The 113081-nt window shown below is 66.6% G+C and carries 104 protein-coding genes and 1 pseudogene (2 of these 105 cut by a window edge); 52 read left to right on the forward strand and 53 right to left on the reverse strand.

The genetic code is table 11. The annotated features are described in order from the left end of the window. Positions 1 to 1450 carry the 5' portion of a TolC family protein gene (locus ATE64_RS15315; protein WP_058457068.1) on the reverse strand. 161 nt of this gene lie to the left of the window's left edge, so 1450 of the gene's 1611 nt are visible here — the first part of the coding sequence; its start codon is at positions 1448 to 1450; its stop codon lies beyond the left edge, outside the window. A gap of 359 nt (positions 1451 to 1809) precedes the next feature. On the opposite strand from ATE64_RS15315, the gene ATE64_RS15320 reads away from it, so the two are divergent. From ATE64_RS15320 to ATE64_RS15345, 5 genes are all read left to right on the forward strand, one after another. Further along, positions 1810 to 3003: a hypothetical protein gene (locus tag ATE64_RS15320; protein ID WP_058457069.1), complete on the forward strand. Its 1194-nt coding sequence runs from the start codon at positions 1810 to 1812 to the stop codon at positions 3001 to 3003. Between the two features lies 1 nt (position 3004). Continuing rightward, a complete protein-coding gene (locus ATE64_RS15325) occupies positions 3005 to 4792 on the forward strand; it encodes a type I secretion system permease/ATPase (protein ID WP_058457070.1) in 1788 nt (595 codons plus the stop codon). Beyond that, entirely contained in the window at positions 4789 to 6153 is a 1365-nt protein-coding gene (locus tag ATE64_RS15330; protein ID WP_058457071.1) for an HlyD family type I secretion periplasmic adaptor subunit, read from the forward strand. Before ATE64_RS15325 ends, ATE64_RS15330 begins: the two co-directional genes overlap by 4 nt. Positions 6154 to 6250: 97 nt before the next feature. Then, complete coding sequence (locus ATE64_RS15335; RefSeq protein WP_058800382.1) at positions 6251 to 8278, forward strand: BamA/TamA family outer membrane protein; 2028 nt, start codon at positions 6251 to 6253, stop codon at positions 8276 to 8278. Between the two features lie 216 nt (positions 8279 to 8494). Beyond that, a complete protein-coding gene (locus tag ATE64_RS15345) occupies positions 8495 to 9178 on the forward strand; it encodes a ThuA domain-containing protein (protein ID WP_058801291.1) in 684 nt (227 codons plus the stop codon). Here ATE64_RS15345 and ATE64_RS15350 read toward each other — a convergent pair. Further along, positions 9175 to 10083: an arylamine N-acetyltransferase gene (locus tag ATE64_RS15350; protein WP_231729113.1), complete on the reverse strand. Its 909-nt coding sequence runs from the start codon at positions 10081 to 10083 to the stop codon at positions 9175 to 9177. The genes ATE64_RS15345 and ATE64_RS15350 overlap by 4 nt on opposite strands. A 158-nt stretch (positions 10084 to 10241) precedes the next feature. Between ATE64_RS15350 and ATE64_RS15355 the strand changes: the two genes are divergently transcribed. Further along, the gene (locus tag ATE64_RS15355) at positions 10242 to 11087 is read left to right on the forward strand and encodes a hypothetical protein (RefSeq protein WP_058455152.1); all 846 of its coding nucleotides are present in this window, start codon (positions 10242 to 10244) and stop codon (positions 11085 to 11087) included. A gap of 70 nt (positions 11088 to 11157) precedes the next feature. Here the strand turns inward: ATE64_RS15355 and ATE64_RS15360 are convergent, their stop codons facing one another. Beyond that, complete coding sequence (locus ATE64_RS15360) at positions 11158 to 11565, reverse strand: DUF1801 domain-containing protein (protein WP_058455153.1); 408 nt, start codon at positions 11563 to 11565, stop codon at positions 11158 to 11160. Positions 11566 to 11736: 171 nt separating this feature from the next. On the opposite strand from ATE64_RS15360, the gene ATE64_RS15365 reads away from it, so the two are divergent. Beyond that, a complete protein-coding gene (locus ATE64_RS15365) occupies positions 11737 to 12282 on the forward strand; it encodes a hypothetical protein (RefSeq protein ID WP_058455154.1) in 546 nt (181 codons plus the stop codon). Positions 12283 to 12362: 80 nt separating this feature from the next. Next, positions 12363 to 12947 carry a hypothetical protein gene (locus ATE64_RS15370; protein ID WP_058455155.1) on the forward strand — a complete coding sequence of 195 codons (585 nt, stop codon included), beginning with the start codon at positions 12363 to 12365 and terminating at the stop codon, positions 12945 to 12947. On the opposite strand, the gene ATE64_RS15375 is transcribed toward ATE64_RS15370, so the two are convergent. From ATE64_RS15375 to ATE64_RS15385, 3 genes are all read right to left on the reverse strand, one after another. Beyond that, positions 12944 to 13372 carry an OsmC family protein gene (locus ATE64_RS15375; RefSeq protein ID WP_058455156.1) on the reverse strand — a complete coding sequence of 143 codons (429 nt, stop codon included), beginning with the start codon at positions 13370 to 13372 and terminating at the stop codon, positions 12944 to 12946. The genes ATE64_RS15370 and ATE64_RS15375 overlap by 4 nt on opposite strands. Positions 13373 to 13423: 51 nt before the next feature. Further along, positions 13424 to 13627: a DUF2061 domain-containing protein gene (locus tag ATE64_RS15380; protein ID WP_058455157.1), complete on the reverse strand. Its 204-nt coding sequence runs from the start codon at positions 13625 to 13627 to the stop codon at positions 13424 to 13426. A 73-nt stretch (positions 13628 to 13700) separates the two neighbouring features. After that, entirely contained in the window at positions 13701 to 14048 is a 348-nt protein-coding gene (locus ATE64_RS15385) for a DUF962 domain-containing protein (RefSeq protein WP_058455316.1), read from the reverse strand. Between the two features lie 128 nt (positions 14049 to 14176). Between ATE64_RS15385 and ATE64_RS15390 the strand changes: the two genes are divergently transcribed. Then, positions 14177 to 14398 carry a hypothetical protein gene (locus ATE64_RS15390; RefSeq protein ID WP_058455158.1) on the forward strand — a complete coding sequence of 74 codons (222 nt, stop codon included), beginning with the start codon at positions 14177 to 14179 and terminating at the stop codon, positions 14396 to 14398. A 181-nt stretch (positions 14399 to 14579) separates the two neighbouring features. Here the strand turns inward: ATE64_RS15390 and ATE64_RS15395 are convergent, their stop codons facing one another. The 6 genes from ATE64_RS15395 to ung all read right to left on the reverse strand — a co-directional run bounded on the left by ATE64_RS15395 (position 14580) and on the right by ung (position 17382). Then, positions 14580 to 14759 (reverse strand): hypothetical protein, encoded by a 180-nt coding sequence (locus ATE64_RS15395; protein WP_058455159.1) that lies wholly within the window; start codon positions 14757 to 14759, stop codon positions 14580 to 14582. Positions 14760 to 14901: 142 nt separating this feature from the next. Then, a complete protein-coding gene (locus ATE64_RS15400) occupies positions 14902 to 15366 on the reverse strand; it encodes a YaiI/YqxD family protein (RefSeq protein ID WP_058455160.1) in 465 nt (154 codons plus the stop codon). Then, positions 15367 to 15660: a DUF427 domain-containing protein gene (locus ATE64_RS15405; protein ID WP_058455161.1), complete on the reverse strand. Its 294-nt coding sequence runs from the start codon at positions 15658 to 15660 to the stop codon at positions 15367 to 15369. 34 nt (positions 15661 to 15694) lie between these two features. Continuing rightward, positions 15695 to 15826, reverse strand: a complete 132-nt coding sequence (locus ATE64_RS22350; RefSeq protein WP_269433229.1) for a hypothetical protein — start codon at positions 15824 to 15826, stop codon at positions 15695 to 15697. A gap of 87 nt (positions 15827 to 15913) precedes the next feature. Next, positions 15914 to 16672, reverse strand: coding sequence for a sulfite exporter TauE/SafE family protein (locus ATE64_RS15410; RefSeq protein ID WP_058455162.1), 759 nt, complete (start codon positions 16670 to 16672; stop codon positions 15914 to 15916). Continuing rightward, positions 16669 to 17382 carry a uracil-DNA glycosylase gene (gene ung / locus ATE64_RS15415; protein WP_058455163.1) on the reverse strand — a complete coding sequence of 238 codons (714 nt, stop codon included), beginning with the start codon at positions 17380 to 17382 and terminating at the stop codon, positions 16669 to 16671. Before ung ends, ATE64_RS15410 begins: the two co-directional genes overlap by 4 nt. An 89-nt stretch (positions 17383 to 17471) precedes the next feature. Here ung and ATE64_RS15420 point away from each other — a divergent pair, with 89 nt between their 5' ends. From ATE64_RS15420 to ATE64_RS15440, 5 genes are all read left to right on the forward strand, one after another. Then, positions 17472 to 17792, forward strand: a complete 321-nt coding sequence (locus ATE64_RS15420) for a phosphoribosyl-ATP diphosphatase (protein WP_197410162.1) — start codon at positions 17472 to 17474, stop codon at positions 17790 to 17792. Between the two features lie 9 nt (positions 17793 to 17801). Beyond that, positions 17802 to 18179 (forward strand): histidine triad nucleotide-binding protein, encoded by a 378-nt coding sequence (locus ATE64_RS15425; RefSeq protein WP_058455165.1) that lies wholly within the window; start codon positions 17802 to 17804, stop codon positions 18177 to 18179. A gap of 218 nt (positions 18180 to 18397) precedes the next feature. Continuing rightward, a complete protein-coding gene (locus ATE64_RS15430) occupies positions 18398 to 24235 on the forward strand; it encodes an MG2 domain-containing protein (protein WP_058455166.1) in 5838 nt (1945 codons plus the stop codon). Between the two features lie 116 nt (positions 24236 to 24351). Beyond that, a complete protein-coding gene (pbpC, locus tag ATE64_RS15435) occupies positions 24352 to 26484 on the forward strand; it encodes a penicillin-binding protein 1C (RefSeq protein ID WP_231729114.1) in 2133 nt (710 codons plus the stop codon). Between the two features lie 37 nt (positions 26485 to 26521). Further along, positions 26522 to 28141: an amino acid permease gene (locus tag ATE64_RS15440; protein WP_231729115.1), complete on the forward strand. Its 1620-nt coding sequence runs from the start codon at positions 26522 to 26524 to the stop codon at positions 28139 to 28141. A gap of 55 nt (positions 28142 to 28196) precedes the next feature. Here the strand turns inward: ATE64_RS15440 and ATE64_RS15445 are convergent, their stop codons facing one another. From ATE64_RS15445 to ATE64_RS15460, 4 genes are all read right to left on the reverse strand, one after another. Beyond that, positions 28197 to 29435, reverse strand: coding sequence for a multidrug effflux MFS transporter (locus ATE64_RS15445; RefSeq protein WP_231729116.1), 1239 nt, complete (start codon positions 29433 to 29435; stop codon positions 28197 to 28199). A gap of 130 nt (positions 29436 to 29565) precedes the next feature. Beyond that, on the reverse strand, positions 29566 to 29868 hold the full coding sequence (locus tag ATE64_RS15450; RefSeq protein WP_058455169.1) for a hypothetical protein: 303 nt from the start codon (positions 29866 to 29868) through the stop codon (positions 29566 to 29568). 25 nt (positions 29869 to 29893) lie between these two features. Further along, positions 29894 to 32758: a pitrilysin family protein gene (locus ATE64_RS15455; protein WP_058455170.1), complete on the reverse strand. Its 2865-nt coding sequence runs from the start codon at positions 32756 to 32758 to the stop codon at positions 29894 to 29896. Between the two features lie 90 nt (positions 32759 to 32848). After that, positions 32849 to 35002, reverse strand: a complete 2154-nt coding sequence (locus ATE64_RS15460) for an acylase (protein WP_058455171.1) — start codon at positions 35000 to 35002, stop codon at positions 32849 to 32851. Positions 35003 to 35131: 129 nt separating this feature from the next. Here ATE64_RS15460 and clpB point away from each other — a divergent pair, with 129 nt between their 5' ends. Next, positions 35132 to 37711 carry an ATP-dependent chaperone ClpB gene (clpB, locus tag ATE64_RS15465; RefSeq protein WP_058455172.1) on the forward strand — a complete coding sequence of 860 codons (2580 nt, stop codon included), beginning with the start codon at positions 35132 to 35134 and terminating at the stop codon, positions 37709 to 37711. Positions 37712 to 37749: 38 nt separating this feature from the next. Here the strand turns inward: clpB and ATE64_RS15470 are convergent, their stop codons facing one another. From ATE64_RS15470 to xseA, 8 genes are all read right to left on the reverse strand, one after another. Continuing rightward, positions 37750 to 38115, reverse strand: a complete 366-nt coding sequence (locus ATE64_RS15470; protein ID WP_058455173.1) for a hypothetical protein — start codon at positions 38113 to 38115, stop codon at positions 37750 to 37752. A gap of 13 nt (positions 38116 to 38128) precedes the next feature. Further along, on the reverse strand, positions 38129 to 39649 hold the full coding sequence (locus ATE64_RS15475) for a putative 2OG-Fe(II) oxygenase (RefSeq protein ID WP_231729117.1): 1521 nt from the start codon (positions 39647 to 39649) through the stop codon (positions 38129 to 38131). Beyond that, positions 39646 to 40803, reverse strand: a complete 1158-nt coding sequence (locus ATE64_RS15480; RefSeq protein ID WP_058455174.1) for an aspartyl/asparaginyl beta-hydroxylase domain-containing protein — start codon at positions 40801 to 40803, stop codon at positions 39646 to 39648. Before ATE64_RS15480 ends, ATE64_RS15475 begins: the two co-directional genes overlap by 4 nt. Beyond that, the gene (locus tag ATE64_RS15485) at positions 40800 to 42803 is read right to left on the reverse strand and encodes a tetratricopeptide repeat-containing sulfotransferase family protein (RefSeq protein WP_058455175.1); all 2004 of its coding nucleotides are present in this window, start codon (positions 42801 to 42803) and stop codon (positions 40800 to 40802) included. Before ATE64_RS15485 ends, ATE64_RS15480 begins: the two co-directional genes overlap by 4 nt. 87 nt (positions 42804 to 42890) lie before the next feature. Further along, positions 42891 to 46013, reverse strand: a complete 3123-nt coding sequence (locus ATE64_RS15490; RefSeq protein WP_058455176.1) for a TonB-dependent receptor — start codon at positions 46011 to 46013, stop codon at positions 42891 to 42893. 257 nt (positions 46014 to 46270) lie between these two features. After that, on the reverse strand, positions 46271 to 47167 hold the full coding sequence (locus ATE64_RS15495; protein ID WP_082657779.1) for a M23 family metallopeptidase: 897 nt from the start codon (positions 47165 to 47167) through the stop codon (positions 46271 to 46273). A 26-nt stretch (positions 47168 to 47193) separates the two neighbouring features. Beyond that, entirely contained in the window at positions 47194 to 47400 is a 207-nt protein-coding gene (locus ATE64_RS15500; RefSeq protein ID WP_058455178.1) for a DUF2093 domain-containing protein, read from the reverse strand. Between the two features lie 75 nt (positions 47401 to 47475). Next, complete coding sequence (xseA, locus tag ATE64_RS15505) at positions 47476 to 48903, reverse strand: exodeoxyribonuclease VII large subunit (RefSeq protein ID WP_058455179.1); 1428 nt, start codon at positions 48901 to 48903, stop codon at positions 47476 to 47478. Here xseA and purD point away from each other — a divergent pair. The 6 genes from purD to ATE64_RS15535 all read left to right on the forward strand — a co-directional run bounded on the left by purD (position 48902) and on the right by ATE64_RS15535 (position 54326). Next, positions 48902 to 50179: a phosphoribosylamine--glycine ligase gene (purD, locus tag ATE64_RS15510; RefSeq protein ID WP_058455180.1), complete on the forward strand. Its 1278-nt coding sequence runs from the start codon at positions 48902 to 48904 to the stop codon at positions 50177 to 50179. The two genes, xseA and purD, sit on opposite strands and share 2 nt — an antisense overlap. Before the next feature lie 59 nt (positions 50180 to 50238). Continuing rightward, positions 50239 to 50835, forward strand: a complete 597-nt coding sequence (locus ATE64_RS15515; protein WP_058455181.1) for a hypothetical protein — start codon at positions 50239 to 50241, stop codon at positions 50833 to 50835. A 107-nt stretch (positions 50836 to 50942) separates the two neighbouring features. Further along, complete coding sequence (locus ATE64_RS15520; protein ID WP_058455182.1) at positions 50943 to 51866, forward strand: alpha/beta hydrolase; 924 nt, start codon at positions 50943 to 50945, stop codon at positions 51864 to 51866. A gap of 209 nt (positions 51867 to 52075) precedes the next feature. Further along, entirely contained in the window at positions 52076 to 52843 is a 768-nt protein-coding gene (locus tag ATE64_RS15525; protein WP_197412057.1) for an AraC family transcriptional regulator, read from the forward strand. Then, positions 52833 to 54077 carry a low temperature requirement protein A gene (locus ATE64_RS15530; RefSeq protein WP_082657780.1) on the forward strand — a complete coding sequence of 415 codons (1245 nt, stop codon included), beginning with the start codon at positions 52833 to 52835 and terminating at the stop codon, positions 54075 to 54077. Before ATE64_RS15525 ends, ATE64_RS15530 begins: the two co-directional genes overlap by 11 nt. 3 nt (positions 54078 to 54080) lie before the next feature. Then, positions 54081 to 54326 (forward strand): hypothetical protein, encoded by a 246-nt coding sequence (locus ATE64_RS15535; protein ID WP_058455184.1) that lies wholly within the window; start codon positions 54081 to 54083, stop codon positions 54324 to 54326. On the opposite strand, the gene ATE64_RS15540 is transcribed toward ATE64_RS15535, so the two are convergent. Beyond that, entirely contained in the window at positions 54323 to 54751 is a 429-nt protein-coding gene (locus ATE64_RS15540) for a hypothetical protein (protein WP_197410160.1), read from the reverse strand. The two genes, ATE64_RS15535 and ATE64_RS15540, sit on opposite strands and share 4 nt — an antisense overlap. Between ATE64_RS15540 and ATE64_RS15545 the strand changes: the two genes are divergently transcribed. Beyond that, complete coding sequence (locus ATE64_RS15545) at positions 54750 to 55907, forward strand: serine hydrolase (protein ID WP_058455185.1); 1158 nt, start codon at positions 54750 to 54752, stop codon at positions 55905 to 55907. The two genes, ATE64_RS15540 and ATE64_RS15545, sit on opposite strands and share 2 nt — an antisense overlap. 60 nt (positions 55908 to 55967) lie before the next feature. Here the strand turns inward: ATE64_RS15545 and ATE64_RS15550 are convergent, their stop codons facing one another. After that, positions 55968 to 56645 carry a dienelactone hydrolase family protein gene (locus ATE64_RS15550; RefSeq protein WP_058455186.1) on the reverse strand — a complete coding sequence of 226 codons (678 nt, stop codon included), beginning with the start codon at positions 56643 to 56645 and terminating at the stop codon, positions 55968 to 55970. Between the two features lie 280 nt (positions 56646 to 56925). Here ATE64_RS15550 and ATE64_RS15555 point away from each other — a divergent pair, with 280 nt between their 5' ends. The 6 genes from ATE64_RS15555 (at position 56926) to ATE64_RS15580 (ending at position 63643) form a co-directional block, all read left to right on the forward strand. Then, a complete protein-coding gene (locus tag ATE64_RS15555) occupies positions 56926 to 57492 on the forward strand; it encodes a F0F1 ATP synthase subunit delta (protein ID WP_058455187.1) in 567 nt (188 codons plus the stop codon). A 40-nt stretch (positions 57493 to 57532) separates the two neighbouring features. Continuing rightward, positions 57533 to 59062 carry a F0F1 ATP synthase subunit alpha gene (atpA, locus tag ATE64_RS15560; RefSeq protein ID WP_058455188.1) on the forward strand — a complete coding sequence of 510 codons (1530 nt, stop codon included), beginning with the start codon at positions 57533 to 57535 and terminating at the stop codon, positions 59060 to 59062. Between the two features lie 75 nt (positions 59063 to 59137). After that, a complete protein-coding gene (locus tag ATE64_RS15565; protein WP_058455189.1) occupies positions 59138 to 60013 on the forward strand; it encodes a F0F1 ATP synthase subunit gamma in 876 nt (291 codons plus the stop codon). A 24-nt stretch (positions 60014 to 60037) separates the two neighbouring features. Further along, complete coding sequence (gene atpD / locus ATE64_RS15570) at positions 60038 to 61576, forward strand: F0F1 ATP synthase subunit beta (protein WP_082657781.1); 1539 nt, start codon at positions 60038 to 60040, stop codon at positions 61574 to 61576. 123 nt (positions 61577 to 61699) lie between these two features. Then, entirely contained in the window at positions 61700 to 61957 is a 258-nt protein-coding gene (locus tag ATE64_RS15575) for an ATP synthase F1 subunit epsilon (protein WP_058455190.1), read from the forward strand. A 192-nt stretch (positions 61958 to 62149) separates the two neighbouring features. Then, positions 62150 to 63643: a CpaF family protein gene (locus ATE64_RS15580; RefSeq protein WP_058455191.1), complete on the forward strand. Its 1494-nt coding sequence runs from the start codon at positions 62150 to 62152 to the stop codon at positions 63641 to 63643. A 39-nt stretch (positions 63644 to 63682) separates the two neighbouring features. Here the strand turns inward: ATE64_RS15580 and ATE64_RS15585 are convergent, their stop codons facing one another. Further along, the gene (locus tag ATE64_RS15585; RefSeq protein ID WP_058455192.1) at positions 63683 to 63868 is read right to left on the reverse strand and encodes a hypothetical protein; all 186 of its coding nucleotides are present in this window, start codon (positions 63866 to 63868) and stop codon (positions 63683 to 63685) included. Between the two features lie 57 nt (positions 63869 to 63925). On the opposite strand from ATE64_RS15585, the gene ATE64_RS15590 reads away from it, so the two are divergent. Together ATE64_RS15590 and aat are read left to right on the forward strand one after the other, a co-directional pair. Then, a complete protein-coding gene (locus ATE64_RS15590) occupies positions 63926 to 64762 on the forward strand; it encodes a methyltransferase domain-containing protein (RefSeq protein WP_058455193.1) in 837 nt (278 codons plus the stop codon). Next, positions 64759 to 65550, forward strand: coding sequence for a leucyl/phenylalanyl-tRNA--protein transferase (gene aat, locus ATE64_RS15595; RefSeq protein ID WP_082657788.1), 792 nt, complete (start codon positions 64759 to 64761; stop codon positions 65548 to 65550). The genes ATE64_RS15590 and aat overlap by 4 nt, the downstream gene beginning before the upstream one ends. Before the next feature lie 35 nt (positions 65551 to 65585). Here the strand turns inward: aat and ATE64_RS22240 are convergent. The 4 genes and pseudogenes from ATE64_RS22240 to ATE64_RS15610 form a co-directional block, all read right to left on the reverse strand. After that, positions 65586 to 65822, reverse strand: a pseudogene (locus tag ATE64_RS22240) (DUF2155 domain-containing protein); the annotation flags it as partial. Positions 65823 to 65996: 174 nt separating this feature from the next. After that, positions 65997 to 66383, reverse strand: coding sequence for an NADH:ubiquinone oxidoreductase subunit NDUFA12 (locus tag ATE64_RS15600; protein ID WP_058455194.1), 387 nt, complete (start codon positions 66381 to 66383; stop codon positions 65997 to 65999). Between the two features lie 60 nt (positions 66384 to 66443). After that, positions 66444 to 66896 (reverse strand): DUF192 domain-containing protein, encoded by a 453-nt coding sequence (locus ATE64_RS15605; RefSeq protein WP_058455195.1) that lies wholly within the window; start codon positions 66894 to 66896, stop codon positions 66444 to 66446. A gap of 31 nt (positions 66897 to 66927) precedes the next feature. Beyond that, entirely contained in the window at positions 66928 to 67500 is a 573-nt protein-coding gene (locus ATE64_RS15610; RefSeq protein ID WP_058455196.1) for a RecX family transcriptional regulator, read from the reverse strand. A gap of 181 nt (positions 67501 to 67681) precedes the next feature. Between ATE64_RS15610 and ATE64_RS15615 the strand changes: the two genes are divergently transcribed. From ATE64_RS15615 to ATE64_RS15625, 3 genes are all read left to right on the forward strand, one after another. Further along, positions 67682 to 69433 carry a fatty acyl-AMP ligase gene (locus ATE64_RS15615; protein ID WP_058455197.1) on the forward strand — a complete coding sequence of 584 codons (1752 nt, stop codon included), beginning with the start codon at positions 67682 to 67684 and terminating at the stop codon, positions 69431 to 69433. A 170-nt stretch (positions 69434 to 69603) separates the two neighbouring features. Continuing rightward, positions 69604 to 71958 carry a GGDEF and EAL domain-containing protein gene (locus ATE64_RS15620; protein WP_058455198.1) on the forward strand — a complete coding sequence of 785 codons (2355 nt, stop codon included), beginning with the start codon at positions 69604 to 69606 and terminating at the stop codon, positions 71956 to 71958. A gap of 166 nt (positions 71959 to 72124) precedes the next feature. Further along, entirely contained in the window at positions 72125 to 72691 is a 567-nt protein-coding gene (locus ATE64_RS15625) for a CHAP domain-containing protein (RefSeq protein WP_058455199.1), read from the forward strand. 104 nt (positions 72692 to 72795) lie between these two features. Here ATE64_RS15625 and ATE64_RS15630 read toward each other — a convergent pair whose 3' ends face one another. The 5 genes from ATE64_RS15630 to ATE64_RS15650 all read right to left on the reverse strand — a co-directional run bounded on the left by ATE64_RS15630 (position 72796) and on the right by ATE64_RS15650 (position 77743). Next, the gene (locus tag ATE64_RS15630; protein WP_058455200.1) at positions 72796 to 73074 is read right to left on the reverse strand and encodes a DUF3297 family protein; all 279 of its coding nucleotides are present in this window, start codon (positions 73072 to 73074) and stop codon (positions 72796 to 72798) included. An 86-nt stretch (positions 73075 to 73160) separates the two neighbouring features. Continuing rightward, on the reverse strand, positions 73161 to 75494 hold the full coding sequence (locus tag ATE64_RS15635) for a TonB-dependent receptor (RefSeq protein WP_058455201.1): 2334 nt from the start codon (positions 75492 to 75494) through the stop codon (positions 73161 to 73163). Positions 75495 to 75636: 142 nt separating this feature from the next. Further along, the gene (locus ATE64_RS15640; RefSeq protein ID WP_058455202.1) at positions 75637 to 76101 is read right to left on the reverse strand and encodes a hemerythrin domain-containing protein; all 465 of its coding nucleotides are present in this window, start codon (positions 76099 to 76101) and stop codon (positions 75637 to 75639) included. Positions 76102 to 76222: 121 nt separating this feature from the next. Further along, positions 76223 to 76714, reverse strand: a complete 492-nt coding sequence (locus ATE64_RS15645) for a hypothetical protein (RefSeq protein ID WP_058455203.1) — start codon at positions 76712 to 76714, stop codon at positions 76223 to 76225. A gap of 87 nt (positions 76715 to 76801) precedes the next feature. Beyond that, positions 76802 to 77743 carry a LysR family transcriptional regulator gene (locus ATE64_RS15650; RefSeq protein ID WP_058455204.1) on the reverse strand — a complete coding sequence of 314 codons (942 nt, stop codon included), beginning with the start codon at positions 77741 to 77743 and terminating at the stop codon, positions 76802 to 76804. Positions 77744 to 77857: 114 nt separating this feature from the next. Here ATE64_RS15650 and ATE64_RS15655 point away from each other — a divergent pair, with 114 nt between their 5' ends. From ATE64_RS15655 to ATE64_RS22250, 3 genes are all read left to right on the forward strand, one after another. Further along, positions 77858 to 78409, forward strand: coding sequence for a carboxymuconolactone decarboxylase family protein (locus ATE64_RS15655; RefSeq protein ID WP_058455205.1), 552 nt, complete (start codon positions 77858 to 77860; stop codon positions 78407 to 78409). 74 nt (positions 78410 to 78483) lie between these two features. Then, positions 78484 to 78933 (forward strand): alpha/beta fold hydrolase, encoded by a 450-nt coding sequence (locus ATE64_RS22245; RefSeq protein WP_231729119.1) that lies wholly within the window; start codon positions 78484 to 78486, stop codon positions 78931 to 78933. Between the two features lie 24 nt (positions 78934 to 78957). Beyond that, positions 78958 to 79449: an alpha/beta fold hydrolase gene (locus ATE64_RS22250; RefSeq protein ID WP_231729120.1), complete on the forward strand. Its 492-nt coding sequence runs from the start codon at positions 78958 to 78960 to the stop codon at positions 79447 to 79449. A gap of 56 nt (positions 79450 to 79505) precedes the next feature. Here ATE64_RS22250 and ATE64_RS15665 read toward each other — a convergent pair whose 3' ends face one another. From ATE64_RS15665 to crtY, 10 genes are all read right to left on the reverse strand, one after another. Then, positions 79506 to 80063, reverse strand: a complete 558-nt coding sequence (locus ATE64_RS15665; protein WP_058455206.1) for an rRNA large subunit pseudouridine synthase E — start codon at positions 80061 to 80063, stop codon at positions 79506 to 79508. Positions 80064 to 80206: 143 nt separating this feature from the next. Further along, on the reverse strand, positions 80207 to 82039 hold the full coding sequence (gene typA / locus ATE64_RS15670) for a translational GTPase TypA (protein ID WP_058455207.1): 1833 nt from the start codon (positions 82037 to 82039) through the stop codon (positions 80207 to 80209). Positions 82040 to 82184: 145 nt separating this feature from the next. Continuing rightward, positions 82185 to 82736: a tetratricopeptide repeat protein gene (locus ATE64_RS15675; protein ID WP_058455208.1), complete on the reverse strand. Its 552-nt coding sequence runs from the start codon at positions 82734 to 82736 to the stop codon at positions 82185 to 82187. Between the two features lie 64 nt (positions 82737 to 82800). Then, on the reverse strand, positions 82801 to 83451 hold the full coding sequence (locus tag ATE64_RS15680) for a 5'-methylthioadenosine/S-adenosylhomocysteine nucleosidase (protein WP_058455209.1): 651 nt from the start codon (positions 83449 to 83451) through the stop codon (positions 82801 to 82803). Positions 83452 to 83526: 75 nt separating this feature from the next. After that, positions 83527 to 84045 (reverse strand): ATP-binding protein, encoded by a 519-nt coding sequence (locus tag ATE64_RS15685; RefSeq protein ID WP_058455210.1) that lies wholly within the window; start codon positions 84043 to 84045, stop codon positions 83527 to 83529. Then, positions 84042 to 84611 (reverse strand): nicotinamide riboside transporter PnuC, encoded by a 570-nt coding sequence (gene pnuC / locus ATE64_RS15690; protein ID WP_058455211.1) that lies wholly within the window; start codon positions 84609 to 84611, stop codon positions 84042 to 84044. Before pnuC ends, ATE64_RS15685 begins: the two co-directional genes overlap by 4 nt. Next, positions 84608 to 85570 carry a phytoene/squalene synthase family protein gene (locus tag ATE64_RS15695; RefSeq protein ID WP_058455212.1) on the reverse strand — a complete coding sequence of 321 codons (963 nt, stop codon included), beginning with the start codon at positions 85568 to 85570 and terminating at the stop codon, positions 84608 to 84610. Before ATE64_RS15695 ends, pnuC begins: the two co-directional genes overlap by 4 nt. After that, positions 85570 to 86151, reverse strand: a complete 582-nt coding sequence (locus ATE64_RS15700) for a TIGR00730 family Rossman fold protein (RefSeq protein ID WP_058455213.1) — start codon at positions 86149 to 86151, stop codon at positions 85570 to 85572. Before ATE64_RS15700 ends, ATE64_RS15695 begins: the two co-directional genes overlap by 1 nt. 115 nt (positions 86152 to 86266) lie before the next feature. After that, entirely contained in the window at positions 86267 to 87736 is a 1470-nt protein-coding gene (locus tag ATE64_RS15705) for a phytoene desaturase (RefSeq protein ID WP_058455214.1), read from the reverse strand. Further along, a complete protein-coding gene (gene crtY, locus ATE64_RS15710; RefSeq protein ID WP_058455215.1) occupies positions 87733 to 88890 on the reverse strand; it encodes a lycopene beta-cyclase CrtY in 1158 nt (385 codons plus the stop codon). Before crtY ends, ATE64_RS15705 begins: the two co-directional genes overlap by 4 nt. A gap of 46 nt (positions 88891 to 88936) precedes the next feature. Here crtY and ATE64_RS15715 point away from each other — a divergent pair, with 46 nt between their 5' ends. From ATE64_RS15715 to ATE64_RS15745, 7 genes are all read left to right on the forward strand, one after another. Beyond that, positions 88937 to 89686, forward strand: a complete 750-nt coding sequence (locus tag ATE64_RS15715; RefSeq protein WP_058455216.1) for a sterol desaturase family protein — start codon at positions 88937 to 88939, stop codon at positions 89684 to 89686. Then, a complete protein-coding gene (locus tag ATE64_RS15720; protein WP_231729121.1) occupies positions 89643 to 90041 on the forward strand; it encodes a DUF2141 domain-containing protein in 399 nt (132 codons plus the stop codon). The genes ATE64_RS15715 and ATE64_RS15720 overlap by 44 nt, the downstream gene beginning before the upstream one ends. Positions 90042 to 90140: 99 nt before the next feature. After that, positions 90141 to 92267 (forward strand): S9 family peptidase, encoded by a 2127-nt coding sequence (locus tag ATE64_RS15725; RefSeq protein WP_058455217.1) that lies wholly within the window; start codon positions 90141 to 90143, stop codon positions 92265 to 92267. Positions 92268 to 92550: 283 nt separating this feature from the next. Next, positions 92551 to 93498, forward strand: coding sequence for a CorA family divalent cation transporter (locus tag ATE64_RS15730; protein WP_058455218.1), 948 nt, complete (start codon positions 92551 to 92553; stop codon positions 93496 to 93498). Between the two features lie 153 nt (positions 93499 to 93651). Continuing rightward, positions 93652 to 94062, forward strand: coding sequence for an Ohr family peroxiredoxin (locus ATE64_RS15735; protein WP_058455219.1), 411 nt, complete (start codon positions 93652 to 93654; stop codon positions 94060 to 94062). A 103-nt stretch (positions 94063 to 94165) separates the two neighbouring features. After that, positions 94166 to 94615, forward strand: a complete 450-nt coding sequence (locus ATE64_RS15740; RefSeq protein ID WP_058455220.1) for a MarR family transcriptional regulator — start codon at positions 94166 to 94168, stop codon at positions 94613 to 94615. Between the two features lie 206 nt (positions 94616 to 94821). Then, positions 94822 to 96471, forward strand: coding sequence for a M20/M25/M40 family metallo-hydrolase (locus tag ATE64_RS15745; protein WP_058455221.1), 1650 nt, complete (start codon positions 94822 to 94824; stop codon positions 96469 to 96471). 20 nt (positions 96472 to 96491) lie between these two features. Here ATE64_RS15745 and ATE64_RS15750 read toward each other — a convergent pair whose 3' ends face one another. The 4 genes from ATE64_RS15750 to ATE64_RS15765 form a co-directional block, all read right to left on the reverse strand. Continuing rightward, entirely contained in the window at positions 96492 to 97955 is a 1464-nt protein-coding gene (locus ATE64_RS15750) for a S41 family peptidase (protein ID WP_058455222.1), read from the reverse strand. A 60-nt stretch (positions 97956 to 98015) separates the two neighbouring features. Further along, the gene (locus tag ATE64_RS15755; RefSeq protein ID WP_058455223.1) at positions 98016 to 98729 is read right to left on the reverse strand and encodes an RlmE family RNA methyltransferase; all 714 of its coding nucleotides are present in this window, start codon (positions 98727 to 98729) and stop codon (positions 98016 to 98018) included. Then, positions 98726 to 99817, reverse strand: coding sequence for a Ppx/GppA phosphatase family protein (locus ATE64_RS15760; protein ID WP_058455224.1), 1092 nt, complete (start codon positions 99815 to 99817; stop codon positions 98726 to 98728). The genes ATE64_RS15755 and ATE64_RS15760 overlap by 4 nt, the downstream gene beginning before the upstream one ends. A 179-nt stretch (positions 99818 to 99996) precedes the next feature. Beyond that, positions 99997 to 100401 carry a glycine zipper 2TM domain-containing protein gene (locus ATE64_RS15765; RefSeq protein ID WP_197410161.1) on the reverse strand — a complete coding sequence of 135 codons (405 nt, stop codon included), beginning with the start codon at positions 100399 to 100401 and terminating at the stop codon, positions 99997 to 99999. A 169-nt stretch (positions 100402 to 100570) separates the two neighbouring features. On the opposite strand from ATE64_RS15765, the gene ATE64_RS15770 reads away from it, so the two are divergent. Beyond that, on the forward strand, positions 100571 to 101569 hold the full coding sequence (locus tag ATE64_RS15770; protein ID WP_058455226.1) for an esterase-like activity of phytase family protein: 999 nt from the start codon (positions 100571 to 100573) through the stop codon (positions 101567 to 101569). 36 nt (positions 101570 to 101605) lie between these two features. Here the strand turns inward: ATE64_RS15770 and rpmB are convergent, their stop codons facing one another. Beyond that, a complete protein-coding gene (gene rpmB / locus ATE64_RS15775) occupies positions 101606 to 101899 on the reverse strand; it encodes a 50S ribosomal protein L28 (RefSeq protein ID WP_058455227.1) in 294 nt (97 codons plus the stop codon). 128 nt (positions 101900 to 102027) lie between these two features. Here rpmB and tadA point away from each other — a divergent pair, with 128 nt between their 5' ends. After that, positions 102028 to 102483 carry a tRNA adenosine(34) deaminase TadA gene (gene tadA, locus ATE64_RS15780; protein WP_058455228.1) on the forward strand — a complete coding sequence of 152 codons (456 nt, stop codon included), beginning with the start codon at positions 102028 to 102030 and terminating at the stop codon, positions 102481 to 102483. A gap of 572 nt (positions 102484 to 103055) precedes the next feature. On the opposite strand, the gene ATE64_RS15785 is transcribed toward tadA, so the two are convergent. After that, positions 103056 to 103760: an NAD-dependent deacylase gene (locus ATE64_RS15785; RefSeq protein WP_058455229.1), complete on the reverse strand. Its 705-nt coding sequence runs from the start codon at positions 103758 to 103760 to the stop codon at positions 103056 to 103058. A 125-nt stretch (positions 103761 to 103885) separates the two neighbouring features. Here ATE64_RS15785 and dapB point away from each other — a divergent pair, with 125 nt between their 5' ends. Both dapB and ATE64_RS15795 read left to right on the forward strand, forming a co-directional pair. Further along, a complete protein-coding gene (dapB, locus tag ATE64_RS15790) occupies positions 103886 to 104611 on the forward strand; it encodes a 4-hydroxy-tetrahydrodipicolinate reductase (RefSeq protein WP_058455230.1) in 726 nt (241 codons plus the stop codon). A gap of 61 nt (positions 104612 to 104672) precedes the next feature. Continuing rightward, positions 104673 to 105839: a M48 family metallopeptidase gene (locus ATE64_RS15795; protein ID WP_058455231.1), complete on the forward strand. Its 1167-nt coding sequence runs from the start codon at positions 104673 to 104675 to the stop codon at positions 105837 to 105839. A gap of 66 nt (positions 105840 to 105905) precedes the next feature. Here the strand turns inward: ATE64_RS15795 and ATE64_RS15800 are convergent, their stop codons facing one another. Then, positions 105906 to 106352, reverse strand: a complete 447-nt coding sequence (locus ATE64_RS15800) for a hypothetical protein (RefSeq protein ID WP_058455232.1) — start codon at positions 106350 to 106352, stop codon at positions 105906 to 105908. Positions 106353 to 106531: 179 nt separating this feature from the next. Here ATE64_RS15800 and nth point away from each other — a divergent pair, with 179 nt between their 5' ends. The 5 genes from nth to ATE64_RS15825 form a co-directional block, all read left to right on the forward strand. Then, positions 106532 to 107203, forward strand: a complete 672-nt coding sequence (gene nth / locus ATE64_RS15805) for an endonuclease III (protein WP_058455323.1) — start codon at positions 106532 to 106534, stop codon at positions 107201 to 107203. Between the two features lie 81 nt (positions 107204 to 107284). Next, complete coding sequence (locus tag ATE64_RS15810; protein WP_058455233.1) at positions 107285 to 107896, forward strand: TetR/AcrR family transcriptional regulator; 612 nt, start codon at positions 107285 to 107287, stop codon at positions 107894 to 107896. A gap of 360 nt (positions 107897 to 108256) precedes the next feature. Next, positions 108257 to 108673 carry a hypothetical protein gene (locus tag ATE64_RS15815; protein ID WP_082657783.1) on the forward strand — a complete coding sequence of 139 codons (417 nt, stop codon included), beginning with the start codon at positions 108257 to 108259 and terminating at the stop codon, positions 108671 to 108673. A 4-nt stretch (positions 108674 to 108677) separates the two neighbouring features. Next, entirely contained in the window at positions 108678 to 109955 is a 1278-nt protein-coding gene (locus ATE64_RS15820) for an efflux RND transporter periplasmic adaptor subunit (RefSeq protein ID WP_058455234.1), read from the forward strand. Positions 109956 to 110112: 157 nt separating this feature from the next. Then, on the forward strand, positions 110113 to 113081 hold the 5' portion of the coding sequence (locus ATE64_RS15825; RefSeq protein ID WP_058455235.1) for a multidrug efflux RND transporter permease subunit. The gene runs 214 nt beyond the window's last position; only the first 2969 of its 3183 coding nucleotides appear in the window; the start codon lies at positions 110113 to 110115; its stop codon lies off the right edge, out of view.

The following is a 113081-nucleotide window of genomic DNA, read 5'->3' on the forward strand; positions in this document are numbered from 1 at the left end:
TGGCGGACGCGTCCCCGCTGGCGATGCTTTCGCCCGCAGCCGGACGCCCCAGCCCCGATGCGCCCGGCCGCGACACGGTGCCCGCCGCGCCAGCCGTGCAGCACCGCCCCTCGAGGATCGCATCGCCGTCGAGCCGGCCGATCGCCGCCAGCAACCCTGCGCGCGCGACGAATTCGTTCCGGTTGGCGCGTTCGAGCGTCACCCGCGCGGTCAGCAACTCGTTCTGCGCATCGAGCACGTCGGTGAGCGTCCGGTTGCCGCCGAGCGCCTCCTTCTTTAGGCCCTCGGCCGCTTGTTCGATCGCGGCGACCGCGGCGGTTGCGGTGACGATCGTGCTCTTCGCCGACTGCCACCGCGTCCAATAGCTCGCCACTTCCTCCGCGGCCGCACGGGTCGCGATGTCGGTCTGCGACAGGCGCTGGTCGCGGACAGCGCGTGCGCGGCCGATTTCGGCATGGTCGCGCGGCACGAAGATCGGCACCCGAACCTCGAGTCCGCCATAGAGCGAGGAGCGATCGTCGGGCAGCTTGCCGGTGAACAGGTTCGCGACCCCGCCGGCCAAGTACTCATAGCCGCCGACCGCGTCGACCTGCGGAAACAGCGCTCCCGCCGCGAACTGGACGCCGGCCTTTCCGGCCTCCGCATTAAGTCGGGCGGCGCGCAGTCGCGGCGCGTTCTCGAGCGCGATCTTCTGGGCCGAGGCAAGCGAGTCGGGCACGGGCGCGAGCGCCGGAAGCGCCGGAAGCGTCGTCGCCGACTGCCCGCTCACGGTCCGGAACTCATAGCCGTTCACGTTGAGCTCCTCGGTCGCGGCGAGGACGCCGGCCTGCGCCGTTGCGAGCCGGGCCTTCGCCAGCTCTTCATCGGTACGCGTCGCCTCTCCGAATTCCAGCTTGCGCGACGTCGCGCGCAGCTGCTCGCCGATCGCGTCGCTTTGCTGCTGCGAATATTCGAGCACCTTGCGCTGGAGATGGACGTCGGCGGCGGAGGTGAGCAGGTCGAGCAGCGTGTCCGATATGGTCGCATCGAGCCCGGCTTCGGCCGCCGCCATCTCGGCGGTCGCGATCTGCACCGAATTATAGGTGCGATTGCCGTCGTAGAAGCGCAGGCGCGCCTCGATCGCGCCGTTGGCCGACGTATATTTCGAATCGCCGCGGCCGCCATTCTTGACGTCGATCTCGCGCCGCTGGACGGTTCCGTTCGCCTCGACCGTCGGAAAGTAGCCCGCTTCTGCGGTGGCGAGTCGCGCCTTGGTGATTCGCACCTGCTGACGCTGCGCTTCGATGTCGGGATTGGTTTCGATGACAGTCTTGGCGAGCGAGGCCATCGTGCTCGATGGTGCGCGTCCCGGTGCCGGGGCCTGGGCCAGCAAAAGCGCGGGAATCGCCGCAATCGCGAGTGCGCCGGACGCGCATAGCAGGCGCGCGCTTTTGGTCGATGGTCCCTGCATTTGCCCCCTCCTGAGACATCGTCGATGCGAGCGGCGACCCCGGCTATCTCGATGGCGTGAGGATAGGCCGCGGCGGAAGGGCGGGAAACTACCCATACGGATATGTCCGAGTGGGTAATAGACTCGATCCGCCGAATCGAAATAGACAAACCCCGCTTCCTGCAGCCGTCACGGCAGGAGCGCTGTCGGCGGGTGTCCGTCCACCGACAGCCGCTGAGTAAGATGCCCAAGGCATACCGGCAAGGCGCGCGGTCCCATCCGTACGGGGCCGGCGTGCCGGACAATATGGTCGCGCGTGCATGTCCTGTTGCGGGATTTTCAACCCCCGCTCCGGGTCCAATGTCTCATGGGGGGCCATAATGTCTTCGGATGCCGAACTTTCGACTCTCTATGCCGATGCAGGCGGCGACGCTTTCCATTCCTGCGATCTCCCGTTCGAACCCGACCATGGAGAGACGATCTCGGGGCTCCGGCATGGCGTCGACGCGATGGCGAACACGCGCAAGGTCTGGCACGACTTCCTCGGCCAGTTCGACATCGGCTCGGCGATCCTGACGGTCACGCTTTCGGGCAGCGGCGCACAGCGGCACGCCTATCTGCTCGGCTTCGACCATGTCCGCGACGACGCCGATGCGACGCAGCGGCTCCTCGCTATGATGGACGACCTCTGGTCGCGCATCGGCGAGCAGCCCGTCCACCATTTCCAGATCGCGGGAACCGGCTTCGGCGCCGAACTCGGTGCGCACGGCGACCCGGCGACGGGGCTCTACGACTGCGGCGTCGCGCTCCAGATGAAGCGCGGCGGCGCCTGTATCCACGCGCTGTTTTTCCGGCAGGGCGGATCGGCCCGCTTCAGCGACCGCGACATCGCCTCGCTGCAGATGGTCGCGCCATTGCTCGCCGATTCGGCGACGCATGCTGCGCAGCTCGCACGCCAGTCGCAGCGGTCGGCGATGCTCGAAGGGATGTTCGACCGCGTCTCGCTGGCGATGGCGCTGCTCTCGGCCGACGGACGCCCGCTGTTCATCAACAGCGCCGCGACCGCGCTTCTCGGCCAGCGCAAATGGCTGATCCGGGCCGCCGACGGCGCGATCGTCGCCGCGAACCCGCAGCAGGCGAAGGAATTGCGCGAAAGCATCCGCCGCGCCGCGACCGCGTCGCAGCCGGTCGAGGATGTGTTCCGGCTCGATTGCAGCAACGGCGACTGGCGCCTCGCCTATGTCGTTTCGGCGAAATCGCGGTCGGGCGACGTCACCGCGCGCTGCGCGATGCTGATCCTGATGGGCCCGGGCAAGGTCGACGCACCGACGTCGCTGCTCGAGGCGCTGGGGCTGCTGCCGTCCGAACAGCGTTTCCTCGGCCAGTTCCTGAAATCGAGCAGCCTCGGCAACGCCGCCGAAGGGTGCGGGCTGTCGGAAGAGACCGCGCGCACCTACTTGAAGCGCGTCCGCGCCAAGCTGGGCGTGCATCGCCAGATGGAGCTTGCGGGTCTGATCTCGGGGCTCGTCCTGCCTCTTCACGCGGGCGACGGCCCGGCGCTCCGGGACTTCTGACATGGCCTTCAATGCCCTGACCGCCGCGTTCGGCCGCGAACGCTCCGGCAACCTGTTGACCGACAGCCTGCTTCCGCAGCGCGCGATCGCCGGCAAGCTCATCTTCTTCTCGATGATCACCAACCTGGCGGCGCTCGCCATGTCGTTGTTCATGATGCAGATTTTCGATCGCGTGCTGTCGAGCCAGAGCAAGGATACCCTGTTCTTCCTCGTCCTCGCGGTGACGATGGTGATCGGGCTCGGTTCGATGCTCGACGGCATCCGCCAGCAGGTCGCGAACAGGGTCGGAACCTGGCTCGCGCAGCGGCTCGGCCCATCGCTCCTCGTCCGCTCGCTCGAACAGCGGCTGATCGCGCCGAACACGCGGCTCGAGGCGCTCCGCGAACTGGCGCAGGTCAAGAATTTCATCTCGACCCCGACGGTCTTCAGCGTCGTCGATATGCTGTGGGTGCCGCTCTACCTGTTCATCGTCTTTTTGCTGCACCCGCTTTTCGGCCTGATCTCGGCGGTGGGCGCGATCACGCTGTTCGGGCTGACCTGGTACAACGAGCGCATGACCCGAAACGCGATCAGCGAGGCGCAGGCGCTTGGCGCGCGCAACATGCAATATGCCGAATCGCTCGTCCGCAACAGCGAAGCGATCGACGCCATGGGGATGGCCGACGACACCGTCGCCCACTGGGCGCACCGCTATCATGAAGAGACCAATTCGGTCGATCGCACCCAATTCCAGTCGAGCAAGATCCTCGCCTGGATGAAGTTCATCCGCAATTTCGTGCAGATCGCGCTGCTCGCCACCGGCGCGCTGCTCGTCCTCGACCAGCAGATCACCGGCGGCGCGATGATCGCCGGCTCGATCCTCATCGCACGCCTGCTCGCGCCGATCGAAGCCGCGATGAGCTATTGGAAGCAGTTCGTGCTCGCGCGCGAAAGCCTGCGCCGCCTGTCGCGCTTTTGCGACCTGCCGCGCCCGCGCCCCTCGCAAATGTCGCTTCCCAAGCCGACCGGGGCGATGGCGGTCGAACGGCTGAGCTATGCCGCGCCGGGGATGAAGGGCGCGATCCTCAAGAATGTCAGCTTCGCGATCGATGCGGGCACCGCGCTGGCGATCGTCGGTCCGTCGGCGTCGGGCAAGACGACGCTGTCGCGGCTGCTCGTCGGGGTCCTCAAGCCGAGCGCGGGGCATGTCCGCCTCGACGGGGCCGACACGTTCGACTGGATGCGCAGCGACTTCGGTCCGAACGTCGGCTACCTCCCGCAGGACGTCGAGCTGCTGCCTGGAAGCATCCGCCAGAACATCGGCCGCTTCCGTCCCGGCGCGAGTGACGCCGACGTGATCGCGGCAGCGAAGCTCGCCGATTGCCACGACATGATCCTGCAACTCGATGGCGGCTATGACTGCGTGCTGACCGACGGCGGCTACCAGCTTTCGGGCGGCCAGCGCCAGCGCGTCGGCCTGGCCCGCGCGCTGTTCGGCATGCCGCCGCTCGTCGTGCTCGACGAACCCAACGCCAGCCTCGACGCGCGCGGCGACGCGGCGCTGCTCGGCACGATCAAGAAACTGAAGGCGATGAACGTGACGACGATCATCGTCTCGCACCGATCGAACCTGCTCGAGCTTGCCGACAAGATCCTGCTGATGATCGACGGGCAGGCCGCGAAATTCGGCGACGCGCGCACCGTCGTCGAGGAAATGGCCGGGAAGCGGCGGGTGATCCAGCCGGGCGGCGCACCGGGCGGTCCGAAGGCGCCGCCGGCGATGGCAAACGAAAAGGGGATGGGGGCGTGAACATTCCGGTACGTCTCGAGGCCGGCAGCGAGGCCGGACCGCTCGCCCTCCCTGCACCGGCGGCGGATTTCAGCGCGCCGAAGGTCGGGCGGTCGATGCGCCTTGCGATGATCGCGATCGGGCTGTTCGTCGCCGCCTTCGGCATCTGGAGCTGGGCGGCACCGCTCAACAGCGCCGCCATCGCCTCGGGCTTCCTCGAAGCGGCGGGCGGCGGGCGCCGCACCGTGCAGCATCTGGAAGGCGGCATCGTCAGCAAATTCCTGGTCGTCGAGGGGCAGCAGGTCCGCGCCGGCCAGCCGCTGGTGCTGCTCGACGCGACGCAGAACGACGCGTCCGACGCCGCGCTGCGTTCGGGCTACTACGGCCTCCTCGCGCAGGACGCGCGGCTTACCGCCGAACGGCTGCGGCTCGACCGGATCAGTTACCCGGCCGAACTGCTCGCGGCCGCAAGCGATCCCGAGGTCAAGGAAATCATTGCGGCGTCGAACGCCGAATTCATTTCGCGCCGCCGCGGGCTGGCCGAGCAGTCGGCCATCCTGTCGCAGCGGATCAGCCAGGCGAACGCCGACATTCGCAGTTCGGGCGCGCAGATCGTGGCGCTTGGCGACCAGGCCAAATTGCTCGAAGAAGAGGAAATGGGCGTGAACATGCTCGTCGACGAAGGGCTGGAGCGCAAATCGCGCCTGCTCGCGCTGCAACGCCAGAAATCGGCGGTTGCCGGCGAACGCGGCAAACTGACCAACAATATGGACCGGCTGCGCGATGCTATCGGCGAAACGCAGGCGCAGATGACGTCGCTGCGCGGGCAGATGGTACTCGACGCGGCGCAGCAGCAGCGCGAGGTTCAGCTCAAGATCGCCGAGGCGCGAGAGCAGCTCAAGGTCAGCACCGACGTCCGCAGCCGCAAGCAGATCCTCGCCCCGATCGACGGACGGGTGGCGAACCTGCGGCTGATCACGCCAGGCGGCGTGCTGGGATCGGGGCAACCGATCCTCGACATCGTTCCATCGTCGGAAAAAATCGTCGTCTCGGCGCGGCTGCGCCCGACCGACATCGACATGGTTCATTCGGGGCTGAAGGCCGAGGTCCGGCTGACCCCCTATAAGGCGCGGGTTATCCCGAACCTGATCGGCACGGTGCGCGAGGTGAGCCCCGATGCGATCTACGACCAGGACGCGCACCAGCTATATTACAAGGTGATCGTCGAAATCTCTCCCGAGCAGCTTAAACGCTATCCCGACGTGCGGCTCATGTCGGGGATGCCTGCCGAAGTCTTCATCGATCTCGGGTCCAGTTCGCTGCTGCAATATCTCTTCCAGCCGATGATCGACAGCTTCAACCGATCGTTCCGGGAATCATGACCGGGGCGGCGGCAGCGGCCGGTGACTAGCCGGCCGCGAGAGGGGGGAAAAACAGTTGTGCGGTTACGGAATACTGTTCCGGGGCGTCGGCTACGCCGTGCAGGGGACTGCACTGGGAGTCGCGGCCGCGATCGGGATCGGCGATTCCGCACCGCTGGACCCGCCGCCGCGGTTCACGCCCGACCTTCCGCGTCCGTCGCCGGCGATCGATCGGCCTTCTGTCGATCCGCCCGATATCGGTGGGCTGGACGCGATTGCGCTATCGGCGACACCGACGCGCGTCGGCGCCTTCCTTTTCGAACCGGTCGGCGACCTGCAGCCGCCGCATCGCTGGCGTACTTCGGCCCCGGCCAGCCCGTCGGCGGATGCCCCGGCCGCGATAGCACCGGCGCCCGAATCCTTGGTCGACGCCTCGCGTCACGCCGCCCCGGCCTTGGTAGCACGCGATCTGCCGCTGCCTCCGGCCCCGGCCGCCACTTCCCCCGAACTCCCTGCCACGGCTTTTCTCCCCGCTGCTCTCCCTCTTCCCGCCGACATCGTCCTTGCCGCTCCGGCGGCGGCGGACAGCGTGCCTCCGGGCGCGGTGCCACCGGCCGATGCCCCCTTTGCAGCCGAACAGGAAGCGCACGCCATGGACGCGGGATTTCCGGCTTTTGACGCCGATATATCCGCCGTGTCCTGGCTCGGAGATCAGGGGGCACAGCGACAGGCGCTCGCCGCGCCACCCGACCTGGAGCGGCCCGGCGGCGAAGCCTGCCCTGAAACAGCCTGCGGGCCCGACGGCGGCCATGGCCCAAGCTCGCTGACCCCCGACAGCGCGGGCGGCGTCTCCCCGATGCATGCGCCGCTTCTCGATCTGCCGGCGGGGCATGGCGAGGGGGGCGTGACGCTCGCCGCCGCAGCGCCGCGGCCCGAGGCGTCCGAACTCGGTCAAAGCGCCCCTGCCGCCGACGCGCCGCCGCCCGAAATCGGCCCCGAGGGCAGCACGGTAGAAGGCGAGGCACAGGCCAAGGAAGTCGACCTGCTGAGCCCCGAACCGCTACCGCGTGGCGGGCTGGCGCTGTCGGGCGGCTATTCGTCGATCGAGGGGCCGGTCGGATCGATCAAGCTGTCGCGCACCAATATCAGCGGCCCCGGCCGCGACATCACCGCGCTGTTCCGCTATTCGGACATCCAGACACAGGCCGAGGTCGGTTATTCCGATGCCAATTTCATGGGCAGCCGCTTCGCCTTCGCGCCGACCCTGTTCTGGTCGCGCTCGTCGGCGATCGGTTTCGGCAGCGACAAGCAATCCTCCGAATTCCGGCAGGATGCGCGCGGCGCCAATATATTGATCGGCAAGGCGATCAAGGGCGGCTTTCGCGCGACCGCCAACTATCGATTCGCGAAAGAGAATTTCCGCATCAAGGACCAGGATACCGTCTGCGATCCGGCGCTGCTCGGCGGCGCTTTCTGCAACGCGCTCGGCCGCTCGCGCAGCTCGATCCTCAGCCTCGCGCTCAGCCTCGACCGGCGCAACAGCGCGGTCGACCCGACGCGCGGTTTCCAGGTCCGCATCGTACAGGATTTCGCCGGTCCGGGCGGCACATCGCGCTATGCCAAATGGCGCATTGGCGGCACCGCCTACGCGGGTTTGGGCAGCGACCTCGTCCTCTCGCTCGGGGTCGAGGGCGGGTTCCTGACCTCGCTGGGCGGGCGCGAGGTGCCGCTGTTCGACCGCTTCTACATCGGCGGCAACGCGATGCGCGGATTCGATCTGCGCGGCCTCGGGCCCAAGGTCGTGCCGACCGCCGCGGCGCCGGGCGAAACCACCGCGATCGGCGGCCGCGCCTATTATGTCGCGCGTTTCGAGGTGTCGGTCCGGCCGGGCGCGGGGACGAACCGCTTCGGAATCACCCCCAGCCTGTTCGTCGACGCGGGATCGGTGTTCGGCGCGCGCAAGTCCGACCTCGCGCCCGGCGAGGTGCTGATCGGCAATTCGGCGAAGCCGCGCGTTGCGGTCGGCATCGGCGTGGCGCTCAACACGCCGGGCGGCAAATTCCGGATCAATTTCGCCGAGCCGGTCGTGCGGCAGGACGGCGAGCGCTCGAAGCGCTTCTCGATTTCCTTCGGCACGGCTTTTTAGCGTCGGGACGGCCAAGGGGGCAGCTATTCGCGCAGAGCGAAGGCGTTGCACCCGGCCACCGGTATCACTAGCAAGGCGACCGCAACGGAGAGGAGACCGGGATGCCCACCGCCAAACTTGCCGCCATGCTGCTGCTGACGCTGCAGGCCGGATCGCCGCCCGGCGCCGACCTTCGACACCGTCGCGCCGACCCTGCCCGAACTGAAACACCCCGCGGTGCTGATCGTCAGCAAGACCAACGGCTATCGCCACGACAGCATCGCCCAGGCGGTGCCCGCGATCGAAAAACTGGTGAAGGCGCGCGGCTGGAGCAGCTTCGCGACCGAGAACGCCGCGGTGTTCAATCCCGAGAGCCTTGCGAAGTTCGACGTTATCGTCTTCGCCAACGCCAGCGGCGACATCTATACCCCCGAGCAGCGCGCCGCCTTTCGGGCGTTCATCGCGCGCGGCGGCGGTTTCGTCGGCCTCCACAGCGCAGGCGACGGCAGCCACCCCGACTGGTTCGTCCGGATGCGCGGCAACGGCAATTTCATCGGCCACCCAAGCGGCGCCGACCAGTTCCAGACGGCGTGGCTGAGCGTCAAGGGGCGCGGCCATCCCGCGACCTGGCACCTGCCCGAACGCTGGCGCTGGACCGACGAATATTACAGCTGGGACGCCCCGCCCGCCGCCGACGCGCATGTCGTGGCATGGCTCGACGAGGGCACGCTGCGGCTCGAGCAGAAGCTGCGGATGGGTGATGGTCATGCGCTGATCTGGTGGCGCTGCGAGGGCCGCGCGCGAATCTTCTACTCGGCGCTCGGCCACCGCGCCGAGGCATGGCGCGACCCGACGCACCTGCAGATGGTGAACGGCGCGATCGGCTGGGCGGCGCGCAAGGAAGGAACGGGCTGCAGCTAGGCTACGACCTCCGCCGTCGCCGCGCGCTCGATAACCCGGCGCCAGCCGGGTTCGGGGGTCAGCAGAAAGATCTCGCGCAGCGCCGCCTCGATCGCATCGGCCGACAGGTAGCGTTGATCGATGCCACCGTCCGCACGGCGGATCGTCAGCCGGTTGTCGCGCAGGCCGTACCGGGCCTCGTCCGTCGTCCGAGCCGCGATAAGCTGGTGGCGGAAGTGCGAGGCGGGATGCTGCGATGTGTACCAGTTGCCGACCTCGTAATCGATCGCGGGCGCCGGCGCATCTTCGAGGTCGTACAGCACGCGCCACTCGCCCGCGACTGCGGCCTCGACGCGGTGGCCGCCTCCGCGCGGCGTGAGGCGATAGGTTTCGTGCCGTGTCGGCTGCGCCGCGCCGGGCTGGTCCATTGCGAGCGGCTGCGGCGGTACCGTCGCGCCGAAACCGACGTCGACCAGCCAGGGCCGTCCGCCGAGCCGGACGCGGATGGTCATGTGGGTGCGCGGCGTCGCCGGAGCGTCGTCGGGCAGCATCCAGCGCACGCGCCCGATCAGCCCCTCGGCGTCGAAACCCAGTTCGGAGAGGACGCGAAGGAACAGCGCATTCTGCTCGAAGCAATAGCCGCCGCGCCCACGGTCGACCAGCTTTGCCTCGATCGCTTCCGGGGCAATATCGACCCCCGCGCCGGTGAGCGCGTCGAAGGATTCGAACGGAATCGCGGCCTGGTGCGCCGCCTGCAGCAGTGCGAGCCCCTCCAGCGTCGGCGCAGGCCGGCTGGCGAGCCCGATGCGTGCCAGATAGCGCGACAGGAAGGATGGCCGTCCCGCACGGTCTTCGGGGCGATCGTCGGCCGAAAGCGGCGGCTGGCTGTGGTGCAACATCGGCAAAGGCTCCTCGAAACGAATCATCTGCCGACGCTTATGAAAGCTCAACCAAAGTTGAGATCAAGACAAAGAGGACAAGTCCTAAAATCACCTAATCCGTCATTATATGAGGGGCTTACTCATTGCCATCGCGCATCGGCTGGGGCACAATATGCCCTACAACATAATCGTCAGGAGACCCCATGACCGCCCTACGCTTTGCCGCTGCGTTCGCCCCCGTTGCCCTGCTGTTCACCGCCACGCCCGCGAAGGCCGCGACCTGCGAGGAAGCCTTTGTGAAAAAGGGCAATGCAATCACCGGGCTCCGATTCACGGCCGCGGTAACCGTCGCCGACCTGCCGCCCGCGGTCGCGATCGGCCAGATGCGCGGGATCGCTGCGGGCAAGGGCTATGACATCATGGCCGATGAGGCCGAGTTCGGGTCGATGCTTATCGAACAGCCGATGACCGGCGGCGCGCGCGCCTTTCCAATCCAGATCACCGCCACGCAGACCGGCGGTGTCGGCATGGTCGTGATGGAGGCCAAGCTGCGCGCCGGCCAGTCGACGAAGACCGAGCTTGCGATGGCCGAAATGTGCGGCATGCTGAACGCGATCAAGGGCGGCAAGGCGGGTGCAGCCGCCGCGAAGAAGGGCGCGACCGCGACGACCGTCGCCGCCGCCCCGGTCAAGATCAGCGCGCTCGGCCTGTCGCAGCAGGTGTCGAAGGACACCGAGCGCAACGCCGCGGGCGTGCTGACGCGGTACAAGGGCAAGCAATTCACCGTCGACGGCACCGTCGCCTATGTCACCAAGGACGGCAATGCCTTTCGCATCGGCTACAAAGTTCCAGACCCCTGGGATCAGGCGATCCGCCTGCCCAACCAGGCGCCGTTCAAGACCGACATCGTCTGCTATATGGCACCGGGTCAGGCCGCCTATTCGCTCCAGCTCAAGCCCGACAAGGCGATCAAGCTGACGGGTACAGTCGAAGATTTCGACGAGTATAAGCATGTCCTCTGGCTCAAGGATTGCCGACCGGCGCAATAGCCGGCCGAAGGGGCGTTCGATGCCGATCTCCCCGCGGTGGCGCAGGGCGATGCTTCGCGCTGATCCCTACTTACGCCTTGGTGCGTGCAGGCTTCGCAAGATTCGCTTCAACCGCTCCGCGAACAAGCGCCCTGAACGCCGCGGCATCGACCCCGTCGCCTTCGAACAGATCGATCGCGCGGCGGACATTGCCGTCGAGGCTCGAATTGAACAGGCGCGCCGGATCGTCGATCGCCGCCCCCTTGGCGAAGGTCAGCTTGACCTTGTCCTTGTAGGTTTCGCCGGTGCACAGCACCCCCGCATGCTCCCATGTCGGCACCCCGCCGGGATTGGTCGGCTTGCGCCACTTGACCGTTTCGACGACGTCGGGATCGACCTCGCGGATCAGCGCGCGGAGCTTCGCCAGCGTCGCACTGCGCCAGTCGCCGAGCGACGCGATCTTGGCATCGATCAGCGCCGAGGGATCTTCGTCAGACACCCAAATCTCTCCTCACATCTGCTCGCCCGACAGCAATGCCACCTTTTCCGTCATCGCCTCGGCCCGATAGCGTCCGAGCCGACGATGACATGGCGGGCGCAACGATGCTAGGCTGCGATTAGCGCACCGCCGTGTCCGCTCTCGGAAATTCGTGTTTCAGGGGGGAAAGCCATGACCATCCGCCGTTTGACGATATGCCTGCCCGCCGTGGCGCTGATGCTGGGCGCCTGCGGCGAAAAGGCCAAGGAGACCCCCGCCGGCGCCGCCACGACGACAGCTCCGGCCGCGGAGGGAACACCCCCCGCACCCGCCGCCGCGGCAAAGCCGGCCGAAGCGCCCTCGCCGCTGCCACCGACGGCCGGGTCGAAGCTCGCCTCTTATGTGGGCAAATATCCGTTCGACAAGGTCGACGGCGTCGCCTGGAACGACCATGCGCTCGTCAAGGCGGGCATCGCCGCGAGCGTCAGGGACAAGGCCGCGCTGAAAGCAATCACGACGCTCGAAGGTCCCTCGGGCCCGATCGAGATGCGCGGCGACAAGGTCATGTCGTGGGCGTGCGAGGCGCATAATTGCGGCGCCCACCAATGGGCGGTGCTGGTCGACCCGCGCACCGGCGCGACCGACGTCTGCTATTATGACGAGGAAGCCGACGCCGCGAAATCGCGCTGGTTCCTGTCGACCGGCAAGGAAGAAAAACGCGACGGTAACTGCCAGTAGCGCGCGGTTCCTCGGGATGATTCGACTCGCGCGCCGATTGAGAACATAATAGGAACATTATCCGATTCGGAGGAAGACCGATGACGCCGATGTTCTGCTATTTTCTGGGCTTTCAGGTTCCGGCCGACCGTGTCGGCTGGCTGGCGCGCCAATTGCCGCCCGTTTCGGGCGATCTGTTCGCGGGGCTGAAACCGCAGAATTACCATGTGACGCTTTGTACGATCGAAGAGGCGTCAGCCCCGCACCCGTTTCTGCGGCAACGGGTCGCGAAGGCGTTCGCAGCGGGATTGCCCGGCGCAGCCTGCATCCCGTTCGGCCGGATAGTCAGCAAGGGCGCGGGCGCCGAACTCGTCACCGCCGGGAGCGTCGCCGCCATTCGCCAACTCTATGAGGCGATCGTTGCGCTTCTCGCGCCGCATGGGATCGAACCCCTGTATCGCCAGTCGGGCCTCCGCCCGCACGTGACGCTGGGCTATGGCAGGCATCCTTTCGATCCGGTGCCGGTCATGTGGAACTGGATCCCGCGCGATCTCGCCCTGATCGAAAGTCACGTCGGACACGGCCGCCACCGCGTCCTCCAAAGCTGGCGGCTGCTTGCTCCGGCGCAGGGCGCGTTCGACTTCATGGCCGACGAACTGCCGTCGCCGCTTCGCCGCGCGGCTTAGCCTTCCAGACTATGTTCGAGCGTGATCTCGCAGTTGAGCAGCTTCGACACCGGGCAATTCTTCTCGGCCTCCGCGGCGATCGCGGCGAACTCCTCGGCCGAAATCCCCGGCACCTTGCCCGTCAGCGTCAGCGCCGACTTGGTAATGGTGAAACCCCCATCCTGCTGCTCGAGCGTCACCGCCGCGCCAGTTTCGAGCGTGTCGCCCGAATAGCCCGCGCGCGCCAGCCCGAAGGACAGCGCCATGGTAAAGCAGGCGGCATGCGCCGCTGCGATCAGTTCCTCGGGATTCGTCCCGGGCTGACCTTCGAAGCGCGTCCCGAAGCCATAGGGCTGTGCATTCAGCACCCCCGATTTGGTCGTGATCGATCCCTTGCCTTCCTTGCCGAAGCCTTCGTAGCGGGCAGATGCGCGGTTGACGGTCATGTTGGTCTCCTTCGGTTGGGTCGGCAGGACTCGATGATGATCGGGGAGCGATCAGGCCGAAAGCAGCTTACGCCCTGACCCCAGTCGCTTCCACGCCTTTTCATGGAAGAAGAATGCGACGGCATTGATACAGGGCTCGATGATCGCGATCCCGCCGGCGAGCGTCGCCGAACCCGTCATCACATAGGCGACACTGAACCCGATGCTCAGGTGGATCGACAAATAGGTGAAGGTCTTGATCAGGTCGGTCGGCATCGTCCGTCTCCAGTAACTGCGAACACCAAGAATTTAAGAATGATTCGCAATAACGGCCAGCGATGGCTTTCGGTCAGTCTGATCGATTTTTGCGTTCGACCCCCGCGCGATCGAGCTCGGGGCCGAGCCGGCCGGTCAACCAGAGCCCCCACATCCGGAAATCGGCGGCGAGGCTCCACAGCGGATAGGTGAAGGTCGCCGGCCGGTTCTTCTCGACCCCGAAATGCGCGACCCACGCGAAGAAATAGCCCGCGACCGGCAAAGCGACGAGCCAGCCCCAGCGCGCCGTCAGCAGCGCCGCCGCCGCGATCAGCACGACAAGGCTGGTCCCGACATAGTGGAGCGCCCGCGTCCGCGGCTTGCTATGCTCGCGCAGGTAAAAGGGCCAGAATTCGGCGAAGTTCGTGTAGAGCCGTGACATGGCGCCGAGGATGCGCTGCGGATGGCGGCTGGTCAAACGAAAGACACCCTGCCGTCGCAGCGCCAAATATTTCGGCATTCTGTGACAATGTGATAGGGTCGCGCGCGGGTCGGACAGGGGAGGCGGTCATGAAGAAATCGGTTCGCGCGCTCATAGGGCTGGTCCTGCTCGACGCGATCATCATCGGCGGCGCCTGGTGGATGATCGGGCAGACGCAAAGCGGTGCCTGGAATTCGAACGACCCGGCCGAATCGATCCGGCTGGTCACGACCTCCGCAGGCGCGATGGTCGGCATCGTCACCGTCGTGTTGCTGCTGGCCTTCTTCCGTCATCGCAGCGCCGGCAACTGAACGAAGCCGCCCGACCGTCACCCTTCGGGAGGTCGGGCGGCGCCGGCGGTTCCGCCCGGTCCCCCTTCGGATAAACCGCCGCCAACCTGTGCGGGGAAATTGTGCCCTCCCGCCGGGGTCCTGCGTGGCGGGAGGGCTGGCCCCGTGCCGGCGTACGGGCCAGCACGGAACGGGAGGCTTATTAGCGCGCCGCCTCGCGGACCTTCTGCACCGCGGGAAGGAGAAGGCCGATCAGGATCTGGATCGGGCCGCTGCTGATCGTCATGCTGCCCTGCGCGGGCTGCGCCGACTGCGCCATCGCGGGGGTCGCCGACAGCGCGATCGTCAGGGCCATCACGGGGGCGATCATCTTCCGGGTCATCGTCTCTTCCTCTCGATCTGTCCGCCGGGGGGCGGTTGATGTTTCGATGAAGAGCTTTTGCCGCATGACGTCACATCTCGCGGTGATCGCGGTCACTCGCGCGAAGAAAAATGACAAGAGACTGAAAAGAAAGCGAAGAAACTTATCCTGCTCGTTTCAGCCGCACCAAAGCCGTGTCGAGCGCCTGCAGGAATTGCGACCGGTCGGCCTTGGAGAAGGGCGGCGGCCCGCCGAGTCCTTCGCCCATGCCGGCGCGCAGGTCGGCCATGATCGCGCGCGTCGCGATCGCGGGGCCGATCGATGCGGCCGTAAATGGCTTGCCGGTCGGCGCGAGCACCGTCGCCCCGGCCTTCAGCGCGCGATCGGCCAGCAATATGTCCGCAGTGATCACGACGCTCGTCGCACTGGCAGCCTCGGCAATCCAGTCGTCGGCGGCGTCGAACCCGTCCGAGACGACCACGCGCTCGATCAATGGATGGTCTGGCACGCGCAGCCGGCTGCTGCTGACAATCTTCACCGCCACTTCGTGCCGCCACGCGACCTTGTAGATCTCGTCCTTTACCGGACAGGCATCGGCATCGACGAGGATCTGGACGGTCACGGGCATCTATGGACGAAGGCAGCCGACCTCGACGCCCTTCCAGAAGGCGATGCGGCCCGCGATCGCCGCCGCCGCTTCCTTGGGTTCCGGATAATACCAGGCCGCGTCTTCGTTCACCCGCCCGTCGACCGTGACATGATGATAATGCGCGACGCCCTTCCACGGGCAAAAGCTTGTCGTCGCGCTGTCCGACAACAGCGCCGCATCGACCGCGGCGCGCGGAAAATAGGAATTGCCCTCGACGACGACGATGTCGTCGCTGTCGGCGATCACCGCACCGTTCCACACGGCCTTCACCATGACGGCCTCATGTTTTCCACCGCGGCATGCGCGGTCATTTCTTCATATTGTCGAGCCCGGCGACAACGCCCGGCTTGGTCGACGGATTGCTCGCGTTCGGCTTCTTGGGCTTTTCGGCCTTTGGTTTGCGGGCTTCGCGGCTCGATTTCTTCTGGCCTTTGGCCATGGTAAATACCTTTGCGTCGGCGGGCATGAACACCCGTCGCCGGACAGCCTAGGCGCTTTGCACGCCCGCGTCGCCCTATTCCGGCAATCATCCGTGCAGCCCGTCCCAGAGCAGCTTCGCGCCGAGGAAGACCATCAAGAGATAGATGAGGACATAGAAACGTTCGGGATTCATCCGCTTCATCCAGCGCACCGTCAGCAGGGTCGAGACGATCGCGAGCGGCATCAGCAGCAGCGCCGCGACGATTACCTCGTGCGGAAAGGCGCCGAGCGCGAGATAGGCGGGCACCTTCATCCAGTTGACGATCGCAAACAGGATCGCGCTGGTGCCGATGAAGGTCAGGTGCGGCAGCTTGCGCGGCGTCACCCACATCTGGAACGGCGGTCCGCCGGCGTGCGCGATCTGGCTCGTCAGCCCCATAATCCCGCCGAAGATCGTCCCGACCCAGCCGGGCGAGGTCGACGCCGCGACGACGCGTCCGCCGCGCTCGACCCACAGGCGATAGACGCCGAACGCCAGCGTGATCGCGCCCAGCGCCATCATCAACTGCGCCTCGTTGACCCGCTCGGCATAGAACCAGCCCGCCGCGACACCGACCGCCGCGCCGGGCAGCATCCAGCCGATGATCCAGCCGTCCCATGTGTGACGAAAAGCCCAGACGCTGATTACGTCCTGCACGATCAGGATCGGCAGCAGCACCGCCGCGGCGGTCGCGGGCGGCAGGACGAGCGCCGCGAGCGGGGTTGCAAGTGCGCCGACTCCGGCCAGCCCGCCCTTCGCCATGCCGACGAGGATCACCGCCGCGACGAGCACCGCGAGCGTTACCGGGTCGGCCAACAGGCTCATGCGGCGGGCGCCTCCGGATTGTCGGGCAGGCGCCAGTCGATCAACCCGCGCCCGTGCGCCTCGAGGAACGCGTTCGCCTGGCTGAAGGGCTTCGACCCGAAAAAGCCGTTATGCGCCGACAGCGGCGACGGGTGCGGCGCGCGCAGGATCAGGTGCGGACTTCCCGCGCCCAGCCCCGGCACATTCGCCGCCTTGCGCTGCGCATGGCTGCCCCACAGGATGAACACTTTCGGCGCCGGATCGGCCGCGACCGCGGCAACTGCGGCGTCGGTGAATTTCTCCCACCCCTTGCCTTGGTGCGACGCCGCCATTCCGGCTTCGACCGTCAGGCAATTGTTGAGCAGCAGCACGCCTTGTTCGGCCCAATGCTTGAGGTAACCGTGCGACGCGGGCGCGATGCCGAGATCGGCCTTCATTTCCTTGTAGATGTTGACGAGGCTCGGCGGGGTGCGGACGCCGGGCTGGACCGAGAAGCAGAGGCCGTGCGCCTGCCCCGGCCCGTGATAGGGGTCCTGCCCCAATATCACGACGCGCACATCCTGCGGCGGCGTCGCGTCGAGCGCGGCGAACCAGTCGCGCGGACGCGGATAGATTGCCTTTCCCTTGTCGCGCTCGCCCGCGAGAAACGCCTTCAGCGCCGCCATATAGGGCTGCTCGAACTCGCCGCCGATCGCGGCGAGCCAGTCGGGATGCAATTTGACCTCGGCCATGTCCGCGCTTCACCAGAGGCATCGCGGCTTGTCCAGCGCCTTTCCCGCCGCTAGGCACGGCGACGAACGAAAGGGCGGCTCCTATGGCGATCGGCGAGACATTGACGCAGCTCGAAGCGGTGGTGAACGACCGGCTCGCCGCCGGCGACGCGGGCGCATCCTATGTCGCGAGCCTCGCCGCGAAGGGCCGCGGCAAGATCGCGCAGAAGCTCGGCGAGGAGGCGACCGAAACCATCATCGCCGCGCTCACCGAGGACGATGCGGCGCTGACCGGGGAAGCGGCCGACCTCATCTTCCACCTCACCATCCTGCTCGCCGACCGCGGCCTCGGCTGGGACGCCGTCGCTGCCGAACTCGGTCGACGCCACGGCACCTCGGGCCACGCCGAAAAAGCCAGCCGCCCCCAATAGGAGCCTTCCATGCCGATCGACGCGACGCTTCCCTATGACGACAGCAATATCTTCGCGCGCATCCTGCGCCGCGAACTGCCGTCGAAGACCGTCTATGAGGACGAGTTCGCACTCGCCTTCCACGACATCAATCCGCAGGCGCCGCTGCATATCCTCGTGATCCCCAAGGGCCCTTACGTCAGCTGGGACGATTTTTCGGAGCGCGGCAGCGACGCCGAAATCGCCGGCTTCGTCCGCGCCGTCGGCAAGGTCGCGCGCGATCAGGGCATCGTCGCCCCGGGTTATCGGCTGCTCGCCAACGTCGGCTTCGACAGTCATCAGGAGGTGCCGCACCTCCACGTCCATATCTTCGCGGGGCAGAAGCTGGGGCCGATGCTCGCAAGGTAAGGGGGCAACCGTCCAACCTCGTCATCCCGCATCAAGTCCGGGATGACGAATGAAGTTGAATCCGTTTTCCGACTCTCCCCATTTTCGAGTCTGTCTATGCTGGCCGTCACAGCGCTTTCCCGCTTTGCGATTAACCGTGCGCGCTGCGCGGCGACGGGTGGACTCATGCACCCGTTTCCAGCAGGATAGCATTTCGGGTCAGACCGGGGAGACAAGGCATGCGGCACGGGTGGCGGGCGCTGGCGAAGCGCTATGCCGGCAGGATCAAGCTGGCGCTGATCGTTCCCCTCGGCCTCGCGCTCGTCGCCGCGGGCGGCGACACCGTCCCGCAGGTCACGCTCGCGACCCCCGGCTCGTCGGGCACCGGCGACGGCACGATCAGCCGCTTCACGCTGCGCTTCTCCGAGGACATGGTCCCGCTCGGCGATCCGCGTGCCAGGGCGCCCGCGACCCATGACTGCAAGGTCGATGCAACGAGCCGTTGGGTCGACACGCGCACCTGGGTGCTCGAATTCGAAAAATCGCTCCCCGGCGGCGTCAGCTGCCACGTCGAGCTCCGCAGCGACCTGACGACCGTGCGCGGCGTGAGCGTCGTCGGAAACAGCCGGTTCGAGATCGACACCGGCGGCCCCTCGGCGCGCGCGGTGCTGGCGGGCGGCACCTATGACGGGATCGAGGAGGACCAGATCTTCCTCGTCGCGACCAACGTCGCCGCCGACCGCGCCTCGGTCGGCCGCTTCGCCTATTGCGCGGTCGACGGTATCGGCGAGAAGATTCCCATCGACGTGCTCCCGCGCGACACCGCGGTGCAAATCCTCCAAGGCCTCGGCAGCGATTGGTCGGCGCAGTCCTTCGCCTATGACGCGGGCCTGCCGCTGCGCCTGCCCGCCGCGGGCAGCGACCGCGATGCGCTGCTCGAGCGTGTCGTTCCGGTCAAATGCCGCCGTCCGCTGCCACCGGGCCGCGAGATGGCGCTCGTATGGGACGCACGCATTTCGCAGGCCGGAGTGCCCGGCCGCACCGCGGGCCGCGACCAGCGTTTCGACCATGATGTGCGCCCCGCCTTCACCGCCAAAATGTCGTGCAGCCGCGTCAATCCGCAGGCGGGCTGCAACCCGCTGAAGGACGTCAATGTCATCTTCGCTGCGCCGGTGCCGCGCGAAACCGCGCTCGCTGCGACGCTCAGGACCGCCGACGGCAAGAGCTATGCCGCGAAGTTCGACGACGACGACAAGAACGACACATATCTCGAACGCGTTCACTTCTCGGGCCCGCTGTCGCAGAATGTCGACGCGACGCTCGTCCTGCCGGCAGACGTCACCGACCAGAGCGGCCGCAAGCTGCAGAACCAGTCGAACTTCCCATTGAAATTCCACATCGACCGCGCGCCGCCGCTGGTCAAATTCGCGGCCGAATTCGGCATTCTCGAAGCGTCGGAGGGCGGCATCCTGCCCGTCACCGTGCGCGGAGTCGAGGCGTCGATGGTCAGCAAAAACCTCAAGATGCCCGCGACCACGCTGAAGGTCGGCGACGACGATGCCGCCATCGCGCGCTGGCTGAAGCGCGTCGCCGATGCCGACGACACCGATTATCGCGAGGAAAAGAACGCGAAAGGCGAGGACGTCACGGTCAACTACACCGGCACCAAATCGGTGTTCGAGGACGCGCCCGCAGGCGGCGAACGCCGCGACATGCAGCTGGCGCCTGCCGCCGGCGGCAAGGAATTCGAGGTCGTCGGCATTCCGCTGACCGAAAAGGGATTCCATATCGTCGAGATCGCGAGCCCCGAACTCGGCGCGGTGCTGCTCGGCCGCAAGGCGACGCGTTATGTCGCGACCGCGGCGCTCGTCACCAACATGGCGGTGCATTTCAAATGGGGCCGCGAAAGCTCGCTCGCCTGGGTGACGGCGCTCGACACCGGCCTGCCCGTCGCGGGCGCCGAGATCCGCGTCATCGACAGCTGCACCGGCCGCCTGCTCGCGCGCGGCACCGCCGACAAGTCGGGCCGCCTCGCCTTCGCGTCGACCCTGCCGCAGCCCGAAACCTATGCGAGCTGCGAGGACGACCCCGATCCCGCGAACAGCGAGGGCCACGCGCTGATGGTCAGCGCCCGCAGCGGCGACGATTTCAGCTTCACGCTCACCGACTGGGGCAACGGCATCCGTCCCTATGATTTCGACCTTCCCTATGGATGGTCCGAACGCGGCGATATCCTCCACACGCTCTTCGACCGCGCGCTCGTCAAGGCGGGCGAGACGGTCCACATGAAGCATATCCTGCGCCGTCCCGTCGGGACGGGCTTCTCGACGCCGGGGCCGCTCGCGGGCAAGCTCCGCCTCGTCCATCGCGGTTCGGATACCGAATTCGAAATGCCGTTCAGCATCGACGCGAACGGCGCCGGCGAGACGACATGGAATGTCCCCGCGTCCGCCCCGATGGGCGACTATGAACTCGTTTTCGTGACCAAGGACAAGAAGGGCGAGGACAAGACGATCTGGTCGGGCCAGACGGTCAAGGTCGACGAATATCGCCTGCCGACGATGAAGGCGACCGTGACCGGGCCAAAGACGCCCCCGGTGCGCCCGACGACGGTGCCGCTCTCCTTTTTCGTCGGCTATCTCTCGGGTGGCCCGGCACCGAATATTCCGGTCGAGATCCGCACCAATTTCCGCGCCAGCTGGAACGCGCCCGAGGATTATCGGGACTGGGATTTCGACGGCCAGCCGGTCAAGGAAGGCGTGATCCAGCTCGACGACAGCGGCGAAGAACCCGAGGCCGACCTTCCGCTCGCGCGCTCGGTTCCGCTGAGGCTCGACGCGAACGGAAGCGCCGCGACCAATATCACCGTCGACCAGCCGGTCACCCAGCCGACGCAGATGGCGGTCGAAATGGACTATGAGGACGCGAATGGCGAGACGCTGACGTCGAGCCGCCGCATCATGCTCTTCCCGTCGGCGGTGCGCCTCGGCGTCAAGACCGACGGCTGGCTGATGCGCGACAACGATCTCCGCCTCAATTTCGTCGCGCTCGACCTCGATGGCCGCCCGATCGCGGGGCAGCGCGTCCAGGTCGCGCTTTACAATCGCGAGATCATCACCGCGCGGCGCCGCCTGATCGGCGGCTTCTACGCCTATGACAACCAGATGCGCACGACGAAGCTCGATGCGACCTGCGCAGCGACGACCGACAAGCTCGGCCGCGCAAGCTGCGCGATGGCGCCCGGCGTGTCGGGCGAAGTCACCGTCGTCGCGACGACGGTCGATGCCGACGGCAATGAGGCTCGCGCGGTGCGCTCGGTCTGGCTCGCGGGCGACAACGACTGGTGGTTCGGCGGCGACAATGGCGACCGTATGGACGTGATCGCCGAAAAGCCGCGCTACGCCGCGGGCGACACCGCCCGCTTCCAGGTCCGCATGCCCTTCCGCGAAGCGACCGCGCTCGTCACCGTCGAGCGCGAGGGCGTGCTCTCGAGCTTCGTCGTGCCGCTGAAAGGCACCAATCCCGTCGTGCAGGTCAAGCTGCCCGCCACCTATGCGCCCGACGTCTATGTCTCGGTCATGGCGGTGCGCGGCCGCGTCACCGGCAACGAAAGCTGGTTCCGCAAGATGAAGCGCGCGGTCGGCTTCAAGATCGAGAATAGCGAAGGCGCTCCGCCCACCGCGCTCGTCGACCTCGCCAAGCCGAGCTACCGCCTCGGCATCGCGAAGATCAAGGTCGGCTGGGAGGGCCATCGGCTCGGCGTCAAGGTCAAGGCCGACAAGACGAAATATGCGATCCGCGAAACCGCAAAGGTCGCGATCGAGGTCAAGAATCCGTCGGGCAAGCCTGCCAGCGGCGCCGACGTCGCCTTCGTCGCGGTCGACGAGGCGCTCCTCCAGCTCGCCCCGAACGAAAGCTGGAAGCTGATCGACGCGATGATGGGCGAGCGCACCCTCGACGTCCTTACCTCGACCGCGCAGATGCAGGTCGTCGGCAAGCGCCACTATGGCCGCAAGGCGCTCGAACCCGGCGGCGGTGGCGGCGGCGACCTTTCGGGGCTGACCCGCGAGGACTTCCGCCCCGTGCTGCTGTGGCAGGGGCATGTCCCGCTCGACGGCAAGGGCCGCGCCACGGTCGACGTGCCGATGTCCGACAATCTTTCGGGCTTCCGCCTCGTCGCGATCGCCACCGACGGCTCGCAATATTTCGGCACCGGCGAAACGAGCGTGCGCACCGTGCAGGATCTCGGCGTCTATGCGGGCCTGCCCGAACTCGTCCGCACCGGCGACGCCTATGACGCGCGCTTCACGCTCCGCAACGGCACCGACAAGGCGATGACGGTCACCGCGACCCCGACGCTGTCGCCCGCGACCCTGACCGCGCCGCCGCTCACCGTCACCATCCCCGCAGGCGGCGCGGTGCCGGTCAGCTGGCAGGTGACCGCACCCGAGGCGACCGGGCCGATCCAGTGGACCGTCGATGCGGTGTCGAAGGACGGCAAGGCGCGCGACCGCCTCGTCTTCGATCAGGTCGTCGAGCCCGCGATCCCGGTCGAGACCTGGGCCGCCAGCCTGTTCCGCGTCGGCCCTAACACGACGCTGCCGATCGCGATCCCCGCGGGCGCGCTGCCCGGCGGCTATGTCGACGTCGCGCTCGCGGGCACGCTCGCGCCGCCGCTTTCGGGCGTCCGCGACTATATGGCGATCTACCCGTACAACTGCTTCGAACAGTCGACCTCGCGCGCGATCGCGCTCGGCGATCTCGGCCGCTGGCAGGCGCTGGCGGGGGCGATGCCGACCTATCTCGATAAGGACGGCCTGCTGCGCTACTGGCCGAACGAACGGATGGACGGCTCGATCGAGCTTACCGCCTATGTGATGGCGGTGACCGCGGCGAACGGCTTCGCGATCCCTGAGGCGTCAAAGGCGAAGATGGTGAAGGCGCTGCAGGCGGTCGTCGAAGGGCGCCTGACCCGCAAGGGCTACGGCCCCTACGATCTCCGCCCGATCCGCATCGCCGCGCTCGCCGCGCTCGCGCGCAACAATGCGTCGAGCCCCGCGCTCGTCGCGTCGATCGACACCAAGCCGATCGACATGGCGACCGGCACCCTCGCCGACTGGCTCGTCGCGATCGAGCGCACCCCGGGGGTCCGCAACGCCGCGGCGCTTCGTACCGCAGCCGAAGCCGAGCTGCGCAAGCGGCTCGTCTATGAAGGCACGCGCCTCGACCTCGTCGACGACGCCCGCGCACCTTGGTGGATGATGACGAGCGGCGACGAGATGGCGATCAAGGCGCTCGAAGCCGTGCTCGGCCGCAAGGGCTGGGAGGACGACGCGGGCAAACTGATGGTCGGCGTCGCGCAGCGCCAGCGCAAGGGCCATTGGGACACCACCCCGGCGAACGCCTGGGGCGCGGTCACCGTCCGCCGCTTCGCCGAACTGTATCCGGCGAGCGCGATCACCGGCGTCACGAACATCAGCCTTGCGGGCGAAACCGCTTCGCAAAGCTGGCCGCTGCCCGCCGAAACACCTTCGCCGCTTCGCGTTGCGCTCGCCGCAGCGACGATGAGCCTGAAGCATGAAGGCACCGGCGCGCCGTGGGCGACCGTCAGCGTCAAGGCCGCGGTGCCATTGAAGGAACCGCTCAACGCGGGCTATCGGATCAAGCGCTCGGTCAGCGTCGTCAAGGCGGCGAACAAGGACCGTCTGACCCGCGGCGACGTGATCAAGGTGCGGATCGAGGTCATCGCCGCCGCGGGCCGGACCTGGGTCGTCATCAACGACCCGGTTCCCCCGGGCGCGACAATCGTCGGCAATCTCGGCGGCCAGTCGGAGATGCTCGGCGCGCAGGCGGGCGGGTCGAACTGGCAGCCAAGCTACGTCGAACGCGGCAAGGACAGCTGGCGCGGCTATTACGGCTGGATGCCCGCGGGCACCCACGCGGTCGAATATGTCGTGCGCTTGGGCGGCTCGGGCAAATTTACCCTGCCTCCGACGCGCGTCGAGGCGATGTACTCCCCCGCAATCCGCGGCCAGTGGCCGAACGCGCCGGTGACGGTCGCGGCATCGGCGGAGTGATGGAAAACGCGCTTGAACTTGCGCCCCTGCGAAGGCAGGGGCCCATCTCCGGACGGCTCGATTTTGAACCGACCGGAGATGGGCTCCCGCCTTCGCGGGAGCACGTGCTGAATTAGATGATGAAGCAGGCCCGCAAGTGGCGCTGGCAGGATGCGCTGGGCTGGCTCGCGCTCGCCACCCTCATCCTCGCCACCGCCGCGCATCTCCTCACCCGCCCCCCGGCGATGCCGGAGTATGAAACGGTACGCGCCGATTGGAAGCCCAGCGAAGCGTGGCTTTACGATCGCGACGGTCGGCTCCTCGACAGCGAGCGCGTCGATTTCGAGCGCCGCCGCCTCGCATGGGTGCCACTGAAGGACATCAGCCCCGATGTCCGCGACATGGTCGTCGCGGCCGAGGATCATCGCTTCTGGTCGCACGGCGGGGTCGACTGGCTCGCCATGGCGAGCGCGATCCGGACGCGCTGGACCGGGGGGCGTTCGCGCGGCGCCTCGACCCTGCCGATGCAGCTCGCCGCCTTCCTCGCGCCCGAACTCGCGCGACCGGGCCAGCGCGGCTGGCTCGCCAAGATCCGCCAGATGCGCGCGGCGCAGGACCTCGCGTCAAACTGGACGCACGAGCAGATGCTCGAGGCCTATTTCAACCTACTGCCGCTGCGCGGCGAGGCGCAGGGTATCGGCGCGGGCGCGCAAAGCCTGTTCGGCAAGACCCCCGCCGAGATGAACCGCACCGACGCCGCACTCTTCGCCGGCCTGCTCCCCAATCCCGCTGCCAGGGCGGAGGCGTTGGGCAAGCGCGCATGCCGCATAGCGAAGGCGGCCGACTGCGGCGCGATCGACGCCGCCGCCGCGACGCTCGCCTCGGGCGAGCGCGCGACGCGCTTCGACCCCGGCCTGGCACCGCACCTCGCCGCGCGGCTGCTCGACAAACCCGGCAAGCGCGTCACGACCACCATCGACCGCCGCATCCAGACCGCGGCGATCGTCGCGCTGCGCCGCCAGCTCGCGGGCCTCGGCTCCGATCGCGTCCGCGACGGCGCCGTCGTCGTGCTCGACAATGCGACGGGCGACGTCCTCGCCTATGTCGGCGGCGTCGGCCTCAAATCGACCGCGGCCGCGGTCGACGGCGCCAACGCGCCGCGGCAGGCGGGCTCGACCTTGAAGCCGCATCTCTATGCACAGGTGATCGAACATGGCTGGCTCACCGCCGCCTCGATCCTCGACGACAGCCCGGTCCAGCTCGACACCGCCTCCGGCCTCTACGTCCCCAAAAACTACGACCACAGCTTCAAGGGGCCGGTCAGCGTCCGCCACGCGCTCGCCAGCTCGCTCAACGTCCCCGCGGTGCGCGCGCTCGTCATCGACGACGTCCAGGAATTTCGCGACCGCCTCTGGGCGCTGGGCTACCACAGCCTCGTCGAGGACGGCGAATATTACGGCTTCAGCCTCGCGCTCGGTTCGGCCGAGGTCAGCTTGGTCGAGCAGGCCAATGCGTTCCGTACCCTCGCCAATCAGGGTCGCTGGTCGCCGGTGCGCTTCCGTGAAGGCGAAAAGCCCCAAGAATCCCGCCGGATCGTCAGCGCCCCCGCCGCCTTCATCGTCGGTGATATCCTTGCCGACGCCTCCGCGCGCGCCGACGCTTTCGGCGCCGATAGCGCGCTCCGCCTGCCCTTCTGGGCGGCGGCCAAGACCGGCACCTCGAAGGGCATGCGCGACAATTGGTGCATCGGCTTCACCGACCGCTACACCGTCGCGGTCTGGGTCGGCAATCTCGAGGGCGATTCGATGCGCGCCGTTTCGGGCACTTCGGGCGCCGCGCCCGTCTGGCGCGACGTGATGCTCGCGCTCCACGCGAGCAGCCCCGGCAAGGCCCCCGCAATGCCTGCGGGCGTCGAGGTGCGCCAGATCAGCCTCCCCGGCACCCGCGAGCCGCCGCGCCGCGAGTATTTCCTGACCGGCACCGCGCAGAGCGAACTGGCGGCCGCACCGCAGGCCGCGCGCCGTCCGCGCATCACCAGCCCGGTCAGCGGCAGCGTCTATGCGCTCGATCCTGACATCCCGCTGGATCGCCAGCGCCTCGCGGTGATCGTCAGCGGCGACGTTCCGGGCTACCGTCTGATTCTCGATAAGCAGGTGCTCGGCGATGCCGACGCGGGCCAGCAGATTCTCCCGCGCCCCGGCAGTCACATGCTGACCCTCGTCGATCCCGGCGGCAAGCCGATCGACCGCGTCCGCTTCACAGTGCGGTAAACTGCGACAAAGCCCCTGTCACACGCCTGAAATTAAGTTGCGCTGGGACGACGACACGCTAGGCTGGCGCGAGATAGAGTTTGGGGAGCAATTCATAATGGCATCACGTCCAGCCAGGGGTCTCTTGGCACGCATCATGGCTCGCAAGAGCGTGGCGCAGGTTCAGCGAGAAACGGAACATAGCGAGTTGAAGCGCACGTTGGGGCCGTGGAATCTCCTGTTCCTCGGCATCGGCTGCATCATCGGCGCCGGAATTTTCGTGCGAACGGGCAGCGCGGCATCGCTGCACGCTGGCCCCGCCGTTCTCATTTCCTTCCTGATCGCCGGTTCGGTCTGCGCATTGGCAGGCCTTTGCTATGCAGAATTGTCCTCGACCCTGCCGGTATCGGGCTCGGCATACACCTATAGTTATACCACGCTGGGCGAGTTCGCTGCCTGGATCATGGGCGCCTTGCTCCTCCTCGAATATGGGCTTGCCGCCTCGGTCGTGGCGGTCGGCTGGTCCGGCTATGTGGTCAGTTTGCTGGGCGATTACGGGATAGTCATACCGCCTCATCTGACCGGACCTGCGGGACATGAGATCATCCGCGATGGCGTGCCATTGCTCATCGACGGCGTTCCCGTGATCGGCACTTTCAACCTGCCGGCGATTCTGGTCTGTGCGGTCCTGACCCTGTTGCTGATCGTTGGCGTGTCTGAATCGGCCAAGTTCAACAATGTTATCGTCGCCATCAAGGTCAGCGTGATCGTCGCGTTCATCGTCATCGGCGGCGCGATTGCCATTGCGAATTTCGGTGAACTCAAATCCAACTGGGATCCCTTCATCCCCCCCGCCACCGGCAATGATGGCGAGTTCGGCTGGGGCGGCATCCTGCGCGCCGCGTCGATCGTCTTTTTTGCCTATATCGGATTTGAAGCGGTTTCTACTGCGGGACAGGAAGCGAAGAATCCGGCCAAGGACATGCCCTTCGGCCTTTTGGGCAGCCTCTTTGTCTGTACTTTGCTTTACATCCTCGTTTCGGTGGTGCTGACGCTGGTGGTCAACTACAAGAGCCTTAACGTCCCCGATCCGGTCGCGGTCGCAGTCGATGCCTTCGGGCCGCAATGGGCGTGGTTCGCCAAGATCATCAAGGCGGGCGCGATCGTCGGCCTAACCTCGGTCGTTCTGGTGCTGATGTACGGCCAGACGCGCATTTTCTACACGATGGCGCGCGACGGTTTGCTGCCGCGCATCTTCTCGACCGTTCATTCCAAATATAAAACTCCGTGGATCAACACGCTGTTGGTCGGCACCTTGACCGCGCTGGCGGCGGGTTTCTTCGACATCAACACACTGGGCGACATGACGTCGGTCGGCACGCTCGCGGCGTTCGGCATCGTCTGCCTCAGCGTCATCTGGCTGCGAACGACTCATCCGGATTTGCCGCGCGGATTCCGCGTCCCGCTCTATCCCGCGCTTCCAGCGGTTGGCATTCTGTCCTGCTTCGCGCTGATCTTCACGGTCGAGAGCCGTGTGCTGATCTTCTTCGCCTGGTTCATGGTGGCGGCGATCATCCTCTATTTCGTGTATGGCATGCACAATAGTCGGCTGTTCCACGGCCAAGACAGCGAAGAAGCGCCGGACATGACCGAGCTACCAGGTCCGGTAGTAAAATAGCGCCTCGCACGAAACCGGAGAGACAGGGGGCTTCGGCCCCCATTCTTTTGCGCCTTTAATAGGGCGTCTTGGGCGCGGTTCCCGGCCGCGTGAACAGCTTGCCGCGCTCGGCCCAGAACACCAATATCAGACCCACGACGCCCGAGATCAGGAATGCATAGGCGAGCGGCAGGGTCGTGCCGTCATATTGCTGCCCGATCAGCGCGCCGACGGTCGCCGCGAGCAAGGTCTTGGCGAAGCTCTGATACGACGACGCGACGCCGGCCATATGGCCGAAGTCCTCCATCGCGATCGATCCGAAATTGCTGCCGATGAAGCCGATCAGCCCGACGTTGACCATCATCAGCACCGTGAACATCCACAGCGTCTCGGCGCCGCTCAGCGCGACGAGGATCTGCACGATCGAGGTCGCCATGAAGGCGAAGGTCGCGCTCTGCGACACGCGCCGCGCGCCAAAGCGCTCGACGATCGCGGCGTTCGAGAAATTGGCGGTCGCAATGCCGAGCGCGACGCACGCAAACACCAGCGGGAACCAGCTGCGCGCATCGAAGATATCGGCGATGATCTGCTCGCTGCTGTTGAGATAGCCGTAGAGCGCGCCCTGCATCATCCCCGAGGCGATCATATAGCCCGCGGCGCGGCGGTGCCGCGTGACGGTCGCCCAGCCCGCAATCATCGTCTTGAGATCGAGCGGGCGCACGTCGTCGGGATGCAGCGTCTCGGGCAGGCGGCGGAGCCACAGGATCATCACGACACCCATCACCGCGAGGACGATGAAGATCGATCGCCACCCGGCGACGGCGGCAACCCCCGCGCCCATCGTCGGGGCGATCGCGGGGACGATCATGAAGACGAGGAAGATCATCGACAGCCGCTTCGCCATTGCATCGCCCGAGAAGAGGTCGCGGATGACCGCGACGACGATGACGCCGAGCGCGGCGCTGATGAGGCCATGGCCGAAGCGCAACGCGAGCAGCATCGGGAAGCTCGTCGCGAGCCCGCAGCCGATCGAGAAGGCGACATAGGCGAACAGCGCCGGGACGAGCACGCCCTTGCGCCCGAAGCGGTCCGACAGCGGGCCATAGACGAGCGACCCCGCGCCGATGCCGAAGAGATAGGTCGAGATGACATATTGCCGGTCGTTCGGCGTCAGGACGCCCAGCCCCTCGCCGATCGCCGGCAGGGCAGGCAGCATCGAATCGATAGCGAGCGCGTTCAGCGCCATCACCATCGCCATCATGAACACCATTTCGCGGTCGCCGGGCATGCGGGACCGCTGGGAGGATTCGGTCATTTTGTGCATTGCGGGAGGCCTATGCGCCCATGCCGCCGCTTTGGATAGCCCCCGGCCCTAGAAAAGCTATGCAAAGCAAAAGGGCCGCCCCATCCGGGACGGCCCTTTCCGTTTCCGTGCGACCCGAAAATCAGGCCTGGCGCGTGCCGGTCATCGCCATCGAACCGAAGGCGCCGGCCTTGATCGTGCCGGTCAGCGCGTCGCCCTCGATCGTCGCTTCGCATTCGAGCGTCATCGGCATCGGCACCTTCATGTTCATGGTCCAGGTCAGCTTGTTGCCGTCGACCTTGCCATTCTCGACATCGAGCGAACCCATCGCGCCGGCGTTCTGGCCGGTGAAGCTGTCGCCGTCGCTCTTCACGGTGAAAACCGACTTCTGGTCGCCCATCGGCGACTTGGTTACGCACTCATAGCTGCCATCGACACCGGACATAGACTCTCTCCTACTGAAACTGATGTTAGTTAGCGGGTGTCGCTATTTCCACCGGCAGGCCCAGCCCGTCAAGCTGCGGTTTGACCACCGCCGCGTCGCCGACGACGACATAGACGAGATCGCCGGTGCCGAGCGCCTTGCGCGCCGCGGCGTCGATTTCCGCGGTCGTCATCGCCTCATAGGTCGCGGGCAGCTTCTCGTAATAATCGTCGGGCCGCTGGAACTTCACGATCTGGCGAATCCCGCCGAGCACATCGCCCGAGGTTTCGAAGCTGCCGGGCAGTTCGCGGACGCTGCCGTTGACGGTGCGCTCCAGCTCTTCCTTGGTCGTGCCCTTGTTGCCGAGATAGGCCTTGATGTCGCTCTGGAACTCCCTGATCGAATCGCCGGTGCGGTCGGCCTGCACCGGCGCGATCGCGACCCAGGTCAGCCGGTCGCTGTCGTTCGAGATGCGCGAGCGCACGCCATAGGACCAGCCCTTGGTCTCGCGGAGATTCATGTTGAAGCGCGACAGGAAATTGCCGCCGAAAATGTCGTTCGCGGCGCGCAGCGGCTCGATCTCGTCGCTGCCCTTCACGGTCAGTACCTTGCCCGCCATGATCACCGACTGCGGCGATTTGGGCCGGTCGAAGAGCAGGATGCGCGGCTTCGGTGCCGGCACCGGCGTTTCGAAATGCTTGGTGCCCTTCGCCGATGCAGGCGCCTTCCAGTTGCCGAACGCCGCGTCGAGCTGCTTCGTCACCTCTTTCAGCGTGGTGTCGCCGACGACGAAGATGCGGGCATTGTCGGGGCGGACCCAGGCCGCATGGAACGCCGCGAGCTGGTCGCGCGTCGCCGCGGTCACCGCCGCCGTCGTCCCGAGCCCCGACGGCGGAATGCCATAGGGATGGTCGGCGCCATAGAGCACCGGCATCAGCACGCGGCTCGCGATCGCATTGGGGTTGTTGAGCTCGGCCTTAAGCCGGTTGAGCTGCTGCGCACGCACGCGGTCGAGTTCCTGCGCGTCGAACGCCGGATTGCGGATATAATCGGCCAGCAGGCCGAGCGAGGCGCTGAGATTGGGCTTCAGCGCGAACAGGCTGAACACCGTCTCGTCGGCGGTCGCGGTTCCGTCGATCTGGGCGCCGAGGCGCTCCTTCGCTTCGGCGAAGGCGATCGAATCGCGGCTCGTCGTGCCCTCGTCCATCAGGCTCAGCATCAGCGACTGGGTGCCGAGCGCCCCCCGCGGATCGGCGGCATAGCCGGCGTCGAAGCTGACCGCGACATTGACCGTCGGCACCGTCGCGCGGCGCGCGAAGACGACTTCGATCCCGTTCTTGAGCTTCGCGCGCTCGATCGCCGGGAAGTCGAGCGCTTTCAGGTCGGCGACCGCCGGAAGCTGCGAGCGGTCGGCGAACGAAGTCGCCGGACCCACATCGCCGAGTTCCGGGTTCCAGTAGCGGTCGGGCGCAACCGCGCTGACCTTGCCTGCCGTGACCGCGCCGCCGCGGTTCTCGCCGCCCTCGGTGCGCTCACCGGGCGTGTAGGTAAGCGAGAAGGCCGGGCGCGACATCCATTTGCGCGCGACCGCGACGGTCTGCTCGGGGGTCGCCTTCGCCAGCCGGTCGAGCTCGACCTTGTAATAGGCAGGATCGTTCGAATAGAGCGCGCCTTCGGCCAGCGTTACCGCCTTGCCGCCGAAACCGCCGACCGATTCGAGCCCCGAAATCGTCCCGCCGAGATAGCTCGCGGCGGCGCGCTGCAGTTCGTCGGCGGTCGGCCCGGTTTCGAGGAATTTCGCGATCTCGGCGTCGAGCTTGTCGCCGACGACCTTCGGATCGACGCCGGGCTTCACATCGGCCTGGACGATCAATATGCCCGCATCCTCGAAGGTTTGCGCGCCGGCGCCGACGCTGACCGCGACCGGATCCTTGCGTACCATCGCATTGTCGAGCCGCGACGAGGAAAGCCCGCCGAGTACCGCCGCGGCCATCTGTAGCGGCACCGCCTCGGCATCGTTCAGCCCCGGGATCGCCCACATGCGATAGATGCGCGTGGTGGGCACCAGATCCTTGACCTCCTTCGCGAGCGGCGCGGGCAGGGTCGGCACCGACGCCGGCGGCGCCTTGATTGCGGGGCCGCGGGGGATATCGCCGAACCATTCGGTGACCTTCGCCTTCGCGGTCGCGAGATCGACGTCGCCCGCGAGCACCAGCACCGCATTGTTCGGGCCGTAATTGTCGGTGAACCATTTCTTCACATCGGCAAGGCTCGCCGAATTGAGATCGGCCATCGAACCGATCGTGCTGTGGTGATAGGGATGCCCCTTGGGGAAGAGATTCTCGAAAATCTCGTAGCGCAGCAGGCCATAGGGGTTGTTGTCGCCCTGCCTTTTCTCGTTCTGGACGACGCCGCGCTGGTTATCGAGCTTTTCCTGCGTCACTGCGCCGAGCAGATGCCCCATACGGTCGCTTTCGAGGAACAGCGCGCGGTCGAGCGCGCCGGTCGGCACCGTCTCGAAATAATTGGTGCGGTCGAAGCTGGTCGTGCCGTTGCTGTCGGTCGCGCCGACCTGCTGCAGCGGTTCGAAGAAATCGCCCGGTGCATTTTCCGAACCGTTGAACATCAGATGCTCGAACAGATGCGCGAAGCCCGTCTTGCCCGCGGGCTCATGCTTCGACCCGACGCGATACCAGACCGACACGGCGACGACGGGCGCCTTGCGATCTTCGTGGACGATGACGCGCAGGCCATTGTCGAGCGTGAAGGTCTGATACGGAATGTCGACCGCCTTCACGAGGTCGGCGACGGGCGCGGGCTTCGCCTCCTTTGCCTTGGCGAGCGCGGGGCCCGCGGCGACGAGCGAGGTCGACAGGGCGAGGACGAGGGCGGCACGGGGAAAACGGGGCATGAACTTCCTCTTGAAGCAAGGCCGCGCGAACGCGCGATCGGGGTGCCGGACGGCACTGTATCAGCGGTTTAGGACGGCGCTTCGCGGCTTTCAAGGCCGATAGAAGCGCGCTCCGCTGGCTTTCAGCGCCGCCGGATCGAACAATACGGGCTTGAGCTTGTGCTGGACGAACAGCTTTGCCTGGTCGTTATAGTGCGGGCTATCGGGCCGCGTCGTCGCCGCGCCGAAGGGCTGGACCGATTCCGACCGCACCTTGCCCGCCGCATCCCACGTCACGAACATGATGAAGCTGTCGCCGTGGCGCACCTTCAGCCGCCCGTCGGGTTCGACGTCCCACAAGGTCGAGGCGCGCACCGTATCGTTGCCGCCATCGAGCGGCAGGTCGATGCGATGCGCGCCCTGGCCATGCCGTAGCCGCAGCACGGTACCGAGCTTGGGATCGAGCCCGGCAAAATGCTCCTGCAGGTGATTCACCGCATCGCTCAGCACCTGCCGCGGATCGGGATCGGGCTTGCGCTGATAATGGCTGCCGTTGGCGGGGCGAAGCACCATCAGCGCGAGCGCGTCGCCCTTGCCCTTGCCGTCGAGGTTCCAGTCCCAATGGCGGAGCAGGCCCTGCGCCTCGGCCAGCGCCCGATCACCCTTGGTATCGAGCGCGAGCAACCGGTCCATCCACACCTTCGCGTAGCCGGTCTTCGCATAGGCGGTGTCGTACTTGATCGCCTTCAGCCGCGCCTCGTCGATCTGGCCCGATTGCTCGAACAGGGTGATCAGACGCGTCGCGCGGTTGGTCATGTCGTCTTCGACCCCGAGCAGCGGCGAAAAGGCGGCGGCATCGAGCTCGTCGCCCGGCCCCGCCGCGACCCACGGCGTGTTGTTCGCGTTCATCACATAGCCCGAGCGCGGATTGACCAGCGCGGGGACGCGGTCGAACGGCAACGTCTTGGTCCAGACGTCTGCCGAGGTGTCGCCCGGCAGGATACCGCGCCAATTGTAACCGGCGGGCCGATCGGGGAACATCGCGTTGTAGAAAAGCCCGATATTGCCCTTCGCATCGGCGTAGATGAAATTGGTCGCGGGTACGCCCTGCCCCGCCATCGCCGCGCGCCATTCGGCGAAATTCTTCGCCTTGCTCAACCGGTAATATTGGGTGACCATCGCCGACTGATCCATGCCGGCATAGCGGATCGCGAAGGCACCCTTGTCGTTCTTGATCACGGGCCCCTGCACCGAGCGATAGATCGTCCGCGGCACCGGGATCACCAGCGGTCCATATCTGACGCGCAGCCATATGCGCTCTTCCTCGAGCGGCAGCCATTTGCCGTCGAAGCGATATTTCTCGCCGCTTTCGTCGAGCGCCAGCTTGTAGATATCGATCAGGTCGGGCCGGTTCACGGTGTTGGTCCAGCCGAGATATTTATTGTGCCCGAGGAAGGGATAGGGCGAGCCGGGGAAGTTCGCGCCCGCGAAATCCCAGCCCTCGCCGCTATGGACGACCAGTTCGTACCAAGCGACCCCGCCGGTCCACGGCTGGTGCGAGTTGGAGACGAGCCGCGTTGCGCCGTCGGTAGCGCGCGACGGCGCCACCGCCATGCCGTTCGAGCCGTTCGCTTCGGGATCGCGGCCGACCGGAGTCAGCTCGCGCGGCACCAGCTTGCCCTTCGCATCGAGCGACGGCCCGCCCTCGCGGCCCATCGGCTTGTCGCCGGTCAGTCCGCCGAGCACCGAATCGAGCCCGAAGAAGAAGGGCGATCGCAGCACGAAGCCCGCGACGACGTCTTCGCCGGTCACCGGGAACAGCCCCGACAGCCGCACCTCATCGGGATGCTTGTCCGCATAATGGTTGAGCCCCGCCGCATAAGCGGTGAACAGCGCCTGCACATCCTTCGGCAGCCGCGGCCAGTCGCGCGCGGTCGTCGCCCGCACATCGAGCAGCGCCGCGGCATAATCGACCTTCGCGCCATCCTCGCCAAGCATCGCGCCGGCGCGCCCGCGCGTCATCGCCAGCACTTCCTGCAAGGTCGCAAAATCATCCTCGGCGTGGGCGTAAGCGACGCCATAGGCGACGTCGGCGTCGGTCTTTCCGAAGATGTGCGGTACGCCATATTTGTCGCGCGCAATCTGTACGTCGGCCGGTCTGAACTCGGTCGCCGTCGGCGCCTGCGCCGTCAGCGGCTCCCAAAGCGCCAGGCCGGCGAGGATCGCCACGAACAGGATCAGGACGCCGACGAAAAATTTGCGCATCCGCTTTTCTGCTCCATTCGGTATCAATGATGCCGACCTCATGGCCTAAATTTCATGGCGCGAAAAGCCATGGCCTTGTGTTGCAAATTGGCAACACTATCTTGGTGGCGAGAAAGGGGCTTACTCGACATGAACCTCGAAAAATTCACCGATCGCGCCAAGGGCTTTTTGCAGGCGGCGCAGACGATCGCGATCCGCATGAACCACCAGCGGATCAGTCCCGAGCATATCGCCAAGGCGCTGCTCGAAGATAACGAAGGCATGGCCGCCGGCCTGATCCAGCGCGCCGGCGGCGATGTGCCGCGCGCGGTGCAGGGTATCGACGCGCTGCTTGCCAAGGTGCCCGCCGTTTCGGGCTCGGGCGCGCAAGCGACGCCGGGGCTCGACAATGACGCGGTGCGCCTGCTCGACCAGGCCGAACAGCTCGCGGCCAAGGCCGGCGACGGCTATGTCACCGTCGAGCGGTTGCTTCTGGCGATGGTGCTCGCTCCGTCCAGCCCGGTCGGCAAGGCGTTCGCCGATGCCGGCGTGACGGCCGACGCGCTCAACAACGTCATCAACGAACTGCGCCGCGGCCGCACCGCCGACAGCGCGGGCGCCGAGGACAGTTTCGAGGCGCTCAAGAAATATGCGCGCGACCTCACCGAAGTCGCGCGCGAGGGCAAGCTCGATCCAGTGATCGGCCGCGACGAGGAAATCCGCCGCACCGTCCAGATCCTTGCGCGCCGGACCAAGAACAATCCCGTCCTCATCGGCGAACCCGGCGTCGGCAAGACCGCGATCGCCGAAGGCCTTGCGCTGCGGATCGCCAACGGCGACGTCCCCGACAGCCTCAAGGACCGCCGTCTGCTCGCGCTCGACATGGGCGCGCTGATCGCGGGCGCCAAATATCGCGGCGAGTTCGAGGAGCGGCTCAAGGGCGTGCTCGACGAAGTGAAGTCGGCCGAGGGCGAGATTATCCTGTTCATCGACGAGATGCACACGCTGGTCGGCGCGGGCAAGTCGGACGGCGCGATGGACGCATCGAACCTGCTCAAGCCCGCGCTCGCGCGCGGCGAGCTCCACTGCATCGGCGCGACGACGCTCGACGAATATCGCAAATATGTCGAAAAGGATCCCGCGTTGCAGCGGCGTTTCCAGCCGGTGTTCGTCGGTGAGCCGACGGTCGAGGATTCGATCTCGATCCTGCGCGGACTCAAGGAAAAATACGAGCTGCACCACGGCGTACGGATCACCGACGGCGCGATCGTCGCCGCCGCGACGCTGTCGAACCGCTATATCTCCGACCGCTTCCTGCCCGACAAGGCGATCGACCTGATGGACGAGGCCGCGAGCCGTATCCGCATGGAGGTCGAATCGAAGCCCGAGGAGATCGAAAATCTCGATCGCCGCATCATCCAGATGAAGATCGAGGAAGCGGCGCTGTCGAAGGAAAGCGATGCGGCGTCGAAGGACCGACTCGACAAGCTGCGCGCCGAACTCGCGAACCTCGAAGAACAGTCGGCGGCGCTCACGCAGAAATGGCAGGCCGAAAAGGACAAGATCCACGCCGAGGCGAAGATCAAGGAGCAGCTCGACGCCGCACGCTCGGCGCTCGATCAGGCGCAGCGCGCCGGCGACCTCGCGAAGGCAGGCGAGCTGTCATACGGCACCATCCCGAGCCTCGAAAAACAGCTCGAGGAGGCACAGGCCGTCGTCGGCAACGCGATGCTGCGCGAGGAAGTCACCGCCGACGACATTGCAGCCGTCGTCAGCCGCTGGACCGGCATCCCGGTCGACCGGATGATGGAGGGCGAGCGCGAGAAATTGCTCGGGATGGAGGAGACGCTGGGCAAGCGCGTGATCGGCCAGGACGAAGCGGTGCGCGCCGTCTCGACCGCGGTGCGCCGCGCGCGCGCCGGGCTGCAGGATCCGAACCGGCCGCTGGGCTCGTTCCTCTTCCTCGGCCCGACGGGCGTCGGCAAGACCGAGCTCACCAAGGCGCTCGCGCGCTTCCTGTTCGACGACGACAATGCGATGGTCCGCATCGACATGTCCGAATTCATGGAAAAGCACGCCGTGTCGCGGCTGATCGGCGCCCCTCCCGGCTATGTCGGCTATGAGGAAGGCGGGGTGCTCACCGAAGCCGTCCGCCGCCGCCCCTATCAGGTCGTGCTCTTCGACGAGGTCGAAAAGGCGCATGGCGACGTGTTCAACATCCTGCTCCAGGTGCTCGACGACGGGCGCCTGACCGACGGGCAGGGCCGCACGGTCGATTTCACCAACACGCTGATCATTCTGACGTCGAACCTCGGCAGTCAGGCGATCGCGGCGCTGCCCGACGACGCGCCGGTCGAGCAGGCCGAGCCCGCCGTCATGGAGGTGGTGCGCGCGCATTTCCGGCCCGAGTTCCTGAACCGGCTCGACGAGATCGTGCTGTTCCACCGTCTCGCGCAGCAGCATATGGGCGGGATCGTCGATATCCAGGTCGCGCGCGTGCAGAAGCTGCTAGACGACCGGAAAGTCACGCTCGAGCTCACCGACGCCGCGCGCGCGTGGCTCGGGCGGGTCGGCTATGATCCCGTCTATGGCGCACGGCCGCTGAAACGCGCGGTGCAGAAATATCTGCAAGACCCGCTCGCCGACCTGATCCTGAAAGGTGACGTCCGGGACGGCTCGACGATCAGGGTCGACGAGGGTGACGGCGCGCTGAAACTGACACCGGCATAAGGTAGAGGGCGTCCCTCCGGGAGGAGGGGCGCCCTTTTTTACTGGCCGATGGCGCCGCGCTGAACCTGCACGCGCTCGATTTCGCCGCGCGTCTCGTTGCGGGCATCGGCCCATTCCGCGCGCGTCCGGCAGACGCGGACTGACTTCAGGCGGCTGCCCAGCACCTCTTGCTTGCGACAAACGACCTCATTGGGGTCGAGCGCCTTCTTGCCCTTGCTGGCGGTCGTCGACGATTCGGCGGCACCGGCCGCGGCAGGGATCGCGAGCGCAGCACCGAGCAGCGCGGCACCGAGCGACAATGATCGAACGTGGGACATGGGCTGAACCTTTTTCATCGTTCCGCCGCGCAGCTTATGCGCGGATTGCCGTCCGGCCAAGCCATTTGCGACGGGTGCCTGTGCCATTTTCCGTACCGTTTCAACGCGGGGGCGCCACATCGAAGGCGACAGTGAGCCGCTCCCCTTCGACGAACGGCCTGGTCCCGTGCCACATCCAGGACGGAAACAGCACCAGCCGCCCCGCGACGGGCTCGACCATCCGGGTCGGTGGCAGGTCGAGCCCCAGCGCCGCCTGCGGCTCGCCCAGCGTCAGCCAGCCCGCCTCGGGCGCATCGCCGGGGCGTTTTTCGGGCAAGGCGACATAGAGCGCCGAACTGATCCACCCCTGCGGATGGACATGGTTTTCGTGATATCCCGCGCCGCGCAGCCGCACCGACCAGCTTCCGGCAAAGCGCCGCCGCCGGTCGCGCCGGACCCCAAGCAGAGGATGCGCAGGATCGGCTGCGGGCAAGGCGGCTAGGTAGGCGTTGACCGCCCCGACCACCGCGGCGCGGAGCGCCTGCGTCACGGGATCGATCCGGCTGAACAGCGGACCGTCGGTCTGCGTCCCACCGCGCACCGACTGGTCAAGATATTCGCTCCGCGCGACGTGCAGCGTCCGCAGGTGCGCCGCCAGCGCGTCCAGCGGCGGCAGCCGGTCGCGAAGGTCGAAGGTCTGCACGAGGCGCGGATCGCCCGTGAGCCACTCGTACCGGGGATCCCCGGAGAGGCGCCACAGCAATGTCGCATACGGCCAGACCGCCGCGCGGCGCGCACCGCCCGCTGCGATCTCGGCATCGATCAGCGGCGCGGCGACCGCGAGCCGCCCGCTGCGCAAGAGGTAGCGGACCCGCCATATCCGCGTCCCGATCCGCATCGCTTCGCCCGGTAGCGCCTCGAACAGCCGGTCGGCGCGATCGGCCTGCCCCAGCTCGGCGGCGGCGATCGCGGCGTGGTCGGCAACATCGGCTTCGGCGACGCCCGCCGCCACGGCGCGCGCGACGACCTCGACTTGCGCGATATGATCCTCGCGCTGGAGGTGTAGGTCGAGCAGGCCGCGCCACAGCGCCGCCGCGCCCGGCTCCTGCGCCAGCGCGCGCTCGAAAGATGCGGTCGCCGCCTCGCGCCGCCCCATCAGCGCGCGCAGCTGCGCGAGCTGCATATGGCCTTGCAGCCACAGCGGCACCTGCGCCACGATCGCGTCGAGCGCCGCCTCGGCCGCCTCGCCCTGACCCGCCGCCCAGCGCGCCGCGGCAAGGCCGATCAGGACATCGCCGTTCGGCGGCCCCAGCCGCTCGGCCGCCTCGAACAGTGCCACAGCGTCGAGCCCGGCTTCGAAGGCAACCCGCGCGCGGCCGTGCGCAATGCTCGCATCGTCCGGCGCCAGTCGCGCCGCCTTCGCGAAACTGTCGATCGCATCGGCGTGCGCGTCGAGCCCGCGCTGCAACAGCCCCGCCCATTGCCACAGCCGCGCGGTATCGGCCCGCGACGCGGCAGCGAGGACGAGCGGCAACGCCTGTTCCTCCTCGCCCTCGTCGAGCGCCAGCCGTGCAAGATCGGCGATGTCATCGGCGTCGGCCTGCCCGCGCCGCGCCGCGGCGAGCCGCGCGGCAAGGCTCACAGGCTCTCCGGCACGGCGTCGGGCGCACTGCCGATCATCGCGGCGACCGCGTCGCGTTCAGCTGGACGGAGATCGGGGTGCCAGAGGTCGAAGATGAAAACGACGCGCAACTGCTCGCTCGGGTTCATCGCCTCATGCTCGATCGTGTCGTCGAAGACGAACGCCTGCCCGCGCTCCCAGTCGCGCGTCTCGGCGCCGACGCGGAACCAGCAGCCATCCGGCACGACGAGCGGCAGGTGGCAGACAAGGCGCGTGTTGTTGTAGCCGACGTGCGGCGGGATCGCGGTGCCCGGCGCGAGCAGCGAAAACAGCGCGTTGGGCGACGCCCCCGCGATCTGGGGCTGGTCGACCAGCCCCAGCAGTTCCATCGTCCGCGGGCAGTGGCGTGCGTTCGCCTCGATCCGGCGGCCGTTCCGCCACAGGTGGATCGCGGTCCAGTCGAGATTGTGGTTGAGCGCGCGCCACTGCGCGAGCGGCTGGTGCGCCGCATATTGGACATAGGGGACGAGCTCGGCGCGCTCGGCCGCCATCACCGCTGCCAGTTCGGCGGCGATCGTGTCGGTCGCGGCCTCGATCTCGGCGAGCCAGGGGAAAAGGCTGCGCGGATGAAATTCGCGCTCGGCAAGCCCCGGAAAATGGAAATGCGTCGGTTCGCTGTGATAGACGCGCGTCCGGCGCAGCGCATTGCTGCGAAAGCGCGCGATCCGCGCACGCTCTTCGGCATCGGCACGGCTTTCGGCCTCCGCCGTCCGCGCCGCCCAATGCGCCTCCTTGGTGTCGAGCCACGCCGCATGTTTGCGCTCGCCCTCGGCGAGCACGGCAGCGAGCTGCGGCGGCAAGGCATCCGCGGGCTTCTGCGCGATCGCATGCCCCCACGCCTCGCCCGCGCCGGGATCGCCGATCCGGTCGAGCAGGCTCGCACGCATCATCAGCGCGGTGAAGTCGAGCGGCGCGAGCGTCAGCGCGCGATGCACCGCATCGAGCGCGACGCGCGGACGTCCGGCCGCGCGGTGCGTCCCTGCGAGCCGGAGCAACACCGGAAAATCCTCGCCCATCGCGAGCGATTGTTCGAGCAGCGCGGCGGCGCGCGCGAAATCCTGTGCCGCGAGCGCGCGATCGGCTTCGGCGACCAGCGCGGCGCGGTCGGCGCTCACAGGCTGTATCCGAATTTTCGGACCCACGGCTCGAGGATCGGGAAGATCGGCTCCAGATGCTTGCGATAGCCCTCCCATCGCCCGGCGGCGCGCTTGTAGATCGGCTCGACGACCTGCGCATAGCTTGCGGTGGTGATCAGCCCGCGCTTCTTCGCGGTCGCCTGGTGGTCGAGCACCTCGTCGCGCCATTCGAGCCCGAGGAAGTCGAACAGCGGCCGCACTTCGGCGCCGACATCCTCGACCAGCCGCTCATAGACGATCGTGTGGACCTTGAGCGGGAACAGCGCGTTCGCGCGCTCCCAGTGCGAAAAGGTGAGGTCGTAGAATTCGGCCGCATCCTCCAGCCGCAGAAAGTTCGACATCGCGTTGTTGAGCCGGAAATTGCTCATGAAGCAGCTCAGCAGCACGTCACACGGATGCCTGAGCGCGAGGATGAAGCGCGCGTTCGGGAACAGGCGCTGGATCAGCACCGCCTTGGTCAGGAACAGCGGCGACTTGTCGATCAGCATCTTGCCCGGCGCGATCGGCTCGGGTGCGACTTTGGCGATCTCGTCCCAATAGAAACGCCGTGCGTCGGCCACAGCAGCCGCGTCGAGCCCCGGGATCGCGGCCGTCCCGCCGACATGTTTTTCGGTGAGGTTCAGCGGCGGCTGTTCCTCGAGCACCACGGTGCCCGGATGTCCCATCAGGATGGTGTCGAGCAGGGTGGTCCCCGAGCGCGGGAAGCCGAGCAGGAAGACCGGATCGGGCCGTTCGTCCCCGCCCTCGACAGCGGGCCAGCTTGCCGCCCATTCGTGGGTCATGAAAGCCAGGTCGTCGCGCACCTGCGCGCGAAGCTCGGCCGAGCGCTCGAGCGGATTGGTCTGCGATTCCTGATGCAGGCGGTTCGTCTCGCTGAACGCCTCAAAGGCTTCGTCGACGCGGCCCAGCCGGTCGAGAAGCTGTCCGCGCAAATGCGTCGTGCGCTCGCGCTGAAGGTCGGGCGGCACCAGCGCGAGACTGGCCAGCGCCTCGTCGAAACGCTTCGCACGGCGAAATTCAAACGCGCGCATGAAGGCGAGCGTGCCTTCGTCGATGCCATGCGCCTCGGCGCGCGCAATCAGCGGCGCGAACTCCTCCTCGCGGTTGCTGTGCTCGAACTGGACGGTCAGCCCGACATAGGCATCGACCACCGTCGGGTCGAGATCGAGCACCTTGCGAAACGCCTGTTCGGCCTCGTCGACGCGATTGATCAATCCGCATTCGACGCCAAACTTGAGCTGGAGATTGGCATTCTCGGGATCGCGGACAATTGCGGCTTCGAGCGCCGCCATCGCCTCGTCCTGCTTCCCCTCCTTCTTGTACTGCACATACAGCTCGTGCAGCGCGCGCGCGTCGTCGGGAAATTCCTCCGACGTCCGGCGCAGCAGCGCTTCGGCCTCTTCTACGCGGCCGACCGAGCGCAGCGCGACGGCGAGATTCAGGCGCGTCGGCGGGGCGTGCGGGTTGAGCGCCATCGCCTTTTCGAGCGCGGTCACGCTGCCCTCAAGGTCGCCGATCGCCGACCGCGCATTGCCGAGATTGTTCCAGCTTTCGAAATCGCCGGGCTCGCCCGCGACGACATGCTCATAGGCCTCGACCGCGGTCGGAAAATCCTCGAGCGATTGCGCGACGAAGCCGCGATAGCGCGCGATGCGCAAGGTCGGATCGGTCTTGGCGAGGTCGGCCGTCGCGACCGCCAGCGCCGCGGCAAGGTCGCCCTTCTCGATCAGCACCGCGATCAGGTTGCATGCGATCGTCGTGTCGGTCGGGCGGGCTTCGTGCGCCGCCTGCAAATGGCGCGCCGCCGCGGCGAGGTCGCCCGAGCGCGCTTGCAACATGCCGAGAAAGGCGTTGAGCGCGGCCTTGTCGCCGCCTTCGGACAAGGCGTCCTCGGCAAGCAGTTTCGCGCGCGCGACGTCGCCGGAACGGGCGGCGCCCACGGCTTGTCGCAGCGCGTCGGCAGTTCTGGAATCGAGCATCTCGTCTTGGTCCACCGGTTCGAATCAAAAAAAGGGGCGGCCGGTCCTGCGACCCGCCGCCCCCTATCTTAGGACGAATTCCGGACCTTAAAAGTCCAGCGTCACGCCCGCGTAGAGATACCGACCGAGGGCATCGTAGGTGCCCGGGTAGGTGTTGCCGTTACAAGGCCCGGTCGGGCAAAGGTTCGAACCGTCACGGATGGCGCTACCCGAGGTGACGAACGGCGGCTGCTTGTCGAAGATGTTGTTCACACCAAGACGGAACGTATAGCTGTCGCCGATCGCGAAGGTGCCCGCGAGGTCGAAGTAGCTGTACGACTTGATGTGCAGACCCGGATCGAAGTTGAAATCGCCGGCCAGCGACTGGCTGTCGTCCAACGTTTCGGCCTTGACCTTGCCGATGAAGCGCCACTGGAGCGAAACGCCGATGCCGCCTGCGGTCTGCAGCGTCGTGCGCAGCTTGTGGCGCCACTTCGGCAGCATCGAACCGCCGGCGGTCGTGCCGCCGCCCGAGCACACCGGACCATAGAGGCCGGCGCAGTCATAGGCTTCGGTGATGCCGTTATCGACGCGATACTTGTCGAGATAGGTCCCGATGAAGCTCATCGACAGCGTGCCGAAATCGCCGATTTCATGGCTGTACGCGCTGTTGATCTCGATGCCCTTCGTACGGACCTTACCGAGGTTCGACGGCGTGTTGTCGACATAGCCGCCCGGGGTCAGCCACAGCGAACCCGCCGCGTCGCGGTTGATCAGGCTGCACGAGAAGGGCGTGAACGTCGCGGTGGCGTTCAGCGTACAATCCTTCAGGATCGCATCCTGTGCCGGCGGCTGGATCGCATCCTTCAGCTTGATGTCGAAATAGTCGACGGTCAGCGAGAAGCGCGGCAGGAAGCTCGGCTGCAGGACGACGCCGAAGGTCTTCGTCGTCGCCTTTTCCGGCGTCAGGTCGGGGTTGCCGCCAAGCAGGCCGTTATACTGGCCGGCCGGGTTCGGCGTGGTGCCCTGACCCACCGCGAGACCCTGCGCGATACAGCCATAGTCGGTCGCGGTGACCGGCGTACCGGCGCACGGATCGCTCGAACCGGCAAGGCCGACGGTCGGGGTGGCGAACAGCTCCTGGATGTTCGGCGCACGCACCGCACGGTTGTACTGGCCGCGGAGACGAATGTCGCGGATCGGCGCGAATTCGAGCTGCAGCTTGTACGTGTCGGTGTCATACTTGCGGTCGGCGCTCGTCTTGTACCACGACTTGCGATAACCGCCGCTGAAGGTCAGCTCATAGATGAAGCTGTCCTGGATGATCGGCATCTGGGTCTCGGCAAAGAATTCATAGACCCGGAAGCTGCCCGACAGCGGCAGCGTCGCGCCGCCCTGGCCGGTGAGATCGCCGGTCTGGAAAGCATTGTCGGTCTGCAGGTCGAGCGATTCCTTGCGCCACTCGAAGCCCAGGTTGACGCCGACGCCATCGGTCGCCCACGGCGAGGTGATGCCATATTCGCCAAGCTGGCCGGTCAGCGACGCGTTGGCGACCTGTTCGGACGTATAGCCCTTCTGGAAGCCGGTCGCCGACAGATAGTTGACCGAAGCCGCGCTTGCCCCGCCTGCACCGTTGAAGATGTTGTAGGGGACGCAGTTCGGATCGCTGCCGTCGATGACCGAGCGGCAGACGGGGTCGAACGCCGCGGTGCGCGGATCGTCGATCACGTTCAGCGCGCGGCCGAGACGGGCAACCGAGAATTCGTTCGAATAGACCTGCGTGTAGTTCGAACGGCCATATTGGTAATAGGTGTCGTACGACCAGGCCTTGCCGAGGTCGCCCTTCGTCCCGATCACCGCACGATAGTTGGTGTGCTGCAGGTCGTTCTGGCGCGGACCGCCTTCGACGTTGCGGCGAAGCACCTGCAGGAACGCCTGGTTGTAGGTGTTGCCGAGCGTGTCGGTGAACACCAGCGGAGCCGCACCCGGGGTCGGGTTGTACGGCGCCGCAACCGCGGTCGGGAAGTTGCCGATATAACCGTTGATCAGGTTGGGATTGGCGCAGATGATGGCGCGCTGGGCGGCCGACATCAGCGCGTTGTCGCAGTTGATCGTCAGCGTGTTGCCGAAGTTGCCCGACGGGGCGATCTGGGCGACCGTGCGGTCGTCCATGAACATGAACTCGAGATACGGCTTGATCGACTCGTTGATCTCATAGTTCGCGAACAGGCCCGCGGTGTAGCGTTCGTCGGGGCGCTGATAGTGGTTCGTCGGCGCGAAGTTGTACCGCGACGTGGTGTTTTCGAACCCGCCGCCCGGCAGGAAGCTGTACACCGTCGACGACGCCGTGTTCAGCGTCGGGTCGAACAGGATCGCCGTACCCGCCGAGTTGGTCAGCGAGCCGCCGCACTGCGGGGCACCGCCGCCGCTGTTCTGCAGCACGCACGAGCTGTAGTCACGCTTGGCCTGCGTGATTTCGTTCGCCTTGCGATAGCCGGCATAGGCGACGATGTGGCCGCGGCCGTCGTCGAACGCCGCGCCGAAGGTCGCGGTGACGTCGATCGTGCCGCCATCGGCGGTGCTGCCGCGCGGATAGCCGAAGCCACGGCGATCGAGCAGCGGGGGAAGGAACTTGTTGCGGTTGTTGTGCTGGAACAGGCTGTACTGCGCGTCGACGCGGAAGCCGGTGAAATCGGTGTCCATCACGAAGTTGACGACGCCGGCAACAGCGTCCGCACCGTAGGTCGCCGAGGCGCCGCCGGTCAGGACCTGGACGTTCTTCAGCAGCGCGGCCGGGATGATGTTGATGTCGGCGGCCGAACCGCTCGACGGGCTCGGGTCGCCCGGAAGCAGGCGGCGGCCGTTGACGAGGCTGAGGGTACGGGTGGTGCCGAGGCCGCGAAGGTCGACCGACGCGGTGCCGTCCGAACCGTTGGCGGTCGTCGAGTTCTGGCTCGCGAACACCGACGGCAGCGAGTTCAGCAGGTCTTCGACGCGGGTCGTGCCCTGCAACTTGATGTCTTCGCTGCTGACGACGGTGATGGGAGCGGCCGATTCGAGATTGGCCTGGGGAATACGCGTACCGGTGACGATGATTTCGTCACCCGAGGTTGCGCTGTCTTCGCTTCCCTGCGCGTCCTGCGCCATCGCCGGCGCAGCGGCCAGCAGGCCGACGCCTAGAACGAGCGGGGCAGCGCCCAGCCGCAGTGCGGAAAAATGGGTTTTCTTCACAGTTGCAGTCCCTTGCTACTGAGTTGGTTACGATACCCGAATGCGAAAAATCGGCGTCAAAAACGCATGACGAACGCACCCTGATCGGAGCGGGATGATCTTTCGTTCATCTGGAGTAAAGGGAATTCCCGGCGCGCGTGGCCGTTTCGCCGGTCATTGTGACGAATTTGCAACATGGCGCCCGGCAGTGCGGAAAAATCGAATAAAGCTGCGCCAAGACGCGTAATAAAATTACAACGAACCCCCGCGGACGGCGGTCAGGGCCGCATCGGGCCAGCCAGCTTGCCAGGGTCGAGGCGCGCATCGCGCCATTTCAGGCCCCAGTGCATATGCGGCCCCGTCGCCCGTCCGGTCTGCCCGACCGTGCCGAGCTGTTGCCCCTGCACCACATGGTCGCCGACCTTCACGTCGAGCCGCTGGCAGTGAAGAAAGGCGCTCGACAGCCCCATGCCATGATCGACGATCAGCAGATTGCCTTCGAGGGTGAAGGGCGACGCCGCCGCCAGCGTCACGACGCCGTCGGCGGGCGCGACGAAGGGCGTCCCTGCGGGCACCGCGACATCGGTGCCGCTGTGATAGGCACCGGGCTTGCCCTGATAGACGCGCTGCGACCCGAAAAGGCCCGACAGACGTCCGGTCACCGGCCAGCGAAACGCCTGCCGCCAGCCATCGGAACTCACCGGCGTCGCGCGCGCAGCGGCGATCTGCGCCAGTTCGGCGGGGCGGCGGCGTTCGAACTCGGCATCGCTCGACGCGCTGCCGCGATAGGGCGCGTTGATCGTCTCGATCCGCCAGCTTCCCGGCGCGATGCCCAGCGTGCGTTCAACCGTGCGGCCACCCCCCAGCCTCGCGACGAGGCGCGCCGAGGGCCCGGCGTCGCGGTCGAAGGCGATCAGGAAGCTGCCGTCAGGCGCCAGCGGCACCGGCGCGCCGTCAAGCGTCAATGCCTGCGCCGCGCTCGGCGCCCGCCCGACGATGACCGCCCCCTGTTCGGGAACGCCCCGCAGCGTGAAATCGGCGCGAACCGGTTCGGCGGGCGGCGGCGGTGCGGCTGCGACCGGAGCGCTCGTGACGGGCGACGGCGCGGGTCTTGCGGGCGCCTCGGATGAAGGAACACAGCCTGCGGCAAGGACAAGCAGCGGCACCGCGACCATCGGCCACGGTCCAAATCTCGACGGCCTCATGCCTTATGGTCGAGCGCGGCCTGCACCGAAAGGGCGGCGGTCGCATAAGGCTCCTGCCGCGCGACCGACCAGTAACGCAGTTCCTCGAGCGCGATCGGCACGCCGCTCACCGCGCAGAGCACATGGTCGCCGGGCGACAGGACGCGAAACCCGTTCGGTCCATAGTGCAGGCGGGCGAGGCGGTTGCTGCTGGCGATCAACATGGGTCCATTCCGTAAATCTTCTCGTGTCACCGCCGATATAGCATCGATGCGCGGTTCGGCCACCCCCGCGCCCGATCAGAACAGCTCGCCCTGCCCCCGCCCCGGCGAAGCGCCGTGCGGAGGCGAGGGTTTTCGCGCAGGCTTCGGCGGCGGCGGCACATCGCCGTCGATTGCCGCGACCGGCACTTCGCCATCGGCGAAGATCAGGCGCAGATGGCCCGCATCGCGCGCCTTGGTCGCGGTGGTCACGATCGCACCCCCGGTATCGCGCACCATGGCATAGCCGCGCGACAGGAGCGCGCGCGGATCGAGCGAGGTCAGCAGCCGCCCGAGCCCCTCGATCTTCGCGCGCTCGCGGTCCCACGTCCGCGTCAGCAGCGCGGGCCGCAGCGCCCCCGCGCGCGTCGCGAGCCGCTCGCCGGTCACCGCGAGCCGGTGCCGCTGCGCGCGGTCGAGCCGGTCGCCATTGTCGTCGAGCCGCTGGCGCTGCGGCGCATAAAGCGCCTCGCGCTTCGGCAAATGCCGCGCCAGCGCCGCGAGCCGTTCGCCGCGCAGCGCGTGCTGGCGGTTCGCCGCGCCGATGATCCGCCCGTTCCAAGTCGCAAGCTGCGCCTGCAGTTCGGCGCGGACAGGCACCGCCATTTCGGCGGCCGCGGTCGGCGTCGGCGCGCGGACGTCGGCGACATAGTCGGCGAGCGTCACGTCGGTCTCGTGCCCCACGGCACTGATCGTCGCGATGCGGCAATCGGCGATCGCGCGCACGACGACCTCTTCGTTGAACGCCCACAGATCCTCGATCGACCCGCCGCCGCGCGCGACGATCACGAGGTCGGGGCGCGGCACCGGCCCGCCGGGGGCAAGTGCGTCGAACCCGCGCACCGCATTCGCGACCTGCGCGGCCGCGCCCTCGCCCTGCACCAGTACCGGCCACACGATCACGCGCGTCGGGCAGCGATCGGCGAGGCGGTGGAGAATGTCGCGGATCACCGCGCCGGTCGGCGAGGTCACGACCCCGATCACCTCTGGCAGATAGGGGAGCAGCTGCTTGCGCTCGCGGTCGAACAGCCCCTCACCGCCGAGCCGCGCCTTCAATTTCTCGAAGAGCAGCATCAGCGCGCCCTCGCCCGCAATTTCCAGCGTGTCGACGACGAGCTGATATTTCGAGCGCCCCGGGTAAGTGGTGAGCTTGCCGGTCGCGATCACCTCGATCCCGTCTTCGGGGCGAAAAGCAAGGCGCGCCGCCTGCCCCTTCCACATCACCATGTCGATCAGCGCATTTTCGTCCTTCAGCGCCGCGTAGAAGTGCCCCGATGCGGCGCGTTTCGCGCCCGACAGTTCGCCGCGGACGCGGACACGGGAAAAACCATCCTCGACTGTCCGCTTGATCGCTGCCGACAATTGGCTGACGGTCATATCGGGCGCATTGTCCCCCGGCGAAGCCTCGGCTAACAGCCGCGCTTCGGTGCCATCGTCGGACGCCGGATCGGGAAAAGGGACTGACATGAATATCCTGCTGGTGGGCTCTGGGGGCCGCGAACATGCGTTAGCGTGGCAACTGGCACAATCGCCGAGTTGCGCCAAGCTCTATGCCGCGCCCGGCAACCCCGGAATCGAACTCCACGCCGAATGCGTGCCGATCACCGCCGATGACCTCGATGGGCTGATCGCCTTCGTGAAGGCGCATGCGATCGACTTCGTCGTCGTCGGGCCCGAAGCCCCGCTCGTCGCGGGCCTTGCCGATCGCCTCCGCGAGATCGGCATTCCCGCTTTCGGCCCCGGTGCCGCCGCCGCCCGCCTCGAAGGATCGAAGGGCTTTACCAAGGATCTTTGCGCGCGCGCCGGCATCCCGACCGCGGGCTATGTCCGCTGCACATCGGCCGAGGAAGCGCTCGCGGCGCTCGAAGGCTTCGCGATCCCCGTCGTGATCAAGGCCGACGGCCTCGCCGCGGGCAAGGGCGTGATCATCGCCGAAACGCAGGCCGACGCCGAAGCCGCGATCGAGGAAATGTTCGACGGCGCCTTCGGCAGCGCCGGCGCCGAAGTGGTGATCGAGGAGTATATGATCGGCGAGGAAGCGAGCTTCTTCGCGCTCTCCGACGGCAAGGACGTGATCGCCTTCGGCAGCGCGCAGGATCACAAGCGCGTCGGCGACGGCGATGTCGGCCCGAACACCGGCGGCATGGGCGCCTACAGCCCCGCGCCCGTGCTCACCGCCGAGCTCCAATCGCAGGTCATGGACCGCATCATCCGCCCGACGGTGGCGACGCTCGCTGCCGAGGGTACGCCGTACGTCGGCGTGCTCTTCGCGGGGCTGATGCTGACCGGCGAAGGCCCGAAGCTCATCGAATATAATTGCCGCTTCGGCGACCCCGAATGCCAGGTGCTGATGATGCGCTTCAAGGGCGACTTCGCCGCCTTGCTTCACGCCGCCGCGACCGGGACACTCGCGACCGCCGACACCCCGACCTTCTCGCACGACTATGCCCTCACCGTCGTCATGGCGGCGAACGGCTATCCGGGCACCCCCGACAAGGGCGGCGCGATCCGCCGCATCGCCGACGCCGAAGCGGGCGGCGTGCGCGTCTTCCACGCCGGCACCGCGCGCGAGGACCGGACGCTCGTCGCCGCCGGCGGCCGCGTCCTCAACGTCACCGCGACTGGCAAGAGCGTCACCGAGGCGCAGGCGCGCGCCTATGCCGCGGTCGACAAACTCGATTTCCCGGGCGGCTTTTGCCGCCGCGATATCGGCTGGCGCGAAGTCGCGCGCGAGTCGGAATAAGCCGCGCTGGACGGCGCTGACGTGTCCGCATAGGCTGACCACATTACAGGGAGATCGTCATGGTGTGGCTTCAGGAAAATTGGATCATCGCAGTCGTCGGACTGGTCGTCGCGGTCGTGCTGCTGTGGTGGCTCTTCGGGCGCAACAAGGCCGAAGAGATCGAGACCCCGATCGCGCCGTCCGACGAACCGAAGAAACCGCTCGAAGCGGTGAAGCCCGAGATCATCGCCGCCGAGCCGGCGCGCTTCAAACCGAAGGAACCGGCGCCCGCGCCCGTCGCCGCCCCTCCTCCGCCTCCTCCACCGGTACCCGAGCCCGTCGCCGAGACGCCGCCCGCTCCCGAACCCACGCGCGAGCCGCAGCCTGCGCCGGAACCGGCCCCCGCACCGGCTGCCAAGGCCGACAATCTGCAACTGCTGAAGGGCGTCGGCCCCAAGATGGTCGCGCTGCTGAACGGCCTCGGCGTAACCCGATTCCAGCAGATCGCCGACTGGACCGACGCCGATGTCGCGGCGATCGACCCACAGCTCGGCGCCTTCCAGGGGCGCATTGCGCGCGATGCGATCGTCGACCAGGCCGGCTATCTCGCCCGCGGCGACAAGGCGGGGTTCGAGGCGAAATATGGTGCGCTGGGTGGGGAATTACAGGGCAGCTGAAGACCGACACCAGCCGCCGCCCCGCCAACGCCATCACCCGTTGCCGCTTGCCACCCGCGCCGAACGCCGCCACATCTGGTTTCGAAACGAAACCAAAGGAGCGATGCATGATCGGTGATTTCGAGCAGCAGCGGGTGAGGCTTTCGACGGGCGTCGAACTCGACGTCGTCGATGTCGGGCCGCGCGATGCGCCGGCGCTGGTCTTCCTCCATGGCTTCCCCGAATCGCACCGCACCTGGCGCTTTCAGCTGCCGCATTTCGCGAACCGCTTTCGCTGCATTGCGCCCGACCAGCGCGGCTATCGCGGGTCGTCGAAGCCGCAGGACGCCGAATCCTACACGCCCGACAAGCTGATCGCCGATGTCTTCGCGCTGGCGGACGCGCTGGGCGTCGAGACTTTCACGATCGTCGGGCACGACTGGGGCGGGGCGATCGCCTGGGGGGTCGCGCTCGGCGGACAGCCGGGCGGGCTGCATCCGGGATGGGCCGGACGCGTGACGCGCGCGGTGATCGCCAACGCGCCGCATCCCGCGATCTTCCAGCGCCTGCTGCTCGCCAACCCCGAACAGCGCGCGGCCAGCCAGTATATCCGAACCTTCCGCGACCCTGCGAGCGACGCGATCATCGAGGAGCATGGCATCGCCGGCATCCTGGCGCACGCCTTCGCAGACCGGGTGCCGAGCGGCGGCATCCAGCCGCCCGACGAGATCGCGCGGCTGCTCAAAGATTGGGAGGACCGCGACGCCTGCCGCGCGATGATCAACTGGTATCGCGGTTCGCCGATGACCGTGCCCGCGATGGACGAGCCCTATGCCGAGCCGCCCGCGGCGCCCTTCCCGAAACTGACCATCCCGACCTTGGTGGTCTGGGCGCTCGGCGACGTTGCGCTGCCCGCGTGCAACCTCGACGGGATGGAGGAACTGGTCCCGGATGTGTCGATCGTGAAGGTTCCGGGCTGCGGCCATTTCGTGCCGTGGGAAGCCCCCGACGCGGTCAACGCGGCGATGGTCGATTTTCTGGTCAACGGGTGACCCGCCACCGGCACCAAACCCTTCAATCCTTGGAAAAAAGTTGGCAGGCGGCAGGGGTGCCGCCGCCTGCCGGGAGGGGTCGGTTCTGCGGGTGGTCCGCAATTCGTCAAATCAGGCGACCGAAAAAGCCGGGCGCGAGTTAACCATAAGTTTCGCCTCTATTGCAGGCTTTCAGATTCTCCCACCTTTGCCATATTCGCGCTATGGATGTGGGAGGACTCAAGGTCGCCTCGATCACCGACATGATCGACGGCCCGGCCAGCTGGACGGTCGAGCGCGACGTCCATATGCTGATCCTTCACGACGCTGGCAGCTATCACTGGCTCGAAACCTGGCTCGACGGTCATCGCACCGCGCTGGGGGATCCGTTGCCCGACGAGATATGGTTCGTGCCGGCCGGCCGGCGGTTCAAGGCCACGGCCAAGGGTGGAACGGCGCGGTCGATCCACATCGAGATTCCGGCCGCGCGGCTTGCGGTCCCCGGCGGGGCGCGGGCGATCGCCGCGCATCGGGATCGGGAGATGGCGGTCCTCGTCCGCAAACTGCTGGCCGGTGACACCAAAGCGGCCGGCACGCTGGTCGCGGTGCTGGCGGAGACACTGGCGCGAAACATCGCGCCGCCCTTGCCGCAAGCGCTTCTGCGCCGCATCGACGGGCTGATGGCGTCGATCCAGACGCAGCTCGAAATCCAGATCACGGTCGAGGATATGGCGGCAGAGACCGGGATGTCGGTCAACAGCCTGATCAGCAATTTTGCGCGCGCGACTGGCCGGACCCCCGCGCAATATGTGCTGCATCAGCGGTTGCGGCGTGCCTGCTGGTTTCTCGCCAACCGGCCGCTCTCGATCGCCGAGATCGCCTTCGCCACCGGCTTTTCGAGCCATGCCCATCTCTGTGCTGTCTTTCGTCGCAAGCTTGCTATGTCACCGGGGGAGTGGCGCGCGTTTGCGAGCGGGAGGGTAAGTTGTGACGATTAGGGCAAATCTGTTCCGCATTCGCGATGCCCACGGTCATGCGCCGGTGACCAATATCGAACTTTTCTTCGATCTGGTGTTCGTCTTCGCGATCACCCAATTGTCGCACGGCCTGCTCGAACATCTAGGCTGGCTCGGCGCCTTGCAAACGCTGATGCTGCTGTTCGCGGTATGGTGGGTGTGGATCTTCACCACATGGGTCGCGAACTGGCTCGACCCGGAGCGCGCCAATGTACGGCTGATGCTCTTCGCGCTGATGCTGGCGGGCCTTGCGCTGTCGAGTTCGATTCCCCAGGCTTTCGGCAAGTCCGGCTGGCTGTTCGCCGCAGCCTATTGTTCGATGCAGATCGGCCGTTCGCTCTACATGATCTGGGCGAGTCACGGGGTTTACCCCGCGCGGGCGCGCAACTTCACCCGCATCATCATCTGGTCGTTCTTCTCATTGCCCTTCTGGATCGGCGGCGCGCTCGCCGACCCCGGGCAGCGGATGCTGCTGTGGGCGGCGGCGCTCGCGATCGACTATGCCGGCCCGGCGACCTTCTTCCGCGTTCCCGGGCTCGGCCGGTCGGACGCCGGAAGCTGGGACATCTCGGGCGCGCATATGGCGGAGCGCTGCGCACTGTTCATCATTATCGCGCTCGGCGAAGGGGTGCTGATCACCGGCGCGACCTTTGCCACGACACCGCAAAGCCCGCTGCACTGGCTTGCCTTCGCGACCTGTTTCCTCGGGTCCGCGGCGCTGTGGTGGCTCTATTTCGACACCGGCGCGCGGCGCGGCAGTCAGGCCATGGAAACGGCCGAAGCGGCCGGGCTGCTGGCGCGGTACGCTTATACCTATTGGCATATTCCGATCGTCGCGGGGCTGGTCGTGTCGGCGGTCGCCGATGAAATGCTGCTCGCGCACCCGAACGGACATATCGAATTTCCGATGCTCGCCGTGTCGATCGGCGGGCCGCTGCTGTTCCTTATCGGCAATATGGGGTTCAAGCATGCCACATCGGGCCGACCGCTGCCGCCCTTCTCGCACATGATCGGCGCCGCGGCGCTCTTCGGCGTCGGCGCCGCGGCGTGGTTCGGTCATTGGCAGCCGGTCACGCTGGGGATCGCGACCTTCGCGGTGCTCGTCTTCACCGCGATCTGGGAATGGGGCAGCTATCATGGCGGCTGGCGGCGCTGGGCGCCGTGGCTCGGCCGGTTCGAGCGCGCCAGGCGAAGAGATCATGGGCAGGGAGAATAGACGATGTCGCATACCGCCATCATGCTGATCGCGGCGCTCGGGCTGCTGATCGGGCTGCGCCTGCTCGTCCGCGACAAGTCCCGGGCGACGCGTGCTTTCCTCGCGCTGTGGCTGCTCGTGTCGATCGCCAACCTTCTCTATGGCGTGCTCGGCGCGGGCTATGGCTGGGGCGAGGAAGCCGTCGTCTGGCTGTTCGTCTTCGGACTGCCTGCAGCGGTCGCCCTGATCGCCGCGCGCGTCGGGCGCTAGTCCGACGGATTGATCAGGCAGCCGCTTGCACCCGCGAAGCGGGCGCTCCGCGACGCGAGCAGCGGCACGCTGCCGGTCACGGTCTTCGTCGCCGGGTCGTCGCTCAGCGAGACCATTTCCATGCCGGGTTCGAAATCGGTCTGGCAGCTTTCGAGATTGCGCCCCTGCACATAGCGGCACGAACAGCCGACGCGCGCGGCATAGGCCGATCCCAGCTCGGCCTGCGCCTTGAACGCGGGGAATTTCCAGACGAGGAAAATCGCCAGCAGGACGCCAAAGCCGATTGCCCATGGCAGGCACCCGCCGTTCTTGCCGTCGCGACGCTTGCGGCCGCGCAGGTGCGGGGGAATTTCGGGGGGCGGCGCCGACGGCTGGCGGTCGGGCGTTGCCGTCTCGGGCGGGTTGGTGTTAGTCACCGGCGCCATGATCACGAAAAAAGCCATGCTGGCAAGTGCGGCGCTGCTCCTTCTTGGCGGCTGGTCGCTGGGACAGGCCGCCGGGCAGGGGGGTATCGCGCCTGGCGCACCCGCCCCCCGGCTTGGCGTGTCGCTCGACGAGATCACGCCGGTCGATGCGACGCCCGCGCTCCCGGCGCTCGACCCCGCGATCAAGGCAAAGGCCGATGCGCTGTTCGACGACGCCGACGATGTGGGCGAAACGCGCGCGCTCTATGTGCTGCGCGACGGCCAGCCGGTCTACGAACGATATGGCGAGGGCTTCGGCCCCGATTCAAAGCTGATCAGCTGGTCGATGGCAAAGAGCATCACCGCCGTCCTTACCGGATTTCTTGTCGCCGACGGGCAATTGTCGCTCGACGCGCCCGCCCCGGTCAGCGGGTGGGAACGCAGCGGCGACCCGCGCGGGACGATCAGCCTGCGCCACCTGCTCCACATGGCCTCGGGGCTCGAGCATGTCGAAAATGGCGATCCGGTGTGGAAGGGCGACACGGTCGAAATGCTCTTCGGCGCCGGCGCCGGAGACATGGCCGCCTTTGCCGAGGCCAAGCCCGCGGCAGCGCGGCCGGGCGAGCTTTTCAATTACAGTTCGGCGACCAGCGTCATCCTGTCCGACATATTGACCGACACGCTGACCCCGTCACAAAATCCCGAGGCGCGGCGCGAGGCGATGCGCGAGTTCATCGCGGGACGGCTCGCCGAACCGCTCGGCATGACCAGCCTGACGCCCGAGTTCGACGCCAAGGGCACGATGATCGGCGGTTCGATCATGCACGCGACCGCGCGCGACTATGCGAAGTTCGGCGAGTTTTTGCGCAACCATGGCGTCGCGGGCGGTCAGCGGCTGCTGCCCGAAACCTGGATGCGTTTCATGCTGTCGCCCTCGCCCGGGGACGCGGGCTATGGCGGGCACATCTGGCTGAACCGGCGCCGGCCCGCGGGCGCCGACGAGGCGCTATGGCCCGACCGCGGCCCCAACGACCTGTTCGCCTGCATCGGCCATCAGGGGCAATATATCATCGTCTCGCCCTCGCAGCGCGTGACGATCGTGCGGCTGGGGATCACGAAGGACGACCAGTTCCCGGCGCTGCGGAGGCATCTGGCCGATCTGACCGCCGCGCTTTGAATTGCTTGAATTGCTCACCGCGCCCGGGGCCGGCTCCGATCGGTTGCAGGCGCCATCGCCTTAGCCCCCGCACGCCTTGAACAGCATCAGCGTCCGCTCGCGTGCCAGATCGGCGCTCGGTTCGTGATAATCCTTGCGCCGGTCGCTGTTGAAACCATGCCCGGCCTCGTAGACGAAGATCTGCGCGGTCGGGTGGTCTTTCGCGATCAGCGCCTCTACCCCCTCCATCGGAATACCGCCGTCGAAGCGGCCGAAATGGGCGATGGTGGCGCAGGCCGGGGCCTCGTCCTTGAACATCGTCGGGACGAGGCTGCCGTAATAGGAGGATGAGGCCGAGAGGTCGGGGCTGATCTGCGCCATCCGCCACGCGACCGACCCGCCGTAACAATAGCCGGTGATGAATACCGGTCCCCTTCCCTTCAATGCATCGATGCACGTCTGCGCATCCTTGAGGCTCTGCTCGAACGGATGGAGCTTGCGAGCGAGCTCGACCGCGCGCTCGAACTGCGGCCCCGAATAGTCGCTCTCGAACCCCGGATGCTCGCGGTCGAACAGCGCGGGTGACAGCACCTCATAGCCGTCGGCGGCATATTCGTCGCAGAGCTCGCGGATATGGTCGGTAACCCCGAAAATTTCCTGGATCAGCACCAGCCCGCCCCGGCGGTCGCCCTCCGGCTGCACATGATAGACGGCGATCTCGGCGCCATCATCCATTGTCATGCGAATCATTTCACCCATGGGCTGCACCTCTCTTCCGTTCGTGCTGCGCTTGTCGGGCCGCCAGGCGACCGTAGGTCAACCACCGTTCCTCTTTCTTTCAACCTTTGAAGGAAGGACGACCCTTCGACAAGCGCGAGGCAAACGGACGAGAGATAGCGGGCAGTCTCCCCACCCCCCGCCTTGCATTGCAGCAAAATCGTTGCTACGCGCGCCGCGACTGTGCAGCGGGGGTGTCTTCGGACGCCGGGAAAATCCGCGCAGCCATCCCCCAAGGGATCGTAGAAAAGGACTTTCGCGCGTGGAGAATTCCGGCGGCATTCAGGGCAACATCACGGCGGGCCTCGCGGGCCGCTATGCCAGCGCGCTGTTCGATCTGGCGCGCGAATCGAACGCGATCGACAGCGTCCAGAAGAGCCTCTCGGTTCTCGGCAACGCGCTGGCCGAATCGGCCGACCTCAAGGCGCTCGTTTCGAGCCCGGTGATCAGCCGCGTCGACGCCGCGAAGGCGATCGCCGCGGTCGCCAGGTCGCTCGGCCTCGATTCGTTGACGGGCAATTTCCTCGGCGTCCTCGCCGAGAACCGCCGGCTTGCAGACCTCGGCGGGATGATCGGCGCCTTCAACGCGATCGTGGCCGCGCACCGCGGCGAAGTGACCGCCAAGGTCACCAGCGCGCATCCGCTCAGCGCCGAGCAGCTGAAGGCGCTCGCCGCGAACCTCAAGACCCGTGTCGGCCGCGACGTCCAGATCGCGACCACCGTCGACCCCGCCATCCTCGGCGGCCTCGTCGTCCAGCTGGGCAGCCAGCTGATCGACGGCAGCATCCGTACCCGTCTCAACAGTTTCGCCCAGGCGATGAAGGGCTGAGAAGCCCGCACGCCAAATTTGCCCGATGAAAGGCTAAACAATGGAAATCCGCGCCGCTGAAATCAGCAAGGTCATCAAGGACCAGATCGCCAATTTCGGCACCGACGCCACGGTCAGCGAGATCGGCTCGGTGCTGTCGGTCGGCGACGGCATCGCCCGCGTCCACGGCCTCGACAATGTCCAGGCCGGTGAAATGGTCGAATTCTCCAACGGCGTGCAGGGCATGGCGCTCAACCTCGAAGCCGACAATGTCGGTATCGTGATCTTTGGCTCGGACAGCGAGATCAAGGAAGGCGACGTCGTCAAGCGCACCGGCACGATCGTCGACGTGCCCGTCGGCAAGGGCCTGCTCGGCCGCGTCGTCGATGGCCTCGGCAACCCGATCGACGGCAAGGGCCCGATCAAGGCCGACAAGCGCATGCGCGTCGAAGTGAAGGCGCCGGGCATCATCCCGCGCACCTCGGTCCACGAACCCGTCCAGACCGGCCTCAAGGCGCTCGACGCGCTCGTCCCCGTCGGCCGCGGCCAGCGCGAGCTGATCATCGGCGACCGTCAGACCGGCAAGACCGCGGTCGCGATCGACACCTTCATCAACCAGAAGGAAGCGAACAAGGGCACCGACGAATCGAAGAAGCTCTATTGCATCTACGTCGCCGTCGGCCAGAAGCGTTCGACCGTCGCGCAGATCGTCCGCCAGCTCGAAGAAAATGGCGCGATGGAATATTCGATCGTCGTCGCCGCGACCGCGTCGGAGCCCGCGCCGCTGCAGTTCCTCGCACCCTACACCGGTTGCACCATGGGCGAATTCTTCCGCGACAACGGCATGCACGCCGTGATCGTCTATGACGATCTGTCGAAGCAGGCCGTCGCCTATCGCCAGATGTCGCTGCTGCTGCGCCGCCCGCCGGGCCGCGAAGCCTATCCCGGCGACGTTTTCTATCTCCACAGCCGCCTGCTCGAGCGCGCAGCAAAGATGAACAGCGACAATGGCTCGGGCTCGCTCACCGCGCTGCCGATCATCGAGACGCAGGCGGGCGACGTTTCGGCGTATATTCCGACCAACGTGATTTCGATCACCGACGGCCAGATCTTCCTCGAAACCAACCTGTTCAACGCGGGTATCCGCCCGGCGATCAACGTCGGCCTGTCGGTGAGCCGCGTCGGTTCGGCCGCGCAGACCAAGGCGATGAAGAAGGTGTCGGGCTCGATCAAGCTCGAACTGGCGCAATATCGCGAAATGGAAGCGTTCGCGCAGTTCGGTTCGGACCTCGACGCCTCGACGCAGAAGCTGCTCAACCGCGGCGCGCGCCTGACGCAGCTCCTCAAGCAGCCGCAGTTCCAGCCGATGCCGTTCGAGGAACAGACCGCGTCGATCTTCGCCGGCACCAACGGCTATCTCGACAATGTCGCGACGACCGACGTGTCGCGCTACGAAGCGGCGATGCTCGCCTATCTGCGCAGCGACCATGCCGATGTGCTGAAAGCGATCCGCGACACCAAGGATCTGGGCGACGACACCAAGAAGAGCCTGGTCGCGGCGCTCGACGCCTTCGCCAAGATTTTCGCGTAACCCATAACGTGTACCCCCGCGAAGGCGGGGGTTCATGGGTCCCCGCCTTCGCGGGGACACACAGAGAGAGGCTTGATGGCCAGTCTGAAGGAACTCAAAGGGCGGATCGTCTCGGTCAAGTCGACCCAGAAGATCACCAAGGCCAAGAAGATGGTCGCCGCCGCCAAGCTGCGCAAGGCGCAGGCCGCGGCCGAAGCCGCGCGTCCCTACGCCGAGCGGCTCGAAGGCGTCGTCGCCAGCCTCGCGTCGAAGGTCGGCGCGTCGGATTCGGCGCCGAAGCTTCTGTCGGGCACCGGCAAGAGCGACACGCACCTGCTCGTCGTGCTCAACAGCGACCGCGGCCTTGCCGGCGCGTTCAACTCGAACATCGTCAAGGCCGCGCGCGACAAGGCGCTCGAGCTGCAGGCACAGGGCAAGAAGGTCCAGTTCTTCCTGGTCGGTCGCAAGGGCCGCCCGGTGATCAACCGCCTCTTCCCCGGCCAGATCATCGAGAATTACGAAACCACCGGCATCCGCGACATCGGCTTCGAGCAGGCGCACGAAATCTCGGCGAAGGTCATGGAGCTGTTCGAGGCCGGCGCCTTCGACGTCGCGCACCTCTTCTATTCGAAGTTCCGCTCGGCGCTTCTCCAGATCGCGACCGGCCAGCAGCTGATCCCCGTTCCCGCCCCGGCCGAAGCCCCGATGTCGAGCGGCGCGGCGGTCGAGTACGAACCCGACGAAGAGGCGATTCTCGCCGACCTCTTGCCGCGCAACGTCACCATCCAGATCTTCAAGGGCCTCCTTGAAAACGCCGCGTCCGAACAGGGCGCGTCGATGACCGCGATGGACAATGCGACGCGCAACGCGGGCGACCTGATCAACAAGCTGACCATCGTTTACAACCGCACGCGTCAGGCGGCAATCACCACCGAACTCATCGAAATCATCGCTGGCGCGGAAGCGCTGTAAGCTATCCAAGCAAGGAAGAAGACCATGGCCACCGCACCCGCCGAGAAGAAGGCTCCCGCCAAAAAGGCCGCCGCGCCGAAGAAGCCGGCCGCTACCAAGACCGCTGCCCCCAAGGCGAAGTCGAACGCGACTGCCACCGGCCGCGTCGCGCAGGTCATCGGCGCCGTTGTCGACGTCCAGTTCACGGGTGAGCTGCCCGCCATTCTGAACGCGCTGGAGACCGAGAACAACGGCAACCGCCTCGTCCTCGAAGTCGCGCAGCACCTCGGCGAGAATACCGTCCGCACCATCGCGATGGACGCGACCGACGGCCTGACCCGCGGCCAGCCCGTCACCGATACCGGCGCGCAGATCTCGGTCCCCGTCGGCCCGCAGACGCTCGGCCGCATCCTCAACGTCATCGGCGACCCGATCGACGAACGCGGCCCGGTGAACAGCGACATGTCGGCGCCGATCCATGCCAAGGCTCCCGAATTCGTCGACCAGTCGACCGAAGCCGCGATCCTCGTCACCGGCATCAAGGTCATCGACCTGATCGCGCCCTACGCCAAGGGCGGCAAGATCGGCCTGTTCGGCGGCGCCGGCGTCGGCAAGACCGTTCTGATTCAGGAACTGATCAACAACATCGCCAAGGGCCACGGCGGCGTGTCGGTGTTCGCGGGCGTCGGTGAACGCACCCGCGAAGGCAACGATCTCTACCACGAATTCCTCGACGCCGGCGTTATCGCCAAGGATGCCGACGGCAACCCGACCCCCGAAGGGTCGAAGGTGGCGCTGGTGTTCGGCCAGATGAACGAGCCCCCGGGCGCCCGCGCCCGCGTCGCGCTCTCAGGCCTGACGATGGCCGAATATTTCCGCGACCAGGAAGGCCAGGACGTTCTGTTCTTCGTCGACAATATCTTCCGCTTCACGCAGGCGGGTTCGGAAGTGTCGGCGCTGCTCGGCCGTATTCCTTCGGCGGTGGGCTATCAGCCGACCCTGTCGACCGACATGGGCGCACTGCAGGAACGCATCACCTCGACCACCAAGGGCTCGATCACCTCGGTGCAGGCCATTTACGTCCCCGCGGACGACTTGACCGACCCTGCTCCCGCCACCTCGTTCGCTCACCTCGACGCGACGACGACGCTCAGCCGCGCGATTTCGGAACTCGGCATCTATCCCGCGGTCGACCCGCTCGATTCGACCTCGCGCGTGCTGACCGCCGCCACGGTCGGCCAGGAGCATTACGAGACCGCCCGCCGCGTTCAGGAAACGCTGCAGAAGTACAAGTCGCTGCAGGACATCATCGCGATCCTCGGCATGGACGAGCTTTCGGAAGAAGATAAGCTCGTCGTTGCCCGCGCGCGCAAGATCCAGCGCTTCCTGTCGCAGCCGTTCCACGTCGCCGAAGTCTTCACCGGCATCCCCGGCAAGTTCGTCGCGATCGAAGACACGGTGAAGTCGTTCAAGGCCGTCGTCGACGGCGAATATGACCACCTCCCCGAAGCGGCCTTCTACATGGTCGGCGGCATCGAGGAAGCGGTCGCCAAGGCCGCCAAGCTGGCCGCCGACGCTGCGTAATCAAATTCCCCTCCCGCTTGCGGGAGGGGTTAGGGGAGGGCCTGTCAGGGGACTGCCCTCCGCTATAAACGAAACGGTCCCTCCCCCGACCCCTCCCGCTTGCGGGAGGGGGGAGATTTGAGAATGGCTCTGAAGTTCGAACTCGTCACCCCCGCCCGCCTCGAGCGGTCGAGCGATGTCTATATGGTCACCGTACCCGGCAGCGAGGGCGACTTCTCGGTGCTCGAAGGCCACGCGCCGTTCATGGCGACGCTGCGCAACGGCCCGCTGACCGTTTATGCGACCAATGGCGCCGCCCCCGAGACGATCGAGGTCGAAGGCGGCTTCGCCGAAGTCAACGAGGCCGGCCTCACCGTCCTCGCCGAGCATATCGCCGGCTGATTTTCGCCGTCCACGGCGCATCAAAAGGGCTCGCATCCACCGGATGCGGGCCCTTTTTACATGCGCGATGCCACAACCTCCTTCGCATTAGGAGAATGTCAAAGTTTCCGATTTATTCACCGTATCGAATGGGAACTTGGCCATGAAAATCGGCAAATTTCCCAGCTTGTTGGTTTAAAACAGGATGATGTGATGAGCGCATTCGGACGCCGACCCGGTACCGCTGGCCGCCCCGCCTTCGGCGTGGCCAAGCCGATGCAGACTGGCCCCGGCTTCGGCGGGGGGTCGCAATTTCCTGCCCTCGACACGCCGTCCGCCGAAGCGCCACCGCTCTCGTTGAACCTGTCGCCCGAAGAAGAGGCGATGGAGCGGCTGAACCAGCGCTCGACCGCCGAAATGGCCGAGCCCGAAAAGGCGCAGGGCTTCGAGGCCAGCGTCCACAAGATCAAGGAACAGGTGCTGCCGCGTCTGCTCGAACGCGTCGACCCGGAAGCCGCCGCGACGCTGAGCAAGGACGAGCTGACCGAGGAATTCCGCCCGATCATCCTCGAAGTGCTCACCGAACTGCGCATCACGCTCAACCGCCGCGAGCAGTTCGCGCTCGAAAAGGTGCTCGTCGACGAACTGCTCGGCTTCGGCCCGCTCGAGGAATTGCTCGCCGATCCCGAAATCAGCGACATCATGGTCAACGGTCCGTACCAGACCTATGTCGAGCGCAAGGGGCAGCTGGTCATTGCGCCGATCCAGTTCCGCGACGAACAGCATCTGTTCCAGATCGCCCAGCGCATCTGCAACATGGTCGGCCGCCGTGTCGACCAGACCACGCCGCTCGCCGACGCCCGCCTCAAGGACGGCAGCCGCGTCAACGTGATCGTCCCGCCGCTCTCGCTTCGCGGCACCGCGATCTCGATTCGTAAATTCTCGGCCAAGCCGATCACCCTCGACATGCTCTGCCAATGGGGCGCGATGAGCCAGAAGATGTGCACCGCGCTCAAGATCGCCGGCGCCAGCCGCTTCAACATCGTCATCTCGGGCGGCACGGGCTCGGGTAAGACGACGATGCTCAACGCGCTGTCGAAGATGATCGACCCCGGCGAGCGCGTGCTGACGATCGAGGACGCCGCCGAACTTCGCCTGCAGCAGCCGCACTGGCTGCCGCTCGAAACGCGTCCCGCGAACCTCGAGGGCAACGGCGCGATTCACATGGGCGATCTCGTCAAGAACGCGCTGCGTATGCGTCCCGACCGCATCATCATGGGTGAGGTCCGCGGCGCCGAATGTTTCGACCTTCTCGCCGCGATGAACACCGGCCACGACGGCTCGATGTGTACGCTTCACTCCAACAGCCCGCGCGAATGCCTCGGCCGTATGGAGAACATGGTTCTGATGGGCGACATCAAGATCCCGAAGGAAGCAATCTCGAAACAGATCGCCGACTCGGTCGACATGATCATCCAGATCAAGCGCCTGCGCGACGGTTCGCGCCGCGTCACCAACGTGACCGAGGTGATCGGCATGGAGGGCGACGTCATCGTCACCCAGGAACTGTTCAAGTTTGAGTATCTCGACGAGGACAAGGACGGCAAGATCGTCGGCGAATATCGCGCGATGGGCCTGCGCCCCTATACGCTGGAAAAGGCGCGCCAGTACGGCTTCGACCAGCCCTATCTCGAGGCGTGTCTGTAAAACATCGTCGCCCCCGCGAAGTCGGGGGCGACGGCTAAATCAAGGCTTCAACGCCAGCGCCGCCGCCAATATGGCGACCGCTACTCCCACCAGCGCGATCCCCCGCCACGGCATGAAACCGACCGCATCGACGTCGCGGCGGTGACGGCGGCGATAGTCGGCGATCTCGGCGACCACCGCGACCACAGCGCCCATCGCGCTCACCGTCAGCATCGACCCTTGCATTGACGCGCATCCCTTCGCAAACAGGGGCTCCTTCCCCCCCAAGAACGAGGTGCCGATATGCGTCATTTCCGTCCCGTTGCAATAGCCGCGCTGCTGACCGCCGTAGCCGCCGCCTGCAGCGCCCCTGCGCACGATGCGGTCGCGAAGGATTCCGCCACGAAGCCGGGCGATGCCCTCGCCGCCGCCGTCGCCGCGCCGACCCGCACGCCCGCCAACGTCGCCCGCGACAAATATCGCCACCCCGCCGAAACGCTCGCCTTCTTCGGCGTGAAGCCCGGCGACACCGTCGTCGAACTGTGGCCCGGCGCCGGCTGGTACACCGAAATCCTCGCTCCGCTCGCGAAAGCGGGAGGCGGCACGCTCTATGCCGCGGCGCCGTGGGACCGCGGGCTCAATCGCGTCAAGGCCAAGCAGACCGAGAATGCCGACGTTTATGGCGCGGTGAAGCTCGCCGAATTCCCGAACGCGGGCACCAATCCCAAGGTGCCCGACGGCAGCGCCGATGTCGTGCTGACCTTCCGCAACGTCCACAATTGGCGCTTCGACGGCAAGGACAACACCGCCGAAGCCTTCAAGCAGATTTTCGCGATGCTCAAACCCGGCGGCACGCTCGGCATCGTCGACCACCGTCTGAACGAAAGCGACGACAGCGCGAAGGAGGAGAAATCGGGCTATATGAAGGAAAGCTCGATCATCGGCTTCGCCGAAGCGGCGGGCTTCAAGCTTGCCGGCAAGAGCGAGATCAACGCCAACCCGAAGGACACGAAGGATTATCCGAAGGGCGTGTGGACGCTGCCGCCGACGCTGACCGAGGGCGACGCGAACCGCGACACATATCTCGCGATCGGCGAATCGGACCGCATGACGCTGAAATTTGTGAAGCCCGCCTCCTGACGCGGCATCAGGAAACGATCGACCCCGCGCTGCTGCTCAGCGCCTATGCGCAGGGGCTGTTCCCGATGGCCGACGGGGCGGATGACCCGTCGGTCCATTGGGTCGAGCCGCGGCTGCGCGCGATCCTGCCCCTGGACGGCTTCCATCTGTCGCGCAGCCTCAAGAAGGTCATCGTCTCCGACCGCTTTCGCGTCACCACCGACACGGCGTTCGCCGACATGATGGCGCTCTGCGCCGAGCCCGCCGCCGACCGGCCGACGACGTGGATCAACCCGGTGATCAAGGCGAGCTACGAACGGCTGTTCCGCCTCGGCCACGCGCACAGCGTCGAAGTCTGGCTGGACGGCGCGCTGGCGGGCGGTCTTTACGGCGTCTCGCTGGGCCGCGCCTTTTTCGGCGAATCGATGGTCAGCCGAACCCGCGACGCATCGAAGGTCGCGCTCGCCCATCTCGTCGCCCGGCTGATCGCGGGCGGGTGGCGGCTGCTCGACTGCCAGTTCATCACCCCGCATCTCGCCAGCCTCGGCGCGATCGAGATCAGCCAGGCCGATTATCTGGGACGGCTCTATTCGGTCTTGTCGGACGGCGCGGGAAACGGCGCAGCCTTAGGCGCCGCGGCAGCGGGGGCGGGCGCAGGCGCCGCGGGCGTGCCCTCGCCGCCGTTCGTCGCGGGCGACTGGGGCGCGCTCGACGCCTTGGGCGCCGCCGAGGCCGATTTGGGCGCGGGACGAGCCACCGGTTCGCCGCCCGGATATGTCATCGCGCAGCTCTTGACGAAGACGTCATAAATCGGGTGCTGGATGACATTGCGTTCGGGCCGTTCGCGAAACAGCCAGCCCGAAAAGACGCGATACCATTTGTCGTCGCGCTGATCCTGAACGGTCAGCTGGACGAACGCGCCGGTCTCGGGCGGATCTTCCCACGGCGCGGTCATCTCGCACGCGCGCAGGCGGACGATCGCACGGCCAATGCGCGCGCTTTCTCCGGGCTTCATCTCGATCTCGCGGACCAGCCCGTTGCGCTTGTTGAGCAGGCCGAGCACCGCGACGCGCTGCTCCATCGGGGTCGCTCCCGCGATGCCGCCGACTTCCTTCGGAACATGGTCCGACTTGGCGAGCTGCGCGCTCGTCTCGCCCGGCCGCTTGCCGCCCCCGCCGCGATCGCAGGCGGTGAGCGTGGTCGCTGCGACAAGCGCCAGCAGCGTGATCCGGGTTGCGGTGGGCGTCACGCGAACTCAGTCGGCGCCGGGACGCCACGCCTCGTAATCGCCGGTCGCCGCGGCGCGGTGGCCGCCGCGTTCGAGCGCGCCCGCGGGGCGATAGGCGCCAAGGCTGCCGGTCAGGTTGGCGCTCGGTTCCTTCTCCCAGGCGCGCGGCGCGGGCAGCGCATCGCCGGGCAATTCGTCGAGCGTGCCGTGTAGCCAGCCGTGCCATTCGGGCGGCACGCGGCTCGCGTCGTTCGATCCCTTGTAAATGACCCAGCGACGGTTGCCCTTGCGAGCGCGATAATAGGTGTTGCCGAGGTTGTCCTCGCCCACCTTCTCGCCATTTTTCCAGCTATCCAGCAGCGTGCCGAAGGTCGCGCCGTCCCACCAGGTGAAAATCTTGCCAAGGATGCTCATGGCGTGGCGTTTACAGGCAAGCCCCCGCGCGAAGCAAGCTGCAAACCGCGCGCCGCAACCCTATTTCTCGTCTTTCCACGTCACCTTCGCCGTCTCGTCGAGCCCGAGCTTCGCCGACGTCCCCCCCGCGAGTTCGAGCACCGCCGCGACCTCGCCGCCGCTGACCACGGGCTCGAGCGATTCGGGGATGGTGTTCTCGGCGATCCGGTCGATGCTGCCGTCGGCGCGGACGAAGATCATGTCGAGCGGGATCACGGTGTTCTGCATCCAGAAGCTCGCGATCTTCGGCTTCGGAAAGGGAAACAGCATCCCGCCGTCGGCGGGCAGACCGGTCCGGAACATCAGCCCCTTTTCCTGCTCTTCCGGCGTGCGCGCGACCTCGACGCGGAAATTGTGCGTCTTGCCATCCATCGCGATCGTCAGCGGGATCGTGACTTCGTCCGCCGCTTCGCTGCCGCACGCGGCAAGCGGCACGGCAAGCGACAGGGCAAGGGCGGTGATCAGGGCACGCATCGGCAAATCCTCTTTCTCGCTCGCCGGAGGCCTAATCGAGCGCCGCTTCGCCGTCCAGCGCCGCCAGCGCCGCCTCGTCGCCCGGCGCGACGGCGAGGACGCGCCGCGCGAGCGCCAGACTGTGCCCCGCGCGCGCAAAGGCGGCAATCTGCCGCTCGCGCTCCTTCGGATCGTCGGCCGCACGCAACGCGAACGGCCCGAGGCGCCGCCGCTTCGCGAAACCGACCGCGGACGCCAGCGCCCTCTCCTCGGCCTCCGAAATCGCCTCGCCGCTGTCGTCGGCCGAAATGCCGTCGACGAAGAGCTGCGCCTTCACCCGCCGCACCCCCAGCCCGCGCCGCGTCATCGCGCCCGCGCGCATCGCGGCATAGTGTTTGTCGTCGAGAAAGCGCAGCCGTTCCATCCGGTCGGCCACCGCCTCGCACGCCGCCATGGCTTCACCCTCGTCGATCCAGTCCGATTCGCGAACCTTTCTCGACAGATAGCGCAGCAGTTTGGCCCGACTCGTCGCGAAACGCGCCACATAGGCGAGCGCCAGTTCGTCGAGCCGCGCGGCGTCAAGTCGCGCCCTGCGCCGGTCGGATGGATTGCGACGATTGGCCATATGCCATGTTTGTGCCACAGTCGGGCCCGATTGAGAACGATCAGAACCCGCATATCGGGCCCAACGGCCCGCGAAAGGGCCAATTCGTTCCAACTGTCAGAGGTCGTGCAAACAAACGATGGCACCGAAAGATGACATGATTGTTGCCGCGCGCCCTGTTTCCCGGGACTCAGCATCCTTTATGACCGACACACCTGCCCCCGCGGCGGACGCGCTCGTGCCGACGCCGACCTTCTGCGCCCAGCCGCGCCGCTTTTCGGACTTCGCCACCGTCGGCGAAGCGCTCGACTATGCCGCCAGCGGCACGCGCGGCCTCAATTTCCACGATCCGCGCGGGCGCCTGACCCGCGCCTATTCCTACGCCGAGCTCAAGGCCGACGCGCTCAGCACCGCCTACCGCCTGATCGCCGCGGGGGTGCAGCCCGAGGACCGCATCGCGCTGATCGCCGAAACCGGCCCCGAATTCGCGGCGCTCTTCTTCGGCACGATCTACGCCGGCGCCTGGCCGGTGCCGCTGCCGCTGCCGACCAGCTTCGGCGGGCGCGATTCCTATGTCGGCCAGCTCGTCGTCCAGCTGACGAGCTCGGACCCCAAGATGCTGTTTTTCCCGCCCGAAATCGCCGCGATGGCGACCGACGCGGCGAACGAGCGCGGGGTCGAACCGATCGACTGGAGCGAGTTCGAAACGCGTGCCGCGCCGATCGCTGCGCTCCCCGAACAGAAGAGCGACGAGACCTGCTATCTCCAGTACAGCAGCGGCTCGACGCGCTTCCCGCATGGCGTCGCAGTGACCCACGGCGCATTGCTCAACAATTTGTCGGCGCATTCGCACGGCATGGAGCTGCAGGATAGCGACCGCTGCGTCTCGTGGCTTCCCTGGTATCATGACATGGGCCTCGTCGGCTGCCTCCTCTCGCCCGTCGCCAACCAGGTGTCGGTCGACTATCTCAAGACCGAGGATTTCGCCCGCCGTCCGCTCGCCTGGCTCGACCTGATCAGCCGCAACGAGGGCACGACGCTCAGCTATTCGCCGACCTTCGGCTACGACATCTGCGCACGCCGCATCTCGAGCCAGAGCCACGTAGCGGACCGTTTCGACCTGTCGCGCTGGCGCGTCGCGGGCAATGGCGCCGACATGATCCGCCCCGACGTGATGCAGAAATTCGTCGACGCCTTCGCCGACGCGGGCTTCAAGGCGAGCGCCTTCCTGCCGAGCTACGGCCTTGCCGAGGCGACGCTCGCGGTCAGCATCATGCCCCCGGGCGAGGGTATCGTCGTCGAACTGGTCGAGGAAACCGAGCTGTCGGGCGCCGCAGGCGACGCCGGCCGGCCGACGCGTTTCCGCGCGATCGTCAATTGCGGCAAGGCGGTCAAGGACATGACGATCGAAGTCCGCGACGAGGATGGCAACATCCTGTCCGACCAGACCGTCGGCAAGGTGTGGTGCACCGGCCCGTCGCTGATGACCGGCTATTTCCGCGACCCCGAATCGACCGCGGCCTGCATGAAGGACGGTTGGCTCGACACCGGAGATATGGGTTATCTGTCAGGCGGTTACATCTATATCGTCGGCCGCGCCAAGGACATGATCATCATCAACGGCAAAAATCACTGGCCGCAGGATATCGAGTGGGCGGTCGAGCAGCTCCCCGGCTTCAAGTCGGGCGACATTGCCGCCTTCGCGATCACCGCGCCGGGCGGCGAGGAGACCCCCGCGGTGCTCGTCCAATGCCGCACCAGCGACGAGGCCGAACGGCTCGCGCTGCGCGAGACGATTCGCGACCGCGTCCGTGCGATCACCGGCATGAATTGCCTCGTCGAACTGATCCCGCCGCGCACCCTGCCGCGCACCAGCTCGGGCAAGCTCAGCCGCTCGAAGGCGCGCGCGCAATATCTGGCCGGCGAAATCCAGCCCTTCGCGCTGGCGGCCTGAGGCGCGCGGGCGAGGCTTTCGGGCATTTCCCTTTTTCTTCATCCCGGACGTGATCCGGGGTGACGAGCGGCCAACGAGCCACTCCCCGCTGTCCCGCTGCGGGACGAAAAATCCAGCACCAAGAAGTGCATAGTTACCTTCGGGTAACCCGCGGGCGCTAAGCAGGCCCCGTGAAAAGCCTGCTGACCGACCAGATTGTTGCCAAGGATGTTTCTGTGCGGACCCTTTTGGGGCTGGGGCCGCGCGACGAGGATCTGGGGGACCTCCGACAGCTCCAGCTCGCGCCGCTCCGCGGCAAGGGTCCGCTGCGCCTGTGGGCGGGTGCGGCCATGGCGTTCGTCGCCGCCTTCACCATGGCGCCGTCGATGCCCTGGCCGATCGTCAGCGGCTGGCTCGCCTGTGCGCTCGCCTTCTGCCTCTGGTCGTTCAATCTCTTCGTAAAGCTTCCGCTCGGTGACCCCAAATTGTCGGGAATCACCGAATACCGGCTGTGCAACCGCCACGCCCTCTATGCCGCGGCGCTGTGGTCGGTCCCCTTCTGGCTGCGCGGCACCGCGCCGCCGCTCGACCATGTGCTGTCGCTATGGATGATCGTGCTGCTGATGATGCTGACACTGGCGATCATCGCGCACAGTATGCCGCGCGCCTGCCTGCAGTTCATCGTGCCCGTCAGCGTGTCGGCGGCAGGCGCGATGGTCGCCGCCGGATCGCCGCCGATGGCCGCGGTCGCCAGCCTCGCCGCGCTGATGCTCTCGACCTTCTGCATCCGTTTCGGCCAGCAGCATGTCCGGTTCCGGCGCGCCGAGGAAACGCTGCACGAAAAGACCGAGACGGTCAGCCTGTTGCTCCGCGAGTTCGAGGAAACCTCGGCCGACTGGCTGTGGCAGACCGACAACAACCGCCGCCTCATCCACGTCTCGCCGCGCCTCGCCTATGCGCTCGGCGGCACCGCCGAGGCGCTCGAGGGCGTGCCTTTGCTCCAGGCGCTGTCGGGCGATGCCTGGGAGTCGGGCAATTTCTCGAAGACGCTGCACGACATGGCCGAGCGGATGAAGCGGCGCGAAAGCTTCTCGAACCTGATAGTTCCCGTCACGATAGGCGGCAAGCCGCGCTGGTGGGAGCTGTCGGCCTCGCCGCGCCTCGACGAAACGGGCAAGTTCCTGGGCTTCCGCGGCGTCGGGTCGGACGTTACCGAACAACATGCCAGCGCCGAACAGATCGCGCGCATGGCGCGCTTCGACAATCTCACCGGCCTGCCCAACCGCCTCAGCCTCCATGAGGATCTCGCCCGCGCTCTCTCGCAGGCGATCGACACCAAGTCGCGCTGCGCAATGCTGATGATCGACCTCGACCGCTTCAAGGCCGTCAACGATACGCTCGGCCACCCGACCGGCGACAAGCTGCTGGCGCAGGTGTCGGCACGGCTCAAGGGGATCATGGAGCGCGGCATGACCTGCGGCCGCCTCGGCGGCGACGAGTTTGCGGTCGTGCTCCACAATGTCGCCTCGGCGACCGCGGCGGAGGAGCTTGCCGAACGGATCATCCAGACGATCAGCCGTCCCTATGTGGTCGAAAACCACCAGCTCTTCGTCGGCGCCAGCGTCGGCTATGCGATCGGTCCGCAGGACGGCGCGACGGTCGAAACGCTCACCCGCAACGCCGACCTTGCGCTCTACAAGTCGAAGGACAAGGGCGGCAATGTCGTCGCCGCCTATGTCGCATCGCTCCACGCGCAGGCCGAGGAACGGCGCGTGATGGAGCAGGAACTGCGCGGCGCGCTCGATCGCGGCGAATTCGAACTCTACTACCAGCCCGTCGTCACCGCCGAGGACGGGACATTGAACGGCTTCGAGGCGCTGATCCGCTGGCACAACCAGAAGCTCGGCAACGTCTCGCCCGGGCGCTTCATCCCGCTTGCCGAGGACAGCCGCCTGATCGCGCCGATCGGCGAATGGGTGCTGCGCACCGCGTGCCACGAAGCGATGAAATGGCCGCAGAACCTGAAGGTCGCGATCAACGTGTCGGCCGAACAGCTCACCGATCCGGCCTTCGCCTCGGTCGTCGTCTCGGCGCTCGCGCAGAGCGGGCTCCCCCCGCAGCGGCTCGAGATCGAGGTCACCGAAAGCGTGTTCCTGCGCGATGGCGGCGGCGCCGCCCAACTGCTCGACCAGCTCATCGGGCTCGGCATCCGCCTCAGCCTCGACGACTTCGGTACCGGCTATTCGTCGCTCGGATATCTTCGCAAGACGCAATTTTCGACGATCAAGGTCGACCGCAGCTTCGTCGTCGGCGCCGCCAAGGGCAGCATCGAGTCGATCGCGATCATCCGCGCCGTCGTCGCGCTCGCCGACAGCCTCGGCATGTCGACGACCGCCGAGGGCGCCGAGACCGAGGTCGAGGTCGATACGCTCCGCACGCTCGGCTGCAGCAACATCCAGGGCTATTATTACGGACGCCCGATGCCCGCCTCCGACGTGCTGACGCTGTTCCGTCGCCCCGACGCAGCGTCCACCGCCGCGGCCTGACGGCGACGACCGGAATGCCTCGCGCGACGAATCGAGCGGCTTAACAAAAGGTTCCCCCGCTCACCGCATCGACGGCGCGATTCACCGCTAGATGGTTGGTGACTTTTCGCGGCTGCGGCAAAGACGCTCCAACGCTTGAAGACAAGCCAAACGGGGGTCGCCTTCCATGTTCCATCGCCGCTTTCTGGGTGCTTTCGCCCTGTGCGCTACGCTGCTGTCCAGCGTCCCCGCTATGGCCCGCGACTATCTGCAGTGCGTCCCCTTCGCCCGCGCCGAGTCGGGTGTCGAAATTCGCGGCAATGCCAAGACCTGGTGGGCACAGGCCGCCGGCGCCTATGAGCGCGGGCGGGAACCGCGCAAGGGCGCGGTGATGGCCTTCGCCGGCACCAGCGGTATGCCGCTCGGCCATGTCGCCGTCGTCAAGAAGGTTGTCAGCGATCGCGAAATCCTGATCGACCATGCCAACTGGTCGCCGATCGGCGGCCGTCGCGGCCAGATCGAGCGCAACGTTCGCGTCGTCGACGTCAGCGCCGCCGGCGACTGGAGCGCGGTGCGCGTCTGGTACGCCCCGATCGGCGACCTTGGGCTGCGCGCCAATCCGGTGCAGGGCTTCATCTATGCCGATGGCGACGCGAAGCCCGACCACCGTTTCGGCGGCGGCGAGCCCAGATGGGCCGCGAACGACTGGAAGCCCGGCAACGGCCTCGACCTCGTCGTCGCCTCGCTCCGCTGAGCGGAAATTATTCCAGACACGTCATTGCGAGCGCAGCGAAGCAATCCAGGGCGGCCTGACGCTACTCTGGATTGCTTCGCTGCGCTCGCAATGACGATGGGTAGTTAGTCTTCCGACGCCGCGCCGTCGTCCGGCTTGTCGGCGCCCGCATCCTCGAACCACGCCTCGACCTCGCCCGACAGCTTGATCGTCATCGGCTGGCCGAACCGGTCCTTCGACTTGCCCGCGGCGACGCGGATCCAGCCTTCCGAGATCGAATATTCCTCGACGTCGGTGCGCTCCTTGCCCTTGAAGCGGATGCCGATGCCGCGCTGCAGCACCTCCATGTCGAAATGGGGCGAGCGCGGGTTGGTCGACAGATGGTCGGGGGGCGTGTCGGTCATGATGCAACTTCCGAAAAAAGAGAATGGCGCGGCCCTAGCTGGACCGCGCCATCCCAGTCAATCACAAGGCGTCGATCGGAGCGGCGTCAGAACCCCGCCTTCAGCGTCACGAAGAACTGCTGCGGCGCCCCAGCCAGCAGGGTCTGGCTGTCGCCGCTGTTCGCAAAACCGTTCGTCCCGATCGTCGAGACATAGGCCTTGTCGAACAGGTTCGTCGCATTCGCCTGGATCGAGATCTTCTCGTTCAGGCGATAGCCGATGCTGGCATCGACGATCACGAAGCCGCCGACCGCCGCGTCGTTGAGGTAGGAGTAATAGCGCTTCGACGTGTAGTTGGCGCCGATGCGCGCGAACAGATGGTCGTTGTCCCAGGTGATCTCGCCCTTCGCGAGATGCTTGGGCGAATTGACCACCGTCTTGCCCGCGGTCGCGACGATGACGGTGCCCGCCGCATTCACGACGTCGTCCCGATATTCGGAGTCGTTGTACGCGTAGGAGGCGAAGAGCGAGAGTTCGGGGGTGACATTGAACGTCCCCGCCGCCTCGATGCCCCACGAGCGGACGTCGCCGACGTTGCTGAGGATTGCCGGATTGCCCTGGATGCCCGACCCGTTGGCGAAGGCGATGATCCGGTCCTTGAAGTCGACATAATAGCCCGCGATCACGCCCTGGAAGACGCGCGACCTGGTGCGGAACCCCAGTTCATAGGTGGTCGAGGTTTCGGGCTTGAGGTCGAGCGCATCGAAGCCCGCCTGCGTCGTCGCGAAGGGACCGCCGGTGGCCGACGATTCGAACGCGCGCATATTCTGGGTATAGCTCGCGAACAGCTCGTTATCGTCGTTCAGGCGATAGAGCAGGCCCGCCTGCGGCAGGAACCAGTCCTTCGCCTCGGTCCGCCCCGAGGCGAGACCGCCGCTGACGATCGGGGTCGCTTTGTTGGTGACGCGCAGCCCCTTCCACCCTGCGTTGAGACGCAGCGCGCCCAGATCGAGCGTGTCCTGCACGTGATATTGCAGCGTCTGGGTGTTGAAATCGAACTCCCACTGCGTCGCGAGCGGGTCTTTCGGAAAGGTCAGGCTGCCGCGGCTCGGGGCGCCGCGCGTGTCGGCGAGGCCATAGAAGCGCCGCGCCTGGTTGAAGTCGTTATCCTCGTACCACATGCCGATTTCGACGGTGTTGGCGCCCAGCGTGACGCTACTCGACGCGACGATGCCATAGCGTTCGATCTCATATTCGGTGGTGCGGATCGTGATCGGCGCGCCGCCGGGGGTCACGACATAGGGCGTGTACCAGAGACCGCGACCGTCGTTACCGTGATAATAGCCCTGCAGCTTCATCGACCAATAGTCGTTGAAGGGCACGTCGAGCCCGACGCCCGCCAGCCAGTCCTTGCGCAGCCCCGACGCGTCATAATAGGCGTCGTCGACCGTCTTGATCAGCAGCGGAAAGGTCTCGCCGACCCCGGCATAGGGCGCGACGAACGGCGTGCCTGCGGGGATCGTTCCGTTCGCGATCCCGACATTATAGGCGGCGCGGGCATTCTGGTTCTGGTAGATGCTGGCGATCAGCACCGCATAGTCCCAGTTCTTCGCGAAATTGTCCCACTTGTAGCCGAGACGGCCGATCATCTCGGCGCTGAGGTCCTGATAGTCGTTCTCGCGGCGGTTCGAGTAGTTGACGAAGGCGAAGACCTGCCCGTCGCCGACCGGTTGGACGATGCGCGCATTGACCTGGTCCTGCCGCTGCGCGCCGTCGCCCTTCCACTTGTCGGCATCCTGCCAGGCATAGCTCAGCGACAGGCGCGGCCCGCCGGGGACGATCTCGCCGCTGTCGAGCCGCGCGAAGACGCGCTTGTTCTCGTCGCTGCCCCAGGTGCCGGCGACGTCGATGCCGAGCTGTTCGGCGGGCTCGCGCGAGAAGAATTCGATCGTCCCGCCAAGATTGCTCGACGATGCCGCGGCGAGCGAACCCGCGCCCTGCGCCACTTCGACGCGGCCGACATTCTCGCTGATGATCGCACGGCTGATGTGCAGGCCGTTATGGTTGCCATAGCTCATGTCGCCCAGCGGAATGCCGTCCAGCGTGAAGCCGAGCTGGTTCTGCGAGAAACCGCGGATCGAGATGCGCGACGACCATTCATAGGCGCCCAGGGGATCGGCCGACTGGAAATTCACGCCGGGCAGCTTGTCGATCGCCTTCAGCGGGCTGATTCCCGACACTTCCAGCGCGATGTCGGCGGCGCCGATTTCCTGCACCTGCCGCGCCTCGCCCTGCCCGAGCACGACGATGTCGTCGCCATAGCCGGCCGCGTCACCGGCCGCGGCGTCGCCCGCTGCATCGTCCGCCAGCGCGGGCGTCGCGGCCAGCACCGCGATCGCCGCGACTCCGGCCCGCAAGCCGCGCGAAAAATAGGTCGTCATTCGGATATCCCCTTGTCCGGCACCGGAATGGCGCCGGGGTCGCGGGGGCTCTAGATCGGTCAGATTGCTGCACTGCGGCGAAGGCGTGTCACGGCGATGACATGTCGATGAACCGTCTGTGAAAAAGGGGGGAAAATCGACCTCAGGCGGCAGCGCGCGGCGGCGGCGCGTGCCGATCTCCGCCGATGGGAAGGCGTTCGGCCAGCGGGTAAAGCTGCTGCTCCTCGCGCTCGATCCGCATTCCCAGCGCTTCGAGGATGCCGATGGTCTCGCCGCGGAACCCGTCCCAGTCTGCCTCGACCGCCTCGGGCGTCCAGCGCGAGTCATAGGCGGCGAAATCGCCCGCGATATGCCCCATCTCATCGACGAAGATCCTCGCGATCCGCATCACCTCGGCGTCGCCGCTCGACTGCATGCGCGGATAGAGCGCCCAATCCTCGCATTTCAGGTGGCGGACCAGCGTGTCGCGCAGCATCCCGCGCACCGCGGCGAGTTCGGTCGGGCGCGGCGGATGCGGCGCCGCGACCAGCGCCAGCAGGAAGCGCGACAGCGTCTCGATCGCCGCATGTTCGGCGCGCAGCCGTTCGATTTCGCGGATATTGGGCATGACCGATCCAGAATGAGCGGTCCCTCGCCGCCTCCCTATCTTGAGGGCGATGAAGGGACCGTAAATGATGGCGTCACAATCGCCGCCATTGTGGCAATTTGGTCCGCCGGTCAGTCGGCCGCTAATTGTTGTTGCACTCGCCCCTGGTGCAATCATCCTTGGTGTCACCCAGCGCGACAAGCAGGCCGATGCCGACCAGCGCCGCGACCCCGACGACGATCAGTCCCGCATTGCCGCCCGACAGGTTGCTGCGCCCCTTCCCCGGCGCCGGTCCGGCGAACGCGGCGGTCAGCCGCATCCCCGCAAGCGTCAGTTGCGGCGCGCGCTCGCCGCCGCGAAAGCCCAGCTCGACCCCCTCGCCGATCCGCGACCGCCAGCTCTGGAGATCGCCGCCGCCGCGATAGTGCATCGGCGCGATCGTCAGCCCCGCGCGCACCTGCCGGTCCTCGCGCGTCCCGCCGCCCAGCGGGATGCGGACCCGCGCCCCCGCAAAGCCCCCCATCGCGACCGGCCCCGCGTCGCCATCGGGCTGCGGCGCGACCGGAACCGTCTGCGCGTGCAGCGGCGCGGCAGCGGTGGCGACGAGCGCCAGCGCAAGCATCGATTGTCGCATGATACCATCCTCCCGCCCGCAACCTGCGGCGCGATTATGGCCTAATGATGAAGTCTGCCGGACGACTAGCGGGGGGCCGCCTTCGCCCTACCCGACGCGGCCTTCCGCGTGACGCCGGTCAAAGACCTGGTCGATGCGCGTCAGAACGCGCTCGATCCGCGGGATCATGAAATCCATGAACGCACGCAACTTCAAGGGCTGCAGCGCTTGGGCGGAATGTACCAGATGGACCGGGATCGGCGCCGGGCTGTCGGACTCAAGGATGGGAACCAACCGACCTTCGCTGACCCCGACCGACGCCTGATACGACATGATCCGTGCTACACCGAGACCTTTGATCGCGCCGTCGATGACGCCGTCGGCAGTGTTAATCGAAAAACGCGGCCGGATGGCTATCGACGCTGCGTCGCCTCCGATGCCGAACGGCCATTGGCGATAGGTCTGCAGCCCCTCGAAAGCGATGCACGCATGACCGGACAAATCGGAGGGTTTTTCGGGCGCAGCGTGGCGCGCGAGATAGTCGGGGCTGGCACAAACGACCCACCGCACTTGACCAACCCGGCGCGCGATCAGGCTGCTGTCGGGAAGGTTGCCGATCCGCACCGCCACGTCGACATGATTTTCGACCAGATCGACCACCGCATCCGAAAGCACCAGTCGCACCGTCACATCGGGATAGATCGCCAGAAAATCATGAACGATCGGCGCGACGTGCAGCTTGCCGAACATGATCGGCGCCGTGACCAGCAATTCGCCGCGGGGCGCTCGATATTCGCCCGAGGCGGCGCGTTCCGCTTCGCCCAAATCCTCGAGAATGCGCCGCGCCGTGGCAAGGAAGGGGGCGCCTTCCTCGGTCGGGATGAGTCGGCGGCTGGTCCGGACAACCAGCCGGGTACCCAGCCTTGCTTCCAGATCCGATACCCTGCGGCTCACGGTCGCCAGCGGAATGCCGAGGGCGCGCGACGCAGCGGAAAGACTGCCGCCGTCGATCGCGGCGACAAGCGTCCGCATGGCCTCGAACCGATCCATCTTCCTCCCATAATATGGAAGGATGGTTTTCGCAATCGACCAATACTCTCGGAAATATGGAGGATCTATATCAGCGGCAGGCCAACCCCGGCCCCCAGACGAAAGGTCAAACCCATGTCCCTGATCCCCACTCCCGCGACGATCGAGGCGGCGCCCGCCGCATCGCAAGCAATGCTTCAGGCCGTAAAGGCCCAGATCGGCAGCGTCCCCAACCTGTTCCGGCTGGTCGCGACGAGCCCGCAGACGCTCGAAGGCTATGTCGGCCTGATGGGCGCGCTCGGCAAGGGCAGCCTGCCCGCCGCGACGCGCGAGCGGATCGCGCTGGCCGTCGCCGAGATAAACGGCTGCGGCTATTGCCTCTCCGCCCACACCTATCTCGGGCGCAATGTCGCCAAGCTCGACGATGCCGAGATGACCGCGAACCGCAGCGGCGCGTCGAACGACCCGGTCGCCGATGCCGCCGTCCGCTTCGCCGCCGCGCTTGTCCACAATCGCGGCCATGTCGCCGAGGCCGATGTCGCTGCGCTTCGCGAGGCAGGCTATACCGATGCACAGGCGCTCGAGATCGTTCTGCACGTCGCGCTCAACAGCTTCACCAACTACGTCAACGAAGCCTTCCGAACCGAGATCGACTTCCCCGTCGTCCAGGCGCGAACCCCCGCCTGAACCGCGCGGAAACGGGCGCCGCTTCTCCGTCCCCTAGCGGCGCCCACCCCTCACCCTGCCAACAGGAACCCGTCATGACCCAATATCTGATCCGCGCCGTCGCGATCGCCCTGCTTGCTGCGGCCCCGCTTTCGGCCGAGGCCGCGCCCGCCGCGTCGGCGCCCGCCGCCGCATCGGCGATCCACTCCACCAGCTACCATTTCGCGACCGTAAACGGCCGCAAGATCTTCTATCGCGAAGCCGGCGACCCGGCGGCGCCGACGATCGTGCTGCTCCACGGCTTTCCGAGTAGCAGCCAGATGTATCGCGACCTGATCCCGCAGCTGGCCGACAAATTCCATGTCATCGCGCCGGACTATGTCGGCTTCGGCCAGTCCGACGCGCCGCCCGCGTCCGAATTCGACTATAATTTCGACAATCTCGCCGCGCATGTCGCGGGCCTGATCGATCAGCTCGGGCTCAAATCCTACGTCCTCTATATGCAGGACTATGGAGGCCCGGTCGGCTTCCGGCTCTTCGCGTAGCGCCCGACGCAGGTGAAAGGCTTCGTGATCCAGAACGCCAACGCCTATCTCGACGGCGTCGGCGATCCGGTCAAGCAGGCACTGCTGCCCATCGGCCAACAGCGCAACGCTGCGTCGGAAACCAGCGCGCGCACCCTCCTCACGCTCGACACGACCCGGTTCCAGTACAGCTATGGCGCAAAAAACCCGGACGCGATCAATCCCGACAATTGGACGATCGATCAGGCGCTGCTCGACCGTCCCGGCAACGACGCGATCCAGCTCGACCTGTTCGAGGATTATCGCTCGAACGTCGCGTCTTACGACAAATGGCACGCGCTGTTCCGTCAGTATCGGCCGAAGACGCTGATTCTGTGGGGCAAGAATGATCCGATCTTCATCGCGCCAGGCGCCGAAGCCTATAAGCGCGACCTGCCCGATGCGCGCCTCGTCTGGCTCGACGCCGGCCATTTCGTGATCGACGAAAATGCCGTGACGATCGGCCGCGAAATCAAGGCAAGCTTCGCCGGCCGCTAGTCTCGGGAACAGGGCGGCGTCGGTCGGGGGCAGCGCGTCCCCGGTCGGCGCCGCGATCACGCGATGCTACGCCACTCCCCCAACCCCAAGTCCCCGATCTCCCACGCTCCTATGCGCCACCTCACCAGCCGCAGCGTCGGGAACCCCACCGCCGCCGTCATCCGCCGCACCTGGCGGTTGCGGCCTTCGGTGATGGTGAGTTCGAGCCACGCATCGGGCACGCTCTTGCGGTATCGCACCGGCGGGTCGCGGTCCCAGAGCTGGGGCGGGTCGATGCGGCGGACGGTGGCGGGGCGCGTCGGGCCGTCGTTCAGCGTGACCCCGCGGCGGAGCGCCGCCAGCGCGGCGTCGTCGGGCTCGCCCTCGACCTGCGCCAGATAGGTTTTGGGGGTCTTGTGCTTCGGCGACGAAATCCGCGCCTGCAGCGCGCCGTCGTCGGTCAGGATCAGCAGCCCCTCGCTGTCGCGGTCGAGCCGGCCGGCGGGATAGACGCCGGGCACGTCGATATAGTCCGACAGCGTCGCGCGCGCGGTTTCGCCACTGGCGATCATGCTCTTGTCGGTGAATTGCGACAGCACGCCATAGGGTTTGTTGAACAGGATCAGGCGGCTCATGCGTTGGGCTCCCACCTATCCCAACAGACCTATCATGTTCCCCCGCGAAGGCGGGGGCCCATCACCGGACTGCGCAAAATAGCACCGGCGGAAGATGGGTCCCCGCCTTCGCGGGGACACACATTCCTATGTCGTCGCCGAGTTTACGCCGCTTCCTTCTTGCGGCTCGCCTTCTTCCGCTCGTGCGGGTCGAGGATCGCCTTGCGGATGCGGATGTTCTTCGGGGTCACTTCGACCATCTCGTCGTCGTCGATATAGGCGATCGCCTGTTCCAGCGTCATGCGGCGCGGCGGGGTCAGGCGGATCGCGTCGTCCTTGCCCGTCGAACGGAAGTTCGTGAGCTGCTTCGACTTCATCGGGTTGACTTCCAGATCCTCGGGCTTGGCATTCTCGCCGATGATCATGCCCTCATAGAGCGCCTCGCCGGGCGAGACGAACAGGATGCCGCGTTCTTCGAGCGGGCCGAGCGCGTAGGCGACGGCTTCGCCATTGCCGTTCGAGATAAGGACGCCGTTCTTGCGCCCCTCGATCACGCCCTTGTAGGGCCCGTATTTCTCGAACAGCCGGTTCATGATGCCGGTGCCGCGCGTGTCCGACAGGAATTCGCCGTGATAGCCGATCAGGCCGCGCGACGGGCCGCTGAAGGTGATGCGCGTCTTGCCGCCGCCCGACGGGCGCATGTCGGTGAGGTCGGCCTTGCGGATCTGCATCTTCTCGACGACCGTGCCCGAATGTTCGTCGTCGACGTCGATGACGACGGTTTCATAAGGTTCGGTGCGCGCGCCGCTCTCGTCGGTGCCGTACAGCACCTTCGGGCGGCTGATGCCGAGTTCGAAGCCCTCGCGGCGCATCGTCTCGATGAGCACGCCAAGCTGGAGCTCGCCGCGCCCGGCGACCTCGAAGCTGTCCTTGTCGGCGCTTTCGGTGATGCGGATCGCGACGTTCGTCTCGGCCTCGCGGAACAGGCGGTCGCGGATCATGCGGCTCGTCACCTTGCTACCCTCGCGCCCCGCCATCGGGCTGTCGTTGACGGCAAAGCGCATCGACAGCGTCGGCGGGTCGATCGGCTGCGCGGCGATCGGCTCGCTGACGCTGGTGTCGGCGATCGTGTTCGCGACGGTCGCGTTGGTCAGGCCTGCGATCGCGACGATGTCGCCCGCCTTGGCTTCCTCGACCGGCACGCGGTCGAGGCCGCGGAAGGCGAGCAGCTTCGACGCGCGGCCGGTCTCGATGACCTTGCCGTCCATGTCGAGCGCGTGGATCGGCTGGTTGACCTTGACCGTGCCCGACTGGACGCGGCCGGTCAGGATGCGGCCGATGAAATTGTCGCGGTCGAGCAGCGTCGCGAGGAAGGTGAAGGGCGCGTCCTCGTCGAGGCCCGGGGTCGGCACATGGCTGACGATCGTCTGGAACAGCGGCTCGAGCGTGCCCTCGCGCGCTTCGGGGTCGGGCGAGGCATAGCCGCCGCGGCCCGAGGCGTAGAGGATCGGGAAGTCGAGCTGTTCGTCATTGGCTTCGAGGGTCAGGAACAGTTCGAACACTTCGTCGAGCACTTCGGCGGCGCGCGCGTCGCTGCGGTCGATCTTGTTGACGACGACGATCGGCTTCAGGCCGAGCGCGAGCGCCTTGCCGGTCACGAACTTGGTCTGCGGCATCGGGCCTTCGGCCGCGTCGACGAGCAGGATGACCCCGTCGACCATGGAGAGGATACGCTCGACCTCGCCGCCGAAGTCGGCGTGGCCCGGCGTGTCGACGATGTTGATGCGCGTCGCATCGGCGCCTTCGCCCCACTCGACCGAGGTGCACTTCGCGAGAATCGTGATCCCGCGCTCTTTCTCCAAGTCATTGGAATCCATGGCTCTTTCCTCAACACGCTGGTTGTCGCGGAAGGTGCCCGACTGGCGGAAGAGCTGGTCGACGAGGGTGGTCTTGCCATGATCGACGTGGGCAATAATGGCGATATTGCGCAAAGACATGCGGAGAGGGCCTTGATGGGAGGGGGCAGCGCGCAGAGCGCCGCGAAACGCCGCGCCCCTAACAGAAGCGCTGCTGCATCGCAACAAAATTGCCGATGCCCCGCCTGAAGGCGCCGCGCCTGCGCCAGCGGGCCGCGCGGCCCCGCTACGCCAGCCGGATCTCGGGTTCGACCCAGCCTTGCGCCTGCGGACCAGCGGCGATCGCCGCCTCGATCCGCGCGATCCCGTCAGCGATCTTTGCCGAATTGGCGCAAATACCGCCACACGCCTCCTGCAGGGCTTTCAGCGCGGCGAGCTGTTCGGTCGCCTTTTCCGCCTTGCCCAGCGTCGCCTGCGCAATGCCGAGGTCGCGCCGCGCGTCGATCATCTTTTCGTCATAGCGCAGCGCTGTCTCGAACGGCTTGACCGCGCGCGCGTAATCGCCTTGCGCCATCAGGCTGGCGCCGAGCAGATAATTGGCCTGCGGATTCTTCGGCACCGCCGCGACGATCTTGCGAAACGCCTTCGCGGCTGCGGCGTAATTGCCCGTCGCATAGGCGTCGGCACCCGCCTGATAGTCGGCGGTCGGGTCATAAGCGGCCGCAATCTGGTCGGGGGTCGAACCTCCCCCGCCGACGTCTCCGTCCGCCGCGACGGCTGGCGGCGCGGCAAACAGTGCGCAGGCCACGAACAGGCCAAACGAAGACCGATAGTGCATGACGACCTCTCCCATGGCCGAGTCAAGCCGCGAGGCTAACACAGCCGGGCCCAGCGGGAAACGGTCAGATCGCTGCGATCAACCGCTCGATCTCGCGCCCCGCCGAATGCGCCGCACGTACCAGATTCGCATGGAAATCGCCCGCGCTGTCGCCGTTGGCTTCGTCGGTCACCGCCTTGATCGCCGCCCACGGTTTGCCGAGCCGCGCCGCCACCTGGGCAACCGCACCGACCTCCATATCGACCAATGTCGCGCCAAGCGATTTGAGGTCCGCCGCAGCGTCGGGACAAGCGACGAAGCTGTCGCCGCTCGCGATCCGTGCGTGCGGCAGGCCGAGCCCCGGGTCGGGCATCGCCGCGAAATGCGCTTCGCCCGCTTCGCCGATCGGCCACTCGCCCGCGCGGTAACGGCGGAACCGGCCGGGCTCGTTCGCGCCATAATCATGCTGCACCGCCTCGGCGAGCCAATATGCGCCGGGCGCCGCACCCAGCGACCCGCAAGTGCCACTCATCACCAACAGATCGGCATCGCCGCCGATCATCCCGGCGGCGAGCGCGGCATTGACCTTGCCGAGGCCCGAGATGACGATGGTCAGGTCGTGGCCGTTCACGGTGAGGCGGCGCGGGGCGAAGGGGCCATCGCGCTTCGTTCCCGCATCGGCGAACAGCGCATCGCCCTCTTCGGCGAGCGCGGCGAGGATCAGGATGTTGGCCATGGCGGCTGTGTAGCGACCGCAAGGCCGGATGGAAGAGGATTCGCGCAGAGATGATGCCAACCGACCGGTTTGCGCCTACAAAAGCCCCGCCGCCCGCATCGCCGCCACCGCATTCTCGAGCCGCTCGTTGCCGTCGCCATCGACCCACGCCCAGCGCAGGTTCCGCCGCTCGAGCTCGCCGATCGCGACGTCCATGAACTGGCGCCGTGCGAGGTCGCTGCCGAACAGGCGCGTTCCATCCTCCTCCCACGGCAGATTCATCGCCGGGACGAGATAGAGGTCGGCGGGCTCGTCCCATAGGTCGATCTCGGGCAAGCGCCGACCGAGCAGCATGACCGCCCAAGCCTGCGTCATCAGCGGGTCGGTGTCCGACACCAGCCACTGGGGATTTTGCGCAAGCGCCGCCCGCGTCGCCGCGACATGGCCGTCGAAAATCGCGAGCAGATCGATCTCGTCAAACTCGGTGCCGTGCTCTTCGGCATAGGTGCGGCCATATTCGGGAACGACGAGCGCGCCGAGGCGAAAGGCAAGTCGCGGCGCGAGCGTCGACTTGCCCGTGCTCTCTGCGCCGTGAAGGCAGATATGGCGTGTCATTCGGGGATCGCGCCGGTCAACGCCGCGCGGCGCCACTGGATCAGTCCATCGATCGACAGGCCGAGCAGGACGACATAGACCGCGCTCGTCGCATAGAGGCCGCGCCACGCGAACAGCGGCACCGCGATCAGGTCGACGGCAATCCAGAGCCACCAGCTTTCGACGCGCCGCCGCGCGAGCAGCCATTGCGCGGTGATGCTCATCATCGCGATGCCGCCATCGATCCATGGTGCCGCGGCGTCGGTGAAGCGGTGCATCGCGGCGCTCCAGACGATCCAGGCGGCAAATGTGACGCTGCCCCAGATCCAGCGCGCGCGTTCGCTCAGCCAGCCGACCGGAACGCCATTGTCCTCGCGCGCCCGGACCCAGGCGATGAGGCCATAGAGGTTGAGGACGAGGAAAAAGCCCTGCAGCAGCATGTCGCTGTACAATTTCGCCTCGAAGAAGACGAAGGCGTAGAGGCTGACCGCGACGAGCGCGAAGGGGTAGTTCCACACGCTGCGCAGCGCGACGAGCGCGACATTGATGAGGACCAGCGCGGCGGCCAGCCATTCGATCCAGCTCATGCGGGCGCCTCATCGCTCCGCGCGCGCGTCCACAGACCGTCGCGGCTGATCCGCCGCTCCGGCGGACGGCGCAGCACCGACCAGCCGGCGCGCGCAACCCACCCGAGCTTGGCGAGACGCGAGGTCCCCGCGCGGTGGTCCCACGCATGATCGCCGCGCGCCCGCACCTCGCGCGCGATGTCGCCATAGATGCCGGCGGCGGCGAGCACCGCCCAGCGGCTGCGCGGAGGCAGCTTGCGCGCGCCCCAACGCGCCGACGCCTCATATTCCCCGGCCATTTCGGCGAGCCATTTCGCCATGACCGCAAGCCGCGAACGATAGGCGGGGTGCATATGCTGGCCGGGTGGAATATCGAGTTCGACCATCCAGTCGACGGGCAGGTAGCAGCGATCGGCGGCGGCATCCTCGGCGACGTCGCGCGCGATGTTTGCGAGCTGGAAGGCGATGCCGAGGTCCGAGGCGCGGTCGAGCGTGATCGTATCCTTGGGGTTGATCCCCATCACCAGCGCCATCGCGACGCCGACGGCGCCCGCGACATGATAGCTGTAGCGCAGCAGGTCGGCCTCGCTGCGCGGACGCCAATCCTTCGCGTCAAGCTCGAAGCCCGCGACGATGTCATCGATCACGGAGCGTGGAATAGCGATTTCGGTCAGCAGCAGCCCGAGTGCGTCGAACGCGGGCTCGCCCGTCGGTTCGCCCGCGAACGCCTTGTCGGTCTGCGCGCGGATATGGGCGACCGCAGCGGCGGGATCTTGTCCCGGCCGCATCGTCCCGCCATGATCCTGCCCGTCGGTCAGGTCGTCGGCGGCGCGGCACCAGGCGTAAAGCAGCCAGACGCGCTCGCGGGTGATCCGGTCGAAGAGCTGGCTGGCGAGCGCGAAGCTTTTCGATCCGCGCGCGATGCTGTCGTGCGCGAAACCGTGGAGGGCATGTGCGTCATAGGCCCCCCCGTCGATCATTACAGATTTTCGGCCTTCATCGCGAAGATCGTCTGGTGCGGAACGTAAGACGCCATCTTGTCGAGCAGCTCGTCGAGGCCCGCGTCGACGATCATGATCCCGGCATGCGCGGGGCGGATGAAGCCGACCTCGACCATCTTGCGGTTGAACGCGATCAGCTCGTTGTAGAAGCCCGCCGCGTTCAGCACCCCCACCGGCTTGCTGTGATAGCCGAGCTGCGCCCAGCTGATCGCCTCCCACAATTCGTCCATCGTGCCGACGCCGCCGGGAATAGTCAGGAAACCGTCCGAGAGGTCGGTGAACATCTTCTTCCGCTCGTGCATGCCGCTGACGACGTGGAGCTCGGTGCAGCCGCGATGCGCGACCTCGGCACCGACGAGCGCTTCGGGGATGATCCCGATGACCTCGCCACCGGCTTCCAAGGCGCTGTCGGCGACCGCGCCCATCAGCCCGAGGCGGCCGCCGCCATAGACGACGCCGATCCCGCGCTCGGCCAGCGCGCGGCCGACGTGGCGCGCGGTTTCGATATAGATCGGATCTTCGGGGGTCGCGGACCCGCAATAGACGGCAAGGCGTTTCATCGCTTCGTGGCTTTCATAAATTCCGTTTGGGCTGAGCCTGTCGAAGCCCCGCTCTTTCTTTCGCGCCTTTGCCGGAAGAACGGCCCTTCGACAAGCTCAGGGCGAACGGCGGTGGTCATTCAAGCATCAGGGCTGCCGTCGCCTTCGCGCTTCCCACCACCCCCGGAATGCCGGCGCCGGGGTGCGTGCCGGCACCCACGAAATAGAGGTTCGAAATCGCGTCATCGCGATTGTGGGCGCGGAAATACGCGCTTTGCCACAGCACGGGTTCAAGGCTGAAGGCGCTGCCCAGATGCGCCGACAGGTCGCGGCCGAAATCGGTGGGAGCGTAATGGAAACGGGTGACGAGGTTGGCGCGGAGGCCGGGGGCGACGCGGCGTTCGACCTCATCGAGGATCGCGTCGGCGAAGCGCGCGCCGAAATCGCCGTCCCAGTCGGGCTGCGTCTTGCCGAGATGCGCGACGGGCGCGAGCGCGTAGAAGGCCGAATGGCCGGGTGGCGCCATCGCCGGATCGGTGATGCTGGGATGGTGGAGGTAGAGCGAGAAATCCTCAGGCACCTTGCCACCGTATATGTCGCTCAGCAGGCCTTTGTAGCGCGGACCGAAGAGGATGCTGTGGTGCGCGATGTCAGGATAGTCGCCCTTCACGCCGAAATGGACGACGAAGAGCGAGGGCGACCAGCGCTTGCGGGCGAGGCTCTTTGCGACCTTCCGCCCACGCGGATGGTCGAGCAGGTCCTTGTAGCTGTGCATCAGGTCGCTGTTGCACGCGATCATGTCGGCGCCGGCGCGCCAACCGCTTTGTGTCGCGACAGAGGTGACGCGGTCCCCGCTTGTGGCGATCGAGATCACCGGATCGCCAAGGCGCAATTCGCCGCCGAGCCGCTCGAACAGCTTCACCATCGCGCCGACCAGCGCGTTGGTCCCGCCACGCGCGAACCAGACGCCGCCGTCCTTTTCGATCGTGTGGATGAGCGCGTAGATGCTGCTCGTCGTCATCGGGTTGCCGCCGACGAGCAAGGTGTGAAAGGACAGCGCCTGCCGCAGCCGCTCGTCGTCGACATAGGACGAAACGATCGAATAGACGCTGCGCCAGGCCTGGTATTTCATCAGCGCAGGCGCGGCGCGGATCATCGAGGCGAAGTCGAGAAAGGCAACCGCGCCGAGCTTCACATAACCCTGTTCGTACACGCCCCTCGAATAATCGAGGAAGCGGTCGTAGCCGTCGATGTCGGCGGGGTTCAGCTTTGCTATCTCGGCGCGCAGCGCCGCCTCGTCGTTCGAATAATCGAAGTTGGTGCCGTCGGGCCAGTTCAGGCGATAGAAGGGCATCACCGGCATCAGATCGACGTCGGCGGCCATGTTCTGCCCGCTGAGCGCCCACAGTTCCTGCAGGCACGGCGGATCGGTGATCACGGTCGGACCGGCGTCGAAGGTGAAGCCGTCCTTCCGCCAATGATAGGCGCGCCCGCCGGGCTTGTCGCGCGCCTCGACGATCGTGGTTTGAACACCCGCCGATTGCAGCCGGATCGCGAGCGCGAGCCCACCGAATCCGGCGCCGATGACGATCGCGCGGCGGGTCATTTCCAGTCCAATCTCGAAAGCGCCGCAATCGCGCGGCCGACGGGTACGGGCGGTTTGCCCGACAATATTCTGAGCTTGTCGGCGGCGTTCGGCCGTCCGGCATAGAAGCGCGCGATGAGGCCCGGCGACAGGCGATAGAAGCGCTCGAAGATGCGGTAGCGTTCGGCGGGTTCGGCGGCGCGGAAGAGCATCGCGCCGAGCATGCGATAGAAGCGCTGGCGGCGCCAGGATGCTGCGGCGCGATCGCGCAAAAGGATCGGCAGATCGGCACTGCCGATCAGATCGGGCAGCGCCGCGGCGGTTCGCACGGCGTCGGGCAGCGAATATCCCGTGAGGGCATGAAACACCCCGGCGCGCACGCCGATCCGCGCGGTGCGGTCCGATTCGGGCCAGAGGCGGTCGAAATCGCCGGCCACGACCACCGGGAGCACGCCGGTTTCCTCGCGCGTGGTCGCGGTCACATTCCATTGGCGCCGCGCCGCATAGTCGGCGATCCGATCGCGGACCGCCGCAACGTCGAGATCGGGGCTGTCGCTATAATAGGTGTCCTCGACGAAGATCGTCTCGGCATCAAACGGGAGCAGATAGACGAAGCGATAGCCGTCGAGCTGGTCGACGGTAGCATCCATGACGAGCGGGCGGTCGATGCCATGCCCGCCCTCGACGGTCAGCGCCTGGCCAACGAATTTCTGCCAGCCGCAATCAAGGTCCGAAAGCTTGCCCGCGCCGCGCGCGTCGATGACATGCTTCGCCGAAAGCCGCCCGCCGCGCGCGAGCAGCAGATGGTCGGGCGCGACATGCTTGGCCCTGTCGGAGATGATGCGGCCCTCGGGCAACGCTGCCGCTACCGCCTCGGCCAACGCTTCGCCGGGAATGCTCTTATACCCCATGCGCAGCGTCCGGGCGTGCGCGGAGAAAGCGACGTCGTACCGATCCCAATGATACCGGACGAGCGGTGCGACGAGCCAGCGGTCGCGCTTCGCGATGTCGCTGTCGAAGAAGGACCAGATATGATTGCCGCCGATCGGGCCGGGCTCGACCAGCCGGACGTCGAGGCCCGGCCGCTTTGCCGCGAGCGCGAGCGCCGCGAGCCCGCCCGCGAGCCCGCCGCCGACGATCGCTATGTCACAAGAGTCGGTGTTCGCCGCGGCCATGCGTCCGCCCTAGCCGCAGCGCGCGCGGGCGGCTATCGCTTCGTGCATGGCGGCGATCCTTTTCTCCGCGCTCGCGATGACGCTGATCGTCGGGGTGCGCTATCTGATCAGCAGCGGCGGCTTCGCGCTGGCGACGCGGATTAAGCACCCGGGCCTCTATCGCGGCCTCGAACCGCAGATGAAGCGCGAGATCGGCTGGAGCCTTGCGAGCGCCGCGATCTACGGCATTCCGGCGGGCGTCGTGGCCTGGGGATGGCAGGAACGCGGCTGGACGCGCATCTACACCGACGTTCACGCTCTTCCGCTCTGGTATTTGCCGGTCAGCCTGCTCGCCTATCTGATGCTCCACGACACATGGTTTTACTGGACGCACAGGCTGATGCACCGGCCACGCTGGTTCCGCATCGCGCATGCGGTGCACCATCAGAGCCGCCCGCCGACCGCCTGGGCGGCGATGAGCTTTCATCCGGTCGAGGCGATCACCGGCGCCGTGGTCATCCCGGCTTTGGTGTTCCTGATCCCGATCCATGTCGCGGTGCTGGGGCTGGTGCTGACGATCATGACCGTGATGGGCGTCGGCAATCATATGGGATGGGAGATGTTCCCGCGCGCGCTGGTGCATGGACCCGCGGGGCGCTGGCTGATAACCGCGACGCATCACGAGGCGCATCACGCCGCCTATCGGGGGAATTATGGGCTCTATTTCCGTTTCTGGGACAAGGCGTGCGGCACGGATATCGGGCTCGGTTCTTTTGCCGCTGCTGCTGACCGCCGCGAGCGCGCCGCCGACGGTTGAGGTCAGCGTCACCGGCCTGCGCAACGACAAGGGCCAGATTCTCGTCTGTCTGACCACGAACCCCAAGGCTTTCCCCGATTGCAGCAAGGACAAGGCCTCGGTGCGGATGGCGGTCAAGGCGGTCGACGCCGGCAATTTCGTGATCCACGCGCCCGCCGAGGGCACCTATGCAATCGCGGTGGTGCATGACGAGAATGCCAACAACAGGATGGATATGGCGCTGTTCCTGCCGAAGGAAGGCTTCGGCTTCTCGCGCAACCCGGCGATCGGCATGGGGGCCCCGAGCTTCAAGTCGGCGAGCTTCGTGGTGACGGGCGACACGCGCCAGTCCATCCGGATGAAATATATGCTGTAGGCAAGCCCCGGCGAGCGATGGCGCCATGCGCCGGATTTTTCGTGTTTCGCGCGAAGACACAAAAGCGCGAGGAAGAGGACAAAAGAGGAGAAAATATCGATGCGCAAGCCCATCTGCTTCGGCGCCAGCCTTCTCATTCTCGCCGCCCAGCCCGCCTTCGCCGGGCAAGCGACCGCGGAAACCGAATCCGCTTCCGCCCCGGCCTCCGCAATGGGCAGCGCGCGGCTGGGGCCCGAGCGCCGCTTTACCGGTGCCGACCTCTTCGACCTCGCCATCGCGTCCGATCCGCAGATCAGCCCTGACGGCCGCCGCATCGCCTATGTGCGGCGACAGAATGACATCATGACCGACCGCGCGGTCGGCTCGATCTGGCTGATCGATACGACGACCGGCGAGGAAATCCCGCTGGGCGCCAATGAAGGCGCAACCTTCGCGCCGCGCTGGTCGCCCGACGGCGGACGTCTCGCCTATGTCTCGACCGCGGGCGGCTCGGCGCAACTGTGGGTGCGCTGGATGAGCGGCGGCGAAGCCGTTCGCCTCACCGGCCTGCCGACCTCGCCCTCCTCGCTGGCCTGGTCGCCCGACGGCCGCTCGATCGCCTATACGATGCTGGTCAAGGACGATGAGCCGAGCATCGGCAGCGCGCCGAAGAACAAGCCCGAGGGCGCCAAATGGGCCGAACCGCTCGAGGTCCACGACCTCCTTGCCTTCAAGGCCGACGGCGAGGGATTCCTCGAGCCCGGTTTCGAGAAGATATTCGTCGTTCCCGCGACCGGCGGTTCGCCGCGCCAGCTGACCTTCGGCCCCTATCACGACACCGGCCCCTTGAGCTGGTCGCGCGACGGCCGCACCCTCTATTTCAGCGCGAACCGCAAGCCCGATTGGGAGCGCGACCCCGTCGAGAGCGAAATCCACGCGCTCGACGTCGCGAGCGGCGCGGTCACCGCGCTCACCGACCGCAACGGTCCCGATGCGAATCCGCTCGTTTCGCCGGACGGCTCGAAAATCGCCTACCTCGGCTTCGACGACAAGCTGCGCGCCTATGAGAACACCCGGATCTACGTCATGAACCGCGACGGATCGGGCAAGCGCAGCCTGACCGCAAACTGGGATTACAGCGTCGATGCGATCCAGTGGGCCGCCGACGGCAAATCGATTTACGCGCAATATGACGATCATGGCGAAACCAAGGTCGCGCGCATCGGCCTCGACGGCTCGGCACGCACCGCTGCGACCGGCCTTTCGGGCGGTGGGCTCGACCGGCCCTATACCGGCGGCAGTTTCAGCGTGTCGGATGGCGGCGCGATCGCCTTCACCGGCGGCACCGGGCAGCGCCCCGCCGAGGTTCAACTCGCGCGCGGGGGCAGCGCGCGCGTTCTGACCGACCTCAACCGGTCATTGCGCGAAGTGAAATCGCTCGGCGCGGTGCGCAAGATCACCGTCGCCTCCAGCCACGACGGCAAGACGATCGAGGGCTGGCTGACCCTCCCACCCGGCTATCGCGAGGGACAGCGCGTGCCGCTGATCCTCGAAATCCACGGTGGGCCGTTCGCGGCCTATGGCGGTCATTTCTCGACCGACAACCAGCTTTACGCCGCCGCTGGCTATGCCGTCCTCTCGGCCAACCCGCGCGGTTCGACCAGCTACGGCGCGGCCTTCGCGAACGAGATCGACAAGGCCTACCCGGGCAATGATTATTTCGACCTCATCAGCATCGTCGATCGCGCGATCGAACTCGGCATCGCCGACCCGCAAGCACTCTTCGTCACCGGCGGTTCGGGCGGCGGCGTGCTGACCAGCTGGATCGTCGGCAAGACCGACCGTTTCAAGGCGGCGGTCGCGCAAAAGCCGGTGATCAACTGGACGTCGCAGGCGCTCACCGCCGACGGCCCCGGCTTCTTCGGCCCCTATTGGCTGGGCGCCGAGCCGTGGGAAAAGCCCGACCTCTACTGGTCGCTTTCGCCGCTGTCGCTCGTCGGCAATGTGAAGACCCCGACCTTGGTCATCGTCGGCGCCGAGGATTATCGCACCCCGGTCAGCGAGTCAGAGCAATATTATACCGCGCTCCGCCTGCGCGGTGTGCCGACCGCGCTGATCAAGGTGCCCGGCGCCAGCCACGGCGGGATCGCCGCGCGCCCGTCGCAGTCGGCCGCGAAAGCATCGGCGATCCTCGCCTGGTTCGAGAAGTACAAGAAAGGCTGGTCGCCGCTGACGACGGACGACTAGGGTCCGCGTCACAAGCCTGTCATCACGAGGGCATAGCCCGATCCGGCATCCGGTTCCGGAACGAGGCAAGCGCAGGAACGCAACCACCGCCGACACCGCGAACCGCTCGGCGCTGCAAATGGCGACGATCCGCAACTAGGTGATGGCGTGGGTGCTCAAGCTTCCGGTTTCGATCCTGCTCTCGGGCGTGCTATACATGCTTTTGTCTGCCATCTTCTAAAGGATCAGGGCTACGGCAACGCGCGGAGACACGCCGGCCGCTCCGGACTTCGGGGCCATCGTGATGCAGCCCGGGCTGATCTGGGGCTGCGCGCGCACCGGCGAAGGCACCGCGCTGATCGAGGAATGCGAAGCCTGCGCCGACGCAAGCTTTCGCTGGCTCCACCTCAATCTTGCCGACGATCGCACCCAGCGCTGGCTCGACCGCTCGATCAAGCTCCCCGAGCCGATCCACGAGTTGATGCTCGCGCGCGAAACGCACCAGCAGGTGATCGTCGAGGACGGCGTCGTCGGCCTCGTCCTTCAGGACTTCGAGCGTGAGTTTGACGTCGCGCAGACGTCGCAGATCGGCGCGCTCCACATCGTCATCACCCCGGATGTGATGCTCACCGGCCGCTACCATCCGATCCATTCGGCCGACATCATGCGCCAGCGCATCGCCGCGGGCTTCGACGTCTGCGACGGCGCCGACGCGCTCGGCCTCGCGATCGGGACAATGGTCGACGGGCTCAGCGAGCATGTCCATGCGCTGTCGGCCGACATCCAGACCGCCGAGGACGAGTTTCTCAACGAACGGATGAGTCCCGCGACACGCGACCTCATCGCGGTGCGCCGCCGCGGCGCGCGGCTTCACCGCCTCGTCGCAGGGATGCGCGCGACGCTCGTCCGGCTCGAACGCGACCCCGACCTTCCGCCGCTGTTCGCCCCCGTCGCCGAGCGCCACGTCCAACGCCTCCACGCGCTCGACACCGACGTCGCGAGCACGCAGGCGCAGCTCCGCCAGCTACGCGACGAACTCGACCTGCAGGCCGCGCAAAAGACCAACCAGAATCTCTATTTCCTCTCGGTGATCAGCGCACTGCTGCTCCCCGCGACGCTCGTCACCGGCTTCTTCGGGATGAACACCGGCGGGCTGCCCTTCGCGCATACCGAGGCCGGAACCTTCGTCGCGGCGCTGGCAGCAGTGGCCTCTTCGGCGGCAACCTGGCTGCTTCTCCGCCGCCGCCCCTGAATTTCTTCAGTCCGAATTCAATGGCTTGGACAGTATCATAAATTCAATCGCACACGATTCAATCGCGCCCTATTGACTAGAGGGTGCAACTCACATATTTAGATCGCATCCGATATAACCGGATACGATCTAAATCCAGAAAGGTGTTCTAAAATGGCTGACAAGACTCTCTTCACCGGCACCACCCACGTCAAAGGCGGCGCCGAAGGCTATGCGCGCAGCACCAACGGCGTGCTCGACATCCAGCTTCCCGAGCCGCACCCTGCCGCCGAAAATCTCTTCGCAGCCGCCTGGTCGGCCTGCTTCCTCGGCGCGCTCGGCCTCGCCGCCCAGCAGAAGAAGGTCGCACTGCCGGTGACGCCGGAGATCGACACGACGATCGACCTGCTTCACAAGGACGGCGGCTTCGTCCTTCGCGCCCGCCTCGCCGTGCAGGTTCCGGGCATCGACCGCCCCGTCGCGCAGGAACTGATCGAGGCCGCGCACGCGATCTGCCCCTATTCGAGGGCGGTTGCCGGCAACATCGACATCGAACTGACGCTGGCGGAACCCGCCCTCGTCTGACCCCGGCTTGCCGGGCGGCGCCGTCCCCTCCCCCAGCGCCGCCCGGTTGGCAAGCGGGTCTTGCGATCTTATCGTGTCCGACCGAACAGCCTTGGAGAGGACCATGATGACCACGCCCGCGACCGCCAAATCCCCTCCGCTCAGCGACTATCTCTGTTTCGCGGTCTATTCGGCGAACCTCGCCTTCGGGCGCGCCTACCGGCCGGTGCTCGAACCGCTCGGGCTCACCTACACACAGTATGTGGCACTTGTCGCATTGTGGGAGCAGGACGATCAGACGGTCGGGAGCCTTGGCGAAAAACTGTTCCTCGAATCGAACACGCTGACCCCGATCCTCAAGAAGCTCGAACAGACGGGCTTCGTCGAACGCCGCCGCGATCCCGCCGACGAGCGGCAGGTCCGCATCCGCCTGACAGCGAAGGGCCGCGACCTGCAGGATGAATGTATCGGCGACAAGCTGATCGAGGCAACAGGACTCGGCGACGATTTCGTCAGAGTGCAAAAGGCGATTGCCAACCTGCGCGACAATCTGCTGGCGTCGACTGCGCCCTGATCGCGGTCGCAGCGGCCATGGCGCCAGAGTCGCGCTCCTGTGCCAGCACGGCGGTTCACAAATGCGGCCGCGCTGGCTAGGCTGCACAATCCATAGATGTTCGTGTTCGCCCGCGAAGGCGGGGCCATCTCCGGTCGGCACCATTATGATCGGGAGGGAGATGGAACCTCGCCTTCGCGGGCACACATATCGACCGAAAGCCCTGGATGACCCGACTCCCTGCCGTCTGCCTCGCCGCTCTCCTCGTTGCCTCCCCCGCTGGCGCGCAGGAAATCAGCGCCGCGAATCTGACCGAAACCGTCCGCACCCTCGCCTCCGACCAGTTTCAGGGCCGCGCGCCCGGCACGGTTGGGGAGGAACGCACGATCGGCTATCTGATCGGCCGGTTGCAGGCGCTCGGGCTTGAACCTGCAGGGACCAACGGCGGCTGGACGCAGCCTGTCCCCCTCCTCCACACCGCGCTCGGCGAGCCTTCGAAACTCGCCTTCGCGCGCGGGGGCGCGACAACCCCGCTCGTGCAGGGCACCGATATCTATGTCTCGACACTCCAGTCGGCCGACGTTGCGGCCGTCGCAAATGCGCCGTTGGTTTTTGTCGGCTATGGCGTCACCGCGCCCGAACGCGGCTGGGACGATTTCAAGGGCGCCGACCTCAAGGGCAAGGTCGCGGTCTTCCTGATCAATGACCCCGACTTCGTCGCCGCAAAGGGCGAGGACAGCGCCGGCAAGTTCGGCGGCCGGACGATGACCTATTACGGCCGCTGGACATACAAATTCGAGGAAGCGGCGCGGCGCGGCGCGATCGCCGCTCTGATCGTCCACGACAGCGACGGCGTCGGCTATGGCTGGAACGTCGTCAAAAGCGGCGGCGGCGAAAACTATGGCCTCGTCGTCCCGCCCGAGCAGCGGACGAGCCTCGCCTTGCAAGGCTGGATTTCGGGCGAGACTGCGACGAAGCTTTTTGCCGACGCCGGACAGGATCTCGAGAAGCTCCGCACCGCCGCGCGGCGCAAGAATTTCAGGCCCGTCGATCTCGGTACCCGCTTCTATGCCGAGGTGCCGGTGAAGCATGAAGTCGTGCAAAGCCAGAACGTCCTGGCGAAAATCCCCGGCACGAAGCGGCCGAACGAAGTCGTGATGTATGGCGCGCACTGGGATGCCTATGGCGAGGGCAAGCCCGACGAGCAGGGCCGCATCTATCGCGCGGGGGCCAACGACGACGCGCTCGGCGTGGCGGGGCTGTTCGAGATCGCGCGCAATTTCAAGGCCGCGCCGCCGCCCGACCGCACCATCCTCTTCGCCTTCTGGACCGCCGAGGAGCGCGGCCTGCTGGGTTCGGAAGCCTATGCGCAGAGCCCGCTATATCCGCCCGAGACGACCGTCGCCAATCTGGGCCTCGACATCCTTCAGACCGCGGGCCGTGCGAAGGACGTCATCCTCGTCGGCAAGGGCCAGGGCACGCTGGAGGACGATCTCGCGCGCCTCGCCGCGAAGCAGGGCCGAACGGTGAGCGTCGAGAGCCTCCCCGAACGCGGCCTCTTCTACCGCGCCGACCATTTCAGCATGGCGAAACGCGGCGTCCCCGTCTTGTTGATGATGGGCATCGCGGGCGCCTCTGACCTGGTAAGCGGCGGGAAGGACGCGGGCCAGAAGTGGGTCGATGACTATACCGGCAAATGCTATCATCAAGCCTGCGACGCATGGGACGCCGGTTGGAACCTCGACGGTGCGATCGAGGATATTTCGGTTTTCTACCGGATCGGCGACGAACTTGCGCGTTCGGGTAAATGGCCCGGCTGGAAAGCGGGTAGCGAATTCAAGGCGGTCCGCGACGCGAGCGCGGCAACGCGAAACTGAAAGACGCCGCGCGTTTTCGGTCAGAAAAGCCCCGGCAACTCGCGCTGGGCCGCACGCGGGGTTTGCGCGATCAGCATTTCGGGCTCGGCCGCCAGTGCCCTCCCGCCGCGCGCGAGCGCGCCCGCCGACGCCTCGGCGATACGCGCGGTGCAGGCGTTGCCCGCGAGAAAGTCGATCGCGGCGCGCACCGAGGCTTCGCGCGGATCACCGAGCGGGAAGGACGGGTCGTCCGCCGCCGCGCAGCTGTTCGATATCTTGGGCGCGAGCCCGCCATAATAATCGCTCTGCCCGGTCGCATTGCCTGTCGCGAAGGCGATGACGCGGATGCGATCGTCGCATTCGGCTTTGTCGAGCGCGATCTGGCCGACGGGCTTGCCATAGGTGTTACTGCCGACGAGCGTCATGTTGGTGCCGAGATAAGGCAGCATCCCGTTGATCACGAGTTCCGATGCCGAGGCGGTCGAGCCGGTGCCGATAAAGGCGATACGCGTCGGCGCGATCGATTGTGGCCTGGCATCGAAGAAATGCCGGTCGTCCTCGGCCGATTTCGACGGACGGAAAAGCGTCTGCGAAAACAGCTCCGACGCCGTGCGATTTCGTCCGAGCAGGTCGCCCATCAGCTCCGCCGTGCTGACCAGCCCGCCGCCATTATAGCGGAAATCGATCACCACATCGGTGATCCCCTGGTTGCGGAAATTCAGGAACGCGCTTTCGAGCTGGGGGTCGGCCGAGCGGATGAAGGTGCGCAGGTTGATATAGCCGTAGTTGCGGCCGTTTTCGCTGATCACCTTGGCGCCATAGCGGTCGGACACCGGGTCGATGTCATAGTCGGCCTTGGTGACCGACACCTCGCGCGTGCCCCCGCCAGCGTCGACGATCCGCAGCACGCGGGTGACGCCGGGATCGCTCGGCCCCAGCGCGTTGGTGATGCCCGCGGTGCCTTCGCTCGCGACGATCGCGGCGATCGTCCGGATATTCGACGTCGCCGTTCCGATCCCGACGATCTGCGTGCCGCGGTCGATACCGGCGGCAAAGGCGGGCGCGCCCTCATAGGCCTCGAGGATCGTGACGCGCTGGAGCGATGAATCGTAGCTCAGCCGTACCCCGAAACCAGCGCTCGACCCGCTGTTGTAGAAGGCATTCTCCTCGGCGATTGAGGTAATGTAGGTGAAATAGCGGTCCTTGCCGAGCGCGCGCGCCGGCGCGACCAGAGCGTCGATATAGGATTGGACGTCGGAATAGCCCGCCGGATTCGCGCTGCTCGCGACATCGCCGGGGAACAGATACCATTCGTCGATCACCGCCTTGGCGAACGCCTGCCGCGCGGGCAGGCCGCAACTTGCGGTGGGGGCGGGAGTCGGGCTCGGCGTCGGCGTCACAGTGACCGGACCGCTGCTTCCGCTGCCGCCTCCACCCCCGCCGCACGCCGAGAGCATCAGCGCCGCGAGCACCGCGCTCGCGACCGACCGCCTTGACCCGTTCATTCCCATGTCTCCCCAGTACGACCCAATATTATCTGTTGTGACCTATATCGCCGATGAACCTCAACCATCCTCTCCGGTATCCGTGCTTCGTCCCTTGAACCCCTGCGCGATGACGTAGAGTTCGGGCGATCCCTTGCGGCTCGCGGGCGGCTTCGCGTGCTTCACCGTCGCGAAGTTGCGTTTGAGGACGGTCAGCAGCTCGCGGTCGGCGCCGCCGGCGAAGACCTTGGCAACGAAGGCGCCGCCCGGCTGGAGATTCCGGACCGCAAAGTCGGCGGCGGTCTCTGCGAGCGCGATGGTCCGCAAATGGTCGGTCTGCGGATGGCCGACGGTGTTCGCCGCCATGTCCGAAATGACCAGGTCGGGCGCGCTGCCCAGCGCCTCGATCAGCGCATCAGGCGCGGCGTCGTCCATGAAATCCATCTCGAGGATCTCGACACCTTCGATCGGCTCGCACGGAAGCAGGTCGATTCCGGCGACGCGCGCGCGCGTGTTCGCCTTACGCACGACCTGCGACCAGCCGCCGGGGGTGATCCCCAGATCGACGACTGCGCGCGCTTTCTTGAGCAAGCCGAATTTCTCGTCGAGTTCGATCAGCTTGTACGCGGCGCGCGAACGATAGCCTTCGGCCTGCGCACGCCGGACATAGGGGTCGTTGAGTTGCCGCTGCAGCCAGCGCGTCGACGACGCGGTGCGCCGCCGTGCGGTCTTCACCCGCTCGCGCAAGCCGCCACGGCCGCCCGAGCGGCCGCCTCCCCCCGCGCCCTTGCTCATTTGCGATGCTCGCGCCGGGTCACGGGCACGTCGCGGCCCTGCATCGCCAGCGTGCGCAGGATGCCCTCGCGGATACCGCGGTCGGCGACCCCGACACGCGCGGCGGGCCACAGGTCGATGATGCTTTCGAGGATCGCGCAGCCCGCGACGACCAGATCGGCGCGCTCGCGCCCGATGCACGCGATGTCGGCGCGGTCGTCGAGGCTCGCTTCGGCGAGGCGGCGGCTGATGTCGCGCATCGCATCGGCGGGGACCGCGAGCCCGTCGACCGCGCGGCGGTCGTAGCGCGGCAGGTTGAGGAACACGCTGGCCAGCGTCGTCACCGTGCCGCTGGTGCCGAGCAGACGGAGCGGCTGGCCGGTGAAGCGTGTCGCGCGGTCGGCGAAGGCGGCGAAGGCGCTCTGCGTGACTTCGCGCATCCGCGCATAGCTCGCCTGCCGCGCGGGCAGGCTGTCTTCGCCCGGCGCCGCATGCTCGGTCAGCGAGACGACGCCCCAGGGCACGCTGATCCAGTCGTGAATCTTGACGTCCTGGTCGGACACGTCGACGTGCATCAATTCGGTCGAGCCGCCGCCGATGTCGAAGATCAGCGCGGGTCCGTCGCCCGGCTCCATGAGATTGTGGCACCCGAGCACGGCGAGTCGCGCTTCCTCGGCAGCGGAGATGATGTCCAGCGCAATCCCCGTCTCCCGCTTGACGCGGGCGGCGAGTTCGGCGCCGTTCGAGGCGCGTCGGCACGCTTCGGTCGCGACCGCACGCGACAGGGTGACGTGGCGGCGGCGGAGCTTGTCGGCGCAGATCGCGAGCGCGGCGACGGTGCGGTCCATCGCCGCGTCGCTGATCCGTCCGGTCGCGTGCAACCCTTCGCCCAAGCGCACGATCCGCGAAAAAGCGTCGATCACGACAAGTTCGCCGTCCTGCGGACGCGCGATCAGCAGCCGGCAATTGTTGGTCCCGAGATCGATGGCGGCATAGCTGCGGGGCCGGACAACCGGCACCGGACGGGACGGAGAATCCCCTTTTTGAATTCGCTTCGCCGGCGGACCGGGCCGCGGCGATCGCCCTGATGGCGCTGCCATTTGCCGCATGGCTATGTTGACCTGTCTCAATCACGCGTCCGCGCGAAGCCGCGAACGTGCACTTGACGTCAAACTAGGCGGCGCCAGCCCCGTTGGCAACCCCGCCCCCTGCACGCAGCAAAACCCCGCCCGGCGGCAGCCGGACGGGGCAAAGGGAGGGAAGAGACTTTATTGGGGTTCGGGTCTGCTTAGCGGCAGCCGTCATTACCCTTGTCGATCGCGCGGCCGGCGATCGCGCCTACGGCCCCGCCGATGATCGTGCCGACGGTCTTGTCGCCGCGGCCTGCGATCTCGTGGCCGGCGAGGCCGCCCGCGATCGCACCGATCACGGTTCCGCCGGTGCCATTGTCGCACTGGCGATAGTTACGGCGGCTGCCCTGATAATAGCGGCGATCGTTACGATAATCGCGGCGGTCATAGCGGTCGCCACGGCGGTCGTAGCGATCATAGCGACGATGGTCGCGATCATAGCTCGCCGAATAGGCGTCGTAGCCGCCATTGTAATAGCCCGGCTGCGCTGCCGCCGGTGCCGCCATGCCCAGCGTCGCGGTCGACATCAGGGCGGCGAGGGAGAGGGTCACCATCTTTTTCATCGTCATTCTCCTTCATCTTGTGTCAGCCCGTGTCGGGCAGTGGGTGGGTCGATGACGCTGTTCTGCCCGATTCGCTTTGAGCGAAGCCTGAACGCCGCTGTTGGCTAAGGTTCAGCTTTCATTGCCTTCCCCTTGCGCTTTTCCGTCGTTCGGCCCTATCGCCGCGCCGATGCGCCGCCTGTTCCTTGCCGCCCTGATATTCGTCGCCATCGGCCCTGTCCTTGGCACGCGGCAGGTGCGGCCCGTCGTCGACACCGCGCCGCAAGACATCGCGGTCCACGCACTCGGCCATCCGGCGGGCCGGGCCGGCGCGTTGCGGTTTGTTCGCGGCTGGCGGCTCAGCAGCTCCAACGCGATGTTCGGCGGCTTTTCATCGCTTGCCGTGACGGGGCCGGACCGGTTCCAGCTCATCGCCGACAATGGCTATTGGGCGCGCTTCGCGGTGCTGCCCGGCGACCGCGTCGCGGACGCGCGGATCGGCAAGATCCCGGTGCCCGGCGGCAATGTCGGGAAGAAGTCGAAAAGCGACGTCGAGGCGCTGCTCTTCGACCCGGCGACGGACCAAAGCCGGGTCGCGCTCGAATTTGTGAACGAGGTCTGGCGCCTCGATTCGACGCTTGGCCGGATCGAATCGCGCGCGGCGCTTCCGCGGCCGCACTGGCCCAAGAATAGCGGGCCGGAGGCGATGGCACGCTTGCCCGACGGGCGGATCGTCATCTTCTCCGAAAATGCCGACGACGACCCGCGCGGGTGCGAGGCGCTGCTGTTCGAGGGCGATCCTTCGGTCCCGGGGACGCGCGCGCAGCGTTTCTATTACGACGCGGAAGGCAAGGGTGCGGTCAGCGACGCGACGACGCTCCCCGACGGGCGCATTCTGCTCGTGCATCGGCGGGTGGGTTTCGATCCGGTGTTCACGACGACCGTCGCGATCGTCGATCCCGCCGACATCCGCCCCGGTGCCGTCCTGCGATCACGGACGATCGGGCGCGTGCCGGGGGCGCTCGCGGACAATTACGAAGGCGCGGCGGTAACGACCGATGGCGCCCGCATCTTTCTCTGGCTCGTATCGGACAACAATTTCAATCGCTGGCAGCGAAGCCTGCTCGTCCAGTTCGAACTCGTCGGCCTGCCGGTTCGCGCGCCGGACAGCAAAAAGGCCGCGCGGTAAACCGGCGGCCTCCTGCAATTCGAAAGACCCGGAAGGTCAGGCGGCCTTTTCGGCCAGCTTCTTCGCGACTTCCTTCTTCAGCTTGCGGGCGTTCGCCGAAAGCTGCTCGTCACCGGCCTTCAGCAGCCAGTTGTCGAGACCGCCATTGTGCTCGACCGAGCGCAGGCCGTGGGTCGACACGCGCAGCTTCACACCCTTGCCGAGCGCGTCCGACAGCAGCGTCACATTCTGCAGGTTGGGCAGGAAGGTGCGCTTGGTCTTGTTGTTGGCGTGGCTGACATTGTGGCCAATCTGGCGGCCCTTGCCGGTCAGTTCGCAAATGCGCGACATCGTCTTCTTCCTCGAATCAATGGGCGGCGTCCGGGGCGGGCCGAAAGGCTCCGAAAGGACCGGATGGGCCGGGAAAGGCGCGCGCTTATCGGCTTGCCGGAGATTCGTCAAGCGATTAGCGGGGACGAATGGCTCGATTTCCCCTTCCCCAACCGATGCGCCGCGCGCTCGACCTGGCGCAGATTGCCGCAGACTGGGGCGAAGTGCCCGTCGGCGCGGTGATCGTCAAGGATGGCCGCATCATCGCCGAGGGCCATAACCGCCCCCGCGAATCGCACGATCCGACCGCGCACGCCGAAATCGTCGCGATTCGCGCCGCGGCGGCGAAAATCGGCAACGAGCGCCTCGACGGTTGCGACCTTTATGTCACGCTCGAGCCCTGCGCGATGTGCGCCGGGGCGATCGCGCACGCGCGAATCGCGCGCCTCTATTATGGCGCCGACGACCCGAAGGGCGGGGCGGTGGCCCACGGCCCGCGCACCTTCGCCCAGCCGACGATCCACCATAGGCCCGAGATTTACGACGGGATCGGCGCGGGCGAGGCGGCAACGCTGCTGAAGGACTTTTTCGCCGCGCGGCGGTGAGTCCGGCGCTGTCTGCCGAGGCCGGGAAGCGGCCACGCTTTCGTTGGTGATCGCGAGCTGGATTTTCAAAGTTCAGGAAAGTTCAGCCTATGGCGTCCTCGGTTCTGGAGATGGGGGGTGGCCGGACACATCGCGCCAGCCGCGCCTGCAAGCCGAACCGGGACCGCTTTATCCGCCAGATGGAACAGCCGGAGGAAGGCTGGCACAGCGGGATAATGTAGGAAAGGCCTTGTTTTGACGACGGTGGCGGATTTGGGGTGGGGAGCCGCCCTTCCGCTATTCGTCATCCCGGGCTTGACCCGGGACCCGCCTTTCCTCTTCCGGCCTCGGATAAAAAGACAAGGCAGGCCCCGGATCAAGTCCGGGGTGACGATGATGGAGCGATCCTCCCTGTCGCGAAGCGATGGGGAGGGGGACCGTCGCCGCAGGCGATGGTGGAGGGGCGCGACCTCGCGCCAATTGCCCCTCCGTCAGCGCTTCGCACTGCCACCTCCCCATGGCTTCGCCACGGGGAGGAACCAAACGGCAACCTCCGGTCGCAACCGGTCGGCGCCGTATCGAGCCGAGTCCGTTCAACCTTCCAGCACCTGCTCGACCCACTGCGGAACCAGCTCGGTCGCCGGGCCGTGGCGCGCCTCGTCGAACCAATGGCTGCCCTGGCTCGGCTCCATATTGAGCTCGAGCGTCAGCGACCCCATCGCGCGCGCCTCGCGCACGAACCCCGCCGCGGGATAGACCGCGCCCGAGGTGCCGATCGACACGAACAGGTCGGCGCGATTGATGGCATGGTAAATCTCGTCCATCCGGTACGGCATCTCGCCGAACCAGACGATGTCGGGGCGCAGGTGGCCGCGCACGCCGCACGCCGGGCAGGCAGGCCGGTCGATCAACGGGCCGGTCCACGGCACATGCGCGTCGCAGCCGGTGCACCAGGCGGTCAGATGCTCGCCGTGCATATGGATAAGCCGTCTCGCCCCGGCACGCTCGTGCAAATCGTCGACATTCTGCGTGACGATCGTCAACTCGCCGGGCCACTTTGCGTCGAGCCGCGCGAGCGCCCGGTGCGCGGCGTTCGGCTGCTTCGTCTGGATCGCTTTGCGCCGCATGTCATAGAAGCGGAAAACGAGATCGGGGTCGCGTTCGAATGCCTCGGGCGTCGCGACATCCTCGACGCGATGCTGTTCCCACAGCCCGCCCGCGTCGCGGAAGGTGTCGATGCCGCTTTCGGCCGAGACGCCGGCGCCGGTCAGGATGACGATATTCTGGATCGGAGACATGCTGTCTCTCTAACCGTTCGGGTCGGGCGAAGTCGAGATACCCGTCGACATCGCGCCGGCCTTCGGGACATCTCGACTTCGCTCGATGCGAGCGGCTAAGGGGAGTGAAATCGAGGGGATGTATCATGACCAGCATCGGCATTATCGGCAGCGAAGGGCGGATGGGCGTCGCGCTCGCCGCCGCGATCTCGGAGGCCGGACAGCGCAGCTGCGGCGTCGACAAGGGCGGCAACATCGTTCGCCTCGCCTCCGACAGCGACGTGCTCGTCGATTTCTCCTCACCCGCCGCGCTGGAAGCGACGCTCGATGCCTGCGTCGCCGCGAAAAAGCCGATCGTGATCGGCACGACCGGGCTCGAGGAGCGCCACCATTATCTGATCGACGACGCCGCGCACGACATTGCGGTGCTCCAGACCGGCAACACCTCGCTCGGCGTCACCCTGCTCGCGCATCTGGTGCGCGAGGCGGCGGCGCGGCTCGATGCCGACTGGGATATCGAGATCGTCGAAATGCACCACCGCAAGAAAGTCGATGCGCCGAGCGGCACCGCGCTGCTCCTCGGCCAGGCGGCTGCCGAGGGGCGCGGGATCAGTCTCGCGACCTGCTCCGAACGCGGCCGCGACGGCCTGACCGGCGCGCGCGGGCACGGCAAGATCGGCTTCGCGTCGTTGCGCGGCGGGACCGTCGCGGGCGACCATGACGTGATCTTCGCGGGGCCCGAGGAGATGATCACCCTTGCGCACCGCGCCGAGAACCGGATGATCTTCGCGCGCGGCGCCGTGCGCGCGGCGCTTTGGCTGGTCCACCAGAAGCCCGGCCGCTACACGATGCCGCAGGTGCTGGGTCTCTGAACCCCGCTTGCGCGCTGCCTCTCCCTGTGTTCTATAGAAACAACACAGCTGGAGGACCGCCATGAGTTTCGATCCCGCCGCCGCGACCAAGGCCTATATCGACGCGCTCGGTCCCGAGGCGCTCGCCAAGGCCGCCGATTATACCCATGGCAGCGAATGGCTGAGTTTCTGGGGCGTTGTCGTCGCGGGGCTGGTCACATATCTTTTCGTGCGCTTGCGCATCCTCGACCGGATCGACGCAAAGCTGGGCAAGCGCGGTTTTGCGCTCCGCACCTTCCTTGTCTGTGCCGCCTTCCTGCTGCTTTCGGCGATCGTCACGCTGCCGTGGGAGCTCTACACCGGCTGGTGGCGCGAAACCGCCTATGGCCGCACCAGCCAGCCGCTCGGCGATTATCTGGGGCAGGGCGCCATCAGCTTGGTCATCGGGGTTCTGCTCGGCGCGCTCTTCTTCCTCGGCATCTATGCGCTGATCCGGCGCGCGGGGAAGCGCTGGTGGATCTGGTCGGGCGGGCTCGCCGCCGCCGCGATTTCGCTGATCCTGCTGCTCGCACCGGTCGTGATCGAACCGCTGTTCAACGATTACAAGCCGGTGCCCGCGGGGCCGGTGCGCGATGCGCTCGTCGTCCAGGCGAAGGAGGCGGGGATCGACCCCGACCGCATCTACATGTTCGACGGCTCGCGCCAGTCGAACAATTTCACCGCCAATGTCTCGGGGCTCGGCCATTCGGCGCGCATCGCGATTTCGGACGTGGCGCTGAAGGGCGCCTCGCTCGACGAGGTGAAGGCGGTGACGGGGCACGAAATCGGCCACTATGTCCTCGGTCACGTGTGGATCATCGTGATCGTCTTTTCGTTGCTCGCGGTGCTGCTCTTCTTCCTCGCCGACCGGCTCTTTCCGCGCGTCGCGCGTGCCTTCGGCAGCGATGCGGGGATCGGCGATCCGCGCGGTTTCCCGGTGCTGATGTTCCTCCTCTCGCTCTTCGCCTTCCTCGCGCAGCCGGTGCTGAACACGCTGTCGCGCACCGACGAGAGCGCGGCCGACGCCTATTCGCTGCAGACGGTGAACCTGCCCGACGCGCTCGCCAGCGCGCTGGTCAAGACCGCCGAATATCGCAGCCCGCGCCCGAACGCGGTCGAGGAGTTCGTCTTCTATTCGCACCCTTCGGTCGAACGGCGCGTGCGCGCGGCGATGGAGTGGAAGGCGGCGCATCCGCCCGCGGACAAATGAGGCGTCGCTAAGAAGGCGGTGGGGCGCGGCGGGGGCGGCGGGCGACCCGGCCCGCCGTCCGCGCGATCATTTCCTGAACTTGAGCTCGCGGATCAGGTAGCTGCCCAGCACCGTGCGATATTTCGCGCGATCCCCCGATTCGGCGACGAGTTGCGCATCGCTGCGCTGCATATAGGCGCGGTACGCCGCGTCGCGCTTTTCCTCTTCGGCCGCATCGGGCAGGCTCGGAAAGGATACGGCCAGCAACAGATCGGCTTCGCCCGGCCGCGAATTGAAATTGGAATAGACGGCGTAGCCGGTGATCCAGCCCTTCGACTTGGCGAATTCCTGCGATTTCCTCCATTTGTCCGCCAGATAATTGGCATAGTCCATCTCGCCGCCGTCGGCGATCTTGATCATCGAGACCTCGGTAAAATCGCCCGAGACGAGCGGGAAATCCTGCGCTGCGACAGGCGCCGTCGCGGCGCACGACAGCAGCGCGGCCAGCACGGCCGCTTTCCATTTTCCGGTCATTGATCTGCCCTCCAGGCCGGGTGAGGATCCCCGGACCCCCTTGTCCGGCGTACCCCGACGACGAACTCACCCGAAGCAATCGATCTGACGACTCGCCTTCGGAGTGAACGGACCTTGTATCTTCGCTATGGGCGAGTCAAATAGCCCATTCGGGGTAGTTGGGGCGGGAGCGCGGGGCTATCAAAAAGGCCGATATCTTCGAATTCTACCGCCGCCTCGCCGAGCTGAACCCCAGCCCGGAGACCGAGCTGGAATTCGGCAATATCTACCAGCTGCTCGTCGCGGTGGTGCTTTCGGCGCAGGCGACCGATGTCGGGGTGAACAAGGCGACGCGGCGGCTGTTCGAGGAGGTGAAGACGCCCGAGCAGATGCTCGCCCTCGGCGAGGAGGGGCTCAAGCAGCACATCAAGACGATCGGGCTGTTCAACGCCAAGGCGAAGAATGTCATCGCGCTCAGCGAAATTCTCGTCCGTGATTTTGGCGGGGAGGTGCCCGCCGACCGCGACACGCTCGTCGAACTGCCCGGCGTCGGGCGCAAGACCGCCAATGTCGTGATGAACTGCGCCTTCGGAGCCGAGACCTTCGCGGTCGACACGCATATCTTCCGCGTCGGCAACCGCACGGGCCTTGCGCCCGGCAAGACGGTGCTTGCGGTCGAAAGGAAACTCGACAAGGACACGCCGCAGCCGTTCCGGGTCGGCGCGCACCACTGGCTGATCCTCCACGGCCGCTACATCTGCAAGGCGCGCACCCCCGAATGCTGGCGCTGCCCTGTCGAGGATCTCTGCCGCTACAAGCCGAAAACCCCCAAGCCTGGCGCGAAGAAAGCGAAGACGGCAGCCAAGCCCTGAACGTCATCGAAAGGAGCGCGGACCGCTCCCCCGGGGTCAGCCCCTAGACATTCTCGCGTCCGTCATTATATACCGCCCGTTATGGAAAGCACAATTGCCCCCCCCGTCAAGGGACGTCCGCGTGAGTTCTGCGTCGACAAGGCGTTGGCAGAAGCCCTGCACGTCTTCTGGGCGAAGGGCTATGACGGCGCGTCGATGACCGACCTTACCGAGGCGATGGGCATCACCAAGCCCAGCCTCTATGCCGCCTTCGGGAACAAGGAAGCCTTGTTTCACAAGGCGCTGGACCTCTATGAGGCGGAAAAGCTCGAATATACGCGCGCCGCGCTCCAGCAGCCGACGGCGCGCAAGGTCGCGGAATATTATCTGCGCGGCGGGGTCGACGTGCACGCCGCCGAAGGCGAGCCGCACGGCTGCATGGGCTTGATGAGTTCGCTCGCGTGCAGCCCCGAGGCCGAGTCGATCAAGGCCGATGTGATCCGCCGCCGGGCTTCGTCGCAGCGGGCGCTGGTCGAGCGGTTCGAACAGGCGAAGCGCGAAGGCGACCTGCCCGCGCACATCGACGCCGAGGGGCTGACGAGCTTTCTCTACGCGATCCTGCAGGGAATCACGGTGCAGGCGGGGGCCGGGGCGACGCGCGCCGAACTCGAGCGGCTGGTCGACACCAGCCTGGCGCTGTGGCCGAGCAAATAGGGCAGGTCGGCCGGCGAAAGAAAAACATCGCCGGCCCGAAATTTTTCGATACCGATCGGTACAAAACTCCTTGACAAGATGAACGGCGGGTTTATATACCGCTTAGTACAGATGGTCAGGGCGCTCCTGCCCCGCCGCCAGACGCGAAGGGAAACGCCGATGAGCAACTGCGACTGCACCCGGGACTAGTCCGCTAGCCCAACCCTAATTTTTTCCGGAATTTCGCGCTGACGCCCGCAGGGCGGCACGCGGCTTCCCTTGTCCAGAATCTCCCCTCGCCGGGCGCAAGTGTCCCCGGGGTTCGCGCCCCCTTGCGCCCGGCACCCCCGATAAAACCTTCATCTCCAGGAGGATCGACCCATGGCCTATCTTGCACTGAATGACGGGTTCGCCGCCGCCATCGCCGCCGCAAACCCCACCCCTTCCGCCCCCGCGCTGTCCCCCGCGGCGCCGAAAGCCGATATTCCCGCCGGCTTTTCGGCGCTCGAGTGGTCGGTCGTGATGCTCGCGCGTCACGACCGGCCTTCGAGCCTGCGCGAACCCGGGCGCTTCCAGAAATTCCTGGGCCATATCTTCGGCGAGAGCTTCAACCGCCGCCTCGCCGACCCGAAGCTCGAGGCGCTGCGCCGCATGGCGGTGCTGACCTGGCACCACAGCTATTCGGTACCGAAGCGGGAAATCCAGGCCTTCTTCGCCGCGGGTTTCAACGCCGATCATTATGAACTGCTCGGCAAGCGCGTCGCCGAAGTGCACGTCGCCCGCCTTTTCCGAAAGTAATCCCATGAACATGCTCTCCCCCATAAAGGGCGAGGAGACGGCAGAAGCCGCCCTCGTCCCCGCCCCGAATGACGCCGCCAGGCATCGCTGGCGCAGCCGCGGCCTGAAATATGGCCTGCCCGCTATCCTGCTTGTCGCCGCCGGCTGGGGTCTGACCCATCGCGAGGCGCCGGCGAATGCCGCGCCGCCGGTTCCGGTCGTCACCGTCGCCGCGCCGCTGGTGCGCGACATCAACGAGTGGGACGATTATGTCGGCCGCTTCGAGGCGGTGAATTCGGTCGAGGTACGCCCGCGCGTCTCGGGCCAGCTCACCGGCGTCCACTTCACCGACGGCCAGATCGTCCGCAAGGGCCAGCTGCTCTTCACGATCGATCCGCGCCCCTTCGCCGCCGCGCTCGCCGAAGCGCGCGCCGAAGCGGCGAGCGCGCGCAGCGACTTGGCGCTGGCGCAGACCAATCTCGCCCGCGCCAACCGGCTGGTCGCCGATGAGGCGGTGTCGCAGAGCGATCTCGACCAGCTGAACGCCCGGGTGCGCGCCGCCTCGGCGAGCCTCGCGGCCGCCGAAGCGCGGGTCCGCTCGCGCGCGCTCGACATAGAGTTCACGCAGGTCCGCGCACCGATCAACGGCCGCATCTCGGACCGCCGCGTCGATGCGGGCAACCTCGTCGCCGCGGGCGAAGGCAGTGCTGGCAGCCTGCTGACGACGATCAATGCGCTCGACCCGATCTATTTCAGCTTCAACGGCTCCGAAGGCCTGTTCCTGAAAGCGAAGCGCGCCGAGGAAGAGGGCGCCACCGGGACAGAGGTGCAGGTCAAGCTGCAGGACGAGGCGACTTACAGCCGCACCGGCAAGCTCGACTTCACCGACAATGGCATCGACCCGCGTTCGGGCACGATCCGCGGCCGCGCCGTGATCGCGAATCCCGACCTGTTCCTGTCGCCCGGCATGTTCGGCAACATGCGCCTGTCGAGCGGCGCCAAAGAACGCGCGCTGCTCGTCCCCGACGCGGCGATCCAGACCGATCAGGCGCGCAAGACGCTGCTGGTGGTCGGCAAGGACGGTCAGGTCGCGGCACGCGAGGTCAAGCTCGGCCCCGTCGTCGACGGCCTGCGCGTCGTGCGCGGCGGCGTCACGCCGACCGACCGCGTCGTGATCGTCGGGACGCAGCTCGCGCAGCCCGGGACCAAGGTCCAGACGCGCGTCGGCAAGATCGCGCCGGTTGCCGCGACCGCCGCGCCGCCGAGCACCGCGCTGGTCGGCGAAGCGACCTTCGCGCGCTGAGCCTGAAGGCCCCTCCCTTCCGGGAGGGGTTTGGGGAGGGTCTGCCCGTCCGATGCCCTCCCCGCTGCGCCCCGGAGCAAGTCCGGGGCTCGCTGCCCCTCCCGCAAGCGGGAGGGGGATAATTGGAAATTCGATCCTCCAGTCCGGGGAGCCCGTCATGCGTCTTTCGCGCTTTTTCATCATGCGCCCGATCTTTGCCGCGGTCATCGCGGTGATCATCACCCTCGTCGGCGCGATCGCCTATTGGTCGCTGCCCGTCTCGCAATATCCCGACATCGTCCCGCCGACGGTCACGGTCACCGCCAACTACCCCGGCGCGTCAGCCGAGACCGTCGCCGAGACGGTGGCGACGCCGATCGAGCAGGAAATCAACGGCGTCGACAACATGCTCTACCAGTCGAGCCAGTCGACCGGCGACGGGACGGTGACGATCACCGTGACCTTCAAGATCGGCACCGACCTCGACGCCGCGCAGGTGCTGGTGCAGAACCGCGTCGCGATCGCGGTACCGCGCCTGCCCGAAGAGGTGCAGCGTCTCGGCGTCGTGACGCGCAAGACCTCGCCCGACTTCCTGATGGTCGTGAACCTCGTCTCGCCCGACAAGTCGCTCGATCGCTCGTACCTGTCCAACTATGCGCTGACCCAGCTCAAGGACCGGCTGAGCCGCATCGACGGGGTCGGTGACGTCCGCCTGTTCGGCGCGCGCGACTATGCGATGCGCGTGTGGATCGACCCGACGCGCGCCGCGGCGCTCAACCTGACCGCGGGCGAAATCGTAGCGGCGCTGCGCGCGCAAAATGTGCAGGTCGCGGCGGGCTCGCTCGGCCAGCCTCCCTATGCGAGCGGCAACGCCTATCAGCTCAATGTCGAGACGCAAGGCCGCCTCGCCGACCCGCAGCAGTTCGCCGATGTCGTGATCCGCACCGACGCCGACGGGCGGCAGGTGCGCGTCGCCGACGTCGCGCGCGTCGAGCTCGGCGCGTCGGACTATAACAGCAACACCTATCTGTCGGGCGACCCGACCGTGATCCTCGCAGCGTTCCAGCGCCCGGGGTCGAACGCGCTCGAAGCCGCGAAGGCGATCGAGACCGAGATGGAGGCCGCGTCGAAGACCTTCCCCAAGGGCCTCGAATATCGCGTCATCTATAATCCCACCAAGTTCATCGAGCAGTCGATCGACGCGGTGAAGGACACGCTGCTCGAAGCGATGGTGCTCGTCGTCATCGTGATCCTGGTCTTCCTCCAGAAATGGCGCGCCGCGGTGATCCCGATCGTCGCCATTCCCGTATCGCTCGTCGGCACCTTCACGGTACTCGCGGCGTTCGGCTACAGCCTCAACAACCTCTCGCTCTTCGGGCTCGTGCTCGCGATCGGCATCGTCGTCGACGACGCGATCGTCGTGGTCGAGAATGTCGAACGCAACCTCGAACGCGGGCTGTCATCGCTGAAGGCCGCGCAAACCTCGATGGACGAGGTGTCGGGCGCGCTCGTCGCGATCGTCCTCGTGCTCTGCGCGGTCTTTGTGCCGACATTGTTCCTGACCGGGCTGTCGGGCGCCTTCTACCAGCAGTTCGCGGTGACGATCTCGACCGCGACGATCATCTCGCTGATCGTCTCGCTGACGCTGTCGCCCGCGCTCGCCGCGATCCTGCTGAAGCCGCACGCCGCGCCCGCCAAACCCTCGCGCATCCGCGAGCTGCTACAGCGCGCCGGTGACGCCTTCAACGCGGCGTTCGAGAAGATGAGCACGGCCTATGCGTCGCTCACCGATCGCCTCGTCCGGCGTCCGAAGCGGATGATGATCACCTATGGCGGGCTGATCGCCGCCACGGCGGGCCTCTTCTGGGCAACGCCGACGGGCTTCATCCCGGCGCAGGATCAGGGCTATTTCCTCGCGGTTGTCCAGCTGCCCCCCGGCGCCTCGGTCGAACGCACCGATGCGGCGCTGCGCAAGGTCGCCGAACGAATCCTGCCCAATAAAGGCATTCTCGGTTCGGTGATGCTCGCGGGCTTCGACGGGCCGTCGCAGACGCTCGCCCCGAACGCCGCCGCGGCATACTTTCCGCTCAAGAGCTTCGAGGAACGGGGGAAGCTCGGCGTCAGCTTCGACGAGATCATGAACGAAGCGCGCGCCGACGTCGCCGACATCACCGAAGCGCGCGTGATCGTGATCCCGCCGCCGCTCATTCAGGGTATCGGCTCGGCGGGCGGCTACCGGATGATGGTGCAGGACCGCGGCGGTCACGGATACCAGAAGCTGGCCGAGGAATCGGGCAAGCTGATCGGCAAGGCGAACCAGACGCCGGGTCTGGCGCAGGTCTTCACCTTCTTCGACACCGGCAGCCCACGCGTCTATGCCGACATCGACCGGGCAAAGGCGAACCTGCTCGGCGTGCCCCCCGAGCGCGTGTTCGAGACGTTGCAGGTCTATCTGGGATCGGCGTTCGTCAACGACTTCAACCTGCTCGGCCGCACCTATCGCGTGACCGCACAGGCCGATGCGCCCTTCCGCCAGTCGGTCGCCGACATCGCCAACCTCCAGACGCGCTCGAACACCGGCGAGATGGTGCCGATCGGGTCGGTCGCGACCTTCAAGGACAAGACCGGCCCGTACCGCGTCGTCCGCTACAACCTCTACCCCGCGGTCGAGGTCGATGGCGACACCGCGCCGGGTTACAGCTCGGGCGCATCGCTGACGACGATGGAAAAGGTCGCGGCCGAAACGCTTCCTGCGGGTTACGGCACCGAATGGACCGGCATCGCCTATCAGCAGAAGGCGGCGGGCAGCACGGCGGCGCTCGTCTTCGCGCTGGCGGTCGTGTTCGTCTTCCTGGTGCTGGCGGCGCAGTACGAGAGCCTGACCTTGCCGCTGTCGATCATCCTGATCGTGCCGATGTGCCTGTTCGCGGCGATGGTCGGCGTCAATCTGCGCGGCATGGACAATAATGTCCTGACGCAGATCGGGCTCGTCGTCCTCATCGCGCTCGCGGCGAAGAATGCGATCCTGATCGTCGAATTCGCACGCCAAGCCGAGGAACAGGACGGGCTGTCGCCGGTCGAAGCCGCGGTGCGCGCCGCGCGCGACCGCCTGCGTCCGATCCTGATGACCAGCTTTGCCTTCATCCT

Source organism: Sphingopyxis sp. H073, assembly GCF_001468395.1.
In the GTDB taxonomy this organism is placed as follows: domain Bacteria; phylum Pseudomonadota; class Alphaproteobacteria; order Sphingomonadales; family Sphingomonadaceae; genus Sphingopyxis.

Excerpts from the sequence above, each read along its gene's own strand:
- ATE64_RS15320 (WP_058457069.1), top strand. The coding sequence starts at position 1,810 with ATGTCTTCGGATGCCGAACTTTCGACTCTCTATGCCGATGCAGGCGGC.
- ATE64_RS15325 (WP_058457070.1), top strand. The coding sequence starts at position 3,005 with ATGGCCTTCAATGCCCTGACCGCCGCGTTCGGCCGCGAACGCTCCGGC.
- ATE64_RS15350 (WP_231729113.1), bottom strand. The coding sequence starts at position 10,083 with ATGATTCGTTTCGAGGAGCCTTTGCCGATGTTGCACCACAGCCAGCCG.
- ATE64_RS15355 (WP_058455152.1), top strand. The coding sequence starts at position 10,242 with ATGACCGCCCTACGCTTTGCCGCTGCGTTCGCCCCCGTTGCCCTGCTG.
- ATE64_RS15365 (WP_058455154.1), top strand. The coding sequence starts at position 11,737 with ATGACCATCCGCCGTTTGACGATATGCCTGCCCGCCGTGGCGCTGATG.
- ATE64_RS15370 (WP_058455155.1), top strand. The coding sequence starts at position 12,363 with ATGACGCCGATGTTCTGCTATTTTCTGGGCTTTCAGGTTCCGGCCGAC.
- ATE64_RS15375 (WP_058455156.1), bottom strand. The coding sequence starts at position 13,372 with ATGACCGTCAACCGCGCATCTGCCCGCTACGAAGGCTTCGGCAAGGAA.
- ATE64_RS15380 (WP_058455157.1), bottom strand. The coding sequence starts at position 13,627 with ATGCCGACCGACCTGATCAAGACCTTCACCTATTTGTCGATCCACCTG.
- ATE64_RS15385 (WP_058455316.1), bottom strand. The coding sequence starts at position 14,048 with ATGTCACGGCTCTACACGAACTTCGCCGAATTCTGGCCCTTTTACCTG.
- ATE64_RS15390 (WP_058455158.1), top strand. The coding sequence starts at position 14,177 with ATGAAGAAATCGGTTCGCGCGCTCATAGGGCTGGTCCTGCTCGACGCG.
- ATE64_RS15395 (WP_058455159.1), bottom strand. The coding sequence starts at position 14,759 with ATGACCCGGAAGATGATCGCCCCCGTGATGGCCCTGACGATCGCGCTG.
- ATE64_RS15400 (WP_058455160.1), bottom strand. The coding sequence starts at position 15,366 with ATGCCCGTGACCGTCCAGATCCTCGTCGATGCCGATGCCTGTCCGGTA.
- ATE64_RS15405 (WP_058455161.1), bottom strand. The coding sequence starts at position 15,660 with ATGGTGAAGGCCGTGTGGAACGGTGCGGTGATCGCCGACAGCGACGAC.
- ATE64_RS22350 (WP_269433229.1), bottom strand. The coding sequence starts at position 15,826 with ATGGCCAAAGGCCAGAAGAAATCGAGCCGCGAAGCCCGCAAACCAAAG.
- ATE64_RS15410 (WP_058455162.1), bottom strand. The coding sequence starts at position 16,672 with ATGAGCCTGTTGGCCGACCCGGTAACGCTCGCGGTGCTCGTCGCGGCG.
- ung (WP_058455163.1), bottom strand. The coding sequence starts at position 17,382 with ATGGCCGAGGTCAAATTGCATCCCGACTGGCTCGCCGCGATCGGCGGC.
- ATE64_RS15425 (WP_058455165.1), top strand. The coding sequence starts at position 17,802 with ATGCCGATCGACGCGACGCTTCCCTATGACGACAGCAATATCTTCGCG.
- ATE64_RS15430 (WP_058455166.1), top strand. The coding sequence starts at position 18,398 with ATGCGGCACGGGTGGCGGGCGCTGGCGAAGCGCTATGCCGGCAGGATC.
- pbpC (WP_231729114.1), top strand. The coding sequence starts at position 24,352 with ATGATGAAGCAGGCCCGCAAGTGGCGCTGGCAGGATGCGCTGGGCTGG.
- ATE64_RS15445 (WP_231729116.1), bottom strand. The coding sequence starts at position 29,435 with ATGACCGAATCCTCCCAGCGGTCCCGCATGCCCGGCGACCGCGAAATG.
- ATE64_RS15450 (WP_058455169.1), bottom strand. The coding sequence starts at position 29,868 with ATGTCCGGTGTCGATGGCAGCTATGAGTGCGTAACCAAGTCGCCGATG.
- ATE64_RS15455 (WP_058455170.1), bottom strand. The coding sequence starts at position 32,758 with ATGCCCCGTTTTCCCCGTGCCGCCCTCGTCCTCGCCCTGTCGACCTCG.
- ATE64_RS15460 (WP_058455171.1), bottom strand. The coding sequence starts at position 35,002 with ATGCGCAAATTTTTCGTCGGCGTCCTGATCCTGTTCGTGGCGATCCTC.
- clpB (WP_058455172.1), top strand. The coding sequence starts at position 35,132 with ATGAACCTCGAAAAATTCACCGATCGCGCCAAGGGCTTTTTGCAGGCG.
- ATE64_RS15470 (WP_058455173.1), bottom strand. The coding sequence starts at position 38,115 with ATGGCACAGGCACCCGTCGCAAATGGCTTGGCCGGACGGCAATCCGCG.
- ATE64_RS15485 (WP_058455175.1), bottom strand. The coding sequence starts at position 42,803 with ATGCTCGATTCCAGAACTGCCGACGCGCTGCGACAAGCCGTGGGCGCC.
- ATE64_RS15495 (WP_082657779.1), bottom strand. The coding sequence starts at position 47,167 with ATGGTCGCGGTGCCGCTGCTTGTCCTTGCCGCAGGCTGTGTTCCTTCA.
- ATE64_RS15500 (WP_058455178.1), bottom strand. The coding sequence starts at position 47,400 with ATGTTGATCGCCAGCAGCAACCGCCTCGCCCGCCTGCACTATGGACCG.
- purD (WP_058455180.1), top strand. The coding sequence starts at position 48,902 with ATGAATATCCTGCTGGTGGGCTCTGGGGGCCGCGAACATGCGTTAGCG.
- xseA (WP_058455179.1), bottom strand. The coding sequence starts at position 48,903 with ATGTCAGTCCCTTTTCCCGATCCGGCGTCCGACGATGGCACCGAAGCG.
- ATE64_RS15515 (WP_058455181.1), top strand. The coding sequence starts at position 50,239 with ATGGTGTGGCTTCAGGAAAATTGGATCATCGCAGTCGTCGGACTGGTC.
- ATE64_RS15520 (WP_058455182.1), top strand. The coding sequence starts at position 50,943 with ATGATCGGTGATTTCGAGCAGCAGCGGGTGAGGCTTTCGACGGGCGTC.
- ATE64_RS15535 (WP_058455184.1), top strand. The coding sequence starts at position 54,081 with ATGTCGCATACCGCCATCATGCTGATCGCGGCGCTCGGGCTGCTGATC.
- ATE64_RS15545 (WP_058455185.1), top strand. The coding sequence starts at position 54,750 with ATGATCACGAAAAAAGCCATGCTGGCAAGTGCGGCGCTGCTCCTTCTT.
- ATE64_RS15540 (WP_197410160.1), bottom strand. The coding sequence starts at position 54,751 with ATGGCGCCGGTGACTAACACCAACCCGCCCGAGACGGCAACGCCCGAC.
- ATE64_RS15550 (WP_058455186.1), bottom strand. The coding sequence starts at position 56,645 with ATGGGTGAAATGATTCGCATGACAATGGATGATGGCGCCGAGATCGCC.
- atpA (WP_058455188.1), top strand. The coding sequence starts at position 57,533 with ATGGAAATCCGCGCCGCTGAAATCAGCAAGGTCATCAAGGACCAGATC.
- ATE64_RS15565 (WP_058455189.1), top strand. The coding sequence starts at position 59,138 with ATGGCCAGTCTGAAGGAACTCAAAGGGCGGATCGTCTCGGTCAAGTCG.
- atpD (WP_082657781.1), top strand. The coding sequence starts at position 60,038 with ATGGCCACCGCACCCGCCGAGAAGAAGGCTCCCGCCAAAAAGGCCGCC.
- ATE64_RS15575 (WP_058455190.1), top strand. The coding sequence starts at position 61,700 with ATGGCTCTGAAGTTCGAACTCGTCACCCCCGCCCGCCTCGAGCGGTCG.
- ATE64_RS15580 (WP_058455191.1), top strand. The coding sequence starts at position 62,150 with ATGAGCGCATTCGGACGCCGACCCGGTACCGCTGGCCGCCCCGCCTTC.
- ATE64_RS15585 (WP_058455192.1), bottom strand. The coding sequence starts at position 63,868 with ATGCAAGGGTCGATGCTGACGGTGAGCGCGATGGGCGCTGTGGTCGCG.
- ATE64_RS15590 (WP_058455193.1), top strand. The coding sequence starts at position 63,926 with ATGCGTCATTTCCGTCCCGTTGCAATAGCCGCGCTGCTGACCGCCGTA.
- ATE64_RS15600 (WP_058455194.1), bottom strand. The coding sequence starts at position 66,383 with ATGAGCATCCTTGGCAAGATTTTCACCTGGTGGGACGGCGCGACCTTC.
- ATE64_RS15605 (WP_058455195.1), bottom strand. The coding sequence starts at position 66,896 with ATGCGTGCCCTGATCACCGCCCTTGCCCTGTCGCTTGCCGTGCCGCTT.
- ATE64_RS15610 (WP_058455196.1), bottom strand. The coding sequence starts at position 67,500 with ATGGCCAATCGTCGCAATCCATCCGACCGGCGCAGGGCGCGACTTGAC.
- ATE64_RS15615 (WP_058455197.1), top strand. The coding sequence starts at position 67,682 with ATGACCGACACACCTGCCCCCGCGGCGGACGCGCTCGTGCCGACGCCG.
- ATE64_RS15625 (WP_058455199.1), top strand. The coding sequence starts at position 72,125 with ATGTTCCATCGCCGCTTTCTGGGTGCTTTCGCCCTGTGCGCTACGCTG.
- ATE64_RS15630 (WP_058455200.1), bottom strand. The coding sequence starts at position 73,074 with ATGACCGACACGCCCCCCGACCATCTGTCGACCAACCCGCGCTCGCCC.
- ATE64_RS15635 (WP_058455201.1), bottom strand. The coding sequence starts at position 75,494 with ATGACGACCTATTTTTCGCGCGGCTTGCGGGCCGGAGTCGCGGCGATC.
- ATE64_RS15640 (WP_058455202.1), bottom strand. The coding sequence starts at position 76,101 with ATGCCCAATATCCGCGAAATCGAACGGCTGCGCGCCGAACATGCGGCG.
- ATE64_RS15645 (WP_058455203.1), bottom strand. The coding sequence starts at position 76,714 with ATGCGACAATCGATGCTTGCGCTGGCGCTCGTCGCCACCGCTGCCGCG.
- ATE64_RS15650 (WP_058455204.1), bottom strand. The coding sequence starts at position 77,743 with ATGGATCGGTTCGAGGCCATGCGGACGCTTGTCGCCGCGATCGACGGC.
- ATE64_RS15655 (WP_058455205.1), top strand. The coding sequence starts at position 77,858 with ATGTCCCTGATCCCCACTCCCGCGACGATCGAGGCGGCGCCCGCCGCA.
- ATE64_RS22245 (WP_231729119.1), top strand. The coding sequence starts at position 78,484 with ATGACCCAATATCTGATCCGCGCCGTCGCGATCGCCCTGCTTGCTGCG.
- ATE64_RS15665 (WP_058455206.1), bottom strand. The coding sequence starts at position 80,063 with ATGAGCCGCCTGATCCTGTTCAACAAACCCTATGGCGTGCTGTCGCAA.
- typA (WP_058455207.1), bottom strand. The coding sequence starts at position 82,039 with ATGTCTTTGCGCAATATCGCCATTATTGCCCACGTCGATCATGGCAAG.
- ATE64_RS15675 (WP_058455208.1), bottom strand. The coding sequence starts at position 82,736 with ATGCACTATCGGTCTTCGTTTGGCCTGTTCGTGGCCTGCGCACTGTTT.
- ATE64_RS15680 (WP_058455209.1), bottom strand. The coding sequence starts at position 83,451 with ATGGCCAACATCCTGATCCTCGCCGCGCTCGCCGAAGAGGGCGATGCG.
- ATE64_RS15685 (WP_058455210.1), bottom strand. The coding sequence starts at position 84,045 with ATGACACGCCATATCTGCCTTCACGGCGCAGAGAGCACGGGCAAGTCG.
- pnuC (WP_058455211.1), bottom strand. The coding sequence starts at position 84,611 with ATGAGCTGGATCGAATGGCTGGCCGCCGCGCTGGTCCTCATCAATGTC.
- ATE64_RS15695 (WP_058455212.1), bottom strand. The coding sequence starts at position 85,570 with ATGATCGACGGGGGGGCCTATGACGCACATGCCCTCCACGGTTTCGCG.
- ATE64_RS15700 (WP_058455213.1), bottom strand. The coding sequence starts at position 86,151 with ATGAAACGCCTTGCCGTCTATTGCGGGTCCGCGACCCCCGAAGATCCG.
- ATE64_RS15705 (WP_058455214.1), bottom strand. The coding sequence starts at position 87,736 with ATGACCCGCCGCGCGATCGTCATCGGCGCCGGATTCGGTGGGCTCGCG.
- crtY (WP_058455215.1), bottom strand. The coding sequence starts at position 88,890 with ATGGCCGCGGCGAACACCGACTCTTGTGACATAGCGATCGTCGGCGGC.
- ATE64_RS15715 (WP_058455216.1), top strand. The coding sequence starts at position 88,937 with ATGGCGGCGATCCTTTTCTCCGCGCTCGCGATGACGCTGATCGTCGGG.
- ATE64_RS15725 (WP_058455217.1), top strand. The coding sequence starts at position 90,141 with ATGCGCAAGCCCATCTGCTTCGGCGCCAGCCTTCTCATTCTCGCCGCC.
- ATE64_RS15730 (WP_058455218.1), top strand. The coding sequence starts at position 92,551 with ATGCAGCCCGGGCTGATCTGGGGCTGCGCGCGCACCGGCGAAGGCACC.
- ATE64_RS15735 (WP_058455219.1), top strand. The coding sequence starts at position 93,652 with ATGGCTGACAAGACTCTCTTCACCGGCACCACCCACGTCAAAGGCGGC.
- ATE64_RS15740 (WP_058455220.1), top strand. The coding sequence starts at position 94,166 with ATGATGACCACGCCCGCGACCGCCAAATCCCCTCCGCTCAGCGACTAT.
- ATE64_RS15745 (WP_058455221.1), top strand. The coding sequence starts at position 94,822 with ATGACCCGACTCCCTGCCGTCTGCCTCGCCGCTCTCCTCGTTGCCTCC.
- ATE64_RS15750 (WP_058455222.1), bottom strand. The coding sequence starts at position 97,955 with ATGAACGGGTCAAGGCGGTCGGTCGCGAGCGCGGTGCTCGCGGCGCTG.
- ATE64_RS15755 (WP_058455223.1), bottom strand. The coding sequence starts at position 98,729 with ATGAGCAAGGGCGCGGGGGGAGGCGGCCGCTCGGGCGGCCGTGGCGGC.
- ATE64_RS15760 (WP_058455224.1), bottom strand. The coding sequence starts at position 99,817 with ATGCGGCAAATGGCAGCGCCATCAGGGCGATCGCCGCGGCCCGGTCCG.
- ATE64_RS15765 (WP_197410161.1), bottom strand. The coding sequence starts at position 100,401 with ATGAAAAAGATGGTGACCCTCTCCCTCGCCGCCCTGATGTCGACCGCG.
- ATE64_RS15770 (WP_058455226.1), top strand. The coding sequence starts at position 100,571 with ATGCGCCGCCTGTTCCTTGCCGCCCTGATATTCGTCGCCATCGGCCCT.
- rpmB (WP_058455227.1), bottom strand. The coding sequence starts at position 101,899 with ATGTCGCGCATTTGCGAACTGACCGGCAAGGGCCGCCAGATTGGCCAC.
- tadA (WP_058455228.1), top strand. The coding sequence starts at position 102,028 with ATGGCTCGATTTCCCCTTCCCCAACCGATGCGCCGCGCGCTCGACCTG.
- ATE64_RS15785 (WP_058455229.1), bottom strand. The coding sequence starts at position 103,760 with ATGTCTCCGATCCAGAATATCGTCATCCTGACCGGCGCCGGCGTCTCG.
- dapB (WP_058455230.1), top strand. The coding sequence starts at position 103,886 with ATGACCAGCATCGGCATTATCGGCAGCGAAGGGCGGATGGGCGTCGCG.
- ATE64_RS15795 (WP_058455231.1), top strand. The coding sequence starts at position 104,673 with ATGAGTTTCGATCCCGCCGCCGCGACCAAGGCCTATATCGACGCGCTC.
- ATE64_RS15800 (WP_058455232.1), bottom strand. The coding sequence starts at position 106,352 with ATGACCGGAAAATGGAAAGCGGCCGTGCTGGCCGCGCTGCTGTCGTGC.
- ATE64_RS15810 (WP_058455233.1), top strand. The coding sequence starts at position 107,285 with ATGGAAAGCACAATTGCCCCCCCCGTCAAGGGACGTCCGCGTGAGTTC.
- ATE64_RS15815 (WP_082657783.1), top strand. The coding sequence starts at position 108,257 with ATGGCCTATCTTGCACTGAATGACGGGTTCGCCGCCGCCATCGCCGCC.
- ATE64_RS15820 (WP_058455234.1), top strand. The coding sequence starts at position 108,678 with ATGAACATGCTCTCCCCCATAAAGGGCGAGGAGACGGCAGAAGCCGCC.